Raw genomic sequence first — 115343 nt, forward strand, 5'->3', positions numbered from 1 at the left:
AGGCAGCACCGCCCGCGTCCTCACCCGCCGCACCCCGGGCCTCCTCACGCGCCACACCGGCTGCTTGCCCGCGCGCTGTTCCGCTCGCTTCCCCGCGCACCGCGCGACCCGCATGGTCGTGCGGCGGGCAGCCGTCGTCTGTGCCGCCCATCGACATCCGCGGCGTTTGATCGACCAACGCCGCCGCCTCGTGGACGCGGCCGGTCGGAGTCGGAGTGCAAACGACCAGATCGAGCGACAGCTTCAGCCCGCCACCCAGAGCGGCCCACACATCGGCGTACGAGCGGTCCTCTGGCGCCGGCAGAGTGATCGAGACCGGCACGGACAGATCCAGCTCAGCTGGCATCGCCGCGTCGTCCGCACGGCGCTCGGCGACGAGCGCCCGGATCCGGGCCTCGCCCAGAACCAGTCGCGCTAGCAGATAGTCCAACCCGTGCCCTGTCACCCGGACCTCTTCCGCGGCCGCCGTGGATTGGCACGCGATGCGCCGCCGGCTTCCTCGGACGCCGTGCCGCTGTCGCCTTCACGCGCCGTACCGCCGGCATCCCCACTCGCCGCCCCATCCGCTCCCCCGCGCGACGTACCGCCACCATCCCCGCGTGATGTGCCGCCGGCTCCCCCGCGTGGTGTACCGCCTGCTTCCTCGCGAGGTGGCCAGCCGTCGGTGCCGCCCATCGATACCCGCGGCGGCTGATCGATCAGGGTCGCCGCCTCGTAGACGCGGCCCGTCGGGGTTGGTGCGCAGACCACCAGGTCGAGCGACGGCTTCAGCTCGCCGCCGAGGGCGGACCACACGTCGGCGAACGAGCGGTCTTCCGGCGGCGGCAGGGCGATCGAGACTGGCACCGACAGGCCCAGTTCGGCGAGCGGGCCGGTGACGAGGTCGGTGGGTAGCGCGTCGTGGCGCAGGAAGCAGGAGAGCAGGCCGGACAGCAGGCGGTGCTCGTCTTCGGGCCGTTGGGTCCAGGCTGTGACCAGGTACGACAGCTTGAAGTAGCGGGGTGGCAGGTGCCGGGCGGTAATCCGCCGGTCGTCGTCGTACTCGTTCAGCAGGCCGCGCTCGCGCCGGCGCAGGTCCTCGCGGATGTCGTACAGGTAGACGTCGATCGTGGGCGCGTTGCGGCGGCTCGACCACTCCTTGGTCGGGGCGTCGAACACGACTTCGACGTCCCGCGCGCCGATCGCTTCGCGCTGGATCAGGGCCTGCAGCGCCGAGTCCACCTCTTGGATCACGTCATCGAGTGTTCGGCTGGTACGCCGTCCGTAGGCAGCAGCCCGGGGTCGAGCCCGGGGCACCGTCGACTGCCCGACCGTGGCACTGCCCGCTGCCCGATCGGGCACCGCGCCATGCACCGGCAGTCAGGCGACGCCGTGGGGCTGCCGGGCTTAGCCTGAAGCCGACGATCACGCCGCCTGCCGCCCGCCTGCCCTTTCCTAGTTGAGGGTACAAGCGGAGGGCCGGATGGCGGCTGAGTTATCCACAGGGCCGGCGTTGGTCCGCTCAAAGCGGCGGAGGGGGAGGTTGCGTGACGGACCCAGTGCTGCGGCTGGAGACTGCGCAGTTGACTGCCGAGCCTGGCGGGCAGGCTCGCGCGGAGTTCACCGTGCTCAATCCTGGGACGATCGTCGAGAGTTACAGCTTGGATGTTGTCGGTGAGCAGCCGATGCCGTGGGCTGAGATCACGCCCGCGGTGTTGTCGGTCTATCCGCAGCAGCAGGAGACCGCGACGGTTGTGTTCAATCCGCCGACGGGTCCGACCGGGCCGGGCGGCACGGTGGCGTTCGGGATCCGGGCCAAGTCGCAGGTCGATCCGTCGAACAGCGCGGTGGTCGAGGGGCAGCTCGAGATCGGGCGGGTGTTCGGGTTGCAGGCCAAGCTGACGCCGGTCACGTCGTCCGGGCGTTGGCGCGGGCTGCACACCGTCCAGATCAGCAACTGGGGGAACTCCCCCGCCAGGCTGCGGATCGTCGCGTCCGATCCGGATCAGGCGCTCGGGTTCCTCGTACGGCCCGACGTCGTCGACGTGCCGCTGGGTGCGACGGTGACCGCGCGGATCAAGGCCCGGACTCGCAAGCCGGTACTCCGAGGATCGCCGACACGCCTGCCGTTCAAGGTCGTCGGCGAACCCGATCCCCCTCCACCACCCGGTACGCCGGTGCCCGCCGGCGCCGATCCGTCGCGGCCCGTGGTCGACGGCGCGTTCAACCAGAAGCCGATCCTCACCCGCGGCGTGATCACGGCCGCGACGCTGGTCGGCGCGGCGCTGATCGGCGTACTGGTCTTCGCCCTGACACGCGGCGGCCCAGCGCCCACGCCGACAGGTGACGGCACCACCGTCCCCGCGACGCCTGTGCTGACCGCGAAGGCCGGCGGCCCGGGCACCATCGCTCTCGTGTGGGCGACCGTGCCCAACATCGACTCGTACGCGCTGCACTTCGTCGACGCGGGCGGGAACGTCAACAAGTCCGAGCGCAACGTCGACGTCAAGCAGACCGCGAAGAACGTCGAAGGGCTGCAGGGCAGCACCAAGTACTGCTTCATGCTGAGCGCGGTCAACGGTGAGCTGGAGGGTCCGCCGTCGGCCGTGGCCTGTGCGACCACGGTCGCGGCGCCGGTGACACCGACATCTGGTGCGGTCTCGAGCGCACCGCCGACCACCGGCGCACCGACAGGCGGTCCCACTGAAGGCCCCACCAGCGGGCCGCCGCCGACCTCGGGCACAACGCCGGGCGGTACGCCGTCAGGTCCGGCGACCGTCGGGCCGGACAGTCCCCCGTTCACCCCGGGTCAGTGGATCGCCGCGGTCAACTTCCAGCCCGGCGCGACCGGGATCGCCGAGCAGACCGCCAAGGATCTGGCCGCCCGCTTGAAGAACGCCGGCGTCGACGCGAAGGTTTTGCATGCCACCGGCAACTATCCCGGGCTGGTCAAGGCCGACCGGAAGACACCGCTGGCCGACGACTGGGTCGTCTACATCGGACCGTCGGCCACGCCCGATCAGGCCGTCACCGTCTGCAAGTCCGAAGCCGTGCAGAAGGTGCACAGGGGCGAATGTCTGCCCTACCAACCGGGCCAGGCCCCGAGCTAACGGGGGCGACTCTGCACCGCGAGGCTAGTGATCGCCGCGACCGGCTGAGCGGCTCCCGCCCGGCCGGGGTACGTCGCGCCGATCGCGATCGTCAGGTCCTTGACCGGTACGCCGGTGTCGAGCTCGAGCTTCTGAACGTCCGCGCTGTCCTTGAGCGCCACCTCCTGGCAACGACCCTCGGACAGCACCAGCAGCACACTCGGACGGAACTGCAACGGCCGCCGGGCATCCGTCGCAGGCAGCCCGGCCAGTACGTCGAGCCGACGGACTCGGACCGCTTCCGGGAAGGAAAGGCGGATCGTCCCCTGGGCCGCGGCCTTCCCGCTGCAGCCCTCCAGCGGCACGACGACGTTGGTCGCCCACGGAGTCGCCCAGGCGTCGTCGAGTGGAGCCGAGGTGAGCGCCTCGATGCTGTAGCCACCCGCGGCGATGGACTCGGGTGGAGCAGCTGCGACGGCGGCCAGCTCGACCGGGACCAAGGTGCCGCGGACGTCGTTCACGCGGTCCTTCGCCCAGGTCACCGGGTTGGTGCCGACGACCGACAGCAGCACCCATGCGACCGCGATCGCGCCGACGGCGACGATCACGCGGCGCCAGCGGTAGAGCGGCGGCAGGCTGCGGCGGTAGTCGCGGCGCGCGCGGCGATCCTTCGGGTCCCAGAAGCGTTGCCACCAGCCGTGTTTCGCCACGGCTTGCGGCGCTTGGCCGCTGGACGCCGATGGGTGCAGCGCCCTGCCGCACTTGCGGCAGAAGCGGAGGGTTTGCGCGTTGGGGATCCCGCATTGCGGGCAGGCCATTTCGCCTGGCTTCGGGCGACCGGAGTCGTCCTCGTACGGCGGGCGCGGGGCCTGCGCGTGGGTCTCCGGGAGGATCGCGGTCTGCCCGGTCGCAGCCTGGCCCGACGCGGACATGCTGGACTGGCTGGCCGTCGACTGCCCAGGCCCCGAGTGGCCGGCTGCGGACTGCTCGATCGCAGGCTGGCGGACGGTGGGCTGCTCGTCGGGAGCAGCCTGGTCCCAACCCAGGTACACGCCGCAGTACAGACAGAAGGCCGAGCCGGCCGGATTGCGTTCCCCACAGGCGGTGCAGACGTCCTCGTTCATCGCGACCTCCCCCTTGCAGCCGAGTATGGCACTAGCCTTTGCTGCACGGTGAGATCGAAGGGGGGCTTCGTGATCCGATGATCAACTGCGAGAACTGCGGTCGCGCGAACGACGACGACGCTATTTTCTGTACGTCGTGCAATCAGTACCTGGCCTGGTCCAGTACCAAGCCGGAGCAACCAGCCGCGCCTGAGCCGGTCGCATCGCCGACACCGGACCTTGTCACACCTGAGCCTGTCGCATCCGAGCCCGTGCCGCCGCCACCACTTGTTGAGCCCCCACGACCTGTGGCCCCTCCGCCTGTCCCAGCACCTGTGGAACCTCGCCAGGTCCCGCCAACTGCCGAACCACCGCCCCGCCCCGCAACCAACGTCGGTCTGCTGATCGCGGCGATCGACGAAGGCAAAACCCTGACCCAGGACCGAAAGCGCCCCGACCTCGCCGCCCGCCTGGACACCGCCAAGGCCAAGCTCGACTCCCGGACCCTGACCGCGGTCGTCGTCGGCGAGTTCAAGCGTGGCAAGAGCACCCTCGTCAACGCCCTCCTGCAAACCGCCGTCTGCCCGGTCGACGCCGACATCGTCACCGCCGTACCCACCCTCGTCCGGTACGGCGAACAACCGGGCCTCACGGCGTACCGCCAGATCGACACCGGCCAAGCCCCCGTCGGTTACCCCGCACCCCTCAACCAGATCGCGCAGCTCGTCTCCGAATCGACCAACACCCACGAGCAAGGCCGCCTTCAGTCGGTCACGGTCGAAGTCCCCCACCGCATGCTCCGCTCCGGCCTGAGCCTGCTCGACACCCCCGGCGTCGGCGGCCTCGACTCCGTGCACGGCCAACTCACCCTCGCCGCGCTCGCCTCGGCCGACGCGATCCTGTTCGTCACCGACGCCGCGCAGGAACTCACCGCTCCCGAACTCGAGTTCCTCAAGACAGCCCTCTCCCGCTGCCCGGCTGCGGCGCTGGTCATCACCAAGACCGACCTGTACGGCCACTGGCGACGCATCGTCGAACTCAACACCGCCCACCTGGCCGCCGCCGGCATCGACCTGCCGATCCTGCCCGTCTCGTCCTTCCTCCGGCTCCGCGCCGCGCAACGCCCAGAACTCAACCAGGAATCAGGATTCGCCCCACTCGTCGAGTTCCTCGCCACGGCGGTCGTCGTGCCCGGTACGACGCGCGCAGCCGCCGCCGTCGCGCAGGAGGTCGACTTCGTCGCGACTCAGCTCGCGCAGGAATCGGACGCCGAGCGCGTCGTACTGACCAAGCCCGAGAGCCGGCCTGAGGTCTTCGCCAAGCTGACCCGCGCTCGCGACCGCGCCGCGAACCTCACCGAGGTCAGCGCGACCTGGCAGCTGACGCTGTCCGACGGGATCGCCGACCTAGTCGCCGATGTCGAGCACGACCTGCAGAGCCGCCTGCGCACGGTGATGCGGGACGCCGAGACCATCATCGACCAGGGCGACCCGAACGAGACCTGGGCCGACACCGAGGTCTGGCTGCGCCGCCAGGTCGCCGTCGTCGGCGTCGCGAACCGCGACCTGCTGATCGAGCGCGCCCGCGACCTCGGCGACCGCGTCGCCGAGGCGTTCGACCTGGAGGCCGGCACCGAGATCGAGGTCGACCTGTCGGACTCCATCACCGATCTGGACCAGTTCGAGCTCGCCTCGGTCGCCACCTTGTCGATGCCGGGCGGACGTCTCGCCGCGCTGCTGATGACCGGCCGGGCCGGGATCATCGTCCCGATGGTCGTCGTCACGCTCGGCGGACTGATCCTCCCGCCGCTGGCCGTCGCCGGAGTCGCGACCGCACTCGGTGCCGGCATCGGCGGCAAGCTGCTCAGGGACGAGCGCAAACGTCAGCGCACCTACCGCCAGCAACAGGCCAAGGCCGCCGTACGCCGGTACGTCGACGAGGTGGCGTTCGTGATGAACAAGGACACCCGGGACGGCCTGCGCCGGACCCAGCGCCGACTGCGCGACGACTTCCAGGAACGCGCAGGCCTGATCCACCGCTCGGCCGGTGCCGCGCTCACCGCCGCGGACCGCACTGCGAAGCTCGCTCCGGCCGAGCAGTCGGCGCGCGCCGCTCAACTGTCGGTCGAAGGAGACCGGTTGCGGTCGATGCGATCCGGACTCCGCGAGGTCGCGATGGCCGGCGTACGCCCAGCAGTCGGAGCGGCCGTCGGACTCGGCGTCGGTGCGACAGTCCACGCGATCGTCAGCGACGACGACCAGGCAGACGACGATGACTGACGGACGGACCCGGACGACAGGTGGACGACGATGACTGACGACCTGTCCGCGGCCATCTTGGCGGTCCTCGACGAGGCTCAACTCGAGGCCCGCACCGACGACGACCGGCAGCAGCTCGACGAGATCCGCACCCGGCTCACCGGCCCACTCCGGCTGGCCATCGCGGGCAAGGTGAAGGCCGGCAAGTCGACGCTGCTGAACGCCCTGCTGGGCGAGGAACTGGCGCCGACCGACGCGGGCGAGTGCACCCGGATCGTCACCTGGTACGCCCTCGACGACCGGCCGCACGCGACGCTGTTCCCGATCGACGGCGTACCGCACGAGCGCCCGTACGACCGCGACGGTGGTGCCCTCGAAGTCGATCTCGGCGGACTGGACGCGGCCGAGGTCGACCACCTCGAGATCGGCTGGCCGACCAGCCGCCTGCGCGACATGACCATTCTCGACACCCCGGGCATCGCGTCGATCTCCGCCGATGTGTCCGCCCGGACCCAACGGGTGCTCGCCGCCGACGACGGCCGGGTCCCGATCGCGGACGCGATCCTCTACCTGCTGCGGCACACGCACTCCAGCGACATCCGGTTCCTGGAGTCGTTCCACGACGACGAGCTGGCGCACGGTACGCCGATGAACGCGATCGGCGTGCTGTCCCGCGCGGACGAGATCGGGTCCTGCCGGCTCGACTCGATGGACGTCGCCGAGCGGGTCGCCCGCCGGTACGAGGCCGAGCCGCGGCTGCACCGGCTGTGCCCGGTGATCGTCCCGGTCAACGGGCTGCTCGGGCACACGGCGACGACCTTGCGCGAGGCCGAGTACGCGTTGCTGGCGACGATCGCGCAGGCCCCGATCGACGAGGTCTCCGAACTGCTGCTGACCGCCGACCGCTTCGCCTCGACGCCGAGCCGACTGACGGTCACCGAGCTCGAACGCGAGCACCTGCTCGGACGGCTCGGCCTGTACGGCGTACGGCTGAGTGTCGAGCTGATCCGCAGCGGCGTGGCCACCAACTCGTCCGAGCTGAGCACCGAGCTGACCGAGCGCAGTGGGCTCAACCGGCTCCGGGCAATCCTCGTCCGCCAGTTCGAGACCCGCAGCCGGGTACTCAAGGCGTACTCCGCGGTCGCGGCGCTCACCGATCTCCTGCGGTCCGGCAACTTCGAGCCCGGGCTGCAGGCGCGGGTCGAGGAGATCAGCGCGGGCGCGCACGAGTTCCAGGAGATCCGGCTGCTGTCCGACCTGCGGTCGGGCGGGATCACCCTGAAACCCGAGCGGACCGAGCAGCTGGACCGGCTGCTCGGTGGATCCGGGCACGACCCGGCGGCTCGGCTCGGGCTGCCGGAGGACGCCGCCGCGGACGACGTACGGAAGGCAGCCCTCGCCGCGTTGTCGTCCTGGCAGTCGTACGCCACCCACCCGCTGACCAGCCGCCCCGCCCAGCTGGCCGCCCGCGTCGCAACGCGAACCCTGGAAGGCCTACTCGCCGGCTAACGCCGCTAGATCAGCCCTTCGCGTACGGCGTACGCGACGGCATGCGACCTGTTGCGAAGCTGCAGCCGCGTGGTCACCTCGTGCAGAACGTTCTTCACCGTTCGTTCGCTGTAGCTCAGCGCCTGCGCGATCTCGCCCGTGTCGAGCCCGTCCGCGACCAGCCGCAGCACGTCGACCTCCCGCGGACTCAACCCCGTGAACGTCAGCCCGCGCGGAGCGAGCACCTGCCGCTGCAACCGCCCGAGCTGCTCCATCAACCGGCCCAGCAGGTCGGACGGGATCTCGCCGTCGCCGTTCGCCACCCGCGAGATCGTCCGTACGAGCGCATCCGGCGTGGCGTCGATCCGCCGCAGCAACCCACCGACCCCGATCTCCGCGGCCACCACCAGCGCCGCCTCGTCGAGTACGGTCGCCACCAGCAACAGCCGAGGCATGTCACCGCGACGCAGCGCCCGCATCGTCCGCGCGGTGTCGTCGTCGAGGTAGTCGGTGACGACGACCGCGACCGCGGCCTCGTCCACCTCCATCTCGTTGACCAGCCGCACCTCGGGCCGGGCCCGCAGCTGACTGATCACCCCCGCCCGCGAGATCGGGTCACTCCCGTGGACGTAGGTCAAGATCGGCACACTCATCGAAGCCCCTCCCCAAGATCAAGGCCTCCACCGTCCCGCACCACCCTCCACAGCGGTTCTACGCCCGCTCCACAAACGCTCCCCCAGCGATCCCGCCGGCCGCCCACGACTGCTGGTCCTCGACACACCGCAGTACGGCGAGCTGCGACTGCGGAGCGATTCCCAGTCCGTCCATCGTCGACGGCAGCTCCTTCGCGGCGGTCAGGTACTGATCGACCCGGACGGCGATCCGCGTGGTCACGGCATCGACCGCTTCCTGGACGCCGAGCCCCTCGTGGTGCTGCAGGACGTTCACGAAATTGATCGGGTCGCCCTGTTCCCTGTGCGGCGAGTGGATGTCGTTGATCCAGCACATGAGGTCCGCGGTACCGAGCACGAGCGTCTGGTACTCCGGCGTCCGGTAGAGCGCTTCCGGAATCGTGGCGACCTCGACCAACTCGACCAGGTCGAGCGTGGGCAGCACGGTCGAGGCGTCCCGCCGGACCGCCATGTAGTCGTCCACAGTCGGCACGATTCCGGACACCCGGTAGGCGTCCGCGACCAAGTGGCCGGTCAGCCACCGGTCCAGATTCCGGCGCAGTCTGGTCACCCAGTACGTCGGACGGCCGGGGATCGTGCGGTGCAGGAGATCGCGCAACGCCACGACGAGCGCGTGGTCGTCGTACGCGGTCAGAACGGTGTCGTCGGCGATCACCCGGCGCATGGACGCGACGAGCTCCTCGTACCGGCCGCTCGTGATCGCGATGTTCTGCTGGTCGGCGGTGATGAAGAAGAAGGCGTTCCAGTCGGTGACCAGGCTCAGACCGTGCAGCGGCACGGACGGGCAGAGCGTGGCCATGATCCGGCCGTGGCCCAGCGCGCGGAACTTGGCCACGACCTCCGGCGAACGCAGCAGGCCGAACCGGCGGCACCATTCCTCGGTCAGTTGCTGTACGACGTGCGCCTGCGGATGCGAAGCCGTGGCGAACGGCAACCGCAGCTCCGGCATCAGGTAGCTGACATTGGACATGGGACTCCTGGGACTCGGCGTGCGTGAGGGCACATCCCATCCGCGCGGGACTTTCGGCAGCAGGTGGGGCCACTTCAGTATCTGCACGGGACGACGGGAAACGCGCTGGCGGAATCCGGCATGGCAGGAACTCGACGTTCTCGCCCGGCCGCGGGTCGCGCGGCTATGTTGCTGCAGGCAACTTAGTGGGCAGCCCGGCGCGGAGAGACCTGCTGACCAGCAGGGCACCTACCAGTGAGACGGCGAAGACGACGCTGAACGCGATCGCGCCGGTGAGCAGACCGGTCATCAGGCCGTTGGCCGTGACGATCGCGCCGAGCGCCGGGGCACCGATGCCCTGCGAGATGTAGCCGACCAGGTACCCGCCGGAGACCATGCTCGCCCGGCGGTGCGAAGAGGCGTACCGGTTGAGGATCGTCAGCCCGCCGGCGAAGTCGAACGCGTAGCCGATCCCGGCGCAGGCCGACGCGAGGAAGAACACGACGACCGAGTGCGTGACACCAGTGACGACGAACAACCAGACCGCGCCGGCCGAGAAGACGGCGCCGAGGATCACAGTGGTCCAGATGTCCAGCCGCTTGGCCAGCAGCGCGGTGATCGCGATCGAGATGGCGAACACCGACAGCAGCGCACCGGTCACCAAGGCGTTGTCGGAGCCCGCGAGCTGGTGCGCGATCTTGGCGCCGAGCGGGAGGACGAGCGAGCCGAGCACGAACGACGAGGCGAACGCGATCGAGCCGGCCGCGAAGATGCCGCGATTGCCGCGCGGGATGACGATCGCGCGCACCCGCCAGCGCGAGTTGTCCTCGTTCGGCGTGTGCCGCGGCAGCCCGAGCGCGAAGAAGGCGACGACCAGGATCACCACCGCCAGGACGACGAAGGTCAGGCGCAGCGGGTACGGCGCGTACTCGGACAGTCCGCCGCCGACCAGCATCGCGAGCGCGATCCCGAACGCGGACACCGCCGTACCGACCGCCCCGGCGCGCTTCTCGGCACCGGCGGCCGAGAACTCGACCATCGCGACACTCGCCGGGCTGAGCGACAGACCGACTCCGAGGCCCATGAAGGCCCGGCCGATCAGCAGCCAGGTGACGTCCCGGGCCAGGATGAACAGCAGTACGCCGACCAGTTCGGCGGCGAGGCCCAGCAGCATCGCCGCGCGGCGGCCGATGTGGTCGGAGAGGTCACCGAAGACGATCAGCACCGGGATCAGCGCGATCGGGTAGGCGGCGAAGATCCAGGCGACGGTCGTCGAGGTGACACCCCAGTCGGCCTGGTAGAGCGGGTAGATCATCGTCGGGCAGGCACTGGTCCACAGCGCCAGCGCGACCACGGCGCCGGCGGTCCAGAAACTGGCGCGCTCACTGAGCGATCGCAAGGGGGTCCTCCAGGAAAATGCGGCCGGTGGCCGCGGATGAGCTGAGTTGAGTTTTTAAAGCTAGCAGCACCTGGCTATAGTTTCATAACTCAGCTCGGAGGATGGACAGATGCCCAAATCGCTCGGCAAGGACTCGACCTGCTCGATCGCGCGCAGCCTGGAGGTGCTCGGCGACCGCTGGACGCTGCTGATCCTGCGCGAGGCGCTGATCGAGGGATCGACCAAGTTCCAGGAGTTCCGCGAGGCGCTGGGCGTCGCGCCGAACCTGCTGACCCAGCGCCTCGCGTTCCTGATCGACGAGGGCCTGCTGACCCGGCGTACGTACCAGGAGGCGGGCACCCGCTCGCGGGACGAGTACGTGCTGACCGAGGCCGGCCGCAGCCTCAACCTCGTCATCGCCGCGCTCAGCGACTGGGGTCGGACGCGCCGCCCCCGCCCGGACGGCACCTCACCGCGGTACGCCGACGAAGAGTCCGGTACGCCGGTACGCCTCGCGTTCGTCACCGACGACGGCGACCAGGTGGAGGCCGAGCACCTGGTCGCCCGCCGTACGCCGGACGGTCAGTTCACCGACCGCTGACCCGCTCGTCCCCAGTCCAGTTGGTGTTGAATCCGCCCAGATGTGGGTGGTACATCTCGTCGCCGTCGTGCTGGGTGAACTCGACCTTCAGCCACACCGCGTCGAGGTCGAACGCCTCCACGCAGGCGTCGATCAACGACTGGGCCAGCAGAGCCCGCGTCTCGGCCGGCCGGCCTTTCCGGATGTCGCACATGATCAGACCCGACGGCGTCGGCGGACCGGACTCGTGGCAGCGCCACACTCCCCCGACGCCGACGTCGTGGATGGAGACAGTGAGCAGATCCATGCCGACCTGCATGATCTCCCCGTAGAGCTGTCCGATGCGCTGGGCGAGCGCTCGTTTGGTGGCTTCGTCCGCGGTCAGTGGCAGGTCGACCTGGATCGAGGGCATGGCGTTCCTTTCTCGAGGGCCTGGGCAGCGGCGAAAAGAAGCGCTTCGTTGCCCGGCGCGGTGACAAGTTGGACGGCGACCGGCAGTCCGTCGAGCTGGCCGGCCGGGACGCTGATCGCTGGTGAGCCGGTCAGGTTCCAGGGGCTGGTCAGGGAGAGCAGGGCCGCTCGTACCTCGAGCTCGGCGCCGGCGACCGAGACCCTGCGTTCGCCCAGCGGAGGCGCGACGACCGGCACGGTCGGCAGCGCCAGTACGTCGTACGCCGACAGCAGGCCGTCGACCAGGACGCTCAACTCGTGGCGCGCCTCGTCGGCCTCGGCGTACTGCTGCTCGGTGATCCCGCGACCCTTGTCGAGGCGGGCGAAGACCTCGGGATCGATGAGCCCTGCGTCGGCGTCGAGGTGGTGGCTGTGCACCAGGAACGCTTCTCTGCCTTGCAGCGTCGAGAAGACCTCGAACAGGTCCCGCCGCGCTGTCCACTCGACGACCTCGACCGCAGAGCCGACGAGCTGCCGCGTCAGCTCTTCGACGCGGGGATCCGTCACGGCGATGGCATCCGGTGGGATCCAACCGATCGAGAGGTCCGCGGCCCGCTGCTCCACCGGTCGATCGCTGATCGCCTGGTAGCCGAGGAGCGCGTCCTCGGTGGTCGCCGCGAAGAGACCGACGTGGTCCAGGGTGGGCGCCAACGGATAGACACCCTTGCTCGACACCGCATCGAACGCCGGCTTGAAGCCCACGACCCCGCACAGCGCAGCAGGCACCCGGACCGAGCCGGCCGTATCGGTGCCCAAGGCAAGCGACACCATCCCGGCGGCGACCGCGACGGCGCTGCCACCGCTGCTGCCGCCGGACATCCGGCGGGGATCGACCGGGTTGCGCGAGGCGCCGTGGACCGATCGATCGCCGGTCGCGCCGTACGCGAACTCGTGCAAGGTGGTCTTGCCGATGATCACGGCACCCGCATCGCGTAACCGGCGGACGACCTCGGCGTCGTCGGTCGCTGTCGCGCCGAAGGACGTCGCCGATCCGCACGTGGTGGGCAGACCGGCCAGGTCGATCAGATCCTTCACTGCCACGGGGATGCCGTGCAGCGATCCGAGATCGATGCCTGCGGCAAGTTGTTCGTCGGCCTCCCGGGCTGCTGCCAGGGCTCCTTCGTCGTCGATCAGGGTGAAGGCGTTGAGGGTGGGGTTCAGTGCGTGGCTACGCCGCAGTGCTGCTTCGGTCAGCTCGCTCGCCGAGGTCTCGCCGCGGCGCAGCGCCCGCGCTTGGTCGGCGGCCGTCATGAGGTGAATCCCGGGAGCAGGCCGAGCGGCGGCACGATGAGCGCCGCACAGAGGCTCATCGAGGCGACGTTGCCGATGAAGGGATGGAACGTCTTCGGCAGCCTTGCCGAGATCGCCGCCGCGACCGGTGGAGCGATCAGCGCACCGGCCAGCGCGCCGATCACGACGGACTGGAAGGTGCCGCCGTACGCCAGCACGGTGGCCGGCGCGACCGAGACGACCGGCACGAAGGTCGGGTAGAAGCCGTGCTGCTGCCACTTCCTCCGCCAGATGATCACGCCGGTGAACGCGGTGAGGACCTGACTCGCGAGCACCGCGATGAAGAGTCCTGAGCCGTACGCCGTACTGGTGGGACTGACCAGGTTGGCCACGACCGCGCCGAGGATCAGCGCCGCGCTAGCCCACTCGTTGCCGAAGAACTGCGCCTCGGAGAAGTCGCCCAACGCGCGGCGTGGCACCCACAGCGCTGAACTCGTGCGATCCGGCGCGTCCTGTTGTTGCCCACGCCAACCACCCGCTGCGGGCATCCAGGTGAGACGGCTGCAGAGCCAGAACGCCACGAGCGCGCCGAGCCACATGCCGGTCGTCGCACCGACCACCGGTGGCAGGTCCAGGGGCGCGCAGACGTACGTGACGGCAAGGATCGAGGCCGGCGGCGTCAGCAGCGCACCCAGGACAGCGGCCGTCAGCGCGATCCTCCAGCCGGGTCCGTAGAGGACGACGATCGCCGGCGCCACCGAGACCAGCGGGACGAACAACGGCTGCCAGTCTCCGGCCGCCGCCGTCCATCCCCACGCGAGGTTGCCGAGCAGCAGGCTGATCAGCGCGCTCCCGGCGGCCCACGGCCACAGCCCGGTGCCACACGCTTGGACGAATCCCCGGAAACGCCACGACCGCTGGTGGGCGACGTGACCCACCAGGCCGCCGACGAGCAGGAGGGCGCCGGCCGGAGCGACTGCGTAGAACTGTGGTTCGCTGATCGAGCCGGCCAGCCAGGACAGGAGTCGGCCGGGATCGGTGTAGTCGCCGTCCCACGGCTGCCAGGTCGTGAGCCGGGAGAAGCTCCAGCCGACGAGCGCGAGGAGAGCGACTCCGACCAGCCCCACGCAGGTGGCGGCCCGGGGCGCCAGGCCCCGCACGCTGCCGCGTTCGGTGGTGCGGGGGTCGCGCCCGAGCATGCCCCGGACGTACCGTCGCGAGCCGGCGACGCGCGCCGTACTGCGGGGTGTCGTCATCGCGGGAGCGGGGCGCGGTCGGTGTAGCCGAGCATCTGGTCGTACAGGTCGGTCCGGCGATCGCGGTGCAGGTCGTTGAGCTGGTTCCAGATCGGCGCGGTACGGGCGGCGGTCAGGTCGATGTCGGCGTACACGATCGTGTCCTCGTCCGGGCCGGCGATCCGGTCGATCGGCCAGCCGTTCGTGCCAGCGATCAACGAGTTACCCATGAACCCGGCGCCGCGCTCCTGACCGGTCCGGTCCGCGGTGGCGATGAAGACGTTGTTCGCGTGCGCCGCCGTCATCGTCAGGTACGCCGCCATGCAGACGCCGCTCGCGTCGTACAAGGGCGGCGGAGTCCAGACCCAACCGGTGGGGATGCAGATGATGTCGGCCCCCATCTGCGCGACGATCCGCGCGGTCTCGGGGAACCAGATGTCCCAGCAGACCAGCAGACCGATCCGGCCGATCTTGGTGTCGAACACCTGGAACCCCTCGTTGCCGGGGGTGAACCACAGCTTCTCGGTGTTCCACAGGTGCGTCTTGCGGTAGCGACCGATGTAGCCCTCCGGGCCGACCAGTACAGCGGTGTCGTACAGGGTCACGCCGTCGAGCTCGGGTACGCAGCCGACGATGTACACGTTCCGGGCCGCGGCGATCCGCGCGAACGACTCGACCGTCGGCCCGTCCGGCACCGACTCGGCGTGGGCGTAGGCCTCCTCGCGAGTCTCGAACACGTAGCCGGTGGTCGCCAGCTCCGGCAGCACGATCAGGCCCGCTCCCGCATCGGCAGCCGCTGTCAGTCGCTGCTCGACCGCCAGCGCGTTGGCCTTGAGGTTCTCCACCCCGACACGGGGCTCGAACTGCACGACCGCGACCCGGACCGGGCTCACCCTCTGCTCCACCTGTGACGTCATGAGGCTTCTCCTTCGCTGGAACTGGTTTCAACTTGAAACCGGTTGAGCGAGAGCGTAAGGCAGGTGGTTTATACTTGCAACCACTTAGCCGCAGTCCGTCGCGGCCGTCAGTCGAAGGGACCGCGGATGCCGCAGCGTGTGACGCACGAGGACGCGGAGTGCCCGGTCGCGCGGGCGGTCGACGTGATCGGCGACCGCTGGTCGCTGCTGATCGTCCGCGACGCCTTCGACGGCATCCGGCGGTTCAGCGAGTTCCAGCGCAACCTCGGCCTGGCGAAGAACATCCTGTCCTCACGGCTGCGCGAGCTCGTCGCGCACGGCATCCTCGAGATCCAGCCGGGCGCCGACGGCAGCGCCTACCACGAGTACGCACTGACCCCGAAGGGGCGCGACCTCTTCGTCATCCTGGTCAGCCTGCGGCAGTGGGGCGAGGACCACCTGTTCGACGAGGCCGAACCGCACTCGGTCCTGCTCGACACGAAGGCCGGCAAGCCGCTCCGCAAACTCCAGGTCACCGACCACGCGGGCCGGGTGCTCGACTCCGCCGGGGCCGTAGTCCACAAGGTCGGCGAGTAGTCAGACCAGATTCAGGCAGACCTGCCGGGTCGGGGTCGAGCGGTTGAGGGTGATGGGCACGGTCAGGCAGAGTCGGCGGGCAGCGCCAAGTCGGCGGCGTAGGCGGCCGCTAGATCTTCGTCCCAGGGATCGGTCTCCGCGGCGAGCGAGTCAAGGACAGTTGCGGGTCTGGTGGCGCCCGAGACGACGGACAGGATCGGGGACGACTGCAGGAGGGCTTTCAGTTGCAGGCGTTGGAGGGAGATGCCGCGTTCGGTGGCCTGGGCTGTGAGGTGTGGGGCGGAGGCTGCGCTGCGGAGGGGTGAGTAGGCGAAGAACGGGATGTAGTTGGCTTCGCACCAGGTGAGGACGTCGGCGGACTCGCGGCCCATCGCCGTGTGGCGGTTCTGGACCGCGTCGACCTGCGTGACCGTTGCCGCGCGTTCGAGGTCGGTGACGGTGACGTTGGAGAGGCCGATGCGAGCGACCTTGCCTTCGTCGCGGAGGGAGGCGAGGGCTGAGATGCCTTCTTCTACGGGCTGTTCGGCCAGGTCGACTCTGTGGAGGTAGTAGAGGTCGAGGGTGCCGAAGATGCGCAGGCTGGTCTCGACGTCGGCGCGGATCCGGGGTGCACTGATGTCGGCGTCCCAGATGGTCGGGCCTGTGCGCGAGTGGCCGCCTTTGGTGCCGACGATCGCTCCGGTGCCGCGGGCGGCGTCCGCGGCCAGTTGCTCGCCGTAGAACGGATCGTCGACGTGGGCGTACGCGCGTGCGGTGTCGAGGATCGCGGTGCCTGCGTCGAGGCCGGCCCTGATCGTCGCGAGATCGGCGGCACGGTCGCGCGGGTCGAACGAGAAGCTCGCGACGCCGAGGGCGACTCGGCCGACGAGCAACTGACCGTCCTGCTTCATCTTCCCGCTCATCGCGAGGCCGCGCGGACTAGAGCGGCAGTGGCGGTCGAGCGGGAGTGTTGGGGCCAGGCGATCGACAGCTTGGCCGGCGGCGAGTCCTGGACCAGGCGATAGGCGATGCCGGCGCGCGGGTACCGGCTGACCACCGACTCCGGTAGAAGCGTGACGAGGTCGCCCAGTTCGACGAGCTTCAGCAACTGCGGGAGATCGCGTACGCCGTACTGGCCCACCAAACCGTCGAGCTGACGCTGCAGTTCCAACGGCTCCGCCGACAAGCCGAGATCCGCCAGCTCGACCTCGGGACGGGCCGCGAGTGGATGACCGGCGGCGAGCGCGACGACGCGGCGTTCGGTGGCGATGGTCTCGGCGTCCAGCCCGGTCCGGTCGAACGGCTCGGGGATCAGCGCCGCATCGGCGTACCCATCCCTCAAGAGCTGCGCCTGCTCACCCCACCCGCAGAACTGCACGGCCACCGGCGTAGCAGCGGGATCGTCCGCATAGTTGGCCAGAAGCACCTCCAGCATCCCCGCATCACTGTCGGCCTTCACCGCAAGAACCAGCTTCGCCTCTGCCGCCCGCTGTGCCCGACGACCAGCCGCATCCAACGCCGACAAGGCAGCCCGCGCTTCGTCGAGCAGCACCGCTCCGGCATCAGTCAGTACGACGGCGCGCGTCGTACGCTCGAACAGCCTGACCGCGAGCTCGTCCTCCAGCTTGCGGATCGCGCGCGACAGCGGCGGCGGTGAGATGCCCAGCCGCTCGGCGGCGCGGGCGAAGTTCAGTTCCTCGCCGACGGCAACGAAGTAGCGCAGTGCCCGGGACTCCACGACGGCCTCCTCGCAGTATTGCCCTGAGGGTAACAACCGGGTCCGCGACGGACCTTCAGCTCGGCCGCTCCCCCGCGCAGGATCGTTCCCATGATCACCGTCACCACACCCACCGGCCAGATCGGCCGCGCCGTTCTCGACCACCTGCTGAACAGCCCGCTGCGCGACCGGCTCCGGGTCATCGTCCGTGATCCGGCTCGGCTTCCCGAGAGCGTGCGCGGGCAAGTCGACGTCGTCCTGGGCTCGCACGACGATCCCGAGGTGCTGGCGAAGGCGTTCGCCGGGGCGACCACCGTCTTCTGGGTCGTGCCGCCGCACCCTCAGGTGACCGACGTCGACGAGTACTACCTGAACTTCGCCCGCGCGGCGTCCACGGCGATCCAGAGTCAGGGCGTACGGCGGGTGGTCGGCATCTCCACTCTCGGGCGCGGCATCGCCGAGAACGCCGGTCTGCTGTCGGCCGCGTTGGCCGCGGACGAGTTGATCGGCTCGACCGGCGTTGCCCAGCGCACGGTTTGTGCGCCGTACTTCCTGGAGAACTTCCTCAACCAGGCCGACTCGATCAGGAACGGCGCGCTCTCCCTCCCGATCGCCGGCGACCGCCGACTGCGAACCTGCGCGACAGCCGACCTCGCCGCCGTCGCGGCCGAGCTGCTGCTCGATGAGTCATGGACCGGTCAAAGCGACGTACCGGTGGCTGGGCCTGACGACCTGACGCCGGACGGGATGGCGCAAGTTTTGTCGGACGTGCTGGGCCGGACGGTTCGGTTCCAGTCGACCGGCTATGCGGAGTACGAGGCCGCGCTCGCGGGCTACGGCATCAGTGCGGCGTGGGCCGAGGGGCTGACCTTGATGGCGAAGGCGCAGAACGAGCAGGCGATTTACGAGAGCGCGGAGTTGAGGTTGACGCCGACGAGCTTCCGCCGGTGGTGCAGCGAGGTGTTCACACCGGAACCGTGAGCGGGACCCGGATGTCGGGGCCGTCGTCGGAGATCAGGACGGACGCTTCGAGGACGCGGGCCCGGTAGAGCCGAAGGGGCTCGGGCGCTTGCAGCCGTACGGCGTCGAAGGACACCAGGTCCGGGAAGCGGCTGCTGTAGATCTCGGCGCAGCGGGCGAGTTCGGCGTCGGCGACCTGTTCGGCGTACGCCGTCAGGTAGACGGCTTCGGCCTCGAAGAGCGGTACCTGGGAGTCGAAGATGACGATGCCGACGTCGGGCCGCTCGGCGAGGTTGCGCGAGTGGCGGCTGTCCGGGCGGGACGCCCAGTAGAAGTCGAGGCCGCCGTCCGCGGTGAAGCAGACCGGCGAGGCCCACGGGCGTCCGTCGCGGTCGGCGGTGGCCAGGGTCAGGTAGTTGTTGGTGTCGATGATCCGGCGCGCGATGTCTTGTGGGGTCATGCGATCAGCGTCGTACGGCGGGCGCGCGGGCGCATCCGTGGCCACCACGGACATTAGAGTGCCGGGATGGACTGGCGGGAGTCGATCTCAGCGCGCGAGGCCGAGGTGCTGGCCGCGATCCGCGGTCACCAGTCGAACGCGCAGATCGCGGCGCAGCTGCACCTGTCCGTGAGGACCGTGGAGAGCCATGTCGCTTCGCTGCTGCGGAAGGCGGGTGTGCCTGATCGCCGGTCGCTGGCGGCTCTTGCTGAGGAGTCGGGCGGTGGCTCGGGGCTGCCGGTGTTTCCGACGTCGTTCGTGGGGCGGGAGTCCGAGCGGGCGATGGTGGCCGAGGCTCTGGAGCAGTCTCGGTTGGTGAATCTGGTCGGGGTCGGCGGGATGGGCAAGACGCGGCTGGCCGTCGAGGTGGCCGCGGGGCTTGATCGGGATGCCGTGTTCGTTGACCTCGTGCCGGTGCGGGCGGGTGGGGTCGGTCAGGCCGTCGCGCAGGCGCTGGGGGTTGTCGAACGGCCGCCTGGTACGCCGGCTGATGCGGTGGTCGACCACCTGCGAGCGCCGGGCGCTCTGCTCGTGCTGGACAACTGCGAGCACGTGATCGCCGAGGTCGGTGAGCTGGTCGCGCGGATTCTCAGGGCGTGTCCGCGGGTGACGATCCTGGCGACCAGCCGGGAGCGGCTTGCTGTTCCGGGCGAGCGGTTGGTGCAGGTGCCGCCGCTGGGCGAGGAGGCTGGGCGGCTCTTCCTCGACCGGGCCCGCGCGACTGATCCCGAGCTTGTCGCCGAACCGGCGGCGGTCGAGCGGTTGTGCGCCGGGCTCGACGGGATGCCTTTGGCGATCGAGTTGGTGGCTGCGCGGGCGGCCTTCCTGGGGGTGGATGGGGCTCGGGCAGCTTTGGATGATCTGCTGCGGTTGATCTCGGGCGGGCGGGGGCCGGATCAGCGGCATCACTCGCTGCAGGAGGTGATCGGCTGGAGCCTCGAGCTGCTGGACGACGAGGAGCGGGTGCTGTTCCGGCGGTTGGGGGTGTTCGTCGGTGGGTTCGACCTCGACGCGGCGGCTGCTGTCAGTCCGGAGCTGAGCGTCGGCGCGGTCGCCGATCTCGTCGGCCGACTGGCCGACCGGAGCCTGGTCGTGCACCGCAGAGTCGGTACGACGACGCGGTGGTCGCTGTTGGAGACAGTCCGCGCGGTGGCGCTCCACGAGCTGAACGCGACCGGCGAGGACCTCGGTCCGCGGTACGTGCGGTGGGCCGCGGACACCGCTGCCCGGCTGGAGCATCGGGTCCGCTCGACCGAGGCTCAGCAGCCGCTCCCCTCGACGGGCGGATCCGCGGCGGGCGATTTCGACGCCGTCGCCGACGACCTACGCAACGCGCTCACACAGGCAACGCTGCACGACGCGACCCGACGACACTCGACGGGCGGACCTGCGGCGAGCGAATTCGACGCTGCCGACGACCTGCGGAACGCGCTCACGCAAGCGGCGCCGGACGTTGCGACGCGACGACCGTCGACGGGCGGTGAGAGGTTGGACGACCGCACGCCAGGCGGGCCGACGGATCCGGCGGTTTACCAACTGGCCAAGTCGCTCGCCTGGCTCAGCTTCTGGCGTGGGCTTGTGGTGGCCGCTCGGGATCTCTATCGCACCGCTGCGGAGTTGGATCCGGCGAACGCGGCCGACGATCTCACCACGGCGGCGGCTGTCGCGCTCGCGACCGCCGACGGGGAGACCGGCTTCCGGTTGCTGATGGAGGCGGCTGCTCGGGCCGAGGCCGTCGGCGACAAGTCCGTGGAGGCCACGAGCGTTGCAGCGGCGGTGGTTGCGGCGACGCGGTTCTCGATGTCGTTCACCGAACCGATTCCGCACGAGCGCCTGGTCGGGTTGCTGGCGGAGGCGTCCGCTCTGGCCCAACCGACCGATCCGCGCTCGGCCGCCGTACTGGCGACAGCCCGCGCGTGGACCGCAGGCGGGACACGACTCGACCCCGATCTCGACCTGTCACGCGCCGCGGTCGCGGCTGCTCGCCGGGCGGGCGACGACGCGCTCGTACTGGGTGCGCTGGACGCACTCGGCACCGCCCTGGCCAACGCCGGTCGGCTGCGGCAGGCGCATAGGTTGTCCGACGAGCGCCTCCGGCTGGCCGCTATTGCATCGCGATTCGAGCCGGCGGTCGTGGCCGAGTTGGTCGACCTCTTCCACGTGGCATCGACATCCGCCCTGGCCGCCGGCGACCTGCCGGCGGCTGCCGCGATCGCCGAACAGGCCTCACGCCACGACGCGGCAGGCACGCGCTCCGCCGTCAGCGAGCCGGCCACCCGGCGCGAGTCGGTCGGCACACACCCCGCCCAGGTCTCGGAGCGCGACTCAGTCGGCACGCAGGCCACGCGGCCCGACTCGGTCGGCACAGACCTCGCGCAGGCCGCGCGGCGCGAGTCGGTTAGTTCGCATCCCGCGCAGGCGTCGCGGCGCTGGTCGGTGGGCGCGCATCCTGCGATCATCGCGCCCAGGATGATTCGGCTGCACGGTTTGACTGGGGACTTCGACGGGGCGCTGGCGCAGGCGGACGTGTTGTGGGACGGCTGGTTGTCGTCCGGGGTGGTTTCGGAGTTGTCCTCGCTCCGTGGCGACTGGCCGTCGTCGGCGGTTGCGATCGTGGCGCTCGTGCACGGCGTACGCGGGGACGGGCCACGGTTCGAGGAGTGGCGGTCGCGGGCCTTGCGCGTGGCGCATGTGGATGACGCGGCTGACTCGCTCGCGCTGGCGGCGCCTGCGGCGTTCGTTGACGCTCGAGTTGCCGTGCACACAGGCCGGTACGACGACGCGCCGCGTCTGGTCGCGGCCGCGCTGGCGGGGTTCCTGGAGAAGTGGTGGATGCCTTACGCCCACGCGGCGGGCGCCGAGCTGGCGGTGGTCGCCGGGTTGCCCGATGCCGACGAGCGGCTCGCGCAGGCCGGACCGGCGGCGAAGGAGAACGACTGGGCTGCGGCGTGCCTGGCGCGCGCGACTGCCCGTCGTACTGGCGACTTGGAGTTGATGGGCGAGTCGGTCGCGCAGTGGGAGCGGATCGCGGCCCGGTTCGAACGCGCGGTGACGCTGCTGCTGATCCCCGAGCGTGCGGACGAGGGTGCTGCGGAGCTCGCAGCTCTGAGAGTGCCGCGGGTTCAGTAGTCACCACGGATTCCATCCGAGGCGCCGGGCGACAGGCTTGGGGACAACAACAACCCCACCTGGAGGAATCATGGGAAACGTCGCCTCGGCCATGTCGATGTCGCTCGACGGGTACGTCACCGGGCCGCACGACAGCCGCAAGAGCCCGTTCGGCGAGGGCGGTGAGGTCCTGCACCACTGGCTCGGACCGACCTCCACGCCCGCCGACCAGGCCGTACTCCAGGAGATGGTGGACGGCTGCGGCGCGATCATCATGGGCCGCCGGTCGTACGACTTCTGCGTCGGCGAGGCCGCCTGGGGCGACGGCGGCCCGGCCGGCGACGTCCCGTGCCTCGTGCTCACCCACAACCCGCCCGAACAAGCGCCGGCCGTCTTCACCTTCGTCACCGACGGCATCGAGAGCGCCATCACCCAGGCCAAGGCTGTCGCAGGCGACCGCACCGTAGGCCTGCACGGCGCCACCGCTCCCCAGCAGGCGCTCGCCGCCGGCCTCCTCGACGAGCTGCAGGTCCACCTGGTCCCCGTCCTCCTCGGCGCCGGAGTCCGCCTCTTCGACCTCCTCGGCGCCGACCCCGTCATGCTCACCCGCAACCGCGTCGTCGAGGCAGGCAGCGGCGTCACCCACCTCCGCTTCCAGGTCAACCGGTAGCAGGTTCGCGGCGTTCTCTCGTGTGGAGTCGGCCCCCGACTTTCGGTGCGCAGGCGGAGGACGCCGTCGCGGTTGGTGACACCACGTCACTGGTTCGGCCGGTGTGACGCCGACATACTGGACCGGACCGACAGAACGTGGAGAGTGCGGGGACGTGACGTCTGAGCAGGCTGCGAACGGATCCAAGGCGACCCTGCGGCGGCTGAATCTGTACAAGTTGCTGCCGTTCGTCGCCGCTGGCGGCGTGCTCCACGTCGCGATGGAAGCGCAGAACTGGTGGCACGCGGTGATCCTGGGTGCCGGCGTGGTCGCGGGCGTGGTGGCCTTCGTTCGGTGGGCCGGGGGCCGGCTGATGACGGTCGCGGTGCCGTGCCTGGTCGTCGCGAGCGCTGTCTGGCTGTTCGGCGCGACCGTGGGCGAGAGTGGCGGGTCGTTCATCGGGCTGCTGATCGTGGGGCCGCTCGTCGTACCGGAGTTGACGCGGCATCGCCTCGCCGCGGCCGGCGGGCTGGTCCTCTTCGTCGCTGCCGTGGGCTCGACCAAGTTCTGGTTCGCCCCGGAGGAGTTTCGCAGCGACCTGATCGGGTTCGTGCTCGTCCCGGCGGCGGTCACCGCCGTCGTGGTCGGGCTGAGGTTTCCCAACCGCAGCTTCTACGACGTCGTACGGGACCTGGAGGAGACGCGCGAGCGGGAGGCCGAGCTGGCGGTGATGCGCGAGCGGGTCCGGTTCGCGGGCGATCTGCACGACATCCAGGGTCACACCCTGCACGTGGTGAAGCTGAAGGTGGCGCTCGCCCAGAAGATCCTCCGGTCCGACGCGACGCAGGCCGAGCAGGAACTGCGGGAGATCCACGCGCTGGTCGTCGACACGATCAACCAGACCAAGGCCTTGGCGTACGGTCAGCGCCGGCTGAACCTCCAGGCCGAGCTGGAGAACGCGAAGAACCTGCTCGAAGCGGCCGGAGCCGCGGTCACGATCGAGCGCGACGGCGAACCCGACCCGGGATGGAGCGACCCCTTGAGCCAGGTCCTGCGCGAGACGACCACCAACATCCTGCGCCACGCGCAGGCCCGGCAGGTGCGGATCGAGCTGGGCACGACCGGCCTGGTGATCACCAACGACGGCGCCGACGGCGACCGCGTCCCCGAACTGCGCGGCCTGGCCGGCTTGCGGGAACGCGTCGTGGACGGCGGAGGCACGTTGGTGGCCGAGCAGCACGGGGAAACTTTCCGTACGGCGGTGGCCTTCGGCAACGGGTCGTCGCGATGATCACGATCGTGCTGGCGGACGACGAAGCACTGCTGCGCAAGGCGCTGGCGATGCTGCTGCCGATGGAAGGCGAGATCGAGGTGCTCGCCGAAGCCACCGACGGCGCGGAGGCCGCCGCGGCGACCTTGCGCGAGCGTCCCGACGTACTCGTCATCGATCTCGAGATGCCGGGCACGGACGGCCTGGCCGCCGTCGCCACGATCCGGCAGACCCTGCCCGACCAGGCCGTGCTGATGCTCACCCGGCACGCGAAACCAGGCGTGCTGCGGCGCGCGTTGAAGCTCGGCGTACATGGCTTCGTCAGCAAGTCGGCGGAGCCGGCCCACATCGCCTCCGTGATCGGCCTCCTGCACGAAGGCAAACGGTGGATCGACCCGGAGGTCTCGGCGCGGGCCGTCATCGACGACAACCCGCTGACCGACCGGGAGCTCGACGCGCTGCGCCTGACCAGCGAGGGGTACGCCGTCGCCGACATCGCGACCCGGCTGTTCCTTGCCGAAGGCACCGTTCGCAACTACCTGTCCAACGCGATGCGCAAGACCCAGGCCAAGAGCCGGCACGAGGCGGCCCGCTACGCCCGTGAGCACGACTGGCTCTAGTGACGTGGTGTCACACGGAACCCCTGACACACCTCACACCAGGCTGTGACGCGGCGACACTGTGGCCGCGGGCCCCTTTCGACTGAGATAGAGGCATGGCCTCCACCGCAGTGATCGAAGTCGAAGGACTCAACCTCGCGTACGGCGACTTCCACGCCGTACGGGATCTCTCGTTCCACGTGAACCAGGGCGAGCTGTACGCCCTGCTCGGGACCAACGGAGCGGGCAAAACCTCCACGCTGGAAGTGATCGAGGGCCATCGCGCCGCGACCTCCGGCGACGTCAGCGTCTTCGGCAGCAGCCCGCGGAACCGGCAGCAGACGCGGCCCCGGATGGGCATCATGCTGCAGGAGAGCGGCTTCTCCCCCGACCTCACCGTCCGCGAGACCGTGCACCTGATCGGCCGGCTGTCCCGGCGTACCGACAACGTCGAGCGGGTGCTGACGGTCGTCGATCTGATGCACAAGGCAACGACCCGGGTCTCGCAGCTGTCGGGCGGTGAGAAGCGGCGACTCGACTTCGCCACCGCCGTGTACGGCGCTCCCGAGCTGGTCTTTCTCGACGAGCCGACCACTGGGCTGGACATCCAGTCCCGTGACGCGTTGTGGGACGCCGTCGACCGGCTGCGCGAGGACGGGTCGACCGTCGTACTGACCACGCACTACCTCGAAGAGGCGCAGCAGCGGGCGGACCGGATCGGGCTGATGCACAAGGGCACGTTCTACCGCGAGGGCACCGTGCTGGAACTCACCAGCACCCTGCCGGCGGTCATCTCCTTCCGACTGCCCGACCAGGCGCCACCACCGCCGTTCAGCACAACCCTCGACGACCACGGGCACCACCGGATCGAGACCTTCGGCCTCGAGCAGGATCTCCGGACGTTGCTCAACTGGGCGCACGACGCCTCCGTACCCCTGGCCGAGCTCGAGGCCGGCCCGACCCGGCTCGACGACATCTTCCGGTCGATCGAACGCGGCTGACCAGCACTCGCAGACAAGGACGGACCATGCTCGACATCGCCCGGAGCGAACTCGCTCAGATCTTCCGCAACCGCTCGATCCTCATCACCAGCTTCTTCATGCCCGTGGCGGCCAGTGTGTTCTTCATCTGGCGCCGCGAGATCTTCGCCTCCGTCGGTCAGGGGTTCATCGCCGCCCTGGTCGTCTTCACCATCTCGGCCTTCGGGCTCTACGGCAGCGCGGTGACCTCGCTGGCCGGACGGCGGCAGAACCTATTCCTCAAGCGCCTGCGGTCCACGTCGGCGAGCGACGCCGGGATCCTGGCCGGGATGGTCCTGCCGGCGACCGTCCTGGCCGCGATCCAGACGATCCTCGTTCTCATCGTCCTCGGCGTCGTGACCGGCCGGCCCAGCGACGTCGTACTGATCGTGATCGGCACACTGCTCGTGATCGCCATGATGATCGGCCTCGGACTCGCGACCGCCGGCGTGACCCGCTCGCCCGAGCACGCGCAGGTGACGACGCTCCCGATCAGCCTGGGCGTGATCGCGATCGTGAACTGGGTCGCGATCTCGGGCAGCGAAGAACTCACCGTGCTCAAACGCGCGCTCCCCGGTGGTGCGGCCACCGAGCTGCTCACCCGTGCGTGGGACGGCGGCCTACCGGGAGCCGATGTCCTGGTGCTCATCGCGCCGACGCTGGCCTGGGTGATCGTCTCGGCCGCCCTCGCCCTCAAGTACTTCCAGTGGGAACCCCGTCGCTGAGTCCTGAAAGGACACTTCATGCCGTACGACGAAGAACCGACCCTGGCCGAAGACCTGCTGCTCCTGCTCTTCCAGCCGAACTCCGGCACCATCGCCGGCGAGGGCACCCTGTACTACGCACTGGGCGGAGCTGTGCTCGCCGACCTCGCGTTGCACGAGCACGTGACGCTCGCCGAGTCGTCCGGGAGCAAGCTGGAGACCACCAGCGACCGCTTCCCTGCGGATCCCAGCCTGCGATCGGCCTGGGACTACATCGACGAGAAGCCGCGCCGGGTCCAGACCGTGCTCGCGTCCATCGGGCCGGCCCTCCGCGGACCGCTCCTCGAGCGCCTGGTCGAGCGCGGCGACCTCGAACGGTTCGAGCGCAAGACGCTCGGCCTGTTCACCACGAAGGCCCTGAGGGAGGGCCCCAACGGGCGGCGAGCCGAGCTGCTCGCCGCGGTCCGGGAAGCGCTCGTGGACGGCGTCGAACCGACAGCTCGCGTGGCCGCGCTGGCGGCGCTGATCTCGGGCAGCGGGACGCTCCCCCAGTTTCACCGCGACATCCCGTGGAACTCCGCGGTCATCGCGCGCGCCAAGGAGTTCGAGCAGGGCAACTGGGGCGCCGGCGCAGCCGCCGAAGCGGTCACCCGCACCGTGACGGCCACCGTCGTCAGCAACGCCATCGTCGCCGTGACCGTCCTCCCGCAGCAGTAACGAATGAACAGCAGCCGGTACCCGTTCCGGCAGTGCTCCGGGTGGGTGCGCCGGCCAGCTTTCTGGCGGCGCGCCCACCCGGTGGCTCAGCGCTTGTTGCGGGCCGCGAGGCCTTCCGCCGTACCGACCAGCATCACCGAGGCGATGACCGCCACGACGAAGCCGAGCACGTTCAGCTCGAAGATGCCGCCGGTGCCGAGGATGTTCGCGATGACGCCTCCGATGACGGAGCCGGCGAGGCCGAGCAGCAGCGTCCAGAGCAGGCCGAGCTTCTGCTTGCCGGGGGTGAACAGGCGAGCCAGCGCGCCGATGATGAGGCCGGCGACGATGAATCCGATCATGCTGCGATCCTCCACAGGTCCGGGCCGCTCCAGGTGCGGCCCCACGACACCAACTCAACCAGCTCAGAGGCGCACAGCCATCGAGGCACGGCCCGATCGGCCCCCGGAGGATCCCCTGATTCGCCCCTGACTACTTTCGTGTACGCCGGTGCAAGAGCTGTGCCCCCGCCCAGATACCGACGCCGATGAGAGCCAGTACGACGCCGAGGATCGCGACGCCGGTCCAGCCGGCGCGGTCGTACAGGACTCCGGAGAGCGCCGAACCGATCGCGCCGCCGAAGAACACGCTGCCGATGAAGACCGTGTTGAGCCGCGAGCGCGCGTCCGGCCGGAGCGCGTAAATCTCCTGCTGGCTGAGCACCAGGTTGCCCTGGACCGCGAGGTCGAGCAGCACTCCGGCAAGCGCGAGTACGACGAGGTTGTGGACGCCGAAACCGGCGACGGCCATCGCGACGGCAGCCAGCGCGAAGACGATCCCGGTCGCGGGCCGACCGTGGCCGCGGTCTCCGATCCGCCCGGCGATCGGAGCGGCGAGGGCTCCGGCCGCGCCGACCAGCGCGAAGATCGCGATCTGGGTCTGCGAGAGGTGGTGCTGCTTGATCAGTTCGTACGTCACCGAGGTCCAGAACCCGGAGAACGTCCCGAACATCAGCGCCTGCATCGCCGCGCGGCGCCGGAGCGCCGGCTCCTCCCGGATGAGGTGCCAGATGGACACCATCAGGCTGCCGTAGCTGCCGGTGTGGTCGGGCTTGCGCTTCGGCAGGGTCAGCGCCAGTACGACGGACATGATCACCATCAGCACCGCCGACACGACGTACACCGAACGCCAGCCCCACAGATCGGCGAGGAAGCTCGAGACGCTCCGGGCGAGCATGATGCCGAGCAGGAGCCCGCTCATCACCTGCCCGACGTACCGGCCGCCTTGCCCTTCCGGTGCCAGGTGGGCGGCGACCGGTACGACGATCTGCGCGACCACGGAGGTGAAGCCGAGGATCGCGGAGAACGCGAGGAAGAGCGGCAGGTTGGTGGCGAAGGCGACGACGGCTGACGCTGCCGCGGTCACGATCAATACGCGCGATGCCAGGGCGCGGTTCTCGATCAAGTCGCCGAGTGGCATCAGGACGATGATCCCGGCGGCGTAGCCGAGCTGGGTGACGGTCACCACGATCGACGCGGTGCTGTCCGGTACGGCGAAGGTCCGGGCGATCAGGTCGAGCAGGGGCTGGGAGTAGAAGATGTTCGCGATCGAGACGCCGGAGGCGGCGGCGAGCACGAACGTGAGGGTACGGAGCTTCCGGGTGGTGATCACCGGGAGCTCCGCAGTGGGTTGACTCAAAGCATTGTCCTTATCTTGAAGGCGAGCTGGGCGGCGGTCAGGCCCAGGTCAGTCAGCAGGTCCTCGCGCGAGCCGTGGGCGAGGAAGTCGTCGGGGAGGCCGAAGGTGGTGACCGGGGTGGTGACGCCTTCGTCTTGCAGGGTTCGGTGGAGGCGGGCGCCGAAGCCGATGCTTCTGATGCCGTCCTCCAGCGTGATGACCCGGGAGAATTGGGCGGCCAGGTCTACGAGACTGTGTGGGATGGGGAGGATCCAGCGGGGGTCGACCACGGTGCCTGCGCCTAGCAGGTCTGCGATTTCGAGGGCGGTGGTGACGAAGGGGCCGACGGCAACTATCAGCAGGTCGGGGCCTTCGCGGAGGAGGTCGACGCCGTCATCCAGGCGTCGGATCGCGTTGAGGTCTTCGGCAACCCTGCCCTTGGGGAGACGAAGCACCGTCGGTGCGTCGTCGATCTGGACGGCCTCCGCCAGTTCCTCGCGAAGGGTCGACGCATCTCGCGGCGCGGCGAGCCGCAACCCCGGAACCACTTGCAGGAGGGCAATGTCCCAGATGCCGTGATGGGTGGGGCCGTCGGGGCCGGTGACGCCTGCGCGGTCGAGGACCAGCGTCACGCCGGCGCGGTGCAGGGCGACGTCCATCAGCAGTTGGTCGAAGGCTCGGTTGAGGAAGGTGGCGTAGATCGCGACCACAGGGTGCAGCCCGCCGAAGGCGAGCCCGGCCGCGCTGGTGACGGCGTGCTGCTCGGCGATCCCGACATCGATGACGCGTTCGGGGAAGCGATCGGCGAAGGGCTGGAGCCCGGTGGCTCCGAGCATGGCCGCGGTGACGGCGACGATCCGGGGGTTGCTGGAGGCGAGGTCGACGACGGCCTCACCGAACACCGAGGTCCAGGTCTTCCCCGAACCTCGGAGAGAGTGGCCTGTGCGTACGTCGATCGGTCCGATTGCATGGAACTGGTCAACTGAGTCGCGCCTTGCGAGGTCGTAGCCTCGGCCTTTTTCTGTGACCACGTGGACTATCACCGGGCAGTTGCGGCGCTTTGCCTGGTGCAGGGCGGCTTCCAGTGCGGGGAGGTCGTGGCCGTCGATCGGGCCGACGTACTCGAGGTCCAGGTTCGCCAGTGGTGTGGGCTTGTCGGCTCGAAGAGTTGCGAGGATGCGGGTCACCGCGCCGATGGTCGGTGCGTACGATCGACCGTTGTCGTTGACAACGATCACGAGCTTGCGGTCGCCCGCCGTAGCGAGGTTGTTCAAGGCCTCCCAGCTGGGTCCACCGGTCAGCGCGCCGTCGCCGATCACCGCCACCACATGGCGGTCGCCGGCGCCCGTGAGTGCGTGGGCGCGCGAGATGCCGTCTGCCCAGGACAACGAACTGGAGGCGTGGGAGCTCTCGACGACGTCGTGCTCGGACTCCGAGCGCTGGGGATATCCAGCGAGCCCACCTCGTCGGCGGAGAGCGGTGAAGTCGTGGCGACCGGTGAGCAGCTTGTGCACGTAGGTCTGGTGGCCGACGTCGAACACGATCGAGTCGCGGGGCGACTCGAAGACGCGGTGGAGGGCGAGGGTCAGTTCGACGACGCCGAGGTTCGGGCCGAGATGGCCGCCGGTGCGCGTCACGTTCGCGACGAGGAACTCACGGATCTCCGTCGCCAGCTCGTCGAGTTCCTGGAAGGTGAGGCCATCGAGGTCGCGAGGTCCGGCGATGGCCTTCAGCTTGCGGGTCATGCGGTCGCGCTCTGGACGTCGTACGAGGTCCGGATCGCCTTGAGCAGTGCGACATCCCGCGCGTGCGTAGGCGTCTCGACGAGCAAGGGAACGCCACGCAAGCTCGGGATCGACAGCAGCGCCTCGAAGCCGGCCGGACCGATCGCGCCCAGGCCGACCGACTCGTGCCGATCCCGGTGCGAGCCCCGCGGGTCCCGGCTGTCGTTGACGTGGACCAGCCCGATCCGGTCCGGGCCGAGCGCGGCCACGATCGTGTCGACCATTCCCCGCGGATCGGTCAGATCCTCACCGGCGGCATGCAGGTGACAGGTGTCCAGACAGAGCCCGACCCGATCGTTGTCCAGGGCAAGCATGTACTGGATCGTGCTGTCGACGGTGGAAGCGATCGCCTCGCCCGCGCCGGCGGTCGGCTCGATCAGCAGCCGTACGCCGGGCGCCGCGCGGTCGACGACAGGCGTGAGCAGATCGTGCAGCCCCGCGAGCACCGCCGTACGGCGTCCTTTCGCGACCAGCGACCCGGCATGCACCACGGCCGCGTGCGCGCCGATCGCCGCCGCTCGGTCCATCGTGGCCTCGAGAGCCGCCACCGACTGCGCCAGTACGACGTCCGAAGGCGACCCGAGATTGATCAGGTGCGCCGCGTGCACCACCACCGGCAACCGCAGTTCCGCACACGCCGCGCGAAAGGCTTCGTCACCGGCCGGATCAGGAGCCCGCTGCACCCAGCTGCGCGGATTGCCCGCGAACAACTGGATGATCTCGGCCCCGACCTCGACCGCCTCCCCCAGTCCGCTCTTCACCAGACCACCAGCGACCGCCACGTGCGACCCGATCAACGACACCGCGTATCCCTTCCAGCCGACTTCTTGACTTGAGAGTACACAAATCCGCTCGACTTGTTGAACTGGAGGTCCAGAAGTGTCTAGGATGAGTGCCATGGCAATCGGAAGGCCGATGAAGTTCGAGGCCGAGCAGGTCGTCGACAAGGCGGTCGAGGTGTTCTGGCGGCAGGGTTTCGCCGCGACCACGCCGCAGAACCTGGTCGACGAGCTCGGGATCGGCAAGGGCAGTCTCTACAACACGTTCAAGAGCAAGCACCACCTCTTCGAGCTGTCCCTGCGGCGCTACAGCGCCACCCGGGTCGCCGCACTGGCCGAAGGCCTGGAAGGCCCGGGGCCGGTCCTGCCCAGGCTGCGCGAGGCGATGCGGACGCTGGCGGGGATCGGCGATCACCGGTTCGGCTGCCTGATCGTCAACGCCGTCGCCGAGCTCGGCAGTGCCGACGAGAGCGTCGCCGCGGTCGCCAAGGAACTGTTCGGCCAGATCGAGGACGCCTTCCGTTCCGCGATCGAGCGCGGGCAGGCCAGCGGCGAGATCACCTTCCGCCGGCGTCCCCCTGCCGATTCGGCCGGCGCGCTGCTGGCCGCGGTGATCGGGACGAGCGTGCTCGCCAAGAGCGGCAGCGACCCGGCCGATCTCTACCGGACGCTCGACGCCGCCCTTCAGGACACCTGAGCAACCCACACCTTCAACGAAAGCAGGAGATCGACAGTGTCGGTCAGCGTCACGGGGCCAGTCATCGAAGGCCCCGACCAACCACGCTCGCAGCCCGTGGCCCGCACGACGTCGGTCCCGCCGAAGCCCGCGCCCGTCCCCGCCGACACTCCGCCCGGTCCGCCGCCCACAGCGACCGACGACGCGCAGGCGGTCGTCGTACCGCTGCGTGGCGTCGCGAAGTCACTGGCCGCGCACATGAGCACCAGCCTCGGCGTACCGACCGCGACCAGTGTGCGGACAGTCGCGGCGAAGCTGATGATCGACAACCGCATCGTCATCAACAACCACCTGCGCAAGGCCCGCGGCGGCAAGGTCAGCTACACCCACCTGATCGGCTGGGCGCTCGTCCAGGCCGTCAAGGAGCAGCCGGGCCTCAACACGTACTACGACGAGCTCGACGGCCGCCCGGTCGCCGTGACACCAGCATCGGTGAACCTCGGCATCGCCGTCGACGTCGTCAAGCCCGACGGGAGCCGCACCCTTGTCGTACCGAACCTCAAGCGCGCGGACACCCTCGGCTTCTGGGAGTACCTGCAGGCGTACGAGGAGCTCGTCACGCGCGCCCGCACCAACAGGCTGACCGTCGACGACTTCGCCGGTACGACGATCTCGCTCACCAACCCCGGCGCGATCGGCACGGTGCACTCGATGCCGCGGCTGATGACCCACCAGGGCTGCGTCGTCGGCGCGGGCGCGCTGGAGGTCCCCGCCGAGTACCGGGGCATGAGCGACGCCGCGCGCGCCGAGCTGGCGATCGGCGCGACGGTCACGCTGACCAGCACCTACGACCACCGCGTCATCCAGGGCGCGGCGTCCGGTGAGTTCCTGCGCCGGATCGACGAACTGCTCACCGGTGGCGGCGGCTTCTACGAGGAGATTTTCGCCGCGCTGCGGATCCCGTACGCGCCGATCCGGTGGGCCCGCGACATCCACGTCGACGCGGCCAGCGCGGTGGACAAGACCGCGAGGGTCCAGGCGCTGATCAATGCGTTCCGCGTTCGCGGTCATCTGATGGCCGACACCGATCCGCTGGAGTACGTGCAGCGGTCGCACCCCGATCTCGACCTGGCCAGCCACGGGCTGACGTTCTGGGATCTCGACCGCGAGTTCGTCACCGGCGACTTCGGTGGGTCGGAACGCACGATGCTGCTGCGCGACATTCTCGGCGTACTGCGGGACGCCTACTGCCGCACGATCGGCGTCGAGTACATGCACATCCAGGACCCCGAGCAGCGGTTGTGGTTCCAGGAACGGCTCGAACGCCCGTACGCGAAACCGAGCCACGACGAGCAGCTGCGCATCCTCGGGAAGCTCAACGAGGCCGAGGCGTTCGAGACGTTCCTGCAGACCAAGTACATCGGCCAGACCCGGTTCAGCCTCGAAGGCGGTGAGTCGGCGATCGCGCTGCTCGACGCGCTGCTGGCCGGTGCGGCCGAGGCGGGGCTCGACGGCGCGGCTATCGCGATGGCGCACCGCGGCCGGCTGAACGTGCTGACGAACATTGCAGGCAAGACCTACGCGCAGATCTTCCGGGAGTTCCAGGGCACCGACGACAGCGACGGCTCGGGTGACGTGAAGTACCACCTCGGCACCGAGGGGATCTATCGCGGAGCTCGTGGCGAGGAGCTCCCGGTCTACCTCGCGGCGAACCCCTCACACCTCGACGCGGTCGACGGCGTACTGCTGGGCATCGTCCGCGGCAAGCAGGACCGGCGTGGACCCGGCACCTTCGCGACCCTGCCGATCACCGTGCACGGCGACGCGGCGATGGCCGGCCAGGGAGTCGTCGCCGAGACCGTGCAGATGTCGCGGCTGCGCGGCTACTCCACCGGCGGCACGGTCCGGATCAACCTGAACAACCAGGTCGGGTTCACGACACTGCCGACCGAGGGTCGCAGCTCGGTCTACTCGACCGACGTCACGAAGTCGGTCCAGGCGCCCGTGTTCCACGTCAACGGCGACGACCCCGAAGCAGTCGTGCGCGTTGCCTCGCTGGCGTTCGCCTACCGGCAGCGGTTCGGGCGGGATGTCGTGATCGACCTGGTCTGCTACCGGCGTCGCGGGCACAACGAGGCCGACGACCCGTCGATGACGCAGCCGCGGATGTACAGCCTGATCGAGGCGAAGCGGAGCGTTCGGACGCTGTACCTGGAAGCGCTCGTCGGGCGTGGGGACATCACCCGCGCGGAGTACGAGCAGGCCGACCGCGACTTCCACGAGCGGCTCGAACGGGCCTTCGTCGAGACGCGCGAAGCGATCTCCGCCGCGGCCGAGGAGCCGGCGGCTGTCGTACCGGCTGTGATACCTGCTGTGTCGACCGAGGCGATCCACGCCATCGGCGACGCGTTCGTCAACCCGCCCGCAGGCTTCGCCGTGCACCCCAAGCTCGCGCAGTTGCTCGGCAAGCGGCACGAGATGAGTCGCTCCGGCGGCATCGACTGGGCCTTCGGCGAACTGCTGGCCTTCGGCTCACTCCTGCTCGACGGTACGCCGGTCCGGATGGCCGGGCAGGACTCGCGTCGCGGCACGTTCGTGCAGCGTCACGCCGTACTGCATGACGGCGCCAACGGCCAGGAATGGCTGCCGCTCACCAACCTGGCCGACGACCAGGCGAGGTTCTCGATCTACGACTCGCTGCTCAGCGAGTACGCCGCGATGGGCTTCGAGTACGGCTACTCGGTCGAACGCCCGGACGCGCTGGTGCTCTGGGAAGCGCAGTTCGGCGACTTCGTGAACGGCGCCCAGATCGTCGTCGACGAGTTCCTCTCCTCGGCCGAGCAGAAGTGGAACCAGCGGTCCTCGCTCGTGCTGCTGCTCCCCCACGGCTACGAAGGGCGCGGCCCCGACCACTCGTCGGGCCGGATCGAACGCTTCCTGCAACTGTGCGCCGAGAACAACCTGACCGTCGCGCAGCCGTCCACGCCGGCGTCGTACTTCCATCTCCTCCGCCGCCAGGCACACGCGGGCTCCACCCCGCTGATCGTGTTCACCCCGAAGTCGATGCTGCGCACCCGCGGCGCGACCAGCCCGGTCACCGACCTGACCGGCGGCGGCTTCGAGCCGGTCATCGACGACCCACGCATCACCGACAAGTCCGCCGTACAACGCACCCTGGTCGTCTCCGGCAAGCTGTACTACGAACTCCTGGCCGAGCTCACCAAGACCAACGACCACGCCGTAGCGCTCGTGCGATTGGAGCAGTACTACCCGCTCCCGGCCGAGGAACTGCGCGCCGTGCTCGACTCCTACCCCAACGCCGAAACCTTCTGGGTCCAGGACGAACCGCGCAACCAAGGCGCCTGGACCTTCCTGCTCGCCGAGCTCAACCCGCAACTCACCAACCCGCTGCAGGTCATCTCCCGCCCCCGCTCGGCCGCCCCGGCCACGGGCTCCGGCAAACGTCACGCCCAGGAGCAGGCCACGCTGATCGACCAAGCACTGCACTAGTCCAGCTCCGGTGATGCTCGGGGGACGGTGCAGGAACGCGGTGGTGACGTTGGCGGAACGTCGAGGTGATGGCCCTAGGTCATCGTGAGGGCATGCAGCTCGCGTCGGCCGTTCTGGTGCACGACGCCGTCGAGTGCCGGTTACCCGGTACTCCGTCCGGCGAAACCGTGGTGCCACGGCTCCGGTTGCTGCACAGCTTCGACCTCGTGCTGCCCGGCGGCAGCACCGCGTTGTCCAGCGGTGCTCGCCGCCTGCTCGCGTTCCTTGCGCTGGCGGGTGCGGCGACGAGCCGCGGGCACGTGGCCTACAGCCTCTGGCCGGACGTCGAGGAGGGCCGCGCCCAGGGCAATCTTCGCTCGGCGATGTGGCACGTACGACGGGCAGGTGCCGACCTCGTCGGCTGCCCAGGTGGTCGGCTGCAGCTCGGTCCGCACGTGGTGGTCGACGCGCGCCTCGCGGAACAGGCGGCCCAGGACATCCTGGCCGACCGCGACATCCGGCCGGCCGAGTCCGCGACCCAACTGCTGACCGCCGGCGATCTCCTGACGGACTGGTACGAGCCCTGGGTCACCGAGCATCGCGAGCGCCTCAGGCAGTTGCGCCTGCACGCGCTCGAAGCACTCAGCACGCGGCTGCTCGCTTCGGGGCGAGTCGCCGCGGCGATCGAGACCGGGCTGGCAGCCGTCGCCGCCGAGCCGCTGCGCGAGAGCGCCCACCGGGTGCTGGTCCGGGCTCATCTCGCGGAGGCCAACGACGCCGAGGCGTTGCGTCAGTACGAACGCTTTCGGGCGTTGCTGTTCACCGAGCTGGGGATCCTTCCGTCGGTTCACCTGGAGGCCCTGATCGCGCCGATCCGGGCCGGCGGTCCGCACCAGGTCGCCACCGGCCATCGATGATCTGGAGGCAGCCATGACATTTGGGACCGGAACGCTGAAGGTCGGGTCCACCGGCGACGGCGTCACCGAGCTGCAGCAGTGGCTGATCGACAAGGGGTTCCTGATCGCGCTCACCAGTCCGACCGGCACGTTCGACGCCGCGACGGACCAGGCGGTCAAGGCGTTCCAGCTGTCGGCGGGCATCGGCTGCGACGGCGAGGTCGGCGGCGGAACCCGTACGGCGGCCGACGCCTACACCGGCGACGCGCGCTCCGGCGGGTGGCACCCGACCGCGGTCCGGAACGTGCAGCAGACCGCGATCGGTGGCAGCTACACGACCACGACGCGTCGCGGCGTGCTGCACACGACGGAGGGCAACAACCTCCCGGCGTACCCGGATCCTCCGCACTTCACGGTCGGCCGCAACGGCGGCACGGTCCAGCTGTGGCAGCACTACCCGACCACCGTCGCCGCGCGCGCCCTGGCGAATCCGGCCGGTGACCCGGAGACCAACCGGTTCGGTGCGATCCAGATCGAGATCATCGGCTTCGCGAAGGACAGCGCGACGATGGCGACGGCGGACGCGGACAAGTTCCGCGTGCTCGGCGAGTGGATGCGCTGGACCGAGGCGAACGCGGGCGTCGCGAACGTCGCCAACCACGTCTTCGACGGCGACGCGTCGTACGGCGTGAACGGTACGACGCGGCTGTCGCTCGAGCAGTGGGCCGCCTCGACCGGCTGGGTCGGTCACCAGCACGTCCCGCAGAACACGCACTGGGACCCGGGCAAGATCGACATCGCCGCGCTGCTCGTCGTACCGGCGCCGGTCGCACCGGCTCAGGGCTTTTCCATGGGTGTCACCGCGCCAACAGTGCGCGCGACCACGCGCGCCCTCAGCAACGCGTTCCCGAGTCTCACGCTGGCCGTGGATCCGGCCGGCTCGCCGTTCTTCGAGGTGCTGCTGACCACGTCCGCGGCACTCTTCCTTCCCCAGAACGCCCCGCTGCGCACGACGGGCAACTTCTACGCCTCGCGGCAGGACGGCCTGACCAGTTCCGCCGACGCGTACGGGCGGTACATCGCGCCGGTCAGCACGATCAGCGCGTTCGCCCAGGCGAACCCGGCCGGTGCCCAGGTCTTCTACACGGTCGTCGGGTACGCCGATCTCAACGGAAGCAATCCGGTCCCTGCCGCGCCGCCCGAGGTGCTCGCGGCGGCCGCCGCCGGGGTCCCGATGATGCCGGGCTTCCGCGGCCACACCGCGACCGACAGCCTCGGCGTACCGCTGAGCATGCTGAAGCCGTCGGTCCGCACGGCGTCGCTGGCGCTCGGCCGGACGAGGGTTCGTTCGTACGACGTACCGGCTGTGTCGACCCCGGATCTCCGCGCGGCCGACCGCGTCGAGGGCGAGGACGGTTACGACCTGCGCAACCGGCACGTCTCCTCGGCACCGACTCCCCCGCCACCGCCTCCGGCCCCGACGCCAGCACCACTGAGCAGCAACTACGACGACGGCTGGGGCCGCTGGAGCCCGAGCGGTCAGCAGCAACCGCGCAACCTGTCCGGCGAGGACTCGGCCGTTCCGGTCGCCGACGAGTACGACGACCTCGGCTGGCCCGGTTCTCCGTACGCCGAGGAGCCCGTGCCGGTCGGCACCGTGACCCGGGCCGCGGCCCCGACCCTCCTACCGGAGCACAAGCGGGCCGTGATCGAGTTCTACGTCGGCCCGGACACCGACCTCTACACGGCGACCACCGCCGACGCCGAGTACGCGGGCGGCGCCGGAACCGACCACCCGGCGTACCAGCGCTTCCACACCGGCTTGGGCTTCGGGATCGTCGCGTTCTCGCAGGACACCGGTGATCTCGGTCAGCTGCTGACGCTGATGAACGACCGGGACGCGGCCACGTTCGGCCTGACCTTCGGCCCGGACCAGGCCGAGTTGCTCGCCATCACGAACCGGCCGGGCCCGCTCGGCAAGGACCTTCCGGAGACCCCGGGCGGAAGCCGCTCGGTGCGGGTCCAGCCCGTCGCCGGCGCCGACCTCTGGATGGAGCCGTGGCTCAGCCGATTCCTCGCCGCGGGCGTGCACGTCCCGTTCCGGGGAGCGCAGATCGAGCTGGCCTCGGGGCTGTTCCTGGATCCGTTGCTGCGCTTCGCCGGCGACCTCGGGCTGGCCACCCCGCGCGGGCTCGCGATCCTCTTCGACCGGGCGGCTCACCGCGGGGTCGTCAACGCGATGACCTGGGTGGTCGAGTCGATCGGTGCGCTGCAGTCGCCGCAACTGCTGCAGGAGGCGCTGCGCGCGATCGGCGCGGCCAGCGTCGAAGCGTTCCAGCGATCGCAGCCAGATCTGCTGGTCGACGACCAGTTCGGCCCGCTCACGCACGCCGCGCTCACCGGCATGCTGCAGGCACTCGTGGCCGCCGGCGGCGTTTCGCCGGTACCGCTGCTCGACTACCAACGGTCGATCGCCGGACTCGGCACCCGGGCGACCGGGCAGCCCTGGGGTGACCGCATCGTCCGTCTGGTCGGCGACGCCGCCGTACCGGACACCTTCCAGAGCGCGGTGCTGGTGCCGTGAGCCAACCGGTCCCCTCCGAGAGCGACCCGCGCGCGGTGGTCGGCGCGGTGGTGGACGCGCTGCACGCGGCGCCGGCCTTCCACCGGTTGCCGGACCGGACGCGCACCGACGTCCTGCGGTCGCTCGGGCACATCGGCGCGTACGTCGGTACGCCGGCCCGAGGGCTCGCCGGCGCGCCGGTACCCCGCCAGGGAAGCGGTGCGACGCCGGCGCCGGCCGGTTCGCCCGCACCTGGCGGCGGTGGAACGGTCGGCCGGGTCGGTGAGGTCGCCCGCGCCACCTTGAACGCGATCGACTTCCCGTCCTTCGTGGCCGCGCTGATCAAAGGCACCTTCCAGGCGATCGTCGACGCGACCATCCAGCAGATGGAGGCCTACGCCACGCTGCTGCAGGAGGTCGCCAAGACCGTCGACGACTACATGCGCGACAACGTCACCGAGGACTCCGCCCGCGACTACCTGGCCGACCGCTACCCCGACGTGCTCTACAAGGACGTCAGCGGGACCACACCCAGTCTGGAGGTCGACCTCAGCGACCCGACCGCGACCCTGCCGACGTTCTTCACCGAGCTCGGGTTCGACAACCCGGCCCAGATCGACCCGGTGTCGATCGACGAGGTGCTCGTCCCGGCGGCCCGCAAGACCATCGCGGAGCAGCGGCACCAGACGCTGGCCACGATGGTGCTGCTCGGCCTGAACCGGATCGTCGTCGACACCGGCGAGATCAACGCCAAGCTCCAGTTCCACATCGACGCCGCCGAGACGACCGCGCTGAAGTTCGACTCCACCCAGACCAGCATGGGCACGATGGCCGGGACGTCGGGCCGCTCGACGTTCTCCGGCAACGGCATCATGGTCAACACCGCGAACATCAACGCGCAGAGCGACATCACCGTGCGCACCGACCTCACCGGCGAGGTGAAGGTCGTGTTCAGCAGCGACTTCCTGCCGCTCGAACGGTTCGCGGACTCCAACGCGATCCAGCTGATCAACCAGCACGCGACCGTCCCGGCGATTCCACCGCCTCCGGCCCAACCACCCGCCGACGGCACCGCACCCGCGGCTCCCGCGCCGCAGGCGATCGCCGTACCGACTCCGCAGTCGGTGACCGCGCGTCCGGCGGTCGCAGCCGAGCCCTTCGATCCCTGGGCTCCGCGGTCATGAGCGCGCCCGAGCTGCACCGGACCCTGACGGCACTGGTCGAGGCGATCAGTCCCGCACCGGGTGGTGGTCTGCGCATCGACCGCGCCGACCTGCTGGTGCCGCTCGAGGTGACGATGCTGTCCGGTCCGGACGGCCCACGCCTGCACGCCCGGGTGCCGCACTCGCGCTGGATCTCGGGGTTCCAGCCGCCGGTGGCGATGTCCCGGTTGACCGTCGAGGCGGTGCGCGATGGCGGGTGACAGCAGTTACGCCGTACAGGACTTCCTGGAGGCACTGACCGCGCAGCTCGACCGCACGCAGGACGCGCTGGCGCTCAAGGCCGTGAACCGCCCACTGACGTACGCGATCCGGGACTTCTCCCTCAGCCTGCAGGTCTTCGTCGAGCTGAGCGACGACGGGCAGGTCAAGTTCCGCAGCTCGGGTCCGAGCGAGACCGGCGCGAGCACGGTCTCGATCGGATTCACCACGATCACCCGCCCGATGATCGAGGAGAACACGGTCGACCTCAGCGACGCCAAGAGCCCGTCGCTGGACGAGCTCGGCCTGGCCCCGCAGGAGCAGCGCCAGCTCGAACGCCTCGGCGTCCGCAACGCCGACCAGCTGCGCAAGCTCAACTCGAGCTCGGGGGAAGGCGCTCTGGCCCGCTTCGCCGACGTACCGGTCAACCGGCTGCGTGCCGCTCTGCAAGCGGGCAGCCCGAGCGTGCGGCAGGTCGCGCCGGAGCGCCCGCCCGCGGAGTCGGCCCAGCCGAACACCGAGCAGGAGGTCCGCGTCCCGGCCGGCACCAAGCGGTTGCGGCTCGACGGACGCAACCTCGGCGCGCTGACCAACGGCGGCTCGGCCCGGCTCGACGGCATCGGCGTACCGATCGTTGCCGCGACCGACGATCACGCGGTGATCGACCTCGGCCATCTCGAAGCCTCGGGCCGGCTCGAGCTGGAGCTCGGCGACGGCGTCGCACTCGCGTTCCAACTCCGGCCGGAGGCCGCACAGGTCAACGGGCTGCAGGCCGATCGGGGGCCGTCGTGATCGACCACCGCCGGACCGGATTCCTCCTGCTGACCCTCGCGGCCGGCGAAGGGCGCGAGTACGTGCCCGCGCAGCTCGACGTCCTCGTCGGTGCCGCCCGTCCGTCGGCCAGGCTCACCGGTGGCCGGCTCGACCGGCTGCTTTCGTCGTACGGCGGAGCGTTCCGGGCGACGGCGGTCTACCACTCCCGGCGCAATCTCGGCCGCGTAGGCACCAGATCCACCGGGTACGACGACCTCGAGGAGACGCTCGGCCTGTCCCGCACGTACCGGCTGGAACTCGCCGACCCGTCGCAGGCGAGCCGCGTCGTCGACACCGCCCGCGACCTCGGCATCGTCGAGAACGTCTGCGCGGACCGTCTCGCGCTCACCAGCACGGTCGCGGTCGAGAGTCCGCTGACACGCGAAGAAGTCCTTGCCCCGTTCGTCATGGTGCGCAGCGAGGAAGCACACACCGTCGAGCCCGGTGACGAGCGCGTCGTCGTCGCGGTCGTCGACTCCGGCGTGTCGCTCGGCCATTCGGAGCTGCAGCGCAAACTGCTCAGCGGGTACGACGTCGTCGACCTCGGCACCCGCCCGGTCAGCAACGAGGCCACGCTGCTCGGCGACAGCACCGGGCTCGACTTCGCGCCGATGGACGACCTCGGCCACGGCAGCCACGTCGCCGGCGTGATCGGCGCGCAGGGCTGGCAGCTCCCCCGCGGCGTCGGCGGCCGGTCGATGCTGCTGCCGGTGCGCGTCCTGGCCGCGGCCACCGTCGACGGCGAGCCCGCGGTCACCGGGATCGGCGCGATCTCCGACATCGACGTCGGCCTCAAGGTCGCGGTCGATCTCGGCGCCGACGTCCTCAACATGAGCTTCGGTACGCCGGCCACCGGTCTCGAGCCCGGTGACGCGATCCCGCACCGCGCCGTACTGGCCTACGCCCGCAGCAACGGCTGCGTCCTGGTCGCCGCCGCCGGGAACTCCGGCCTGGAGGAGAACTACTACCCGGCCGCCGATCCGGACGTGATCAGCGTCGGCTCGGTCCGCCCGGACGGCACCCGCTCCACCTTCAGCACGTACGGCGGCCACCTGGCCCTGTCTGCTCCGGGCGAACGAATTGTCGGTGTCGGCCGTCGCGGCTACCGGCGCGCCTCCGGTACCTCGCACGCGGCCCCGTTCGTCGCCGGTGCCGCCGCTCTCCTCATCGCCCACGCGCGCCGCCAGGGCAGAACGCTCGGCGCGGACGAGGTGAAGTCCCTGCTCACCGGGTCCGCGCGGCGCAGCCACTCGCCACCGGGCGAGGTCGGCGCCGGCGTCCTCGACGTCGCCGCCGCACTCGCACTGTTGGACCAGCAGCTGAGCCATCCGCAAGGAGACCGACCATGACCGACCTGACCCCCGAGGAACGCCTGGCCCACCTCGCGTTCCAGACGCTGTTCCCGGACAGCTACCCGTCGGACCAGGCCGAGCTGGGCCTGGAGAAGGACACGACGTACGACGACCTGCGCCAGTGGATCGCCGGTCTGTGGCCGACGCTGTCCAGCGCCGAGCGCCAGCAGTTCGGCCGGGTCCGTAAGGACGTGACGGATCCGGTCGGCACGAACCCCCGCTCCTTGCGCGACCGGCTGATGACCGTGCTCGGTCACGACGCCGTCGCCCGGGCGACGGGTGAGGGCGGCGCACCGGCCGCGCTCAGGACCGACGAGCTCACCGACGACCAGCTGCTGTCCGCCGTACGGGTGCAGCTCGGCCGGGCAGACGACCCAGGGAAGGACAGCACGAGCATGGCCGACGACAACAACCCCGCTGACGACTTCACGATCGACGAGCGAGGGCTTCCCGACACCTTCGACGCCGAGAAGTACACCAAGGCGGTCAAGCGCCTGTTCCGGGACCGCGACGTCGATCTGTCGACGCCGACGGCCAAGGCGCACCGCGCCTACGTGACCGGCGCGCTGATCCGCGACAGCTACTTCGACCCGGGCAGCCCCGGCTTCGACGACGCGTTCGTCGACCAGTTCGACGAGGGCTACACGCTCGCCGAGACAATGGCCACCTTCCGGCTGGCCGCGCAGAACGGCCGCCGGATCCGCTACATCGACGTGTACGTGGAGATCGCCGAGGAGATCTCCGCGATCAAGGGCGACGAGGGCGCGACCGTCCAGGAGCTGGCCGGCGTCTCGGACGCGGTGCTCGAGCGCGGGCCGGTCGACGACAACCTGGCGGCCAAGGTGCGGTCGGCCTTCGACGACTTCGTCGGTCAGACCCCGTCGTACGACTCGCTCGAACTGCCCGACATCGTCACCGAGGACAGCTCGCAGGGCGTCTACGAGCCGACCAACATCAGGTCCTGCTCGATGATCGGCGCCGCGATGCACCTCGACCGGGCCGGTCTGATGTCCGCGGTCGACCAGAGCGCGCAGGACTGGCGGGAGGGTGTGCTCGCGATCAACGGTGCGGCCGGACGCCTGTACGACCCGTACGTCTGGGAGGCCCGGGACCGGCTGGACCCGGCCGCGCGGCAGATCCAGTACGACCGGATCAAGGACCTCGACGACTACCTGCTGCGGTTCTGCTCGGCCGTGTCCGAGCGCGAACGCGCCACCTTCCTGAGCGAGTACCTGATCGGCGCCGAACGCGACCGGCGCAAGCCGCAGCCGCAGGACGCGGGCGTCCGCAAGACCGCCCGGGACCTGCTCGGGTACGCGTCGCTGCACGGCTGGGCGTACGCGCAGTTCGCGGCCCAGCGGATCGGCAACCACATCCGGCAGTGCGTCGAGATCATCGAGCACCCGGAGGTGCAGAAGGCCTACGCCGTCATCGGCCCGTGGCAGGTCGTCGAGCGGGTGAACACGATGAGCACCGGCCGCGCGCCGAACATCAGCAAGGAGCTGACGCTGGCCAGCACGGGCAAGGAGATCATCGACCTGCTGGCGTCGAAGTCGCTGGACATCGCGGCGAACCGGATCAGCATGCCGCTGTTCCCGACCGCCGAGCAGAACGGCGGGCGCGCGGTCTTCTCGCGGGCCGAGTACCAGCGGCTGCTGGGCCACGTCGAGAACTGGCTGGCCGCGAGCGCGGTCACCGACTCGCAACGGTTCGACGCGGCGCAGCCGCGCGAGGTGCAGTCGAGCAACTCGTTGCCCGCCATGGGCGGCTACGGGGGCAGCGACTCCACCGTGGTCCGGGACCAGCTGATGCAGATGGTCGGCTCCGGGCAGATGCCGACCGCCGACCAGTTGAACCAGCTCTTCGGCGCGAACTGACGACGGGGTGACGACCAGATGGTGACCAGCGAGCCCGCCTCCCGCGGCGCGCGGAGGCTGTTGACGTCGGCGGCCCGGTCGTTGCGGACCGCCGACCCGGTAGATGTCCTCGGCAACTACCTGGACGAGTCGCTGTCGCTGCCCAGGGGCGCGGCCGCCTACCGTCGCCCGCACGTGTTCGAGACCCGGTTCGCCGAACGCAGTCCCCGCTCGCTGTCGCTCGACCTCAGCCCGAGCGACCCGTACGCCGATCAGGCGGCCCGGGTCAGCGGGACGACCCAGGCGATGCGCCAGGTGGTCGGCGGCAGCTTCGGGTCGCAGGCGCTGTCGTGGCTCGACGGCCGCAGCGAACCGTTGCGGTACGGCAGCGACGACGCGTGGTTCACGTCGTCCTTCGACGAGAGTGGTGTCCGCGAGAGCCAGGTGACCTATGCGTGGGGGCCGCAGACTACCGACTCGCTGGCCGGCCCGATTCACGAGACGGTCAGCGCTGCCTTGGACGCGATGCCCGCACTGCGCCCCGCGTTCACGACTGTGCGGTGCGGGCGCAGCTACGGCAGCCAGGAACTCGTCTTCGCGGTCGACGGTGCGTTGCGGCTGGCGGACCTGCGGCCGCTGATGGACCGCTTCGGACTCGGCAAGCAGCACGCCCGGCTGGTGAACGCGCTGGCCTTCGTGCTCGGAGCGCGCTTCGTCCTGCCGCCGTCGACGACGCTGTTGTGTCTGCGGCCGGCGCCGGCCGGGATGGAGCTACGGCTCGACGTCGACCTCGAAGCGATTCCCGACATCCCACCGAACGTGGCGTCGCTGCTGCAGCTGCAACTCGTCGAACGGCCGCAGGGGTTGGCGGCGCTGGAGAACTGGGTCACGGCGATGACGCCGTCGGGCTGTGTGTCCCCCGGGGAGTTGTCGGTGCTGTCGGTCGTCGTACGGCCTGATCTCGGGCCGCGGCTGGCGATCCAAATGCGGCCGAGTGTGCTGGTCGAGGCTGAGCCGATTGACGTTGTACCGGTGGAAGCTGTGCCGGTTGCGGCCGGTGTCCGGCGGACCTCGTCGCCCTGGGACCCACGGCCATGACCGCCGTGCTCCAGGGCGCTGCGCGACCGACGATCCCGCTCGTACGGCAAGAGGTCCGGGAGGTCCTCGAACAGAGCCCGACGTTCAAGGCGCTGCCGGAGCAGAAGCGGCGCGACCTGGCCCACGACATGGTCAACATCGGCCAGTACCTCGCCGACGCGGGCGGTGAGACGTACGGCGTACCGCTGGCTGCCGCTGTCGCGCAGGACGCGCCGCGAGCACTCGCGGACACGCCGCCCGTCGACACGGCCGGTCAGAAGTTCGCCGACCAGGGCGGTGGCGTCGCGGCGCAGGCCGGCGCCGACGTACTGGCCGGACTGGTCGCGTCGGTGGACTTCCCGGGCTTCGTGTCCGGGCTGATCCAAGGCGTGTTCCAGGCCATCGTGGACGCGACGATCCAGCAGATGGAGGCCTTCGCGGAGCTGGTCAAGAACGTGTCGAAGAGCGTCGACGAGTACATGAAGGACAACGTCACGCCGAACCAGGCGCGCGATTACCTGGCCGACCGGTACCCCGAGCACCTCCAGGTCGACATCGCCGGCGACCAGCCGAAGGTAGTGCCGCGCGAGGACGCCGACGAGAGCGAGATGCCGGACTTCTTCAAGGACCTCGGGCTCGATTTCCCGGTCGACTCGCTCGACGAGGACGTCACCGAGGAAGTCCTGGTGCCCGCCGCCCGCCAGCAGATGGCGATCGACCGGCAGCGGATGCTGCTGATGATGGTCATGATGGGCATCAACCGGCTGGTCGTCACCGACGGGACGATCAAGGCGGCGGTGATCTTCCAGCTCGACACCACCGACCGGGTCACCCAGACCGCCACCCAGGCGACCGAGTACGACTACCGGCACAAGTCCAACTCGCGCAGCGGCATGTTCTCCGGGTGGTTCTCGCCGTCGTGGACCAGCGAGTCCAAGACCCGCGTCAACGTGACCACGTCCCGCACCGACGAGTCCGAGGCCGCGATCGAGCTGAAGGCGAAGCTGACCGGCGACGTGAGCGTGCGGTTCAAGACCGAGACCTACCCGCTCGACAGCATGACGACGCTGCTCGGCCTGCAGGAGCCGAGTCTGCCGACGACGCAGCCGAGAGAACCGGCCACGCCCTGATGACGCTGGACCTCGCCGTCTCCGTGCTCACCGCCGATCGCGCGGTGCGGCTGGCCGCGCCCGCGGTGGTCGCCGGCGACGATCCGTTCCGGCTCGACGTACCGCCGTTGGTCGATCCGGGGACGGCAGACATCGACGCGGCCGCGCTCGATGCGCTGGCCGGTCTCTACCTGACCGCCGAGCTGGAGCAAACAGGACTGCTCGTCGCCGTGGAGCTGCTGGTCGCGAACCGGGCCTCGCTCGACCTCACGTCCGTGGAGGCCGCCGAGTTGCTGGAGGACGTCGCGTCGGCTGCTCGGGAGTGGCTGCCTGTAGCGGCACGGCAGCAGCTGTTCGCGCGCGTCTTCGGTACGGCGTCTGCTGCGTCTTTCGAGCTGATCAACCGGGACTTCCCGCAGCTCCTCAGCGACCTGTGCTCGGCGATCACGGCGTACGACGAAGCCGAGAGCTGGAACCGGCCGCCGCCGAGTCATCTCCGCAGTCAGATCAGCCGGGCCGTCGGGCGGATGCGCGAGAACCTGGCCCTTCGCCAGTACGGCGCGACGCTCGTCGTCGGCCGCCGGATCACCGAGCAGGTCCGGCGATCGGTCGAGGTGATCAGCCATCCGGGCATCGTCGCGCTGGTCCGCGGGCGGTCGCCGTGGGACGTCGTCCGCGCGACCTGGGAGCCGAACGAGCAACCGGACATCGAAGGGCTGGTCGGGCAGGGGCAGAGCGGTCAGGTCGTGATCGCGTGGACCGGCACGCCGGCCGACGTACCGCCGCAGCAGGTGCGCGACGCGGCCGCGACCTGGTTGCTGCACGCGGGCCTCGAACAGACCTGGGCTGCGTGAGATGGCTGAGCGGACCGTGCCACTTCCGGCGCCGTACGACGCGGCGCCGGGTGTCGACGGGCTGCATCCGCTGGGCGTCACGCGGGATCTGGTGCGGCGGGAGGTCCGGGCGCTGCTCGACGGGTCGGCTGCCTTTCGGAACTTGCCCGATCCGGACCGGATCTCGCTGGAGCACAACCTGAGCAAGATCGCCGGGTACGCCGCCGAGTGCGTCCGCGACGACTGGGCCACGAGCCGGCAGCTCGGCCAGACGCCTGTGCTGGTGGAACGTCCTGCTCGGGACGGCGTACAAGCATTAGCTGCTTCTGAGGATTTTGCCCCGGCAGCCGCGGATCAGATTGCGCGCGTGACCGCGGCGACGTTGCGGGCGATCTCGTTCCCGGACTTCGTGGCGGACCTGATCCGCGGGACCTTCACCGCGATCGTGGACAGCTCGATCCAGCAGATGGAGGCCTACACGCGGCTGCTGGAGAACGTGAGCAAGACCGTCGACCAGTTCATGGTCGACAACATCACCGACAACCAGGCGCGCGACTGGCTGGTCGCGACCTATCCAGCGCAGATCCGGCTGTCCGACGACAAGCCTCCAGTACTCGTTGCCCAGGAGGGCGCTGACGACGCACCGGCTCCGTCGTGGCGCGAGTCCTTGCTGCTGACCGACGACGTCTCCCCCGGCGACGAGGACGCGTACGAGTCGGTCCTGCTCCCCGCCGCTCGCCGCAAGCTCGCCCAGAACCGGCTGCAGACCTTGTCGACGCTCGTCCTGATGGGGATGAACAGGATCCTCGTCACCGCCGGGAAGATCCGTGCGTCGATGGACTTCCACATCGACACGACCGACCGGGCCGCGCAACAGCACGCCTCCGACTTCGACTTCCACACCGGAGCGTCCGGCTCGGTCGGCTTCGGCCCGTGGTCGGTCGCCGCGACGATGTCCGTCGGGTACGTGACGTCGAGCCGATCGCAGTCCCTCAGCGAGCTCAACGTCGCCGCGGACCTGACCGGCGAGGTCGAGATCCACTTCCGCGCCGACGCCATCCCGCTCGAACGCTTCGCCCCCGGCGCCCAGGTCGACACCATCCGCTCGAACACCGCGGTCCCCACCGCCAACGAACCCTCCTGGGGCTCGGACATCGCACCCCGTACGCCGATCACCCACACCGAAGCCCCCGCCATCGCGCCCCTCCGCCCAGCCCCCACCGCCCCACCAACGCCCACACCACCCCCCACGCCGCAAGCAGGTTCGACTCCTGTCGCCGAAGGGGCGGAGGTTGCCGCATGACTACCGCCGCCCTTCCGGGCCCCTTCGCGACCGCACCCGATCCCGATGGGGTGCACGTCTCGCACGCTGTCGAGAACCTCGTTGTCCCGCAGGTGCAAGCCCTGCTGCGCAGCAGTCCGGCGTACTACCAAATCTCCCCCGAGCTCCGGCAGAACCTCGAGCACGACCTCGGCAAGGTCGCGTCGTACAGCGCTGCCCTCCTCGACGACGGTTTCGGTCAGGCGCGACGCCTCGGCCAGACCCCCGTCCTCCGTCGCCAGACCCGCCGCGCCACCACTCCTTGGGCCCGCGCCGCAGCGAACGAGAACACCGCGTTCGCACCCCGCGCCGTCGACCAGGTCGCGCGGATCACCGAGGAGACGCTCGGCGCGATCGACTTCCCGCGCTTCGTCTCCGACCTCATCCGCGGCACCTTCAACGCGATCGTGAACGCCTCGATCCAGCAGATGGAGGCGTACGGCGAACTGCTGGCCAACGTCGCGAAGACCGTCGACCAGTTCATGTCCGACAACATCACCGACAACCAGGCCCGCGACTACCTCGCCTCGAAGTACCCCGGCCACATCGCCGTCGACACCACCGGCCAGAGCCCGCAGGCGAAGATCCGCGAAGGAGCTGACGACCTGCCCGCCCCGGACCTCCAGACCGACCTCGGCGTACCGCCCGACACCCGGATCGACGAGGACACCGTCGAGCAGGTCCTGGTGCCCGCCGCCCGCCGGCAGCTCGCGCAGAACCGCCACCAGGTGCTGTCGACGATGGTGCTGATGGGGATCAACCGGATCGTCGTCACCAGCGGCCGGGTGCGCGCCAAGCTCGACTTCCACATCGACGCCCACGACACCGGGCAGGCCGAGAACGCCACCCAGTTCGACTTCAAGCACGAGAACCAGGCGGCGGCCGGCTGGTTCGGTTTCGGCAACGCCTCCCAGCGCACCAGCGTCGCGTACGTCCAGACCGCCAAGCAGGTGGCCAGCGACGACATCAACGTCGCCGTCGACCTGTCCGGCGAGCTCGACCTGAAGTTCGAGAGCGACGTATTCCCGCTGGAGCGGTTCGCCGACTCCGGCGTCATCGGCCAGATCCAGGCCGCCACCCCGAACCCGGCCGCGAACCCGGCATCGACCCCGGCTCCCCCACGCACCTGAGCCGACCGAGAAGGAGACACCATGCCCACCCTGACCCACCCCATCGTCGTCATCGACCCCGGGCACGGGGGAAGTCAGGACGTGGCCGGTTCCACCGCGGACCACCTGTTCGGCGCGGGGGTCTCCGAGAAGACCGCGACGCTCGACCTGGCCCGGCGCGTCCGCGACCGGTTGGGCGGGTCGGCGACCGTGCTGCTCACCCGCGACAGCGACACGAACCTGTCGCTGGGCAGCCGGGCCGGGTTCGCCCGCATGGTTGAGGCGGACTACTTCGTCTCCCTGCACTTCAACGGTCACCCCGATCCGTCGTACGACTCGACCGAGGTGTTCGTCAGCCGGCAGTCGACCGACGGCGATCGCCTGCTGGCCCAGGAGCTGCACCGGTCGATCACCGCGGCCATCGGTACGACGGCCGGCGGCGTGCTCGCGGCCGACCTCGGCGTCGTCGTCCGGGACCGGCACGCGTCGGCGACGAACGTCGCGCTGCTGGAGATCTGCGACCTCACCAACAGCACCCGCGCGGGGTCGGCGACGAACCCGGCCTTCCTGGACACACTGGCCGCGGCCGTCTGCGCCGCGATCCAGGCCCGGCTCGCCGTCGCGGGCAACGGCGTCGCCCCACTGGGACTCGTGCGGGCGCAGGACCTCGACACCGACGTACGCGGCGTACTGGAACTGATCCGGGTGCGCGCCCAGGTCAAAGCCACAGCGGGCAGGCACTTCGCCGACACCGACCGCTTCGTTCAGGTTCTCCGCTCGCGCTACCTGGACCGCTATCTCGCATCGCCCTCGCCGATCACCGGCCTCGAGGCGATCGCCAGGATCGGCGCGCAGAACACCTCAGGCGTCGTGACGACGATCTGCGGTACGCCGGACCGCTGGGAGCAGATGACGCCGGCCCTCAACAGCATCCGCGTGCCCGGTCTGTCCGACGTACCGGGACTGGCCGGTCTGCTCGACGACGTCGGCGCCGCGACCGCCGTACTGACCGTCGCGAACCGGCGCGAGCTCGACCACATCGACGGCCCGTTCCTGCTCGGCCGCCACGACGTCGACGGTCTCGACTGCGCCGCTCGCTCCAACGCCGCGCTCGACCCGGACCTTGCTGGAGGCAACGACATCAACGAGAGCCAGCTGATGCACTGGGCGACCGGCGTGAAGTACCACGACTGGTCCGACGAACGCATCCGCGACCTGTTCGTCGCCTACGAGCTGTGGCACCTGGAGCTGTGGGACGTCTTCGGCCGCGACCCGATCAACGACCTGATCGCCGAGGACGCCGGGTGGCACCTGGCCCGGTCGCTGCGCAACGGAACGGTCGGCCCGCAGAACCTGCTCGACGAGCTCGACCGGTGCTTCCGGGACGCGCGGGCGTGGGTCGGCGGGCTGCTCACCCTGCGCCGCGATCAGCTCGACGCGCAGATCCTCGCCGAGACTCCACCGACCGCGCACATCCACTGGACCGGCGACGCGATCGACGCGTCGCAGTTCAACCATCCGTACCGCGCGCCGAGCGTCCGCCAGCTGCTGCGCGACGGCCGACCGGTCGACGAGGTCCTGCAGTCGCGGCTGGTCGACAACTACGCCGCCGTGTACGCGCTGATCTTCGAGGCCGAGACCAACCCGCAGCACGTGTCCGGCCTGCAGCGGCTGATGGCTTCCGGCGATCTCGACTGGGCCTTCCGCCGGTTCGGTGAGCCGGGCGGAACGACCACCTCAGGCCTGGGCGTTGCCCGGGTCAGGTCGCTCGACGAATCCGGTCCGCTCAGCGACGAGGAGTGGACCTGGGTCGAGTCCTGGCAGGCCCGCGGGGTGGTCGGCATCGACCGGCTCATCGCCGACCCGGCCGCGAACGCACGCCTGGTCGCCGGAGCGATCTTCTGCGGCCGCCACATCGTCTCGCCGTCGGAGAACGCCGACCCGCTGCTCTGCGTCGATCCCGCCGTCACCGCCGCGGACCCGCGCGCGCAGGCACTGATCCCGCACGTCACCGCGCGCGGCCCGATCATCGACTGGCCGAGCGTCCCCTCGACCGAACGACTCCGGTACGTCGTCGCCCGGTTGGTCGACGGCTACGGATACCCCGTCAACGGCGCGGCCGGCATCGTCGGCAACCTCACCGCGGAGTCGGAGGTCGTTCCGAGCCGGCTCGAGGGCAGCGCGCTGCTGACCCCGATGCGATCCCTGGACTTCGCCAACAAGTCGCAGGACTGGGAGCCGGCCCAGGTGATGAACCGCGACGAAGCCGCCAAGCAAGGACCACTGAAGCCGGGAGTCGGTCTGGCGCAGTGGACCTGGGCACCTCGACGCCGTGGGCTGTTCGCGCACCGGTACGGCAACCGGCCGGCCGGCACTGGCATCCTGTTCGACCTGGACGCCCAGATCGACTACCTGGTGACCGAACTGCGGACCAGCTACGCCGCTGTCGAGGCCGTCGTGATGAACCCGGCCGTGACGGTCGACGCCGCGAGCGACGAGGTCGTCTACAGCTTCGAGACGCCGGGATCGGTGCTCGACGCGCACCGCGACCCGCTGCCGCGCGCCGATCCCGCCGTACAGGCTGTGTTCGCGGAGCGCAGGGCGATGTCGCAACGCGCCAAGACGGCGTACGAGGGCTGACGACCGGCCATTGCGACCGGCGGGACCCGGCGCGATACTGACCAGGTCAGTAATTCCCTGCGGGGGTACCTCGGACAGCTGCCCGAGGTGTGGCAGGGGGGAGCCACCGTGCTAGGTACCGCTACGTCCCACGGGGCACATCCAGTGACGGTGTGCCTGTTCGACGGGCCCGTCGTCACGTACGGCGGGGAGACGTGGGACGCGCCCGAAGTCTCCCAACGTCTGCTCGCACTCGTCTGCCTGCACCGGCGGCGGATGGACCGGCGCACCATCGCGCGCACCCTGTGGCCGGACCTGTCGGACCGCCTAGCCTCGTCCAGACTCCGCACCGCCCTGTGGCGCCTGCGATCCAGCGGACTGGGCCTGCTGACCGCCAATCGCAGCGCGGTCGTCCTCGACCCGTCGATCCGCGTCGACGTCCAGGTCGCCTGCGCCTGGGCCGGCCGACTCATCGACGGCTCCGCCACCACCGAGGACCTCCGCTGGTGGCACGCCGACCGCGAGGTCTTCGAGCTCCTCCCCGGCTGGCAGGACGAATGGGTCGTCTTCGACCGCGAACGCGTCCGCCAACGCATGCTCCACGGCCTGGAAGCCCTCTCCACCCGCCTGATCGAAGAAGACCGGGCCCCCGAAGCCGTCGAACCGGCCCTCGCCGCCGTCCGCGTCGAACCCTTACGCGAAAGCGCCCAGCGCACCCTCGCCCAGGTCCACCTCCACGAAGGCAACATCGTCGAGGCCCGCCGCGCCTACGACCGCTACCGCCGCCTCCTCCACCACGAAATAGGCCTGGAGCCCCGCTTCAGCCTCACCCAGCTGGAGCCCACTCCTTCACGCCTCCGAGGACGCCTCCGCTAGCTGCCCCGCGTCCTCGTCACCTTCGTCAGGTGAGCTGAGTTCTTCGGGCTGCCAGGCTTCGGCTTCGGTGGCGGTGGCGGGTTTCGGTTTGTAGACCCAGTGCCAGGCCTCGGTTGCGTAGGGACCGAAGTCGAAACGGTGGGCGTTGGCCACCAGCCACTTGTGGAACCAGGAGTTGGGGCCGATCTTGCCGAGTGGATGGCCTGTTTCGGCGGTGCCGAAGTCGACGGCGAGCCCGTCCTGGTGGTTGCTGTAGCCCGGTGCGGCGATGCACTTCTTCATCAGCCTCGCCAGCAAGTCCACTGCCGCGGGACCATGAGGGTCCTGGTCCCCACGCTGCTTCTTGGTCGCAGCGTAGTAGTGCGGAAAGCCCTTCGCCCCTCCGTGGCCCTTGCCCTGCCAGATGGCCCACTGCTCGTCGGCTGATCGATAGGCGCTCGTGATGCCGATTGCCACGCGCGGCGGGCCCTCGGCCGCGAGTGCCGCTTCGGCCGCATCCAGCAGCGCCTTCACTTGCTCCGCGGCAGGTTTCAGAGCCCGGTGCCTGCCCACGATCTTTCCCAGGGCGGAATCGGGCAGTGTGTCGACGAAGCCGCCGTCCGACTGTTTAACCTGGCGGTCGTACACCGCTCGCATGAAGACCATCAGCTCGTCGGTCGCCTCGCCGCGCCCGTACCAGCGCAGGCCGGCCGACGAGATTCCGGTCCGTCCGGTGGTTGCGGGGGCGCTAGCCGGGGCCGTCGCGAGTCGTTGCAGGATCGGTCGCACGATCGTGTTCCTGACGGTGATCCAGTCCTGCTGCAGGTCCCGCTCGTGCGGGAGGATCTTGCGGCCCAGCACCTCTGGATGCCGGAAGTAGAAGATGACGTTGGTCAGATCGTTCTCGCTCCGGTGACCGGCCGGGCCCAGCAGCGCGACCGCGGCGGCGTACGAGCCCTTGCCCAGCGCCTCGATCGCCGCGACCGGGACGCGGAAGAACGCGGAGATCGGGTGCTCCGCCTCGCCTTCGACCACCGAGGCTTCCGGTGAATCGTCCTGAAGCTGCTCCGCCTCGTCCAGCTCCTCGGCCTCGTCTCCGTAGCCAGTCTCGTCCTCGTACCCGGCTGGCTCTCGTCCACCGTTCCCCGGCTCGAGCTGGGCGTGCAGCAGCTCGAAGACCTCCAGCTCCCGGTCCGGCACCTCGCGCTCGCCGAGACCACCGTCCTCACCGACGTACTCGGACGCGAGCACCCCTGGCCGGAACAGCGAGTCGGCCGCCGCCGTCGGCCCTTCCAGCGAGAATGTCTGGCTCATCTCATCGCCCCAACCAGCTCCGGACCAGCGCCATCAGGTCCTTGTCGAGAAAGACACCACGGTTGGCCGTGATGGTGACCTGACCGGTGTCGGCGTTCACGACCCGGTTGGCGTTGACGTGGACGCCGACGAGTGCGCGACGGCCGCTGGTGAAGCGGATCCAGACCGGCGACCCGCTCTGCCCCGGCGAGGTGTCGGCCGTGTACAGGATGGTCCCGGGCAGCCCGGCGCTGAAGCTCGCACTGCCGAAGTGCGACCACATCGTGTTGGCCTGCTGCTCGCGGCTCCAGCCCTTCGCGGGATCGCACTGCTCGCCGTCGCACTTGTCGCCGGGGAACCCGCACACCGTCACCGGCCGCCCACCGAGGAATCCACTGTCCAGCGGCGAGAAGTCGGTCAGAGCTCCATCGGTGGTACTCCCCCAATGCCCGACCCGTACGCCGGCGAGTGCGCGCGGCCGGAGCGTGGACACGTCGGACTCCAAGGTGACGAGGGCTACGTCGAACCTGCTACCCGGGCGGGGCTGCTGGAGGTAGCGGCTGCTGACCGTGAAAGCCGTCGCCTTGAACCGCCCGAACGGCAGGACTGATCCATTGCGGGCCGGCGCGACGTACACCGTGTCAGGCCGCTCGCCGCGGGCGTCGTAGATGTTGTGAGCGGCGGTCAGCACCTGGCGGGGTCCGACCAGCAGACCCGACCCACGCGACAACGTGCTGCCGCGGGTGACATCGAGCGAGCAGACCCAGCGGAACGGGACCTGCAGAGTGTCCCGGATCCGGACCCGCTCGTCCGGCGGGATCACCTCGTGGTCCGGCTGCCCGGCCGCCGGACTGAACCACTCGGTGACGAACGGCGAGCGCATGACGCCGCTACCCCCGGCCGTTCTGCGCGGCCAGGATCGGAGTCGCGGAGGCCGTGCCGGTCAGTGACGAGGACGGCAGCAGGAGGCTGGGCGCAGCTGGATCGGGCAGCCGCAACGGCTGCGCTTGGGTGCCTGGCGGCCGGTCCTTCACGCGTTCGCCGGTGGCCGACTGCCAGAGGTCGATGATGCGGTTCATGTCCTGCAGCAAGGTCTGGTTGGTCCCGAGGTTCAGGTACAGCAGCTCGGCCTGGGCGCCGGTGGAGAACACGTTGAGCTCGATCGCGCGCAACAGCCCGGACATCAGGTCGGCAAGCTCGAAGAGCTCACGGGACCTGGCCGCCGGCGTCATGCCGACCTTGGCCGCGATCTTCTCCAGCCGCTCGGCCGGTCCCGGCCCACGGGCGTCGAGGTCGACGACGATCGGGGAGTCGGTGTCCAGCGTCGCGTGGAAGTAGCTGAGGTACGACACATAGGCGAACTCCTCGCGGGCCAGCATCCCGCCGCGTCGCCGCATCGCCATCATGTCCCGCAACGTCGTGCACAGGAACGCGACGTACTCGCGGTCGGTGGCCTTGGGTCCGATGCCGTTGCTGGCGTTCTCGAAGCCGAGCCAGACCTGGCGGAGCAGCTCGCTCCACTTCTCGCGGAACCCGCTGTTGACCCCTCCTCCGGTGTCCTGCTTCCACGCCTCGGCCGGCGTACCGGGGCGGGCCCAGCGGGACGGGATCGGATGCGGCGGCTCGAGCCCGAACATCCGCCAGTACGCGTTGCGCCGGTTGATTCGCTGGTCCGGACGCATCTCGCTGACGACGCCCTGGATCGAGTACAGCGGAGGGTCGCGGAAGAAGAGCTCCTCGGTCGTCCGCAGCCAGCGGGTCGAGGCGAGCGAGACCGGATTGAGCGTCTCGCCGACGGCGAAGCGGCGAACGATCTCCGCCATCACCTCGACGATCCCCGTGCACTCCAGCAGGTAGGCGTAGATCAGGTGGTCGGCGATCAACCCGGGAGCGGCGGTGAACTCGAACGGCTTGCCGGAGAAGGTCTCGACCGTTCCGGCCTCGATCCCCGACGGCAGTGGGACTGACGCACCCGCGGCCGGCAGTGGCAGGTCGATGGCGGTGCCGATGTTCAGGTCGCCGAGCGCCGGTGTCGAGGGTGACGGCGGATCGATGCCGATGACCGGCACGGTCGCGCCGGCCGCCCAGGCCTCGTCGAGCCATCGGCTCAGCTGGAGGGGATGGATGTCGAACAACAGCTCGGGCGTGGGCAGGAAACGGGCCAGGTTGCGGAACATGATGTCCTCTCAGACCGCAGCCAGGCGCGGGCCCAGCCGGACGGGGTAGTCGTCGTCGCGCCGCAGCTCCAGGCGGACGATGGGTTTGTCGTTGGTCACCGTCGTCAGCACGAAATCCACGTCGCCGGAACGGCTCCGGTCGACACCGCCGGGAAGGTCGACAACCTCCGCCGGCGGCCCGGCGGAGGTGAAGACCGCCAGCTTGGCCGCGACCTCCGGCACGGCGAAGACCGTGATGGTGGAGTGCGGATCGTTCTTCGGCAGCGCAGCACGCTTGGCCCGGAACACGAAGGTCGAAGCCGGATCGGGTGGACGGCGGTCCCGTCCCATGAGTTCCCGAACAGCGAGGTAGTCGAGGCGGCTGGACGCGACCTCGATCGGCACCTCGGTGGCCAGGGATCGCGACGCCGGATCCTTGAGGGCCTTCTCGATCGCCCGCAGCGCGTCCAGCAGCTCGTCGAACGGGACAGGTGGGGTGCTGCCGTCAGTGGCCACGATGGGTTCCTCTCAGGCGTAACGATCAGATGGGTTTCGGCGAAGGCAGGGGCGCGAGGCGGGCCAGCCAGTCGTGCAGGCGCGCCGTGCGTTCCGTTGCCGCGGACGGGTCGAGCGGTTGGTCGGACGTGAGCAGGGCGAGGATCCGCAGCGACTCGTTCCGGGCCAGGAACGTCGACGTGAGCAGCGAGTCGGCCGACGTACGGCGGAGTTCCTGCAACGCCGACGGCGACACGCGGCCCGGATCCGCGACGGAGCTGAGCGGGCGCCCACCGAAGGACCGGTAGCTGCGATCCGTGCACGCCTCGGCGATCGCCGCGAGCATCGGAAGACTCGCACTCGCGATCTGGGCGTCCGGGTCGTCCGAAGCACGTGGGTCGTGCCGGGCCTGCCAGGTGTCGGCCAGGTCGCTCCAGGGCCCTGCCGTACCGAACCAGTTCCGGCAGAGCTGCACGTTGAACATCACTCGGATCCAGGACGGCGGGTGCGGGTCGCCGGGCCTCACCCTGTGCACCGTCGAGGTCGGTCCGTCCACCACGTTGGCCAGGGCCGGTATCGGCGACCATCCCGCCAGCGCGAACGCGCCGACGTCGGCGGCGAGCTCAGTGGCCCACGAGCTCCACAGGCTCGCCAGGACCACGGATCGCGGTGCGACGATCGACCGCAGTACGTCGCGCAGCTCAACGTTCCAGCCGCACAAGTGCGCGACCTGGTGGGTGGTCTCGTGCACCAGGGCGGTCGGGTGGGCCAGGTTGTGCCGGGTGATCTTGATCGCCGCCACCGGCGACAGCCCGCCCCGGTCCCACAGCTGGATCCCGGCTCGCAGGACGGCTGCGCCGAGTCCCTTGTCCGGATAGGTCAGCGCCGGCGGCGTCTCGATGCCCAGTGGTCGGAGCAGCGCGTCCATCGCGTCGACGGCGATCGTGTCCAGCCCACGCAGGACCGCCCCCAGTCGTGGAGTGGTCCGCTGCTGGACGGCGTCGCCGTACCACTCGACGGTGGCTTCGACTTCCAGGTAGCGCTGCCGCAGACGCAGGAGCGAAGACCGCGACTGTCCCAGCGGTGCGCCGCCGTCGATCCGGGCAGCGAGGACCTCGCCTTCTGCCGCGAGCGCGCGGATGGACGAGACCAGTCGCTCGCGCAGGCGGAACCGCAGGTAGTCCTCGAGCTGGGCCCACGCCTCCGGCGCGGCGACCGCATCGAGATCGGCGAGGCCGGCGATCGCCCCGCGCCAGTGGGCGACCTCCGACTGCACCTGCCGGCGTTGGGCTCCTTCAGTCGTCATGAGCCCCTGGCCTGATGGTCAAGGTGGGCGTTTCGGGCATCCCGGACGCCAGTGCCGCGGCGTCGGCGAAGGGGAACGCGAAGGTCAGCGTCAGGCCCGGCTTGGGATCCTTCGCGGCCGCGCTCAGCGCCTCCTGAGATGTCGGCAGCTCCTTGGCCAGTTGCGTCTTGACCTGCTCCAGCACCTGTACGGCGAGCTGCCGGCCACGGGCGGCGGCTGTCGGCGTACCGCGCCCCAGCAACGTCGCCAGCCGGTGTGCGACGTGATCGAGCACGCGTGGTCCGAGCAACCGCGCGGTGAGGGCCACGACGTCGGCTTGGTTGCCGCGAGCAAGCATCGTGGCGACCTGGGCAGCCAGCCGTTCACCGAGCCGCAGGTGAACACGTAGCTCGGGCTGGGCTTGCTGCGCCCGAAGCCGCACGTGCACTCGTGGCCTGCGGCGGACGATCTGCCGGCCCGGCACGACCAGCCGGGCGTAGCGCCTGGTGATCGGTCCACCGGGGACGATCCGGGTGCCCAGAGCAGAGCGCCCGAGGAGCAGTGCGGCGTTGCGCGGGCTCAGCTCCTCGAACTCGGCGGTGCTGGTGTCGGCGCCCTCGCCGGCTGCCAGATGGCCGAGCCGGGTTCCGACCATGGACTCGAAGAGCTCGACCTCGGCCGACACCGGCCAGCTGGAGACGCCCGCGTCGAGCAGCCGTTCCTCCAGCGTCTCCGGACCGGGCAGTTCGATGCTGCTCGCCTGCGGCCTGGTGATCTGTACGTCGTACCGGCGGGCGGACCTGCGATAGCGGCGGTGCTTGGTACGACGGGGCATGGCGATCCACGGCCCGGTGCCGCCGTCGGTCTCGTAGCCGGTCAGGTCGTCGCGGAGCAACTCCTGCGGCAGATGGTGAACGGCGGCCGCGGCGAGCGCCTCCTGCAACTCCGCCTCGAACCTGAGCGGCTCCTCCAGCGCTTCCGGAGGCAGGCTGACGACGCGCGTGATGGTCTCCTCGAGCGTGCTCACCAGGGCTTCGGTGCCAAGCAGTTCGGGCGCCTCGGCCTCCAAGGACAGCAGCCGCAGACCCGTGTCGGCGATGCGTGGAGCCAGCGCCTTCGCTGCCTCCGGGCCGATGTAGCCCTGGATCAAACCGGCCAGCTGGCGGGCGAGGAAGTTCTTGATCCGCTCCCGGCCGACGATCCGAACGCCGGTCCTGATCAGCGGCATCGCGGCCATCACCACGGGAATGAACTGCTCCAGCTGCGCGGTCGGCGGCTGCCCGGGCTCGGCCTGGGCGAGTTGGTGAGCGAGGGTCTCGCGCGCCTCGTCGAGTGCCGCGATCGCGCTCTGCGCCGAAACCGGCGTCTCCTGGTCGAACTCGTGCAGCAGCTCGGTCTGATCCGATTCCGAGGGGGCGAACAGCAGTTCGGCGTACTGGCGGTCGAAGTCCTCGCTCAGGTTCGGGTCGGCTTCGAATTCGGATTCGGCTTCGGACAGGCCGAGTTTGCTCGCGAGTTGCGTGGCCGGGGCGCGAAGAGGGACCGGTAAGCGGTTGATCGCTTTGCCGAGCACCCGCTGGAGCAGCGGCCGGACCAGCTTGCGCAGTACGGCGAACACCGGACCCATCGGGATGAGTTTGGTCAATCCGGCGACCGCACCCTTGGCCACCGATTTCGCGACGCTGAACGCCTTCTTGACCAAGCCGCCGAACAACTGCTCACTGAGCGACTCCGGGTCACCGGAGTACTCGGCCAGGAGGGCCTGTGCCTCGTCGTCCGTGACGGAGTCGACGCGACGGTTCCGGTAGCGGGTCTCGAGCTCACCCAGAGCACGATCGACGCTCTCGGCGAGCGTCTGCACGAACCCGTCGACCTCCGCGACCGCAACCGCCTCGCTCTGCTGGTCGTCCGGCCAGCGGGCGGCCGCCATCAGATGACGGCCGGCGACCTCGTCGACGAGTGACTCGATCGTCTCCCGGAACGCTTCGTCGTCGAGCTCGGCCACCAGCGTCTCGAGGTCGCGTGAACCACCGTCCTCGTACTCCGTCGCGGACGACAGTCCACCGGCGAACGGCGACCGCAAGGCGATCCCCGGGGCCGCCGGATACTCCGGTGCGGCCGGGTCCTGCCAGCTCAGACCACCGCCGGCGAAAGGACCGGTCTCGGTCTCGATCGTGGACATGGGCACTCCGATCAGTCATCTTGTCGCGGAGCCTAGGAAGCGGTTGTCTGTCCGTCCGCCTCTCGATCGTCATCGCACCGTGTGCGCGGCCGTCGTACCGGATCCGGCGGTACGACGGGTGCGGCCTGGTCGACGGTTCGCAGCCAGCTCTCGAAGTGCCGGCACGCCGCCTCGACCGTCGCCTCCACCGGACCCGGACGACGGTCGTCGGTGGTGAAACGGATCTTGAGCCCGTCGCGGTCACGCCAGACGCGGACGATCATCGTGTGCCACAGCTGCTCGGTCATCGCGGGCCAACAGTGCGCCGCCACCGTCCACCGGACTGTCGTCGTGGCGTCTGCGCAGGAGTCGCCGGACTGTCAATCGCACCGAACGACGGCACGTTGACGGTGCGGAGACGGCCGGCTGATAGGCACAGGGAGTCGGCAAATCCCGGGGGGCAACCATGACGACGACGACTGTGCGCGCGCCGGCCGGCGCAGCGCACCCCAGCATCAGATTGCTGGGCGCTTTCGCTGTCAGGGTGGACGATCGGTGGGTCGCCCTGCCCAGCAACGGCCAGCGGGTCCTGGGGTTCCTGGCGGTCAGAGGCTTCGAGCAGCGGCGGGACACGGTCGCGACGCATCTGTGGCCGGCCGCGGCGCCGGAGCGGGCGATGTCCAACCTGCGCACCGCGTTGTGGCGGGTGCGCCAGGCCCACCCCGCGATCCTACGCACGTGCCGGGACTCGGTTCGTCTCGACGACGACGTCGATGTCGACTACGACCGGCTGACGACGCAGGCGCGTGAACTCATCGCCGAGGACGGACCAGGCGACGACATCGTCGGTGCGCTCCAACCCGATCGGCTCGAGGCCGATCTGCTGCCGGGGTGGGACGAGGAGTGGCTCCTGATCGAGCGCGAACGGTACCGCCAGCTGCGGATCCATGCCCTGGAGACGTTGAGCGGTCTGCTCACGACCCGCGGCCTGTTCGCCCGGGCGATCGACGCGGCCTGTGCGGCGATCCGGGTCGAACCGCTGCACGAGACCGCCCACGCCGCTCTGATCACGGCGCACCTTGCCGAAGGCAACCGTACTGAGGCGATCAGGCACTTCCGCACCTACGCGCGTCAACTCGTCGACGAGACCGGTCTGACTCCCTCCACCCGCCTCACCACGCTGATCTCGTCAGAGCTGAGCCAGTAGGACCTTCCTGGTCGGCAGAACTCAGGGGCGCGGCGGCCAGTCGTTGATGTCGGGGGGTGAGAATCCGACCCGGCGGACGAACCAGTACCAGGAGAAGGCGTCGGTGACGGCGTTCGGCGGGTTGCGGTGGACGGCGCGTTCCAGGTGCATCCAGGACTCTGGGAAGCTGGTGTCCGGGGCGTTCTTGAGCGCGGGGAACAGTGCCTTGATGCTGCGGTGGGCGCTGTTGCGGTGGGCTCCCCAGACTCCGCTCATCGCGCGGTGCACCCCGGCGTACTGGATCGCCTTATAGCTAAGGCAAAGCTGGCCAAGGCTGTTGCGCGGCCGGGTGTCACCGGGGACCACGCGCGCGGCCAGGCTGTGCAGGTGCTGGTACAGGTCCCAGGTCATGTTGTAGTGGCCGCCGGGTCCGTCGTCCTTGCCGTTGCCGCGCAGGCCGTTGCGCGCCTTCAGGTACGACGCGATCTGCGCGCGGGCCTCGGGCGAGGTGTCCCGGTCCCCCTTCGCCACGGCGTGGATGTGGTACGGCCAGTTGCCCTGGTCCGGCGTCCGCAGCCAGGCGGCGAACCCCACCATCCGCAGGGCGACGACCGCTCGTCCCCGGCGGGCCGCGGTGAGGTCCCTGGCGCGGAGATCCACCACGCCTCCGCCGTCGTGGGTGCCGGCCGACTTGGCCTCGCCGCCCTTGTTGTACGAGCCCTGGGTGACGACGAACGAGAAGTCGGCGATCTGCTCGGCCGCCTCGATCATCGCCCAGGTCCGCCGGCTGACGTTCGTCCGTCCGCGATGCGCGAACGGGAAGTCCTCCTGCCAGGCCATCAGCTCTCGACCTCCTTCGGGTAGTCGACGCCGTCCCCGGTGTCCGGTCCGGGCGGCGCCTCGACCTGGTCGTCCTCGACGTACTCGGTCTCTTCGAGCACCGGCAGCAGGTCGTCGTCGTCCGGCTGGTCCGGCGGAGGTTGCAGTGGTTCGTTGATCTCGACCACCTCGACGTCCTCGACCGGTACGGCGCTCCCGTCGCTCCCGGGTCCGGACGGTGGCGCCGGCGGGACCGCCGGTGGCGGACTGCTCTGCGGCGTGGGCGTGGTCACCTCGCCGCCGGGCAGCCCTTCGAGCAGGTCCTGCGCCTTGCGGTCGATCAGCCGGGTGAACGCCTGCTGGGCGAACCCGAACACCAGCGCGTACGCCAGGATCTGCCCCTGCGAGTCGAGCACCGACAGCCCGGGGACGAACTTTCCCTGGATCGCCACCAGCGCGAGGATCGCGGTGAACGCACCGAGCGGGATCTTCAGGAACGCCAGCGCGACCGGTACGTCGTACGGCGTGGACGTCCCCTTCAGGTGCCGGACCGACAGCGCCGCCGACATCGCGCCACCGAGCGATCCCAGCATCGCCACCACCACGACGTCGGCACCGACCGGTACGACGCCCGCGCCGGCCCGGGTCGGGCAGTTCAGGCCCACCACCCGTGACACGCCCTCGGCCGTGGTCTCCTCGTTGGGGAAGCACAGCGGGATCCAGTCGGGCCGGCGCGAGACGACGACCACGGCGATCACGACCAGGACGAAAACGCACATCGCCGAGATCAGCGCGACGTTGCGGAAGTTCCGCAGCCGGGCGTGCTCGAGGTCCAGCTGCTCGTAGCTGTTGTCGATCAGGCGCCGCAGGCCCGGCCGGATCCACTCGACCGGTCCGGGGCCGCTCAGCTTGGCCGGCCACTGCTCGGCCGCCACCAGCTGCGCGTCGTCGCGACGCAGTGCGCGACGACCTCTCGCCAGGGCGACCGGCACCTCGGCCCGAAGCTCGGCCTCGTCCATCAGGTCGACCATCTGCGCGCGGGCCGAGTGCAGGTTGTGGAACGCGATGTCGACCAGCGTGCCGCGCCACCAGTTCCCCCAGCGGCGCGGCATCGGGTCGTAGCGGAACGCCGCGGCGCGCGCGTTCTCCGCGAGCTCGGCGACTCCCGCCGCGGCCGCGGTCTGCGCCGGACTCAGGTCACCGGCCCGCGCGACGTTCAGCCGGATCAGCAGGTTGTCGGCCTCGACCGCCACCCGCTGCACCCAGATCCGCCGCCGCGGCCGTACTTCTCTCAATTCCTGCATCACGAAACATCCCCCACCCCGGGCCCCGTGTACTCACCCCGATTCCGAAGCTACCGGGCTCGCGGCAACAAATCATCACCTCGGAGCGAACGACCGCAATTTCTGTTCGGCGCCGTCAAACAAACACCTGTTGAATGCATCGCCGATGCAGCCTCCGGCGCATCGGGTCGTCGATTCCGGAATGCCGTCGAAAGCCGCAACAAAGCACCCCCACAACGGCTCCCGGCAGGTCTTGCCGGTACGGCGGGACCGGCCTACGTTGCCCAGGAGGGCCTGTTCAGAACGACATCTGGCCCGGGGACGCTTTCTCTGCCTCAGCCGGGTCTTGTCGCCCGGCCCTCGGCGCTCCCGCGAGAGCAGCTCGCGGAGCTGCCGCGACGCGCAGGGGGAATTCAGATGGCTGACAGCACGCAGAAACCGCCGCGCCCACTCGACCTCACGAAGTTGACCGAGGCCTTGGCGCACGCAGGCGATCCGTGGGAGATGGCCTACACCTCGATCACCGCGCTGACGGAGGAGGAACGGCTGATCCGTCTCGGCGTACCGCCGCGTCCCGAGCTGGAGGTGACCGCTGAGGCCGACGCTGCGGCGGCGAACGCCGCGAAGGCCGAGAGCATCGGCGCGCCCACCGCGTTCGACGTCCGGGCCGTGGCCGGGGTCGACTACGACACTCCCGTCAAGGATCAGGGCGGATGCGGTTCGTGCGTGGCCTTCGGCTCTGCCGCCGCGACCGAGGTTGTGCTGCGGTACACGCACCGTACGACGATGCCGGTGGATCTGTCCGAGGCGCAGTTGTTCTACATCTACGCCCGGTCCGAAGGACGCAACTGCGGCAACGGCTGGTGGCCCGATCGCGCGCTCACCCACGCGAAGGCGACCGGCGTGACGTTCGAGGACTACTACCCGTACACCGCGGGCGACCAGGACGGCGCCGGCCAGATCAACGCGGACTGGCCCAACCGGGTGGCCAAGGTCGTCGACTGGGCCAACATCTCGGGCAACGCCCTGCAGATGAAGCAGGACATCTCGCAGTACGGCGCCGTGACCGCCTGCTTCAACGTCTACCGCGACTTCTTCAGCTACCGGACCGGCGTCTACCGCCACGTCACCGGCGATCTCGCCGGCGGCCACTGCGTCGTGCTGATCGGGTACGACGACGCGCAGTCGTGCTGGATCGCCAGGAACAGCTGGGGCCTCGGCTGGGGCGACTCGGGCTACTTCCGGATCGCGTACGGCGAGTGCGGCATCGAGTCGTACCAGACCTGCGCCGTCCGCGGCGTGAACCTGTCGGCCTGGTTGCCGAACCAGCAGATCACCGGCCTGTGGTCCAACGAGCTCGACGCGAACATCTGGGCGTACGGCGCGCAGCGCGGGTGGCTGAAGCTCGACAGCACCTCGCCCGTCACGTCGCACGCGATGATGTCCGAGCTCGCCGCCGCCAAGGCCCTCGGCCGGCCCGTCGGGTTGTTCGAGGAATCCGGCACCGTCAAGCAGATCTACGCATGGTGAGGAGCCGACCATGACCACCACGAACCACAAGGAAGGACCGGCCGGACCGGTCTTCGCACCACCGGCGAGCGTCGCCTCCGACACCGCGGGCATCACCGGGCCCGCGGTCACCGAGGAGCAACTCGCCTCCCTGGTGCAGTCGATGGAGACTGCCGCCGTACCGACCCTGATGCCTCCGACGGCCGGCCAGCTGGCGACCGCCGAAGGCGCCGAAGCCGCCTGGCACACGAACAAGCGGATCGACGCCCTGTGGTCCATCGACCAGGCCCGCAACGCCTGGATCCACATCGTGGATCTCGGCTGGCGACGGCTCTACAACGGCCGTGACGGCGCGTTCCAGGCCCTCACCTCGCTGGCCGGCCAGGCCCGGCAGACCAACAGCATCGTCCACCTGCGCGAAGAACCCGACGGCATGATCTACGAGATCTATCTCTGGTAGACCCCCGAAGACGACGGCCCGGCGAACTCGCCGGGCCGTTCTCGGTTCAGCCGACCTGAACCGTCAGGCGCCGCTCGTCTACCGACCGCGTCTCCCACTCCCGCGCCAGCCGCAGGCCGACTGCCCACTCGCCCGCCTGCTCGGCCCGCAGCACGAAGACATGGTCCGTGCTGTGCCCAGGCTCTTCCCGGCCGCGATCCTCGTACCGGTCCCCCACCCGCACCAGGCCACTGCCCAGGTCGACCAACGACCAGACGTGACCTGTGGTCGCCTCGGGCAACCGGATCACGACGGTGTCCCCGACGGCCGCGGTCACCACGTCGCCAGAACCGGCATCGATCTCAGCCATCGTCGCCTCAGCTCCTCACCACAGACACTCTAGGCCCGTGCCGACGGCGCTCTGGGAAAAACATCTGCCGATCGGCGTATCAGATGCGGCCTCAGCGTCTCCGAGTCTGCGAGGGACCCATTCGGGGGGAGGGTCCGGGGCGCTGACGTGGCACGAAGTCCGTGGGAGGGAGGGACTTCGCGCCACGTCGGCGATAGTGTCCGTGCACGACGACAAGGAGGGCCGCGAATGCGCGACGATCCGGCCGTCATCCGTCTGGTCACCGGCGCCCGCGACGGCGACCGTGGGGCCTGGGACGACCTGGTGGAGCGGTACGCACCGCTGGTCTGGACGATCTGCCGGCGCTTCGGGCTGACGCCCGCGGACATCGACGACGTCGGCCAGAGTGTGTGGCTGCTGCTGGTCGAGCACCTGCCCGGCCTGCGCGAACCGGCTGCCCTGCCGGGATGGATCGCGACCACGACCCGCCACGAGTGTCTCCGGGTGGTGCGCGTCGGTCAGCGGACCGAGCCGGCCGACCCCGTCGAGCTGCTCTCGGCCACGCCGTACGACGCCGCGCCGTACAAGCAAGCCCCGCTCGACGAGGAGATCCTGCTGCACGAGCGCCGCACGACGGTCCGGGCTGCCTTCGGGCAGCTGTCACCGCGGTGCCGGCTGCTGCTCTCGATGCTCGTGCAGGACCCGCCGGCGGTCTACCGCGAGATCAGCGACAAGTTGCACATGCCCGTCGGCAGCATCGGCCCCAACCGGGCCCGCTGCCTGGATCGGTTGCGCCAGACCCCTGCACTGGCCGCACTGATCGGATTTCCCAACGAGCGCCCCATCGAGGACGGAGGTGAGCAGCATGACTAGCCAGTGGTGGACCGACGACGACCAGCTGCTCGAGGTTCTGCAGGATGCCTTGGCGAGCGCGAACGACGTGCCGCCCAGTCTCGTCGCGGCCGGCAAAGCGGTGTACGCCTGGCGCACGATCGACGCCGAGCTCGCAGCACTCACCTACGACTCCGCGTGGGAGAGCGGCGCCATGGATGTGACCCGAGCAGCGGAGAGCGCGGCCCTTCGGCGACTGACGTTCGCCTCGGACCTGGTGAGCATCGAGCTCGAACTGACCCCGGACGAGCTGCTGGGTCAGCTCAGTCCTCCGCAAGGCGGCACGGTGACTCTGGTCGCCGGCTCCGACGACCTCGGGACGACCTCCGTCGACGAGTTCGGGTTCTTCGTGATCCGGCCGGTGCCGAGCCGTCCGTTCCGCATCACCTGCCGTACCGACTCCGGTACGACGGTGACGACAGGGCTGGTGTCCCCCTGACAGTGGCTCAGGCTCCGAGGGTGATGAACGACTGCGCGGCCGTCCGCGCGAAACGGCTGCCGCCTGCCGAAGCCCGGCTCGCGGCGAGCGCTTCGGCGAGTTCGTCGCCGGCCCGCAGCCGGGCGTGCAGCTCGAGCATCAACGGCACGGTCCCCGGATCGTTCACCGGTACGACGCTCGCAACGACTCCGGCCGACCCGAGCGCGGCCAGGGCACTGACCAGGCCGAGCAACTCGTCCGCACCACTTGGGCTGCCGACCGCCGAGCTGCAACTCGACAGCACCACGCGATGCGGAGCCCGGCGCAATCGTTCCAGGTCGTACACCGTGAGCGGTCCGTCATCCAGCTGGAGCGCCGAGAACAAGGGGCTGTCGGCACGGAACGTCCCGTGCGCCGCCACATGGACGAGGGCCGCGCCGTCGATCGCCTCCAGCACGGCCTCGGCCGTCGCAGCGCCGTCGCTCAGCACCACCGCATCCGGGTACAGGTCCGCGAGCCGTCGTACCTCCTCATGTCCCGTCGACAACTTCGGACCGCCGATCAGTACGACGCGATCGGTCGCCGGCGGTACGGCCTTGCGGGCGCGCAACCATGCGGCCGCGGAAGGAGCGACCGACGTCGGCCGATCCCGCAAGGACGGCAGCAGACTCCACGGAACCGCGTGCAGCCGACCAGTCGGTACGACGACCACCGGGCCGTCCTGCAGATGCCTGACCGCCGATCCGAGCAGCAGCGTCTCCAGCCGAGCCCCGATGGCGTCCATGTCGAGCTGGTCCGTGCCGCGCCCGGACGCCTCGCGGCGCAGGGCGAACAACGCGTGGGACAAGCGATGAGTCGCCAGCGCGGTCGGGCCGACCAGGTCGAGGTGCACGCGTCCGCGCGCGACGACGATCGCGTACAACTGGTCGTCGACCTCGGCGAGCTCGATCAAGCTGCGCGCGCCGAGGTGATCGAGCAGGTCGGCGCTGCGGAACTGGTCGGGCCGGTTGCCGACGGTCCCAGGAGCGAGCAGCGCGCGACGGCGTACGGACGATTCGAGCCGACGGCGTTCGCGCTGCAAGGGCCCGGCTCCAGGCCCGTGGTCATGGCTGGCCTCCAGCCTCTGGGTCAGACCGCGCAGCGTGGCGAGGTCGGCGACGAGACCGTCGTCCTCCTGCGGCCGGACCGGTGGGATCGCGAGCACGGTGGCGCGCCAGCGTTCGCTCCACTCGAGGACCTGGCGAGCGTTGTGGCGTCGTACGGCGTACCGCAGGGCGATCGCGGCGAGCTCGGAACCCTGCGCGGTGGCCAGCACTCGCAGCTCGGTCGCACCGAGGGTGCGCAGGTAGACCTCGATCAGGCTGAGTCCCTGGCGGCAGGCGGCCAGCATCGCGCGCGACCGGCCTTCACCTTGGCGGAGCGTGGCCTGGGCGAGCCAGCCGGCGCCGCGGGCCCGGAGTCCGCGGTTCCGGGCGGCGGCCGCGATCGTGAGGTGTTGCCCGGCCGTGACCGGATCCGTTCGTGCGAAGGCGAGTCGGCCCGTCAGCAGGTGCGCTTCGGTGGCGAGGTCCGGGTCGAGCTGGTCCAGCTCGGCGCTGACTCGTTGCCCGGTACGCAGCAGCTTGATGGTCCGGTCGCCACCGGCGTACCGCGACTGCAGCAGGGCAAGCTCTGCGCGGGCCGCCCACCAGGGACGCTGCTGGCGGCGGAACAACTTCAAGGCGGCGCGGCCGCGACTCTCGGCCACGTCCATCGCGCCGGTCGCGTTGGCCGCCAGAGCCGCGCAGTACAAGAGTTCCGCGCGACGTGCGTCCGAGCCGCGCTGCTGCTCGATCCGGTCGAGCGCGCTGTCGATCTCGGTGAGCGCGTCGCGCGTCAGACCGGCCGCGAGCAGCACGAAGCACTTGTTGGCGTACAGGTCCGGCTCCAGGATGCCGAGCTCTTCTTCGACCACCCGCTGCGCGTCGCCGAGGTACCGCAGGGCCGTCGGCAGGTCGCCGCGAGCGAAGGCCGCGGCACCACGGGCCTGCCGGGTGTCGGCGTACTCGGCGATCTGGCCGCGGCTCGAGAACAGCTCCTCGCTGCGGGCGTAGTCCTGGTCAGCGCGCTCGATCGCGCCCATCGCGAGCAGCACCATCGCTCGGTGGGTCAGCGCGCGGGCCTCCCACACCAGGTCGCCGGCATCGCTCAGCAGCGCGACCGCTTGCTCGGCGTCGGCGAGCGCTTCGTCGTACCGGCCGAGCACAGCGCCGCGCACCCAGGCACGGCGGATCAAGATCCGGCCGGCGTGCACCCCGGTGCGGCCCGGCACGATCGCGTCGAGCATCGCTACCCCGCGATCGGTCTGGCCGGCCATCACCAGCGCGACGCCGAGACTCGCCTGGATGTCCGCCTCGCGATCGGGATCGGCCGCGCGGCGGGCATAGCGGTACGCCGACTTGAGCTCGACCACCGCCTCCTGGATGTCACCGAAGTCTCGGGCCACCACGCCCACCGCCTGATGGGCCGCCGCGGCCTCGGCGTCGGACGGCGAACTGGCCAGTACCTCACGCGCGATCCGCAGCGCATCAGTGGGTCGCGACAGCGCGAGTGCCTGCAAGTCGTCGATGTCCACGGCCACAGGCCGCCCTCCCCTCACCGGACGTCCTCAGATCGTAGTACGCCCGGCCCCGGAATTTTCACCGTCGAGAGGAACCTCCATGTCGGCTGACCAACGTCTCAAGGACGCCCTGCGCCTCATCATCGAAGACCGGGACGGCAAGGATCCCGGTCCGGGCAACGAGCGGTGGTTCGGCACCACGGCCGTGCACCCGTACAACTGGGAGACCCTCGGGTACGCCGAGTACTTCTACCGCCGCGACACCCTCCTGGTCCGGACCGAGGACGTGGAACTGGTCCTCGGCGCGCTGCGCGAGGAGCCTGTCGACCGCCAGAAGGAGGACCCGGAGGGACCGATCATCCCCGAGACCGTGGCGATCGACCGGCTGCCGGTCATCGACGGTGTCACCGGTCTGGTCTGGCGCTACGGCCGGAGCAGCCGCTCGGTCCAGGCGGGCAAGGCCGGCGTGTACGGCGGCCGCGAGTTCCCCGGCGAACCGAACGGCCGGTACGACGACGACGATTCCCTGTCGACGCCGAACGTCCTGGCGAGACTCGACCGCTCGATCGGTGAGGGCGTGGCCCGGCCGTGCGCCGCACTCCCCCTGAACGGCAACGGCCATCCCTGCCCGGCGTCGGAACCGGCCGAGGTGCCGTCGAGCTCGGCGGCGACGGTGCCGTCGATCAACAGCGGGATCTGTTGCGGCAAGCACGGATGGGACGGTCGCGGCGTACTGGTCGGAGTCGTCGACGGCGGACTCGTCGAGGCGACGACGCACCAGTGGCCGTGGATGGAAGGCGTGTACGGCGACCCGGACCCGGCCGCGCTGCCCGGCAACCCGATCGGCGCCTACTCCTGCCACGGAACCTTCGTCGCCGGGTGTGTGCGCACCACCGCACCGAAGGCGGAGGTCTGCGTCAAGCGGGCGAAGGAGATCGACTGGCGCCTGTACGGCGGGATGGCGTACGAGTACGAGATCATCCAGCGGATGAGCGACCTGCTCGACCTCGGCGCGGACATCATCGTCTGCGAGTTCGACGGCGCCACCCGGCACCACCTCCCGCTGCACACCTTCGACGCCTTCTACAGAACGCGTTTGCGCCACCTGAACGTCACCGTCCTGGCCCCCGCCGGCAACGACGAGACCCACCTCCCGACGTTCCCCGCGGCGTACACCTGGACGATCGGCGTCGGCGCCCTCTCCGCGGACGGCAACACCCGCGCCCACTTCTCCAACTACGGCCACTGGGTCGACGTCTACGCCCCCGGCGAAGAACTGGTCAACGCGTTCGGCACCGGCAAGTACAAGTGCGAGGAAGAGCCGTACGAGGAGCGCAACTTCGCCGGCCTGGCCAACTGGAGCGGCACGTCCTTCTCCACTCCCCTGGTCGCCGGCATGATCGCCGCCCGCATGTCCGGCACCGGCGAAAACGCCCCCACCGCCGCCGCAGCAGTCCTCGCCTTCGCCGGCACCCAAGCAGCCCCCGGCATCGGCCCGGTCCTCCACCCCCACCAGATCTGCGGGCCGTCCCACAACCCCTGCCAACCAGAACGCAGCTGCTCCTGCGGCTCGTGCTGACCGGTCCGACAGGCCGCGGCGTACACAGCAGTCGGCGAACCCACGACAGGAGCACGCAGCAGGAGTAGGTTACGGACTCGCACGGTCCCCAGGGGGATGAACTGACCGTGGTGTGGGGGGAGAACTGTGAAAGGTCGGCGACGGGAGAATCGGTCGGGGGGCGCGGCGTTCGCGACCGTCGTTGGCATCGGGGTGACCGTTGTCAGCGGGTACCTGATCAACAACCTGGATGAGCTGCCTGGCCGGGAGAACGCACAACTGCTGATCCTGGCCGGGCTGGTCGTCCTGGGAGTGCTGGCGTACGTCAGTCAGCGGGCCTCGGCGAGATCGTCGCCGCAGAACGAGACTGCCGTGGTCGTCGACGATCGGGCCCACCGCGAACGTGTCCTGAAGCGAACGGCCCGGCTGCTGAAGGAGCGGCAGGAGAGCTCGATCGCGCAGCAGGCCGATCTTCGTCTGCGCGGCAACAGCATGATCCCGGTGACCTTCGACGCCGAGCTGGGGCCGGGCGAGAAGGTGCCGATCCTGGACGAACGCCGACTTGGCCGGCTCCTGCTCAACGAGATGGGCGGCCGCAAGGTCCTCGTGCTCGGGGAACCGGGCGCGGGCAAGACCACCCTTATGATGCGCGTGGTGAGCGAGTTGGCCGCCACGATGCTGGACCGGCTGCTGGACAGGAACGCCCAGCACCTGGGGGTCATGATCCCGGTCTGGGTCGACCTGGGGCGCTGGCACCCTGACGCGTCGCTCGAGGAGTTCGTCCAGGACGTGATGGCGGAGGACTTCGGGACGCCCGAGATCGTCTTCAGGCAGTGGTTCGCGAACCGCCAGCTGCTGCTGGTCTTCGACAACCTGGGCTGGCTTCCCAGCCTCGACCGCGCCGCCTCGATCAAGAGCATGAACGCCTTCCTCGAAGCGCACCGGGACCTGGACATCATCGTCTTGGCGCACGAGGAGACAGTGCGTACGGCGAACCAGGACACCGACCTGAAGATCGACGAGGTGCTGCGGATCCGGCCGTTGTCGGACGCGGAGATCGTCGCCTTCCTCGATCAGCTCGGGCCCTCGTTCGTCCAGCTGCGGAAGCTGATCAAGACCAGCCCCGAGCTGCGCGAAGCCATGCGCAGCCGGATGTTCGCCTCGGTGGCTGCTCTGGTCTTCTCCCAACCGGACCAGGCCGGGCTCACCGCCGAACGGTTCGCGCACGAGAACGCTCGTGACGTGCTCATCGACGGCTACCTGGAACTGATGCTCCACCGGCAGGACGTGGACGCGGCCGAGGCGAACGCGTTCGACCTGCGTGAGGAGCCGTCGCGGAAGCTCTTCCTGAAGCACCTGGGGTGGATCGCCTCCAGCCTCGACAAGTGGCAGAAGTACTACTTCTACGACTGGGTCGACGGTTTCTGGTTGCCGGACCGCAGCCCGGCCAAGGTCCGGATCGCGATCGGCCTCGGGGTGGCGGTCGGAGCTGTGACCGGACTGATCCTGGGCTCGGCCGCCGGCATCGCCTACGGCGCCGCCGCCGCGTACATCGTCGGCGCGTTGTCGGCGGTGTTGCTCGCGTCCGCCTACATCTTCGGGTTGCTGGCAGGCGGCGCGGGGATGGACACGCCGGTGCTGAAACCTCGCCTCGTTCGTGGGCGTTTCTCCTTGACGACGTTGAAGGCCGAGATCACGCCGCTGGCCGGCCTCGTCCTCGTGGCCGAGATCGGCTTCCTGAGCTATGTCGCGTACAACTTCGTCCAGCCTGCCTTCGCCGCCTGGAGCATTCTGAGCACTCGGCAGCACACCACGGTCTTTGCCCTCCTGGCATCGTTTCCGCTGCTGATTGCCGTTCAGCTGTGGGTGTTCGGCCACGACACGGCGGTGGTGGAGACCGATCGCTCCTGGGAAGCCCACTCCCCGTCCACGGCAAAGCGCCGGCTGCTCGCGCGTCAACTGCGCCTGTCATTCCTCGTCGTCCTGGCCGCCATCACTCCGGTGCTCATGATCGAAGTGGTCCGCTTCTGGGTCAACTGGTTGCCGACCGGCCAAGCTGGTACGGGCAACCTGCTCGCCGATGCCTTGCAGAACCTAGTGGTGCTGGCGGCCGGCGTTTGGCTGGCCTGGATGCTCGGAACGTTCGGCTACCTGCTGCAGGTACGACTGGCTGTCGCAGCCCTGCGCCGCGGCGGCTACATCCCCGAGAACTTCCCGGGCTTCGTCCATCAAGCGGCTCGCCTGTCTCTGCTGCAGCCGTACGGCGGCAACGAGTTCGCCTTCGCCCACTCGATCGTCCGAGAACGCCTCGCCTCGCTGGCATCCACGCAGCCGCAACCGGTGGAAGCGCCGCCGACGCGGCACCGCAGGGCGACCGTTACTGCACTGCTGACAGTGTTCGCCTTGGCCACAGTGGGCGGTGTGTACGCGTCCGGCGGCGTGCCGTACGGCCTGATGCCGGACGGCCTACGCAACGGCGCGTGGATCGCGAAGAACTGTGACGGTCCGGCGCTGGGCCTGCCCGCGAAATGCCCGGACCCCAGCCGTGGCGTGGTCGAGCCGCAACCGGTCGGCAACGAAGGCACCCTCATCAGCTTCGGGGATTCGTTCTCGGCCGGCGAGGGAGCTCCTCGAACGGGCCAGTACCAGAAGGTGCCGCTCAGCACCTTCGAGCAGCGACTGTCGGACTGTCAGGCGTTCGAACTCTCCTGCGACCGGAGGGACTCGAAGCCCAGAGACCTCGTCTGGGACGGCGACTCGGGCTACTACGCGGGAACCGACGAACCAGAGGGAAATGCTTGCCACCGGTCGCCCGAGTCGTACCCACCCGCGCTGGCCCGGGAGCTGCAGCTGACGTTGGACTTCCGTGCCTGCAGCGGCGCGATGACCGGCGACTACTTGAGCGCTCAAGACGAGTTTCCCTCGGACACCAAGTTGGTCACGGTCGGATTCGGCGGCAGCGACGTTCATCTCGCGCAGGTCGTGAAGCTCTGCGCCGCGACCGGCGGATCGACGCAGCAGCGGCTCCGAGACCTCGAGGCCGACGGCGAGCTGCGGGCCGATCTTCTGGAGCTGAAGGAACTGACCGGCAGCGACTGGGACAGTTGCGCGCCGTACACCCGAAAGCTGATCAAGCTGGCGGCCGGTCAGCTGGGCACTGCACGGGACCGCGGTGGCAAGGCGCGACCCGGAGTCCTCGACGTCCTCCGTGATCTGCGCAGGCGGACTCCGGCGGGTGGGCGCGTGATCCTGACGTCGTATCCGCATCTGTTCCCGGACAACAACGCGCAGGCGTGCGGCGTCGGGTCCGGCGGGGCAAGCCTCGGCCCGACCGAGCAGGCAGCGCTCAACGACCTGGTTGACACGATCAACGAGGTGCTGAGAGTCACGGCCGTGAACGCGGCGGTCGACTTCGTGGACATGACTTACGCGTTCGTCGGCCAGGGTGTGAAGGCGGGCAGCGCGGCGGACCACGGTCTATGCCAGGACCAGGGCCCCGACGACCAGGCCGGCAACGCCGAACGGTGGGTCAACCGGTTTCGGCTCAGGCACGACTGGACCGACGTACAGGCGGCCGAAGGGAGCATGCACCCGAACGTTCCCGGCCAAGCGGCGTACGCCGGAGAGGTCCTGGCTTGCTACCGCGACCGGGCTGCCTGCGACGGACCTCTCGACGCGGGTCGATGGCGTGACCCGGCACTGCTTGCGATCGGCTGCACCCTGCCGCCCGACGAGCCGGACTTCAAGACGAATGTCTGGGACAAGGCGCCGGTGAAACCACGCCGACTCGATGTGACCGGCGATCGTCAGCCCGAGATGGTGGTCGAGGCGCAGTGCCCGTCGACGACCTCGTCCCTGCCGACGCAGTACGCCGTCTTCGACACCTCCGGTACGGCGCCGCGCGTGCTGGGTGTTCTCGGGGAGGCGCACTACTACCGGGAGGCGAAACTGACCGCGACGGGAAAGACTGTCGTGGTCTCGGGAACCAGCGTTGGAGGCAAGGACCCGTCGTGCTGTGCGAACCATGTCGCGCGTGACGTCTACCAATGGGACGGCAGCACGTTCCGCACTCTGACCAGCACTGAAATCGACCCCAGAGAGACACGGGAGAAGGCGCCACCCGGCCCGGTGGTCGACGCAGTGATCACTGCGGTCGACCTGGACCGCCAGTTGGTGACCTACGACGTCGTCCAATGGTTCACCGGCAAGGACGCCGAGAAGGCGTGCGCCGACGACACCGTCTCCAGCGAGACCGAGTGGTGCCACGACTACTACTGGCGCAACGCGAACGGCCTGCTGCGCACCAACTCCCTGCTTCCCACCGCCAAACTGGAGCTGGTCGACGAGACAGGCGCATCAACCTGGCGCACCACAACCGTCCAGGAACTCGCTACCGTCGCACCGGCATCCAAGGCCGTATACACCCTGCGCATCACCAACAACCAGATCACCGCCATCAAACAGCGCTTCACCCCCTGAGCCGTTGTCTCAGTGGTCCGGTCAGCTGCTGGTTTGGGGTTGGGCTGCGGGGAGGTCGACCGTCACGGACGGGCCGCCTTCGGGGCGGGGGGCAGGGTGAGTTTGCCTGTGTGGGCGTGGGTGGTTCACCTGCTGGAGGCGCTCGACGAGGGCCCTCGGTGGGGTCCTAGATCCGGGGCTCCGCGGGCCTGGTGCCGTTGAGGATGGCGAGGAGGCGGACGATCGAGGCGAGTTTGACGGCGGTGATCGAGAGGGCGACCAGGTACGGGAGCCACATGAGGTTCCAGTTGTGGCCGATCACCAGGGAGATCACGACGGCGCCGGTGTTGAGGCCCTTGGCAACTGTCGACCAGTTCCAGCGGTAGATGGGCTGGTCGATGCGGTAGAAGTAGTTGGGGCTGATGCAGTTCGGCCAGAGCAGGAAGGCCAGGGTCAGCATCGTGTCCAGGACGCCGAACTGGAACAGGAAGATCGCGAGCGGCCCGAGGACACCGGGGTACGAGGCCAGGAACGCGCCGGCGAGGAAGAACGCGCAGGCGCGGTCGCAGACGACGTCGAAGACCGCGCCGGTCACCGTCTCCTGGCCGAGATGCCGGGCGACGCCGCCGTCGAGCGAATCGCCCAACCAGTACGTCGCGTAGCCGATCACCAGCCAGATCGGCGTCCCGTAGTGGTATCCCGCCACGGCGACCGCCATCGCGATCGCGGTCCGGACCAGCGTGATCTGGTTGGGCAGGTTGAGCAGTTCGCGGCGGACGCGCACCAACCCGTCATGAGACTCCGTGCTGCTCATCAAGCCCCTTCTCAACCGGTCCGATCCGTTGCGGACCATACCGCAGCCGTCGCGCGGTTCGGTGCAGGCGGCAACAAGATGCCGATCAGCGCAGGTCGAGGCGCATCAAGACCCGGGGGTGGCGGGCCAGGACCGAGTCCGTGTCGGCGGCCTTGGTGAAGCCGGCGCGTTCGAAGTTCTTGCGGAGGCCGGCGTAGGCCATGGTCAGGTCGACCTTCGCGTCGCCGCTGTCGAGCGGGTAGGCCTCGACCATCGGAGCGCCCTGCTCCCGGGCGAAGTCAACGGCGCCGGTGATCAGGCTGTGGGAGATGCCCTGCTTGCGGTGGCCGGGCCTGACGCGGACGCACCACAACGACCAGACCGGCAGGTCGTCGACGTGCGGGATCTTCCGGTTGCGGGCGAACGACGTCTCCGACCGCGGCGCGATCGCCGCCCATCCCACCGGCGTCTCCCCGTCGTACGCCAGTACGCCGGGCGCCAACTCGGCCTTGCACAGCTCGGCGACGTACTCGCCCCGGGCCGTGCCGTGCAGCTCGTTGTTGAGCTTCGACGGGATCCGGTAGCTCAGGCACCAGCACACGTTCGACGTCGGCGACTTCGGCCCGAGCACCGCCCGCACGTCCTCGAACTCCACCGCGGGCCGGATCTCGATCACCATCGGCCCACGATGTCACGAGGGACCGGTCAGCGGCGGGCAGGCTCCTGCCGCAGGTCGCCGATCGCCGTCCCGAGATCGCGTTCGACCCCGTCGGGCTGTTGCAGGCCGCGCCGGAAGAGCTCCTGCGCGAACGGCACGTGTTCCGGCCGCCCCGCCGTGGCGAAGAAGGACGACAGGCCGGGTCCGAACTCCGCGTCGTCCGGCAGCGAGGCGACGTCGACCAGGCGCTTGATCCCACTGACCGCCACCTTGTCGAACGCCGCGATCCGGCGCGCGAGCCGATCGACGAAGCCGTCGAGCTCCGCGTCGGGCAGCACCCTGTTCACGTACCCGTACGCCGCCGCCAGCTCCGCCGGTACGTCGTCCCCGCCGAGCAGGATCTCCAGCGCCCGGCCGCGGCCCACCAGTCGTGTCAGCCGAGCCATCGGTCCGCCGCCGGGAACCGCGCCGAGCCCGACCTCGAACTGCCCGAGCACCGCCCGGTCGGAGGCGAACCGTAGGTCCGTGGCCAGCACGAACTCGCTCCCGGCCCCTCGGGCCCGGCCGCGGATCGCGGGGATGGTCGCAGCCGGCACCTTGCTGAGCCGGATCAGGTTGTCGACGTACGGGTGCAGCCCGGTCGGGCCGGGCTTCATCGCCGCGACCCTGGCCTTGTCGGCCAGCAGGTCCCAGTGCGCCATGAAGTAGTCGGGGTTGTCGCTGCCGAAGACGACCACCGTCAGCGCGGGGTCCGCCTCGATCCGGTCGACCAGCGCGGCCAGCTGGTCGACGGTGTCCGGGTCGATCAGGTTGACCGGCCCGTTGGCGAAGACCACCCGCCAGTACGACGGTGAGATCTCGTCCACCTGGAACTGCTCTGTCATCACGGCTCCTCCGGGGTCCACGTTGCGGCCTTCTCACCATCACGCGGGCCGCTGGGGCCTCGCGCCAGGGAAACTCCCTGGTGCTCCGGCCAGGGAGCGAGTTCTAGCGTTAAAAGTCTCCGTCGTCGACCTGTCAGGCTCTTGACGGCGTACGGCGGGCTCAGTAGCGTGCGCTGGACTTTAACGTTAATACCAATCGTCGGAGGTGCCGATGGAGTCCCAGCACGCCAGCCGGGGGCCCGTGCCGCACGGGCACGTGACGCTCAGCCAGGTCGCGCAGGCGGCCGGCGTCTCGGCGCAGTCGGTGTCCAACGCGCTCAACAACCCCGACCGCCTGGCGCCGGCGACCCTGGAGCGGATCCTCGCGACCGTTGCCGAACTGGGGTACGAGCCGAACCTCTCGGCGCGGGCGCTGCGCAACCGCAGCTCGCACTTGATCGCGTTCAAGGTCCGCCCGTCGCGCCCAGACAAGGCCTCGCTGCTGATGGACGAGTTCCTGTACGCGCTCAACCGCTCGGCGGTCGAGGCCGGCTACCACCTGATCCTGTGCCACGCGGAGGGCGAGGGCTCGACCGAGGAGATCAAGGCGTACCGGGATCTGCTGAAGAAGACTCCCGTCGACGCGTTCGTGCTGGCCGAGACCCATCGCAACGACGACCGGGTCGCCGCGCTGCGGTCGTGGGGCGTGCCCTTCGCGACGTTCGGCCGGTCCTGGGACGGTGACGATTCGCTGGCCTGGGTGGACGTCGACGGCCGCGCGGGCACCCGTGCCGCGACTGAGCACGTCGCGGCGCAGGGCCACCGCCGGATCGGTCACATCGGCTGGCTCGCCGAGTCGGAGATCGGGCAGGAACGGCGTGAGGGCTGGCTCGAGGCGTGCGGTGAGCGCGGACTGGAGACCGATCTGCAGGTGGCGGTCGCCGACACGCTCGAGGACGGCCGCCAGGCCGCGCACCGGATGCTCGACGCACCACAGCCGGCGACCGCGCTGGTCTGCGCCTCCGACACCCTCGCACTCGGTGTACTGCGGGCCTTGCACGAGCGAGGTCTGCGCCCAGGCGTCGAGGTCGCCGTCACCGGCTTCGACGACTCCCCCACCGCCGCCCTGGTCAGCCCCGGGCTGACCACCTTGCGCCAGCCGATCGATGCGGTCGGCCGGCAGTTGATCCAGGCCGTCGAGAACCTGATCGCGGGTGACCCCCGCGAACCGCAGCACGTCCTCCTGCAGCCGGACCTGATCGTCCGGGGTTCCAGCCTGCCCGGTCCCCGAACGCCCGGCGCTTAACACCCCGTACGACGCCCGTCCGTGCCCGGCGCCAGCACCACGCCCCGCCCGTAGTACCCCGGCCGAGCCCGGCCGGTCGACCCGCCTGTCCACCCTGAAGGGACACAAGATGAGGCCCCGACCCAGGCTGTTCGCAGCCGTCGTCGCGGGAGCGCTGTTGCTGCCCGCAATCACTTCTGTGCCGGCGGCACCGGCCGCTCCCCCGCCCGCCGACCCGTTCGTCGTCACCACCGAGAACCTCTCCAGCGGTACGGCGTCCGCCGGCGTGATGGACCTGACCGCGTACGGCGTGCAGGACTGGGTCCACGTGACCGGCGACGGCATCGAGCGCAAAGCCGCCGTCACGCCCGCGATCACCGTGGACGATCTCAACCCCGCTGCCGGCAGGACCACGCTCGGCGACAGCCCGCTGTCGTTCCGCTGGTCCGACGGGACCACCACCGCCTCGACCTCCGGCGTCACCACCGGCGGCGTCTTCCACTACGACGAGACGACCACCGGCCCGACGACCGGGCACGACGCCGGGTACCGGATCACCGTCCCGGCCGCGGACTCGGCCCGCCGGCTCGTGGTCGTCGGCGGCATCTGGCAAGCCCGCGGCACGGTCACCGTCGCCGCGGCCGACGGAGACGGTACGCCGTACACGACCTCGATCGGCGCGAGCGACAACGCCGCCGCCAAGCGCTACACGGTGACGATCCGCCCTGGTGAAGGCGTCGTCATCACCACGAAGTTCACCGAGAAGCTCACGGCGAACGGGAACCTCTCGCTGTCCGCCGCTGCGCTCTCATCCGACCAGGCCTTCACGTCGACCGCGGCTCCGGCCGCCCTCGACCTGACCGCCGACGGGCCCGACGACTGGGCGCATCTGAGCGGGTCGACGATCAACCGCAAGGCCGACGGACCAGCGAGCCTGACGATTGCGAACCGCCAGCAGGGCGCCGAGATCGGGACGCAGACCGACAACCCGGTCAGCTACTCGTGGACCAACGGGACGCCGACCACGACCCAGCCGGCCACCCGCAACGGCGGCATCTTCTTTGCCAACGGCACCGATCCGAACCAGGACCTCACCGACCCCTACGGCTACGACCTCACCGTTCCGTCGGCCGCGAACCCGCGAACGATCCGGTTCGTCTCGGGCACCTGGCGGGCGTCGGCGACGGTCTCGGTATCGATCAACGGCTCTCCGGCGTACCTCAGCTCGGACCTGGTCAGCAACGGCCCGTCAGTGACCCGCCTGTTCGAGCTCAGCCTCGGCGCCGGTGAATCGGCCAAGATCAGCGCGCAGCTGAACCGGAAGACCGATGCCTCCGGCAACGTGACGCTGGCGGGCGTGACGCTCGCCGACGCCTCCGCCGCCGGGTTCCGCAAACTGACGACGTCCCTGCTCGACCGCATCGCGGCCGCTGACCTCTACAACGCGAGCGATTCCGCGCAGCAGCAGCTCACCGACGAGGTCGCCGCCGCGAAGGCGACACTGGCCGACAGCGCAGCTCAGCAGGACCAACTCCGCCTGGCCTACCGCCTCCTCCGCGCCGCGTACGACGACGCCGTCGCCTCCGCGGCCGGCGCCGAGTACACCAGCGTGACGAACCCCGGCCTCACCTCGTCGTTCGGCTGGGAGGGCGACCTCAACGCGCCGATCGCGTTCATCGACGGCAGCTACCGGCTGCGCAGCCGCGGCGACGCGATGATCACCTTCGGCGTCGCGAACGTCCCGGGCAAGATCAAGTGGACCAACGCCGAGGGCTACCTGCCGGCGTTCGTCAGCGAGTACGCCAAGGACGGCCTGAAGGTGAAGGTGGAGAACTTCGCCGACCTGGTCGTTGTCGGCGGCAACCGATTCGAGGTCGCCTACTCGCGGATGACCGTCACCAACACGACCGCGACGACGACCCGCCTTCCTCGGGTGTCCAGCCTGCTGACGCCTCTGAACGCCGCGGCCGAGCCGGCCGTGACGACCATCGGTGCGCGCAAGACCGTCGTACGGGACTATGCCGTCGCCGCTGACCGGTTCGGTGCGACGTACGAGTGGCCGACCGCACCGCAGCTGCGCAAGCTCGGTGGGTTCAACCAGCACTACGCCCACATGCGCGGCTACTGGAACTCGCGGCTGTCGGCGATCGCGAACATCACCGACCTGCCGGACCAGCGGCTGATCAACGCGTACAAGGCCGGGTACATCTACACGCTGATCATCCGTGACGACATCGCCGGGAAGAAGGAGCTGCACGTCGGCGAGAACGGCTACGACGAGATGTTCGACCACGACACGATCGGCATCGTCGCCACGTTGCTGACGATCGGCGACTTCACCTACGCGCGGGACTATCTCGCGACACTGCCGGCGCAACTCCAGTACGACGACGCCAAGTGGAAGTACAGCTGGCCGTACGCGCTCTACCTGCAGCGCACCGGCGACAAGAGCTTCGTCCGTCAGCAGTTCGAGACGATCAAGAAGAACACCCACACGGTCGAGACCGACCGGATCGACGGCGGCACCGGGATCATCAAGCAGACCGTCGCGATCGACTCGCTCGGCTACTGGACGATCGACAACTGGTCCGCGCTGGCCGGCCTCACGACGTACCGGTATCTCGCGAACGCACTCGGCGAGACGCAGGAGGCGGCGTGGGCGAAGGCCGAGTACGACGACCTGCTGAAGGTCGCGACGGCGCGGATCGAGCAGACGATGCAGCAGTTCGACCTCGACTACCTGCCGATCTCGATGGTGGAACCCAACGAGACCGGGCCGCGCAAGGATCCCCGGGACGCGAACTGGGCCTCGATGTTCCTGTTCGGCCGGTGGGCGTGGGACGGGTACCTGTTCGGCGCGCAGCAGACCGGGACGATGTTCGACAAGATCGACGACACGTACACGCACGGTTTCGAGCGGCGCCAGGACGTCTCGGAGTCGATCTACAACTTCGGCGGGTACCCGCACGGGTACTACTCCAGCGCCTACAACGCCGGGTACGGGAGCGCGGCTCTGCGGGGTGAGCAGTACCGGGATCTCGGCATCAAGGCGTACCAGTACATGATCGACAAGACGATGAGTGGGCCGTTCGGCTGGTGGGAAGGCGTCGACTATCCGAGCGCGACCTCGCCGTGGGACATCGACCACGCGCGCGGCGGTGGTGGCTCGAACCAGCACATGTGGGGGCAGTCGACCGCGACGAAGGTGCTGTTCGACTCGCTGATCGCGGAGAAGGCCGACGGGACCGTGATCCTCGGGCGTGGGGTGCCGAACGAGTGGATCCGGAGCGGGCAGAAGATCGGGTTGGATCGGTATCCGGTCGCCGACGGCGGCCGGGTCGGGTATCGGTTGACGACGTCCGGGACTCGCGTGACGATCCAGCTGAGTGGGGATGTTCGCGATGTTTCGGCGTACAGCGTTGAGCTGCCGGCGTTGAAGAACAACGTCGCGCAGGTGTCGGTCAAGGGCGCGAGCGTTGACCAGGCGACTGGCAAGGTGCGGCTGCCGTCGGGCACCCGGCACGTGACGATCACCTTGCGGCACACGCTGTAGGAGGCGGCGGGGCGCTCGGACTCCGGGCGCCCCGCTTCAGTTCAACGCTCGGGCGCCCCCGCTTCAGCTCGGTGGGGTAAATGCCGCGAGCACAGTCGCCGTGATGTGACCGGCGGCCTCGTCGGAGGTCAGGCGGCCGGCGTTGATCTCGTCGGCCGCGCCGTGCATGACGCTGTGCAGGACCGCGATCAGCCAAGCGGTGGACAGGTCGGTGCGGAACACACCTTCGTCCCGACCGCGCTCGACCAGGCGCTCCATCCGCTCGGCCGGACCCGCGTGCAGCTCGCGAATCTTCCGCGGCGGCAGGACCTCCTGCGCAGCGATCAGCAGCGACCGGGACTGGTTCACCAGCTGCCAGCTGGAGTCGATCAGCCGGGCGAGCGCGTCGCGCGGATCGCCGGACAGGTCCACCGCCTCCAGACCGGCGTGGCCGTCCGCGATGGCCCGCACCATCGCCGCCTCGATCAGGTCGGCGCGGTTCGGGAAATGCCCGTAGACGGTGACCCTCCCGACCCCGGCAGCCTTGGCGATCTCACTGACGCTGGCCTCCGGGTTGCGGCTCAGCGAACGGATCGCGGCCTCGAGGATCGCCTCGATGCTGCGCTGCGCGTCGGCGCGTTTCGTCGGAGTCGCGGTCACACCATCTCCTCTTGTCGAACACCGGTGTACGAGTTACTGTAGCGCAAATAACTCGTACACCCCTGTTCGAATTGGAGAATCCCGTGTCGGAGCAGACCGCTGATCCCCGCCGCTGGCGCCTGCTGGCCTTGCTGGGCGTCGCCCAGTTCATGCTGATCCTGGACGTGACCGTGGTCGCGATCGCGCTGCCGCACATCGGCACCGATCTCGGGCTGGCGCGCGACACGCTGACCTGGGTCGTCAGCGCGTACACGTTGATGTTCGGCGGGCTGATGCTGCTCGGCGGCCGGGCCGCGGACCTGTTCGGCGCTCGCCGGGTCGTGCTGACCGGGCTGCTTGTCTTCACCGCGGCCTCGCTGGTCACGGGCCTGGCCGAGAACGCCACGACGGTGATCGCCGGCCGTGTTGCCCAAGGCATCGGTGCGGCGATGTTGTCGCCGGCCGCGCTGTCGGTGGTGACCAAGACGTTCCAGGGCGAGGAACGCAACAAGGCGCTCGGGATCTGGTCCGCTCTGGGTGGCGGCGGTTCGGCGATCGGCGTACTGCTTGGTGGGCTGCTGACCGCCGGGCCGGGCTGGCAGTGGGTGTTCTACATCAACGTGCCGATCGGCATCGCGGTGTTCGTCGTACTGGGCCGGACGCTGCCCAGCGACCTGCCGACCGGGCCGCGCGCTCGGCTCGACGTACCGGGCGCGCTTCTGGTGACCGCAGGGACCGGTACGGCGATCTACGCGCTGATCAACGCGGGCGACCGCGGCTGGCTCAGCGGTCGGACGCTCGGGACGCTCGCCGGAGCAGTCGTTCTGTACGCCGTGTTCGCGCTCGTGCAGCGGGCCACGAAGTCGCCGCTCATGGATCTCCGGATCCTGACCCGCCGCCCGGTGGCGACCGGAACGCTCCTGATCCTGGTCGCGACCGCGTTGATGATCGCGGTCTTCTTCCTCGGCTCGTTCTACCTCCAGCACCACCAGGGCTACGGCGCACTGCGGACCGGCCTGCTGTTCCTCCCGGTGGCCGTGGCAACGATCCTCGGCGCCCAACTGGCCGGCCGCGCCATCGGTGGCGCGGGCGTCCGCAAGGTCGCGGTCACGAGCCTGCTGATCGCCGCCGCCGGTACGGCGATCGCCGCGATCTGGGACAGCCCGGTCGCCGTCGTCGCCGGCATCAGCATCGGCGCCGCCGGCATCGGAGCCGCCTTCGTCGCCTCATCGGTGACCACCCTCTCCCAGGTAGGCCACCACGAAGCCGGCACCGCCTCCGGCCTCCTCAGCACCTTCCACGAGTTCGGCGCCGCCCTCGGCGTAGCCATCGTCTCCAGCCTCGCCGCCGCCAGCCTCGCGGGAACCACCACCACAGGCTTCACCCACGCCTTCACCTTCGCCGCCACCACCGCCGCGGCCGCCGCCGTACTCGCGCTGCTGCTGGTCCCCTCACCCAAGCCGACCGCCGACACCACCCCGCACGCCCACTGAACACCTGCAAGGATTCCGTCCATGAGCAGCGTCGAAGGACCGGAGTGTCTGCTGGTGACCGGCATGCCTGGCGCCGGCAAGTCGACCGTCACCAAGCTGGTCGCCCAGCGGCTGGAGCGGTCGGCCCGGCTCGACGGCGACGACCTGAACGCGATGATCGTCAACGGTTTCGTGTGGGCACTTGGCGAGCCCGCCGACGAGGCCGCGCGCCAGGTGCAACTCCTGCACCGCAACCTGTGCGCGCTGGCGAACAACTTCGCCGACGCCGGGTTCACTCCCCTGATCGACGCGATGATCCCATCCCGCGCGACCCTGGACTTCTTCGTCGAACGCCTCACACCCCGGGTGCGGTTGGTGATCCTTGCCCCCGGCATCGACGTCTGCCGGCACCGCAACACGATCAGGGACCCCGCGGACCGGTTCGACTTCGACGGCTACGAAGCCCTCGAGGCCACCATGCAACGCGAGCTGGGCGACGCCGGCTGGTGGCTGGACACCGCACCCCTCACCCCCGACCAAACCGCCGACCTGATCGTCCACGAAGCAAACCGCGGTTCCGTCAGCTAGCCCTGGTCGCCGCGCTGTCCTCGGCCGGCGGTGTTCGCGACGGGTGCGCGGCCGCGGGACGAGCTGGCTCGGGCTGGGTCCGTCAAGTAGTCCGCTCGTCGCGCTGGCCCGGGCCGGCAGGTCCGTCCGGGACGAGGGAAAGCGCCCGGGACCCCGGGCGCCTCCCCTGCCGTTTACGGAATCGCGGTCGCGGCGTCGAACCAGGTACCGGGATCGTTCGCGTCGGGTGCCCGGTCGAGGTTTGCGGCGATCTTGTCGAGTTCGGCGCGGGCGTTGGCCAGGGTGGGCGGGACGCTGATGACGAGTTCGAAGCCGTTGCCGGTGATGGTCAGTTGGGGGCGGGTGGCGATCAGGTGGAAGATCGTCTGCGACCGCGTGGGGACCGAGGTCACGCTGTACTCGATCCGGATGTTCGGGTCCTTGTCGGCGGTGGTGATCCCGCCAGCGGACGGCGCGCCCTTCGACGAGTAGACACCAAAGCGCTTCGGTACGGCGTCCAGGTGCTGATCCTGGCGGATCGTTGACACGTCGGTCGGCCGGAAGCCGGCGGGGAGGTACTTGACCCGCAGCGGCGAGCGCAGCTCGGACCGGCCGAGCGTGGACCGTTGGGCGATCTCGAGCGACTGGGCCGCGTCGAACTCGAAGGTGGTGGGCTTGGTGCACTCGCTGCGGGCCCAGGCGTTCTCGGCGTACGGCCAGACGATCGCGCCCTGCCGGAGCGTGCCGTCGGGGTTCCTGGTCGATCCGTACTGGAAGCCGTGGCTCGTCCCGACGGCGATCGGAGTCGCTCCGGCCGGGATCTGCTGCACGTCGAAACCGCCGGGGCGGTACCGCGTGACGACGCAGCGCGGCTCCGGTCGGCCGGTGTCGAGCAGGACGGAGTGATTCCCGTCGCTGGTGATGCCTTGCGAGCTGTACCGCATGCCCGGCAGCAGGTCCACGGTGATCCCTGTGAACCAGGGGCTCGACGGCGGAGTCGCAACCGGCGGCTCGGACGTCCGGGCCGCCAGTGGGATGGCAACGGCGGCCGCGGCGGTCGCGAGGACAACCCCGACCACCATCGGCGTCCGCCCGCGTCGTACCGGGCGACTGACGCCGGCCAGTACGTCGTCGGGATGCGGTGCGGAGCTCGCGAGGTGGTCGAAGGCTTCGCGCAGATCGTGTTCAGTTCGCATGCTGGGCTCCGGTCAGAGTGGGAGTGAGTTCGACGCGCAGGGTGGCCAGAGCGCGTGACGCGTAGCCACGCACGGTGCCCGCGGAGCAGCCGAGGGTCTCGGCGATCTCGTGGTCGGACAGGCCGCCGTAGTACCGCAGGACCAGGACCGCCCGCTGCCGAGCCGGCAGCTTGGCCAGTTGCGCGATCAGTTCGTCCCGATCGGCGTGCTGGTGCGCGTGATCGGGCGCTGTCTCGTCGACCCGGACTTCCGGCCGCGGGATGATCCGCGACCACTTCCGGCGCCAGGACAGGAACTCGTTCACCACCATTCGCCGGACGTACGCGTCGATGCTGTCCGCCTGGCCGACCCGCTCCCACTTCCGATGGGCCTTGAGGAGTGCGTCCTGCACGACGTCCTCCGCGAGGTGCCTGCTCCCGCAGAGCACGGTCGCGAAGCGCAGCAACGCCGGCAGGCCCCGATCGGTCCATTCGTCGAAGGTCAAGGAACACTCCCAGGTCCGAGGCCGGCGGAACGCGGCCTGTCTCCCTACAGACGACACGTTCCGCCGATCTGTTGTGCGATCGGCGGAACGGAGCGATCAGGCGGACTTTACTTCGCGGCGGAGCAGCCGGAGGAGACCGAAGGCCAACGGCAGCAGGACCCAGATCGTCCCGGAGACCGCGATGTGCGCCCAATCCGCGGGCTGGAAGGTCTGCTGCTCGAACGCCGGGGCCATCGCGGTGTTGAGATCGAGCCAGGGGGCGACGTTCTCGAGGGCGCCGACCATCGAGAACAGCACGTTCCAGGCGATCGGGAGTACGTAGTACAGGACGATCGCGGCCGCGGTGTTCATCAGCAGCATGCCGAAGGCGAAGCCCTGGACGATCCCGATCAGCTGGAGGGCGAAGAAGTCGCGGACGTTGGCCGCGCCGACGTTCCAGGTGCCGGCGCCGTCGAAGAAGGCGGCTCCGGCGACGTTGCTGAGCGCCGCGACGCCGAGGGCGACGATGACCGCGACCAGGCCGACCAGCGTGACCGCGACCAGCTTGGCGACGGCGACGCGGATCCGGCTCGGTTCGAGGGTGAAGGTGACCAGGCCGGTGCGCTGGCTCCACTCGGCGGTGACCGCGAGGATGCCGAGCACCGGAAGCAGGATGCTCTGCGGCGTCGCGGTCGCGCCGATGAAGTTGAGGTACGTCAGCTGGTCGGGATCGGCGACGAACAGGAAGACCGCGATGACGGCGATCGTGATGGCGCCGATGGCAACGAGCAGCCAGAAGCCCGCGCGGGTGTTGACGAGCTTGCGCAGTTCGACGCGCAGCAGCCGGCTGAACGGAACGGCCGTCACCCTCGGATCGGGCGCAGTGATGGTGCTCATGCGGAGACCTTCTCTCGTGCGTCGTCGGCGGTGAGCTGGAGGAACATCTCTTCGAGTCCGGCGCCGTCGGCGCCGCGCAACTCGGTGATCACGACGCCGTACGTCGTACCGGCCGTCGCGACCTGCTCGCGGGTCGCCTCGACGACATACGCGCCATCCTTGGCAGTGGTGTAGGAGTAGCCGGCGAGATCGAGGCACCGCGCCAAGGCCGCCGGGTCAACGCCGCGAACCAGGGTGCCCGCCGCGTTCAGCAGGTCAGACTTGCTGCCGTCGGCAACGATCACGCCGCGCCCGATCACGACCAGGTGGTCGGCGACGACCTCGATCTCGTGCAGGAGGTGCGACGACAGCAGCACGGTCCCACCGCGGTCGGCGAAGGCCTTGAGCAGCCCGCGCATCCAGTGGATGCCGGCCGGGTCGAGTCCGTTGGCGGGCTCGTCCAGGATCAGCACCTGCGGATCGCCGAGCAGCGCGTGCGCGATGCCGAGCCGTTGCCGCATGCCGAGCGAGTAGTTGCCGACCCGCCGGTCGCCCTCGTCCGCGGCCAGGCCGACGACCTCGAGCATCTCGTCCACCCTCCGGCGGTCCAGGCCCATCACGGTGGCGCCGAGGCGGAGGATCTCGCGGCCGGTCCGGCCGGTGTGCTGCGCGGAGGCGTCCAGCAGGACGCCCACGTGCCGGCCCGGGTTCGGCAGTTCGGCGTACGGGACGCCGAGGATCGTGCTGCGGCCGGCGGACGGCGGTGTCAGGCCGGTCATCATGCGCATCGTGGTCGACTTCCCGGCGCCGTTGGGCCCGAGGAAGCCGGTGACCGAGCCGGGCAGCGCCCGGAAGGACACGCGGTCGACGGATTGGTGAGCGCCGTAGCGCTTGCTGAGTTCTTCGACGATGATCATGGGCCGAGCCTGCGCCCGAGACCTGGGTCGACACATCGGGCGCAGGGCCATCACCGCCGAACCGCGGTAGGGGCCGGACCCCTTCCACGGTCTCTGCCCCTCGCCGGACAACTCCCGTACGGTGAGTGAGGTGGACGCCATCCAAGCCGCGCCACCACCTCCGCTGAGCCGCTGGCAGTCGACGTGGCGCTACGGCTTCGCCATCGTCGTCGGCGCCGGCTTCTGGATCGCGAGCTACTTCAACCTGTACGACGGCCGCCTGAACGCGCTCTGGATCGTCGATCTGTTGCTCGGAGCCCTCGGAGTGTTCCTGCTGCGGCTGCGCCGGCGGTATCCGTTGGCGATCGCGCTGATCATCAACGTCTTCGGCACCTTCTCCACGTCCGCGTCCGGCGCGGTGGTCGTCACCACGATGTCCCTGGCCACGCGCCGGAAGTGGCGCGAGATCGCGCCGGTCGCGGTGGTGGGCTTCGTGGCGTCCGTCGTCTTCTTCGAGACCCATCCGGGCTCCGACGACTCGGTGTTCTCCTCGTTCCTGTTCACGCTCGTCTTCGTGAGCGGCGTGGTCGCTCCTGGCATGTACGTCGGGGCGCGCCGCGATCTGCTGGCCGGCCTGCGGGAACGGGCCGATCGGGTCGAACGCGAGCAGGGTTTCCGGATCGCGCAGGCGCAGCTCACCGAACGCGCCCGGATCGCTCGCGAGATGCACGACGTACTGGCTCATCGGTTGTCGCTGGTCGCGCTGCACGCGGGTGCGCTGGAGTACTGCCGGAGCCTCAGCGACGACGAGGTCGCCGAGGCGGCGGCTGTCACCAGGCAGAGCGCGCATCTGGCGTTGGAGGAGTTGCACGACATCCTCGGCGTACTGCGGGAGCTTCAGCCCACGGCGTCGCCGGAGCGTCCGCAACCGACGCTCGTCGACCTCCCGGCGCTGGTCCAGGAGGCTTCGCACTCAGGGGCGAAGATCCGGTTGCACAACCGGATCGAGAGCCTCGCGTCGGCGCCGGACGCGCTGGGACGGAGTGCGTACCGGATGATCCAGGAGAGCCTCACCAACGCCCGCAAGCACGCGCCGGACACCGCGGTCGACATCACGCTCGACGGCGGGCCGGGTGAGTTGCTGATGCTCGAGGTCCGCAATCCGCTGCGACTCGGCTCGGCTGTACCGACTGGCGCTGGTGTCGGGCAACCGCCGCTCGGCCCCGAGCAGACCCCGCCCGGAGCCGGCCTGGGGTTGCTCGGGCTAGCAGAGCGGGCCGAACTCATCGGCGGCCGCTTCGAGCACGGGACCACCGACGGGCAGTTCGTCGTCCGGGCCTGGCTGCCGTGGCCGGCATGACCGCGGTCCGGGTGGTGATCGTCGACGACGACGCGCTGGTCCGTACGGCGCTCGCGATGATCCTCCGCGACGACGCATCGATCGAACTGGTCGGCGAGGCCGACGACGGTCAGACCGGGCTCGACTTGATCACCCGCGTCGCGCCTGACGTCGTACTGCTCGACATCCGGATGCCACGGCTCGACGGCCTCGACGCGCTGGCCCAGCTGATGAAGCAGGAGAGCCCGCCCAAGGTGATCGTGCTGACAACGTTCGACGCCGATGACCACGTACTGCGGGCGCTCCGCGGCGGCGCCAGCGGCTTCCTGCTGAAGCACACACCACCAGCGCAGATCATCGATGCCGTGCACCGCGTCGCCGACGGCGACCACATGCTCTCGCCCAGCGTCACCGCCCGCCTGATCGCCCGCCTGAACGACTACGAACCGGAACCGCAGCGAGCCAGCCAGGCCCAGACACTGACTGACACCCTGACCGCTCGCGAACGCGAGGTGGCCGTCGCGGTCGGCGCCGGCAAGGTCAACGCCCAGATCGCCGAGGAGCTCTACCTGAGCATGGCCACGGTCAAGGCCCACGTCTCCCGGATCATGGTGAAGCTCGACGCCACCAACCGCGTCCAGATCGCCAACCGCGTCCACGACGCGGGCCTGCTCTGACACCTCGACAACAGTCCTGGGCCGTTGTGTACTCGGCTGAGGGGATCACGTCGGCGGAAGACATCCGCCGGTGAGCTGGTCGGCCGGACGCCCCCGGCCGGGAGGTTCTGATGGCTACTGGTCACGGAGAAGTCGCCCTGGTGCCGATCCTGTCGCGCGGGCGGCACAGCAATCCACGGCGAGGCGCGTGCTTCATGGAGTACGCGTCGCTGCTGGCCGGCGTCAGCTGGTCGGACCATCCGGACTGCACCCATCCACTGCTCGCGCTGGTCGCGCGGGAGGTGAACGACGAGATCTCCGACGTGGCGCGGGTCGAACTCGTGCCGATGATCCCGTCCGTCATCGGCCTGTACCCGACCGACCCGGGCTTCACCTCGGACCTGGTCACTCATTGCATCCAACTGGTCCTGCCCGTGGTGTCGCCGCAGTTCCAGCAGACCCTCAACGATGCGCTGCACAGGGCGCGTCCGGCGGAAGCGCCGCTCGTCGTCGCGGGCACGATCCGCGCGGTCACCGACTTTCGAGCGCCGTACGGCGACCAACTGCTGCTGCGGCTGCTGACGGGCGCCATCGAGATCGCCCGGTCGCACAGCCCAGTCCTCACGACCGCAGGGAGGCGGTGACCGATGGTCGACATCGTCGAGCGCCGGCAAAGCGCGACCACGAGTGCGAGGATCGCGCGCCGTAGCCCGGGACAGGTCGTGGTCCGCCTGCTCACGACGACCGACCACAAGGTGATCGGCCACCTCTACCTGATCACGTCATTCGCGTTCTTCCTGCTCGGCGGCCTGATGGCGCTGCTGATCCGCGCCGAGCTGTTCTCCCCCGGCCTGCAGATCGTGAACGAGGAGGTCTACAACCAGCTGTTCACGATGCACGGCACGATCATGCTGCTGCTGTTCGCGACGCCGCTGTTCGTCGGCTTCGCGAACGTGATCATGCCGGTCCAGATCGGTGCGCCCGACGTCGCGTTCCCGCGCTTGAACATGTTCAGCTACTGGTTGTTCCTGTTCGGCGGCCTGATCGCGTCGGCGGGATTCCTCACGCCGCAGGGTGCCGCGGACTTCGGTTGGACGGCGTACGCGCCCCTGTCGGACGTGACCCGCTCCCCCGGCATCGGCGGCGACCTGTGGATCATGGGCCTGTGGATGGCCGGTCTCGGCACGATCCTCGGCGCGGTCAACTTCGTCACCACGGTCATCACGATGCGCGCGCCCGGGATGACGATGTTCCGGATGCCGATCTTCACCTGGAACATCCTGGTGACCTCGATCCTGGTGCTGATCGCGTTCCCGATCCTGGCCGGCGCGCTGCTGATGCTGGAGGCCGATCGACGACTGGGAGCGCAGGTCTTCCACGCCGGCAACGGCGGAGCCCTGCTCTGGCAGCACCTGTTCTGGTTCTTCGGGCATCCCGAGGTCTACATCATCGCGCTGCCGTTCTTCGGCATCATCACCGAGATCCTGCCGGTCTTCAGCCGCAAACCGGTCTTCGGGTACGTCGGGCTGGTGGCGGCGACACTGTCCATCGCGCTTCTGTCCACCGCGGTCTGGGCACACCACATGTTCGTCACCGGCGCGGTGAACCTCCCGTTCTTCTCGTTCATGACCTTCATCATCGCGGTGCCGACGGGGGTGAAGTTCTTCAACTGGATCGGCACGATGTGGGGCGGATCTCTGTCCTTCGACACCCCGATGCTGTGGGCCGTCGGGTTCCTGACGACGTTCCTGTTCGGCGGTCTCACCGGCGTGATCCTCGCGTCGCCCGCGCTCGACTACCAGGTGTCCGACACGTACTTCGTGGTCGCGCACTTCCACTACGTCGTCTTCGGCACGGTCGTGTTCGCGATGTTCGCAGGCTTCTACTTCTGGTGGCCCAAGATGACGGGCCGGATGCTCGACGAGAAGCTGGGCAAGCTGCACTTCTGGCTGCTGTTCGTCGGCTTCCACACGACGTTCCTGGTGCAGCACTGGCTCGGGGTCGAGGGCATGCCCCGCCGCTATGCGACGTACGGCGCGAACGAGGGTTTCACCACCCTGCACCAGGTCTCGTCCGTCGGCGCGATGATCCTGGGCGCCTCGACGCTGCCGTTCTTCTACAACGTCTACAAGTCCCGAAAGGCGCCGCTGGTCGGCGTGGACGACCCCTGGGGCTGGGGACGCTCGCTGGAATGGGCGACCAGCTCACCACCGCCGCGGCACAACTTCGTCACCCTCCCCCGCATCCGCTCCGAGTCCCCCGCCTTCGACCTCCATCACCCCGACATCGCGCTGATGGAGTACCCCGATAGCGGCGCTCCACGGGACAACCTGCTGGATGCCGGCGAGGACCAAGGCAGAGTCGAGACCCTCGAGGAGAACGACGGCCGTTAGTACCCCGAGGTGATGCCATCCTGTGCTGGTGAGCGCTGCCGAGTGGGCTGACCAGCAGGTTGCCGCCGTACGGGACGATCCGCTGGGGCGATTGGCGCTCATGCAGCGTTGTTACTACGGCCCGTACGGCAGCGCGCCGCGGCATCTGCCGTTTCGCCGGGCTGCGACGTCCGCCATGCGGTGGGAACTGGCGCGCGGCGTACTGCGACCGCCCACCGGCGAACGGCCCGGCAGTCCGTGGTGGCGGGCGGTCAACGAGCAGATCCTCCGCGACGGCTGCGAGGCCGTAGCGCTCACCGGCGACCTGCCCGGCACTCCGTCGTCACGAGCAGTCGGCTTCTGGCAGTCCTTCGCGCAGTACCCGACCTCGCACGCCTGGTGGCGGGCCCACAACGCCAGCGTCGTCACGGCGTACGCCGAGCATCTGAAGCTGGCGACCGAGGAGACCCTGGCCGAGCGGTTCTTCATGAACGTCGTGCTGTGCCGAGTCCTCTACACCCACGCCCTCGTCGCCGCGCCGCGCATGGCGTTCAGCTGGCTCAGCCCGATCGCACCCCTGCTCGGCGACCCGCGGCTCGGGATGGCCGGCATCTTCGTCCAGCTGTCCCGCGTCCTGCCGGACCTGTACCCGCTCGACGAGGACGTGCGCTTCTACATCCGGGCCGAACTGGGCTTCGGGCGGCTGCTCGACTACGGCATGATCGTGCCGCGGCTGCGGCAGGTCTACGAATGGTCCGCTGCCGAGCTCGGGATCCCCGAGCTCGTGGACTGGGTCGACGAAGGCGCCCTGGCGTACGCGATGACCAGCGCCGAATGGCGGATGTGGGATCCGGCGCCGCGCGCACTCGTCCGCCTGATCCGTCGGGTGCTCCCCGCGACCTAGCGCCAGCGTGAGGTGCGCCACGGGACGTCACAGTCGGGACGGCTGCGGGGTCATACGGGTAAGAGCGTCGTGCCCGATGACAGGGAGGGGCGAGTCATGCACCGTCCGTGGAACAAGCTCCGCACCAGGATCTTCCCCGATCACTGGTCGTTGCTGTTCGGTCAGATCGCCTTCTACAGCTTCGTGGTGATCGTGCTCAGCGGCATCGTGCTGATGGTGTACTACGACCCGTCCGTCGAGCACGTCGTGTACGACGGCCCGTACGCACCGCTGCGGGGCGTCCACATGTCACGGGCCCTCGACTCCACGCTGGGGCTCAGCTTCGAGGTACGCGGCGGGTTGCTGGCGCGGCAGGTTCACCACTGGGCCACGCTGCTGATGGTTGCCTCGATCATGCTGCACCTGCTGCGGTTGTTCTTCACCGGCGCGTTCCGCCGGCCGCGGCGGCTGGCCTGGCTCGTCGCCTTCGGCCTGCTCGTGACCATGCTGGGCGCGGCGATGACCGGCACCTCGCTCCCGGACGACATGGCGTCCGGGATGAGCCTCGCGGTACTCGACGGTGTGTTGAAGGCGACTCCGTTCGTCGGCACGTGGCTCTCGGAGCTGCTGTTCGGCGGGCAGTTCCCGGGCAATGTGATCGCCTGGTTCTACCCGTTGCACGTCTACGTCCTGCCCGCCGTACTGGTCCTGCTCTTCATCGCCGCCGGGGTCCTCGCCCTCAAGCACCGGCCCGCGCAGTACGCCGGTCCTGGGCGCACCGAGGACAACGTGGTCGGCCATCGAGGAACCGTTGCCGCGGTCAAGAGCGCCGGCCTGTTCTGCTTCGTCGCGGCGATCGCGCTCTTCATGGCCGCGACGGCGACCATCAACCCGATCTGGCTGTACGGCCCCGCCGACCCGGCGAACGCCTCCGCCGGTGTCGGTCCGGCCTGGTACCTCGCCTTCCTCGACGGCTCGCTGCGGATCGCGCCTGGCTGGGAGTTCGTCCTGTGGGGCAGGACCTTCACCGTCGCGATCCTGCTGCCGGTCGCGATCTGCACGCTGTTCCTCGCACTCGTTGCCGTCTACCCCTTCATCGAGGAGCGCCTCACCGGCGACCGCCGAAACCACCACCTGCTCGAACGGCCGCGCACCAACCCCACCCGCACCGGCATCGGAGTCGCCGGCATGACCTTCTACGGCGTCCTCTGGGCCGCCGCCAGCGCCGACACCATCGCGATCCTCTTCCACCTCTCCGTCAACGCCCTCCTGCACGCCTTCCAGATCCTCCTGATCCTCGGCCCACCGGTCGCCTTCGCGTTCACGCGCCACATCTGCCTAGGCCTGCAGGACCGCGACCTGGAGATCGCCACCGTCGGCCTGGAAACCGGCCAGCTCCTCCGCATGCCCAACGGCGAGTACGTCGAGAAGCACCGCCCCCTAGACCCCTACCGCCGCTGGCAACTCGCCGGAAACCGTCCCTCCACGGCCCCGCCGCTCCCCGCCCCCAAACCAAAGGAACCCGAACACCAGACCTGAGCGGGGGTCGTGAGGGGGAGGGAGCCTGTCGCCCCGCCTGCGCTTCGCTCGGCGACGATCCGCCCCCGGCGCGCACGCCCTCGCCCCGCGCACGCCCACCCCACGCTCCCGACCACGCGTGCGCGAGGATACGGGCATGCGCTTCTCGATCAATGTTCCGAACTTTGGTGACTTTGCTGATCCTCGCGTGGTGGCGCGGGTGGCAGCCGCGGCTGAGGAGGCCGGTTGGGACGGGCTGTTCGTCTGGGATCACGTCGTCCACAACAAGGCGAAGCGGCAGGGCCAGCCGTTCGGGGATCCGTGGATGCTGCTGACCGCGGCTGCGCTCGCGACGTCGCGGATCAGTCTCGGCCCACTGGTTACGCCGGTCGCGCGGCGGCGGCCTGAGCAGCTCGCTCGGCAGGTTGCGACGCTGGACGGGCTCAGCGGCGGGCGGGTGATCTTCGGGGCCGGTCTCGGTGGGCCGATCGACGACGAGTTCGGCAGCTTCGGCGACGTGACCGATCCCAAGGTGCTCGCGGGCCGCCTGGACGAAGGCCTCGACCTGCTCGCCCGGTACTGGTCCGGCGAGACGGTGAACCACCACGGCGAGCACTACCAGGTCGACGACGTGACGTTGCTTCCGGCAACCACTCGGGAGCCGCGGCCGCCGGTCTGGATCGCCGGCTACTGGCCGCGCAAGGCACCGATGCGGCGCGCCGCCCGCTGGGACGGCGCCGTACCGCTGTTCCAGAGCGCCAACCACGGCGAGGCTCCGCCGGTCGACGAGGTCCGCGAGCTCGTTGCCTACCTCAACGAGCACCGCACCGATCCGACCACGCCGTACGACGTTGTCGTGGGCGGTATCAGCCCGGCGGATCCGGCCCGCTCTCGCGCGCTCGTCGAGCCGCTCGCCGACGCCGGCGCGACCTGGTGGGACGAACGCCAACTCATCACCGGCACCGACTTCTACCGCCTGGAGCCGATCCTCCGGCGCATCGAGCAGGGCCCGCCGAACCTAGGCTGACTGGCTCGTTGCCGAGGGCCGAGACGGAGCGTTAACCTTCTGGTGGACAAGGGCTGATGACATGAACACTTCCGAGCTCCGGCAGCGCTGCGACCTCCTTCGGTCGCTGCATCGTCCCGGTACGCCGCTGCTGCTTCCGAACGCGTGGGACGTCGCCACGGCCAGAGCCACCGTCGCCGCCGGATTCCCCGTCGTCGCGACCACGAGCGGTGGAGTCGCGGCCACTCTCGGATACGACGACCAGCAAGCCGCACCGACCGACGAGATGTTCGCCGCGGCCGCGCGGATCACCCGCGGCGTCGACGTACCGGTGACCGTGGACGCCGAGGCCGGCTACGGCCTGGAACCGGCCGAACTGGTCGCCGCGCTCCAGGCGGCCGGCGCCGCAGGCTGCAATCTCGAGGACACCGACTACAGCGACGGCGGCGTGCGCCACCTGCGCAAGCACGCGGACTGGCTGGCTGCCGTTCGACAGGCCGCGTCGGACGCCGACTACCCGCTCGTCATCAACGCGCGCATCGACGTGTTCGTGCAGCCGTTCTTCACCGGCGCCGGTCCCGAGGCGGCGGCCGCGCTTCTTCCCGATGCGATCGAGCGTGCCGAGGCGTACGTCGAGGCGGGTGCCGACTGCGTGTACCCGATCCTGTTGTGGGAGGGCGAGGCGTTGCGGCAGTTCGTCGTACAGGTTCCTGGTCCGGTGAACGTCCTCCGGCTCCCCCAGACGCTGTCCGTGGCCGAGCTGGCTGCGATCGGTGTCGCGCGGGTCAGCTGGGGCACCCTGCTGCACACCAACGCGATGGCTCGCTTCAGCGAGGAGCTCACCGCGATCAGCGGCGACTAGACCGAGTCGAGGCGACTCACCGGCAGGCCTCCGAGCTGGTTGCGCGAGCTGATCCCGAGCTTCGCGAAGACCTTCCGCATGTGCCACTCGACGGTGTGGCGGCTCAGGTAGAGCTCGGCGCCGATCGCCGGGTTGGACAGGCCGTCCCGCGCGAGCTTGGCGATCTGGGACTCCTGCTGGGTGAGCACGCCGCGGCTCTCGTCACCGCGTCGACGGGCCGTGTCGCCGGTGGCAACGAGCTCCCGGCGGGAGCGTTCGGCGTAGGCCTGGGCGCCGATCCTGTTGAACAGGTCGTACGCCGTACGCAGCTGCGCCCGCGCATCGACGCGCCGCGCCGACCGTCGCAGCCACTCGCCGTACACGAGATGTGCGCGAGCCAGCTGAACGGTGACGCGCGTCTGCCCGAGTCGCTCCAACGCCTCGCGGTACAAGGCCTCGGCAGCCTCGCCTTCGCTGAGCAACGCCTGCGAACGAGCCTGTACCCCGAGCGCCCAGTTCGTCCCGGCCACGCTCGTGCGTTCCTCCAGGCGTCGTAGCGCGTCCTCGGCCTCCTCACGGGCGCCGCTGCGGACGGCTGCCTCGATCAGTTCGATCAGGGAGAAGCCGTAGACGCCGAGGTCGTCGTACTCGCAGGCTGTCCGGGCGGCCTCCAGCGCGGCCTCGTACCGGCCGAGACCGTTGTACGCCACCGCGTTCGCGTAGCCCACGCCCCCGAACAACCCCCGGCCCTCACCGCGAGCGACCAGCCCTTCGAAGTCGAGCTCGAACGATTCGCGAAGGACCTCCGGCGCGGTGCCCCGCCACGCGGTGAGCAGGTACAGCGGATACCGCACCGCCGGGCTGCCGGTCGCCCTCACGATCGCGTCGCTCTCCTCGAGCAGCGCCGCCGCCGACGCGAACTCGCCGGCGTGCACGTGAGCCACAGCTCGGTACCCCAGAGCCAGCGGCAGCACCGAGAGCGCGCCGGAGTGACGGCACAGGCCGACCGCCCGCTCGACCAGCTCCTCACACTGCACGTCGTCCCACAGGTCGGCCGCGGCGATCCACGGCAGGTAGAACCACCGCAACATGTCGCTGTCCTCGACGCCGGACTCGAAGGCCTCCAGCGCACGGCGCAGCGGAGCCATCCCCGCCGTGTAGCCGTCGGTGATCCGGATCGCCAGACCTTCGAGCAGGAGGTCAGCCGGCTTGGGCGGAGCGACGCCAGGAGGGGCCTTCCGGGCAGCGGCCGCGACCTCCAGCGAGCCGACCTCGCGCTGCAGGCGTCCCGCGTAGATCGTCGCGCCGATCGCCTCCAGGTAGCTTTCGCGCGCTGTCGTGATGTCGTGCGGCGCGAGCTTCTCGGCGGCGTCGAGCAGCAAAGGCGGCGCGTCCATGCCGCGGTTGCGCGCGAATGCCAACTGGGCGCGGAGACGAGCCAGCTGCGCGCGCCCGAGATCGTCCAGCGGGCCCGCGTCCGCCGCGGCCAGCAATCCGTGGGCGGCCTCCAACGCCCCCGACTCGATCCTCGCCCGGGCGGCGGCCAGGGCGCGGCGGCCGCGCAGTACCGGATCAGGCGTCAGCTCGGCGGCTCGCTCGAGCAGCGCGGCGGCAGCGGCGATGCCACCACGAGCCTGCGCTCGTCCGGCGGAGCGCTCCAACTCGTCTGCCACGGACGCGTCCAGGCCGAACGTCGCGTGCCCACGATGCCAGGCGCGCCGATCGGGGTGCTTCTGTGAGTCGGTCACTTCGGCCAGTACGCCGTGCACCCGCATCCGGTCGGAGACCCTCGAGGCCCGGTACACGCCCGAGCGCACCAGCGGATGCCGGAACTGCACGTGCCCGCCGAGTTCGACGAGCCCGGTCGCCTGGGCCGCGGCCGCTGCGTCGGGGCTCAGGCCGAGCTGGCTTGACGCGCGCAGCAGCAACGCCACGTCGCCCATCGGCTCGGCGGCCGCCGTCAGCAGGAGCAACCGGGCGTCGTCGGGGAGCGCCTCGAACTGCCGTACGAAGCTTTGCTCGATCTGGGTCGTCAGCGGCGCGGCGTCCGGAACCTCGAACCCACCGGCCAGCTCAGCCAGGCTCAGGCCCCGCGGCAGCTCCAGGAGCGCGAGCGGAACGCCCCGGCACTCCGCGATGAGCCGATCGCGGACGTGCTCGTCCAGGCGTCCCGGCCAGGCCGCATCGATCAGCGCACGCGCATCACCGGCCTTCAGGCCGGCGAGCACGAGGTCCGGGAGCCCGCTCAGCTCTTGCAGCTGACCGGACTGACGCGCCCCAATCACCAGGCCGACCGACTCGGCCAGCAGCCGCCGGGCAACGAACGCGAGCGTCTGCACCGACTCCCGATCCAGCCACTGGGCGTCGTCGATCACGCAGAGCAGTGGTTGCTCCTCCGCGGCTTCGGAGAGCAGGCTCAGTACGGCGAGCCCGACGAGGAACCGGTCGGTCGGAGCTTTCGGGCCGACCCCGAAGGCCGTCTCCAGCGCGTCACGCTGCGGCCCGGGCAGCCGCTCCCGCAGCGGGAGCAGCGGCGCGCACAGCTGGTGCAACCCGCCGTACGCGAGCTCGATCTCGAACTCGACACCCGTTGCCCGCAGCACCCTGTAGTCACGCGCACCCCGCCGGGCGTACCCCAGCAACGCCGACTTCCCGACTCCCGGCTCCCCACGCACGATCAGCGCCTGACTCCGGCCCGCCCGCACACTCTCCAGCAGCCGGTCCACGACCTGGCACTCCCTGTGCCGACCACGCAAGCCGTACGCCGGATCCTCGGTCGACATACCAGGACGCTACAACGCGGACCCGACAGTGCCAATCAACATCCGAGGACAGCTGACCAGGGGGTGACACGGGCGCGAAGGCCTCGGCTCGTGCGGCACGGTGTCAGGACCGGACTCGAGGGGTGGACATGAGCACTGAACTGATCGACGCGACGAGGAAGGCCGCGGTCGAGGAACACTGGCGCGCGTCCGAACGTGGGGACAGCGAGGCCGAGCACGCCATCTACGCGGTGGACGCCGAGCTGTTGTACCCGCAGTCCGGCGAGCGCTTCCGCGGTCGGGCGACCATCGCGGCGCAACGCGGGGGCCATCCCGCCGAGCGCCACTTCAGCGTGCGGCGCGTCGTCGGCCGGGGCGACCTCTGGCTCAGCGAGTGCACGATCTCGTACGACGGCGTCCCGACGTACACGGTGTCGATCATGGAGTTCCTTTGCGACGAGGTCGTGCGCGAGACCCAGTACTTCGCTGATCCGTTCCCCGCCCCAGCGTCCCGAGCGGCGCTGGCCGAGCCGGCCTCGTGACGGCTTCGGGCCACGCGCGGGGCCCGTGGCAGACCAGGGTGTCTCAGGGGCGCGAGTGACGGCGCGCGGGGAGCACGCTTTCTGGTGAGGGGCTTTTCTGTGCGAGGAGGAGACTGGCATGCGAGACCTCAGCGGTCTGATCAAGGCGTATGACATTCGGGGCACGGTGCCGGATCAGCTTGACGCCGGGCTGGCGTTCCAGGTCGGCGCCGCCTGGGCGGACGTGAGCGGGGCCGAGGTGATTGCGGTCGGGCACGACATGCGGGTGTCCTCCCCCGCGCTCGCCGCCGCCGTTGCCGACGGCATCGCGAGCCGGGGCGTCGACGTGCTCGCGATCGGCCTGGTCTCGACCGACCTGCTGTACTACGCGTCCGGCGTACGGGATGTGGCGGGCGTGATGATCACCGCCAGCCACAACCCGCCGGCGTACAACGGCATCAAGTTCTGCCGCGCGGGCGCGGCGCCGGTCGGACAGGACACCGGGCTGGGCCAGATCCGGACGCTGCTGGAGAACGGGCTGCCCGCGTACGACGGCCCGGCCGGGACCGTGCGCTCCGAGGATCTGCTGACCGGGTACGCCGACTATCTCCGCAGCCTCGTCGATCTCGGCGGCAGCCGCCGGCTGAAGGTCGTGGTGGACGCCGGCAACGGGATGGCCGGGCGCACGGCTCCCGTCGTACTGGATGATCCCGCGATCGAGCTCGTCCCGCTGTACTTCGAGCTCGACGGCACCTTCCCCAACCACCCGGCCAACCCGCTGGACCCGGCGAACCTGGTCGACCTGCGCGCCGCCGTCCGCGAGCACCACGCCGACGCCGGCCTCGCCTTCGACGGCGACGCGGACCGCTGCTTCTTCGTCGACGAGAACGGCGACGCGGTGTCGCCCAACAACGTGATCGGCCTGATCGCCAGCCGCGAACTCGCCCAGCACCCCGGCGCGGCGATCGTCTACAACGTCATCACCAGCAAGGCCGTCCCCGAACTCGTCACCGAGCTCGGCGGCAAGCCCGTTCGCAGCCGCGTCGGGCACTCGTTCATCAAGCAGGCGATGGCCGACCACGACGCGGTCTTCGGCGGCGAGCACTCGGGCCACTACTACTTCCGCCGCTTCTGGCGAGCCGACACCGGCATGCTCACCGCACTCCACATCCTGGCAGCACTCGGCGAGACCGACCAGCCGCTGTCAGCCCTCACCGCCCAGTTCAACCGGTACGCCGACAGCCGCGAGATCAACAGCACGGTCGCCGACGTCCCCGCCATCCTCGACCGCGTCGAGGCCCACTACACCGCTGAGGGCGCGACCGCCGACCACCTCGACGGCCTCACGATCACCCAACCTGACGGCACGTGGTTCAACCTCCGCCCGTCCAACACCGAGCCCCTCCTCCGCCTCAACGTCGAGGCCGCCGACGAAGGTCGCATGACTCACCTCAGCCAGGAGGTCCTCACCTTCCTCACCCCATGACCACCTGGGACGACCTCGTCCACGCCTGTCGCCTCAGACCCTCAGGTCCGGACCCGCCACGCGACCGCGTCGGCCGCGACCCGGTACCCGTGGTGCAGCCCGGCCACCTGAAGGACCGCGCGAGCCGGCCGGTGTTCACCGAACACCTCGGCGTACACGACGTTGACCGCCTCCCAGTCGCCGACGTCGGTCAGGAACAAGGTCACCTTGGCCACCGAGTCGACCGCTCCACCGGCCGCCTCGACGACAGCGACGATCTGCGCCAGCACCCTGTGCGCCTGCTCGGCGACGGTCGAGTCCGCCGCTGCTCCCTGCGGCAACTGCGCCGAGACCCAGATCGTGCCGTCGGGCGTGACCGTGGCCGGCGAGTAGTGCCCGAGCGGCACCGCCACACCAGGAACGGCGACGAACTCGAGCGGCCCGCTCATCGCTCCCCCGCCCTGGCATCCGGGCGTACGGACCAGGTGATCGGGCTGTGCTCGTGCGGACTGCCGTTACCGGCCTCCGCCGGCAGCAGTCGTTGGGCAAGCAGGTCCATGCGATCCAGTGACATGCGTCAACTCTCTTCCTGGCGAACGGTTCTCAGCTGCGTCCCGGCGAAGATGTTCGCGCGACCTCCCGACCGTAGCCGCCGTGGGTGTCCCTTCGAATCAGCGGGCGGCGCCGCAGGTCTGTTCAACTCGGCGGTAGTAGGAGCGCGCGGCGACGGACAAGGACATTCCGAGTCCGGCGAAGGCGAACCCGCCGAACAGGACCATCCAAGCCAGTCCACTCGCGGTGAACGGCGCCGGATCGCCCTTCCCAGGGACCACCTGAGTCAACGTCAGCGAGCCCAAGACAGTCAACGGCACGCCGTACAGGGTGAGACTGGCGGCACCCACGGCGGCCGGAAGGAGGAGCACGCGAACGACCCTGCGGGTGTGCAGCAGCGCGGCGACCAGGGCGGCACCGACGAGCGCGGCCAGGACGGTGATGTCGATCCCGGCCCGCTCGAGGAGCCTGCTCACCAGCGACAGGTCGGTCGAGGCCATCGTGGCCTGCCACTCGTCGCCCGTCACCCCCAGCACCGATCCGCCCAGCACCCAGACCGACTTCATGGTTGCCCAAGGCAACAGCCCGACCAGCAGCCCGTACGCCGACCACCGGCTGCGTGCCGACGAAGGACCCGAAACGCGCCGAACCGTGCGCCCGCCGACCTCCCCCGGATGACTCCCGCCGCACCGCGGACACCGCGACCGCCGGCGCCGCGACTGAACTTGAACCGTCGCGAACAGCACCACCGCACCGACCAGCGCCGCAAGCTGCGTCACCAGCGCGAGCGGACGCTCGACCGTCCCGGACGCGACGATCCCAACGGCGCTCAACGCCAGCCCGAAAGTGCCGACCCCTGCCGCAACAGTCGCGAACACCAACCCCGCCACTGCAGCCTTCGACGTCGCGCGCGCCCACACGAGCGCGGCAACACACCCAGCCAGCAGCAGGACCGCGATCGCAGTGCCGACGGCCCAGCCACCGGGTGGATCACCGTCGACGTTCGCCACCGGAAACCCGGCCCGTCCACCAGCGATCCAGAACACCGCCAGAGCGCCGTACAGCACAGCCCAGCCTCGTGCCGCCGGCCCGACCCACTCCGGCCACTGCCGCATGATCCTTTGCATACTTGAAGAATCGCCCGCCAGCCATCCCGCCAGAACCCTCTGCGGAGGGATCTCTCTCCCCCGCCAGAGGGATCCACGAGCGCCGCCGCGCCGGCGCTGGTCGGATCAGGCGAGGGACTCCACCGCGGAGTGGATCAGGTCCGCCACCGCCTGCGGCTGGGAGACGTAGACCGAGTGGCTGCCGGGGATCTCGCGGGTGGTGGCGCCGGCGCGTTCGGCCATCTGACGCTGGGCCGGGGGCGGGATCATCCGGTCGTCGGCGGCGACCAGGTACCAGCTCGGCTTGCTGCGCCAGGCCGGTTCGGTGACGATTCCGCCGAGCGCGTCGAGACCCCACGGGACCTGGGAGTCGGCCATGAACGCGGCCTCGTCGGACGGTAGGTCGCCGGCGAACGAGTCGTGGAACTTGTCCCGGTCGAGGAACAGGTACCCGTCGCGCGGCGGCAGGATCGGCGGCACCGGCGCACCAGGCGGCGGGTCGGCGATCAGCGTGTTCACCGACTCGCCCTTGTCGGGCGCGAAGGCCGCGATGTAGACGACCCCTGCGACCCGCGGGTCGCTGCCGGTCTCGGTGACCACCACCCCGCCGTACGAGTGACCGACGAGCACCACCGGGCCGTCGAGCTCGTCGAGCACCTGCTTGGTCGCGGCGACATCGCCTTCGAGGGACACCGTCGGGTTCTGTACGACGGCCACGCGGTGGCCTTGGGCGCGGAGCCGGTCGTAGACGCCCCGCCAGCCGGAGCCGTCGACGAACCCGCCGTGGATCAGTACGACGGCCGGCCGGGTGCTTGCGTTCATTGCTGCCTCCTGAGGTCGGTGAAGATGACCACGACGCTAAGGAGGGAGCCGCCCTGCGCGCAGGCGGGAAAACCCTCGACGGGGTTCGCCGCGACCCTCGATCCGGCGCGCGCCGTGCCGCAGAATGACCGGATGGACCAGGCATCGGCGGCCGCCTACGGACTGTTCGGCCGCGATGACGCGGTGCGAGTGGTCGGCGACCTGCTCGACCACGGCGGCAGCGTCGTCGCGGTCGGCGAACCCGGGGTCGGCAAGAGCAGCCTGCTGAAGGTCGCCGATCAGCTCGCGCAGCGGCGCGGGCGCAGGGTGCTGTCCGTCGCTCCCACCCAGTTCGACCGTGGCCTGCCGTTCGCGGGCTTGGCCGAGCTGGTCAACCAGTGCCCGGACGGAGTGGTCGACCACCTGCCGGGACCGCAGCGACGTGCGCTGGCCGTCGCGTTGCAGCGAGCCGAACCGGACGGCCACGCGATCGATCCTCTCGCCGTACCGTTAGCCGTTCGGACCGTGCTGACTCACCTGTACGACGCCGAGCCCGTCCTGCTGATTGTCGACGATCTGCAGTGGCTTGACCCGGCCAGCGTTGGCAGCCTCGGCTTCGCCGTACGCACCGCAGACCCGGGTCGGCTCGGAGTCCTGATCGCATCGCGCCCGGACCCAGACGCCGGCGCCGACCTGCTCCGGTCCGTGCCCGAACCGCGGCACGAGCTCGCACTCGGACCGTTGTCCGAGGCATCGATCGGCCAGCTCCTGCGCAAGCGGCTGGGCCCGCGCTGGATCCCGCCGTTGGCCGCGGGCGTCGCTCGGGCCAGTGGCGGCAACCCGTTCCTGGCCTTGATGATCGCGCTGGCGATGCAGTCCGACGTGTCGAAGTGGCGCTGGAGCGCCCAGCAGGGCCACGACCCGATCTTCCCCGTTCCGCCGAGCCTGGTCGGGCTGCTCCACGAGAAGGTCGGGTTGCTTCCCCAGGAAGCGCGCGACGTCCTGCTCCTGGTCTCCGCGGCGGGGCGGCTGACGGTGGCGCAGCTGCAGCGGATGGTCGAGGAGCTCCGGTTGCGCTCGGCGCTCGAGGCCGCCGGTGATCTCGACGTCGCCGGCGTTGTCGCCGGAGCGGTGGTCGCGTTCACGCACCCGCTCCTGGCTTCAGCCCTGTACGACGTCGCGAAGCCCGACGAGCGGCGGCGGACCCACCGGGTGCTCGCCGACAAGCTGGAGGACCCGGTCGAACGCGCTCGCCACCGAGCCAGATCGACCACCACACCTGACGAAGCGGTCGCGAGCGAGCTCGAACGGGCCGCCGACACCTCCCGCGGTCGCGGCGCCCAGCAGCTCGCCGGCGAACTGCTGGAAGGAGCGGCCCTGGCCACGCCCTCCGGCACCGGGGAGAGCTTCCGCCGTTGGCTCCGCGCCGTGGACACCTACGTCGCCGCGGGCGACCTCCTGTCGGCGGAGTCCGCACTGGAGCAAGGAGCACCGCTGGCCGTCGTACCGGTGGAGCACGCTCAGGTCCTGGCGCGCCGGGCGCGGCTGACCAACAGCTTGCAGGGATCTCGCTCGTTGGCCGAGCAGGCCTTCCGGATGGCACCGCCCGGTGAGATCCGGGCGGAGATCCTGCAGACGCTCAGCGAGCAGCACCGGATGGAAGGCAACGGCCGGCTCGCGCTGCGGCTGGCCCGGATGGCGATCGCCGAGGCCGGCACGGCTGGGCGACCGGACATCCAACTGGTCGCGTTGTACCAGCGGCAGTCAGTCGAGTGGATCTGGGCGCTGGACGATCCGGCGCAGACCCTGCGGGACATGGAGAAGCTGGTCGAGACGTCAGCGATCGAGCTCACCCCCGCCGAGTGGGCCGGTGCGCACGCCTTCTACGCCGCCTGGAACGACCCGCTCGCCGAGTCGGTCGTTCGCGAAGCCATTGCGCGAGCGCTCGAGGCCGGCCGGTACGGCGACCTGTCCAGCCTCTACATCTGGCTCGTCCTGGTTCTCATCCGCGCCTCGAAGGTCCACGACGCCGAGGCCGCGCTGAACGAGGCCGACCGTTCCGGCGCGTGGACGACGCTGGGCCTGCAGTCGAACATGGCCCGCGTCCTGATCAAGGAGTACGCCGGTGATCTCGACGCGGCCCGGGAAGTCGCCGAGGGCGCGGTCTCGCACGCCAGGTCCAGCGGGCTGCGGTACTGGCTGGGCGGCTTCCTCGCGCAGCTCGGCTTCATCGAGACGTCGGCCCGCAACTGGCACGCGGCGCTCGAACCGCTGCGTGAGCTGGCGGACATCTTCGCGAGCACCAGGATGGTCGACCTCGAACAGCTCCTCTGGCCTGTCGACCTGGCCGACGCCGCTCTCCAGGTCGGCGCTCTCGACGACGTCGAGACCGCGATCGCCCTGCTCCGCAGGCAAGGCGCGGCCGGACGCCCGGAAGCAACCATCGCCGCGGATCGTTGCCAAGCGCTACTAACCGCCGTACGAGGTGACGCGGCGGGCGCCGTGACCGAACTCCGGCGGCTCGTGGACCGCCCCGGATCGGAGTGCCCGTTCGAAGCGGCCCGGACCCTCCTCGCCCTCGGCCAGGTCTACCGCCGCGCAGGCTTCCGGTCCCTGGCCAACGAAACCCTCACAGAGGCCGCCGAAACCTTCGAAGCGCTGGGCATCCCCCGCTGGGCCGAGCGCGCCCGCGACGAAGCCGACCGGGTCGGCCTGCACCCCAGCCCACAGTTGCTCACGGCAACAGAGCGCCGGGTCGCCGACCTGGTCGCCGCCGGCCGCTCGAACCAGGAGGCCGCCGCCGAGCTGTTCCTGTCGGTCAAGACCGTCGAAGCCAACCTGACGAGGGTCTACCGCAAACTCTCCGTCCGCTCCCGCACCGAACTCGCCAACCACCTACTCACCCCAGGTGCCCAACCACCAGGCCCATGAGCTCGGTGCCCACACCAACAGTCACAGGTGCGACTCGGCGACGTTCCTCACCAACCAGTTGGCCAAGGGCCGGAGTTGGGTGAAGGCGGCGAGGACCTGGTCGGCGGCGTCGGGGGTGTGGAGCCAGTCGTCGCAGCCGAGGTGGCGGGTGGCGAGGAGGGATCTGTGCCGGAGCAGCTCTGCACGAGGGTGGTCGGGCGGATAGCCGCGGAGCGGGCGTTTCAGCTGGTCGCCGGAGAGCTCGAAGCCCTGCGCCTCGAGCTGGTTGAGGATGGTGACCAACCGTCGGCCGGACCCCTGGGAAGCGACCGCCAAGCGGTAACGCTCGATCTGGATCGGCGGCGCGTACCACCACGCCGCGCGGACCTCGAGGCCGTCGAGGTCGAAGCCGACGGCGAGCTCGACGTTGGGGGCCAGCCGGACGATCGAGCCCTGCCGCTGCCAGGCGCTCATGATCACTTCGCCGTACCTCCAGACCGCGAAGTCCTCGTACGCCGGATCGTGGTCGGCCACCGCGTTGAGCAGGTCGACCATCGGCTTGCGGACCAAGTTCTCCCGGTCGCGCCGCAGCGCTTCCCTGACGGAGACCGGCGGATCGCCCTCGAGCTGCAGCAACACGTCGAAGGCCGACCGCGGCCACCCCTCGAACACATCCGTCATGAGAGCCGAGCATAGTGAGCGGCTCCGACAACAACGTCACAAAAGCACCGTGCTGTCCGGTCTTACCAGCATGAGATGGCTACAGAGGGCAGCCTGCCGCACTGAGGATCCCGGCCTGTTCTTCCCGATCGGTACGACGGAACCTGCCCTGCGGCAGATCGAAGAAGCCAAGACTGTCTGCGCCCACTGCGAGGTCACCGACGCCTGCCTCGACTGGGCGCTGCGCACCGGCCAGGACGCCGGCGTCTGGGGCGGCCTGTCCGAGGACGAGCGCCGCACCCTCCGCAGACAACGGACACGGCCCCGAGCGGAAGCGCGAAATCTGGAACTGCCCGCCTAGTCCCACCGGCCGCGAACGGGTGGATGATCGCCCTATGGACAACCGCGAGCGGCTTCAGGCGATGGTGACGGGCTTCCGCGTGTCCGCGGCGCTCAGCGTTGCGGCCGAACTGGGCCTGTCGGACGAACTGACCGCCGGCCCCCGCACGCTCGCTGAACTCGCCGAGGCCGTCGGCGCGGACGAGGAGACCTTGGGCAGGCTGCTCCGCGCGCTGGTCGCGGCCGGCGTGTACGACGAAGGCGACGGCCGCTACCAGAACACGCCCCTGGGCGAAGGACTGCGATCGGACCTCACCGGCTCGCTGCGCCCGCTGGCGAGGACCCTGCAGGATCCCGCCCTGTGGGCCGCCTGGGGACACCTGGCCCACAGCGTCCGGACCGGCGAGACGGCCTTCCCGGCGTTGCACGGCGTCGACGTGTGGACGCACCGGCAACGCCTGCCGCAGCAGAACCAGATCTTCAACGAGACCATGGCCGCGCTGACCGTGGACATCGCGCGAGCAGTCGCGACAACCTTCGACTTCACCCAGCACAAAACAGTCGTCGACGTGGGCGGTGGCCGCGGCGTGCTGCTCGAAGCGGTCCTGACCGAGCACGAGCACCTCGAAGGCACCGTCTTCGACCTGGCCCAGGCAGTAGCGGAGGCACCGAAAGATCCGCAGTTGCGTGAGCGCTGGTCAGCCGTCGCCGGAAGCTTCTTCGACGACGTGCCCCCGGCCGACGCATACCTGCTGAAGTCGATCCTGCACGACTGGCACGACGACCGCTGCGTCGACATCCTGCGCACCTGCGCCGCCTCGCTCAACCCCGGCGGCGTCGTCCTGGTCGTCGAAACGGTCCTCGACCGCCCGGGCCACGAGCTCGGCGCGGCCTTCTCCGACCTCAACATGCTGGTGCTGCCCGGCGGCCGCGAACGCACCGAGCGGCAGTTCGCCGACCTCTTCACCGCCGCCGGACTGCACCTGAACCGGCTGATCGACACCCCGACCCGGATGTCGATCCTGGAGGCGAGCAAGCACTGAGAGGGATCCCGGCAGCCCGGGATCCCTTCAGCGAAGCGACTAGCCCTTGGGCTTGCTCAGCGCCCAAGCGGTGTTGTTGAGCGTGTCCTCGATCCCCGTGAAGCCTTCGTTGGGGTTGTAGACGTCCTCGCCGAAGTCGACGTCGACGTCATCGGCGGTGCCCCCGAGGCCGTCGGCGCCGACGCCGTACAGCAGCGGGAAGTTGCCGCCCTGGTCCATCAGGTTGTACGTCGCGTTGAACTGGTCGACGTGGTAGCTGCCGACGAAGTGGCCGGCCTCGTGGGAGGTCACGTTGCCGACGACCTGGGAGATGAACTTGATCTTCTGCGCCGCGGTCGCCCCGGCCGGCAGGTAGCTGTTGATCGACGGGTCACCGAACCCGTTGGCAGGGTTGGACAGTACGTCGAGCAGCACCAGTGCGGTCTCCTCGTGACCGAAGTTGCCCGGGTCGATGGTCTGGGCGATGCCGATCGTGTTGATGCCGGACTCGGCGATGGTGCCGCCGACGACGATCCGCGAGACGTTCTGCTGACCGAACTGGTCGGCCGACCCGCGGCTGTTCAGCACCTTGACCTGGACGTTCGGGTTGAGGCCCTGGGCGATCAGGTCCTGCTTGAGGTTCTCGGTCACCGTCGCGGTGATCTTGGTGATCAGCTCGGCCTCGGCCGACCGCGGCAGCCCCCAGCGGGCGATGAACGCGGAGAACGGCGACAGGTTCCGTACGCCGAGCGAGGTGTCGCCGAAGATCGACGTGTTCACCCGGGCACCGTCGAAGTCGAGGAAGATCGTCTGCTGCTTGGTGTCCACCTCGGTGCCGGGACGGTAGGCCTCGACGGTCGCGTCGTAGTTCCCGATCCCGTCCTCGACCGACACGGCGTACCAGCCGGCCTCCTCCGCGACGTACCCGAAGACGGCGTTGCCACCGCCGGGCAGCGGGGACGTGACCGGGTACAGGCTGGACGCGTCCTGCTGGGAGCCGATGCTCTGGCTGCCGTCGATCCGGTGGACGACGAGCCGCCCGGCCGAACCGGTCACGCTGCCGCCGAGGACGTCGCCCTTCTTCAGCTTGACGCCGTAGAAGTCCTTGTCGACGATCGCGGCGGAGATCGCCACCTGGTAGGCGCCTTCGTCGGCGCCGCCGAGCCCGGAGCCCGAGTCGTTCGGGTCGGTCGGGAACGGGCCGTCGAGGCTGAACCCGGAGACCAGCACGAAGTAGTCGCCGGCGGCCGGGAGGTCGAAGCTCAGCAGGCTGGTCAGTCCGTTGCCGCTGTCGTCGTCCACGGCCAGCTGCTCGCCGGCCGCGTTGTAGACGGCAACGACGGTGTCGGTCGGAGACCCCTCGGTGCTCACCTTCAGGGTCAGGCCCGTGCTCGTCGCGGTCAGCTTGTAGAAGTCGAAGTCGTTCGTGCCGTCACCCGCCGAGCCGTGCGGACCGTCGCCGAGCGTGGCGCTGGTGACCACGGCCCCTCGGCCCGCTCCGATCCCGGTCGAGGTCGCGATCGGGATCGCGCCGTTGTCCTCGGTTCCGGCCGGAATGCTGACCGCTGTCGGCGCCAGGTTCGGCATCGTGCCGAGGATGCGCAGCCGCGGGTTCTGCTTGGCGCCGGTCCCGAAACCGTTCACCGGTTCGGCGGCCAGGAACGAGTCGTTGGTGCCGCCGAGCGCGTCCGGCTCCAGTTCGTCGTACAGCAACGGCGACGGGAGCGCCTTGCCCGCCGCCTTGTTCTTGGCCGCGGCCAGTGCGGGCGACTTCGCCCGTTGCTTGCCCTGGGCGTCCATCAGGGAACGCCAGTACGACCAGTCGGTCGCCGTGGCGTCCGGGCTGTTGGCCAGGTACGGGTTCGGCATCCCGACTTCCTTGCCGTTGACCACGGCCCTGGGCGGCTTGCTGCTCTTCGGCGCCAGCTGCACGCCGGACTGCAGGACGGACTTCTGTTGCGGTGTGACCGGATCCCCAGAGTTCGACAACACCGCGGCACTGCCCTGGCCCGTGGCCGCGGCGACCAGCGCCACGGCCGAGATGCCCACCAGGGCACGCTTGAACTGCGGATTCATGCGACTCCTCCCGATTGCCCCACGCTCGCCGGCTGTCGCGCCGCGAGCCCACTCCCCCGAGCGTGGCTGCACCATAGGTCGAAAGTTGACCGCCTGTGAAGGACTCGGCACCGGGTGTGGATCAGACGAAGTGGTTCAGTACGCCGAGCAGCACCGCCAGGACGCCGACCACGAGGATGATCCGCACGACCGCCACCAGTTCGGGGTTGGCCGGTTCGGGCTGCGGCCTGGGGTGATGACGATCAACGGCCATGGGAGCCCACCAGTTCCGGAGCTGCCGCTCCGACGTCGGGTCCGACCAGTACGGCGTCGAACTGGATCACGTGGATACCGAGCTGCGCCAGCAGCCCGCGCAGTTCGGGCTCGCCGATCCGCAGCCAGTCCTGGCGCGGACCCGACGCCGCCCGCAACCGCGCGAGGCTGCTGAACGCGATGCCTACCCGAACGCCGTCGGGCCGCCGCCCGAGCTGGAGCGCGACCACGTCGGGTGCGCCGGCGGTCCGGGTAGGCACGAATAAGGGAACGTCCATCGATGTACTCACCCCTCCACGCTAGGCCTCGGACCCGGCGTACAGGCGCTTCCTCACAGGTCTCCCACAGCGACCCGGCGACCTCGTACAGGTCTCTCACACGAGCAGGCTCAGGGCTCGAACCGGTACCCCATGCCGGGCTCGTTCAGCAGGTACCGCGGCCGGGCCGGATCCGGTTCGAGCTTGCGGCGCAGCTGCGTCATGTAGAACCGCAGGTTGCCGCTGGCGGTCTCGTAGCCCGGCCCCCACACCTCGGTGAGCAACTGGCGCTGCGACAGCAGCTTGCCGGGATGACGAGCCAGTACCTCGAGCAGGTGCCACTCGGTCGGCGTCAGGTGGATCAACTCACCCGTTGCCTTACGCACCTTCTTGGTCGCGAGATCGACCTCCAGCGTCCCGATCGCGAACTGCGGCTCGTCCGGTGTCAGGCTGCTCCGCCGCAGTACGGCGCGCAAGCGCGCGAACAGCTCGTCGATCCCGAACGGCTTGGTCATGTAATCGTCGGCGCCCGCGTCGAGCGCCTCCACCTTGTCGCTGCTGTCGGTGCGTCCGGACAGCACCAGGATCGGTGCGGAGGTCCAGCCCCGCAGTCCGCGGATCACGTCGACGCCGTCGAAGTCCGGCAGGCCCAGATCCAGTACGACGACGTCCGGCGGGTGCTGCCCGGCCGTCGACAACGCCGTAGAACCCCGGTCGGCGGTGTACACCTCGTACCCGCGCGCTTTCAGGTTGATCCGCAGGGTCCTGATGATCTGCGGTTCATCGTCGACGACGAGAACTCTGGTCACTCCGACCGCTCTCTGCTACCCGGCACCGGAGGCTCCGACGCGCTCGAAGGGATCGACACGACCATCGTCAGTCCGCCGCCCGGCGTGTCCTCGGGCTGGACCGTGCCGTGCATCGTCTCGGTCAGCCCACGCGCCAGCGCGAGGCCGAGCCCGACGCCGGTCGAGTTGTCGGTGTCGCCGAGGCGCTGGAACGGCGCGAACACCCGGCCGCGATCGGCCGGCGGGATCCCGGGTCCTCGATCGACCACCCGGATCTCCACCACCTCTCCCAAAGCGCTTGCCGACAGCAACGGTGGCCGACCGGGCGGCGAGTACCGTACGGCGTTCGCGAGCAGGTTCACGATCACCCGCTCCAGCAGGGCCGGATCGACATCGATCAACGGCAGGCCGAGCGGGATGTCGACGCGGACCTGACCACCGTCACCGAGCTCAGCCAGTACGCCGGGCACGATCTCGTCAAGCGCCGTCGGCCGTTGGAAGACGGGCAGTACCCCGGCCTGCAGCCGACTCAGGTCGAGCAGGTTGTCGACCAACCGATTCAAACGATCGAGCGATTCGTCAGCGGTCTCCAGCAACTCGTCGCGCTCGGACGGGCTCCACTCGACATCGTTGCTGCGCAGACTCGTCACCGACGCCTTCGCCGACGCCAGCGGGGTGCGCAGATCGTGGCCGACAGCCCGCAACAACGCCGTACGGACCTTGTCGGCTTCAGCGAGCGGCTTCGCCTCGGCCGCGGCCTCGCTGAGCCGCGCCCGGTCGACCAACGCAGCAGCGTGGGCCGCGAACGCGCCGACCAGCCGGCGCTCGTCGGCGGCGAGCGACCGGCCCTGCAGCACCAGCACGAGATCCTCGCGTCCCGGGATCTCCGCGTCACCGTCCTCGGGGCGCCGGCAGGTCGGCGTACCGGCGGAGGCGATCGGTCGCCAGATCTCGGTCAGCTCATCGTCGTCCACCCGCTCCATCAGGCAGGCCGACGTCATCCCGAAGGCCTCGCGAACCCGCTCGAGCAACGCCGGAAGAGCGGTCTCGCCCCGCAGCACGGTCCCGGCCAGCGTCGCCAGTGTCTCGGACTCGGCCGTCGACCGCGCCGCCTGCCTGGTACGGCGGGCGGCGCGATCGACCACCGAGGAGACCATCGCCGCGACGAGGACGAAGATCGCCAGCGCGAGCACGTTGTTCGGCTCCGCCACGGTGAAAGTGCGCGTCGGGGGCGTGAAGTAGTAGTTCAGCACCAGCGATCCACCGACCGCCGTCAGCAACGCCGGCCACAGACCGCCGACCAGAGCGACGACGACCACCGCAAAGAGGAAGACGAGCACGTCACTGGTCAGGTTCAGAGTGTCCGCGCCGATGCCGAGCAGCACCGCCAGCAGCAGCGGCAACCCGCAGGCCAGGACGAACCCGTACACCTTGCGACGCCGCGACAGACTCCCCTGCCGCCGCGGCAACCTGCCACGACCGATCTCCGCATGGGTGACGATGTGGACGTCGATGTCCCCCGACTCCCGGATCGTGCTCGCACCGATCCCAGGCCCGGCCAGCGACGCGAACACCGAGCGCCGGCTGCCACCGAGCACCAGCTGCGTCGCGTTCTCCGCCCGGGCGAACGACAGCAACGCGTCGGGAATGTCGTCCCCGACCACCTGGTGGTAACTGCCACCGAGGCTCTCCACGAGATCGCGCTGCTGAGCCAGCCGCGCCGGG

At 69.8% G+C, this 115343-nt stretch carries 100 protein-coding genes (2 of these 100 only partly in view); 53 read left to right on the plus strand and 47 right to left on the minus strand.

Going from position 1 to position 115343, the window contains the following annotated elements:
* Together ACYVIO_RS34175 and ACYVIO_RS34180 are read right to left on the minus strand one after the other, a co-directional pair.
* Positions 1–445, minus strand: the 5' end (the start) of a protein-coding gene (locus tag ACYVIO_RS34175; RefSeq protein WP_460655085.1) for a Pvc16 family protein. 491 nt of this gene lie to the left of the window's left edge; the window shows 445 of its 936 coding nt (coding positions 1–445); it begins with the start codon at positions 443–445; its stop codon lies off the left edge, out of view.
* Positions 442–1233 carry a Pvc16 family protein gene (locus ACYVIO_RS34180; protein ID WP_460655086.1) on the minus strand — a complete coding sequence of 264 codons (792 nt, stop codon included), beginning with the start codon at positions 1231–1233 and terminating at the stop codon, positions 442–444. Before ACYVIO_RS34180 ends, ACYVIO_RS34175 begins: the two co-directional genes overlap by 4 nt.
* Positions 1234–1526: 293 nt before the next feature.
* Here ACYVIO_RS34180 and ACYVIO_RS34185 point away from each other — a divergent pair, with 293 nt between their 5' ends.
* Positions 1527–3089: a fibronectin type III domain-containing protein gene (locus ACYVIO_RS34185; protein ID WP_460655087.1), complete on the plus strand. Its 1563-nt coding sequence runs from the start codon at positions 1527–1529 to the stop codon at positions 3087–3089.
* Here the strand turns inward: ACYVIO_RS34185 and ACYVIO_RS34190 are convergent.
* A complete protein-coding gene (locus tag ACYVIO_RS34190; protein WP_460655088.1) occupies positions 3086–4192 on the minus strand; it encodes a zinc ribbon domain-containing protein in 1107 nt (368 codons plus the stop codon). The two genes, ACYVIO_RS34185 and ACYVIO_RS34190, sit on opposite strands and share 4 nt — an antisense overlap.
* A gap of 314 nt (positions 4193–4506) precedes the next feature.
* Between ACYVIO_RS34190 and ACYVIO_RS34195 the strand changes: the two genes are divergently transcribed.
* Together ACYVIO_RS34195 and ACYVIO_RS34200 are read left to right on the plus strand one after the other, a co-directional pair.
* Positions 4507–6450, plus strand: a complete 1944-nt coding sequence (locus tag ACYVIO_RS34195) for a dynamin family protein (RefSeq protein ID WP_460655089.1) — start codon at positions 4507–4509, stop codon at positions 6448–6450.
* 30 nt (positions 6451–6480) lie between these two features.
* Positions 6481–7938, plus strand: a complete 1458-nt coding sequence (locus tag ACYVIO_RS34200) for a dynamin family protein (protein WP_460655090.1) — start codon at positions 6481–6483, stop codon at positions 7936–7938.
* A 5-nt stretch (positions 7939–7943) separates the two neighbouring features.
* On the opposite strand, the gene ACYVIO_RS34205 is transcribed toward ACYVIO_RS34200, so the two are convergent.
* The 3 genes from ACYVIO_RS34205 to ACYVIO_RS34215 all read right to left on the minus strand — a co-directional run bounded on the left by ACYVIO_RS34205 (position 7944) and on the right by ACYVIO_RS34215 (position 10957).
* A complete protein-coding gene (locus tag ACYVIO_RS34205) occupies positions 7944–8570 on the minus strand; it encodes a helix-turn-helix transcriptional regulator (protein WP_460655091.1) in 627 nt (208 codons plus the stop codon).
* A 58-nt stretch (positions 8571–8628) separates the two neighbouring features.
* Complete coding sequence (locus ACYVIO_RS34210; protein ID WP_460655092.1) at positions 8629–9579, minus strand: terpene synthase family protein; 951 nt, start codon at positions 9577–9579, stop codon at positions 8629–8631.
* A 163-nt stretch (positions 9580–9742) separates the two neighbouring features.
* Positions 9743–10957 (minus strand): MFS transporter, encoded by a 1215-nt coding sequence (locus ACYVIO_RS34215; RefSeq protein ID WP_460655093.1) that lies wholly within the window; start codon positions 10955–10957, stop codon positions 9743–9745.
* Between the two features lie 109 nt (positions 10958–11066).
* Here ACYVIO_RS34215 and ACYVIO_RS34220 point away from each other — a divergent pair, with 109 nt between their 5' ends.
* Entirely contained in the window at positions 11067–11537 is a 471-nt protein-coding gene (locus ACYVIO_RS34220; RefSeq protein WP_460655094.1) for a winged helix-turn-helix transcriptional regulator, read from the plus strand.
* On the opposite strand, the gene ACYVIO_RS34225 is transcribed toward ACYVIO_RS34220, so the two are convergent.
* From ACYVIO_RS34225 to ACYVIO_RS34240, 4 genes are read right to left on the minus strand one after another with little or no spacing between them, the layout of a single operon-like run.
* Positions 11524–11928, minus strand: a complete 405-nt coding sequence (locus tag ACYVIO_RS34225; protein WP_460655095.1) for a tautomerase family protein — start codon at positions 11926–11928, stop codon at positions 11524–11526. The two genes, ACYVIO_RS34220 and ACYVIO_RS34225, sit on opposite strands and share 14 nt — an antisense overlap.
* Positions 11898–13217 (minus strand): amidase, encoded by a 1320-nt coding sequence (locus tag ACYVIO_RS34230; RefSeq protein ID WP_460655096.1) that lies wholly within the window; start codon positions 13215–13217, stop codon positions 11898–11900. Before ACYVIO_RS34230 ends, ACYVIO_RS34225 begins: the two co-directional genes overlap by 31 nt.
* The gene (locus ACYVIO_RS34235) at positions 13214–14452 is read right to left on the minus strand and encodes a hypothetical protein (protein WP_460655097.1); all 1239 of its coding nucleotides are present in this window, start codon (positions 14450–14452) and stop codon (positions 13214–13216) included. Before ACYVIO_RS34235 ends, ACYVIO_RS34230 begins: the two co-directional genes overlap by 4 nt.
* Entirely contained in the window at positions 14449–15348 is a 900-nt protein-coding gene (locus ACYVIO_RS34240; protein WP_460655098.1) for a nitrilase family protein, read from the minus strand. The genes ACYVIO_RS34235 and ACYVIO_RS34240 overlap by 4 nt, the downstream gene beginning before the upstream one ends.
* 126 nt (positions 15349–15474) lie before the next feature.
* On the opposite strand from ACYVIO_RS34240, the gene ACYVIO_RS34245 reads away from it, so the two are divergent.
* On the plus strand, positions 15475–15924 hold the full coding sequence (locus ACYVIO_RS34245) for a winged helix-turn-helix transcriptional regulator (RefSeq protein WP_460655099.1): 450 nt from the start codon (positions 15475–15477) through the stop codon (positions 15922–15924).
* 62 nt (positions 15925–15986) lie between these two features.
* Here ACYVIO_RS34245 and ACYVIO_RS34250 read toward each other — a convergent pair whose 3' ends face one another.
* On the minus strand, positions 15987–16814 hold the full coding sequence (locus ACYVIO_RS34250) for an aldo/keto reductase (RefSeq protein ID WP_460655100.1): 828 nt from the start codon (positions 16812–16814) through the stop codon (positions 15987–15989).
* A gap of 8 nt (positions 16815–16822) precedes the next feature.
* Positions 16823–17641, minus strand: coding sequence for a LysR family transcriptional regulator (locus ACYVIO_RS34255; protein ID WP_460655101.1), 819 nt, complete (start codon positions 17639–17641; stop codon positions 16823–16825).
* A gap of 90 nt (positions 17642–17731) precedes the next feature.
* Here ACYVIO_RS34255 and ACYVIO_RS34260 point away from each other — a divergent pair, with 90 nt between their 5' ends.
* Positions 17732–18601, plus strand: coding sequence for an NmrA family NAD(P)-binding protein (locus ACYVIO_RS34260; RefSeq protein WP_460655102.1), 870 nt, complete (start codon positions 17732–17734; stop codon positions 18599–18601).
* On the opposite strand, the gene ACYVIO_RS34265 is transcribed toward ACYVIO_RS34260, so the two are convergent.
* Positions 18585–19040 carry a pyridoxamine 5'-phosphate oxidase family protein gene (locus tag ACYVIO_RS34265; protein ID WP_460655103.1) on the minus strand — a complete coding sequence of 152 codons (456 nt, stop codon included), beginning with the start codon at positions 19038–19040 and terminating at the stop codon, positions 18585–18587. The genes ACYVIO_RS34260 and ACYVIO_RS34265 overlap by 17 nt on opposite strands.
* Positions 19041–19106: 66 nt before the next feature.
* Here ACYVIO_RS34265 and ACYVIO_RS34270 point away from each other — a divergent pair, with 66 nt between their 5' ends.
* The 7 genes from ACYVIO_RS34270 to ACYVIO_RS34300 all read left to right on the plus strand — a co-directional run bounded on the left by ACYVIO_RS34270 (position 19107) and on the right by ACYVIO_RS34300 (position 27145).
* Positions 19107–22208: an ATP-binding protein gene (locus tag ACYVIO_RS34270; RefSeq protein ID WP_460655104.1), complete on the plus strand. Its 3102-nt coding sequence runs from the start codon at positions 19107–19109 to the stop codon at positions 22206–22208.
* Between the two features lie 70 nt (positions 22209–22278).
* Positions 22279–22857, plus strand: coding sequence for a dihydrofolate reductase family protein (locus ACYVIO_RS34275; RefSeq protein ID WP_460655105.1), 579 nt, complete (start codon positions 22279–22281; stop codon positions 22855–22857).
* A gap of 154 nt (positions 22858–23011) precedes the next feature.
* Positions 23012–24127 carry a sensor histidine kinase gene (locus ACYVIO_RS34280; protein ID WP_460655106.1) on the plus strand — a complete coding sequence of 372 codons (1116 nt, stop codon included), beginning with the start codon at positions 23012–23014 and terminating at the stop codon, positions 24125–24127.
* Positions 24124–24726 (plus strand): response regulator transcription factor, encoded by a 603-nt coding sequence (locus tag ACYVIO_RS34285; RefSeq protein WP_460655107.1) that lies wholly within the window; start codon positions 24124–24126, stop codon positions 24724–24726. Before ACYVIO_RS34280 ends, ACYVIO_RS34285 begins: the two co-directional genes overlap by 4 nt.
* Positions 24727–24821: 95 nt before the next feature.
* Positions 24822–25706 (plus strand): ABC transporter ATP-binding protein, encoded by an 885-nt coding sequence (locus tag ACYVIO_RS34290; protein ID WP_460655108.1) that lies wholly within the window; start codon positions 24822–24824, stop codon positions 25704–25706.
* A gap of 26 nt (positions 25707–25732) precedes the next feature.
* On the plus strand, positions 25733–26449 hold the full coding sequence (locus ACYVIO_RS34295) for an ABC transporter permease (RefSeq protein ID WP_460655109.1): 717 nt from the start codon (positions 25733–25735) through the stop codon (positions 26447–26449).
* An 18-nt stretch (positions 26450–26467) separates the two neighbouring features.
* Positions 26468–27145 carry a GOLPH3/VPS74 family protein gene (locus ACYVIO_RS34300; RefSeq protein WP_460655110.1) on the plus strand — a complete coding sequence of 226 codons (678 nt, stop codon included), beginning with the start codon at positions 26468–26470 and terminating at the stop codon, positions 27143–27145.
* Positions 27146–27231: 86 nt separating this feature from the next.
* On the opposite strand, the gene ACYVIO_RS34305 is transcribed toward ACYVIO_RS34300, so the two are convergent.
* The 4 genes from ACYVIO_RS34305 to ACYVIO_RS34320 all read right to left on the minus strand — a co-directional run bounded on the left by ACYVIO_RS34305 (position 27232) and on the right by ACYVIO_RS34320 (position 31388).
* Positions 27232–27486, minus strand: coding sequence for a GlsB/YeaQ/YmgE family stress response membrane protein (locus ACYVIO_RS34305; protein WP_460655111.1), 255 nt, complete (start codon positions 27484–27486; stop codon positions 27232–27234).
* A gap of 130 nt (positions 27487–27616) precedes the next feature.
* Entirely contained in the window at positions 27617–28822 is a 1206-nt protein-coding gene (locus tag ACYVIO_RS34310; RefSeq protein ID WP_460655112.1) for an MFS transporter, read from the minus strand.
* On the minus strand, positions 28819–30546 hold the full coding sequence (locus tag ACYVIO_RS34315) for a 1-deoxy-D-xylulose-5-phosphate synthase (protein WP_460655113.1): 1728 nt from the start codon (positions 30544–30546) through the stop codon (positions 28819–28821). Before ACYVIO_RS34315 ends, ACYVIO_RS34310 begins: the two co-directional genes overlap by 4 nt.
* Complete coding sequence (locus tag ACYVIO_RS34320) at positions 30543–31388, minus strand: deoxyribonuclease IV (protein WP_460655114.1); 846 nt, start codon at positions 31386–31388, stop codon at positions 30543–30545. Before ACYVIO_RS34320 ends, ACYVIO_RS34315 begins: the two co-directional genes overlap by 4 nt.
* A 94-nt stretch (positions 31389–31482) precedes the next feature.
* On the opposite strand from ACYVIO_RS34320, the gene ACYVIO_RS34325 reads away from it, so the two are divergent.
* The 16 genes from ACYVIO_RS34325 (at position 31483) to ACYVIO_RS34400 (ending at position 53374) form a co-directional block, all read left to right on the plus strand.
* The gene (locus tag ACYVIO_RS34325; protein WP_460655115.1) at positions 31483–32061 is read left to right on the plus strand and encodes a TetR/AcrR family transcriptional regulator; all 579 of its coding nucleotides are present in this window, start codon (positions 31483–31485) and stop codon (positions 32059–32061) included.
* Positions 32062–32157: 96 nt separating this feature from the next.
* Positions 32158–35550 carry a multifunctional oxoglutarate decarboxylase/oxoglutarate dehydrogenase thiamine pyrophosphate-binding subunit/dihydrolipoyllysine-residue succinyltransferase subunit gene (locus ACYVIO_RS34330; protein WP_460655116.1) on the plus strand — a complete coding sequence of 1131 codons (3393 nt, stop codon included), beginning with the start codon at positions 32158–32160 and terminating at the stop codon, positions 35548–35550.
* Positions 35551–35642: 92 nt separating this feature from the next.
* On the plus strand, positions 35643–36446 hold the full coding sequence (locus ACYVIO_RS34335; RefSeq protein ID WP_460655117.1) for an AfsR/SARP family transcriptional regulator: 804 nt from the start codon (positions 35643–35645) through the stop codon (positions 36444–36446).
* Positions 36447–36459: 13 nt separating this feature from the next.
* Positions 36460–39009, plus strand: coding sequence for a peptidoglycan recognition protein family protein (locus ACYVIO_RS34340; protein WP_460655118.1), 2550 nt, complete (start codon positions 36460–36462; stop codon positions 39007–39009).
* Positions 39006–40172, plus strand: a complete 1167-nt coding sequence (locus tag ACYVIO_RS34345; RefSeq protein ID WP_460655119.1) for a hypothetical protein — start codon at positions 39006–39008, stop codon at positions 40170–40172. Before ACYVIO_RS34340 ends, ACYVIO_RS34345 begins: the two co-directional genes overlap by 4 nt.
* A complete protein-coding gene (locus ACYVIO_RS34350; RefSeq protein WP_460655120.1) occupies positions 40169–40411 on the plus strand; it encodes a hypothetical protein in 243 nt (80 codons plus the stop codon). Before ACYVIO_RS34345 ends, ACYVIO_RS34350 begins: the two co-directional genes overlap by 4 nt.
* Positions 40401–41201 (plus strand): hypothetical protein, encoded by an 801-nt coding sequence (locus ACYVIO_RS34355; protein WP_460655121.1) that lies wholly within the window; start codon positions 40401–40403, stop codon positions 41199–41201. The genes ACYVIO_RS34350 and ACYVIO_RS34355 overlap by 11 nt, the downstream gene beginning before the upstream one ends.
* Positions 41198–42571, plus strand: a complete 1374-nt coding sequence (locus tag ACYVIO_RS34360; RefSeq protein WP_460655122.1) for a S8 family peptidase — start codon at positions 41198–41200, stop codon at positions 42569–42571. The genes ACYVIO_RS34355 and ACYVIO_RS34360 overlap by 4 nt, the downstream gene beginning before the upstream one ends.
* Positions 42568–44451 (plus strand): hypothetical protein, encoded by a 1884-nt coding sequence (locus tag ACYVIO_RS34365; protein WP_460655123.1) that lies wholly within the window; start codon positions 42568–42570, stop codon positions 44449–44451. Before ACYVIO_RS34360 ends, ACYVIO_RS34365 begins: the two co-directional genes overlap by 4 nt.
* A gap of 18 nt (positions 44452–44469) precedes the next feature.
* The gene (locus tag ACYVIO_RS34370; RefSeq protein WP_460655124.1) at positions 44470–45528 is read left to right on the plus strand and encodes a hypothetical protein; all 1059 of its coding nucleotides are present in this window, start codon (positions 44470–44472) and stop codon (positions 45526–45528) included.
* Positions 45525–46637, plus strand: coding sequence for a hypothetical protein (locus tag ACYVIO_RS34375; protein ID WP_460655125.1), 1113 nt, complete (start codon positions 45525–45527; stop codon positions 46635–46637). The genes ACYVIO_RS34370 and ACYVIO_RS34375 overlap by 4 nt, the downstream gene beginning before the upstream one ends.
* A complete protein-coding gene (locus ACYVIO_RS34380; protein ID WP_460655126.1) occupies positions 46637–47470 on the plus strand; it encodes a hypothetical protein in 834 nt (277 codons plus the stop codon). Before ACYVIO_RS34375 ends, ACYVIO_RS34380 begins: the two co-directional genes overlap by 1 nt.
* Before the next feature lies 1 nt (position 47471).
* Positions 47472–48752, plus strand: a complete 1281-nt coding sequence (locus ACYVIO_RS34385; protein WP_460655127.1) for a hypothetical protein — start codon at positions 47472–47474, stop codon at positions 48750–48752.
* The gene (locus ACYVIO_RS34390) at positions 48749–49900 is read left to right on the plus strand and encodes a hypothetical protein (protein ID WP_460655128.1); all 1152 of its coding nucleotides are present in this window, start codon (positions 48749–48751) and stop codon (positions 49898–49900) included. The genes ACYVIO_RS34385 and ACYVIO_RS34390 overlap by 4 nt, the downstream gene beginning before the upstream one ends.
* A gap of 21 nt (positions 49901–49921) precedes the next feature.
* Positions 49922–52519, plus strand: a complete 2598-nt coding sequence (locus tag ACYVIO_RS34395; RefSeq protein ID WP_460655129.1) for a phage tail tip lysozyme — start codon at positions 49922–49924, stop codon at positions 52517–52519.
* A gap of 150 nt (positions 52520–52669) precedes the next feature.
* Positions 52670–53374: an AfsR/SARP family transcriptional regulator gene (locus ACYVIO_RS34400; RefSeq protein ID WP_460655130.1), complete on the plus strand. Its 705-nt coding sequence runs from the start codon at positions 52670–52672 to the stop codon at positions 53372–53374.
* Here the strand turns inward: ACYVIO_RS34400 and ACYVIO_RS34405 are convergent.
* From ACYVIO_RS34405 to ACYVIO_RS34435, 7 genes are read right to left on the minus strand one after another with little or no spacing between them, the layout of a single operon-like run.
* Positions 53348–54667 (minus strand): D-alanyl-D-alanine carboxypeptidase family protein, encoded by a 1320-nt coding sequence (locus tag ACYVIO_RS34405; protein WP_460655131.1) that lies wholly within the window; start codon positions 54665–54667, stop codon positions 53348–53350. The two genes, ACYVIO_RS34400 and ACYVIO_RS34405, sit on opposite strands and share 27 nt — an antisense overlap.
* A 1-nt stretch (position 54668) precedes the next feature.
* Positions 54669–55529 (minus strand): trypsin-like serine peptidase, encoded by an 861-nt coding sequence (locus ACYVIO_RS34410; protein WP_460655132.1) that lies wholly within the window; start codon positions 55527–55529, stop codon positions 54669–54671.
* A 7-nt stretch (positions 55530–55536) separates the two neighbouring features.
* Positions 55537–56823: a hypothetical protein gene (locus ACYVIO_RS34415; RefSeq protein WP_460655133.1), complete on the minus strand. Its 1287-nt coding sequence runs from the start codon at positions 56821–56823 to the stop codon at positions 55537–55539.
* 9 nt (positions 56824–56832) lie between these two features.
* A complete protein-coding gene (locus tag ACYVIO_RS34420) occupies positions 56833–57318 on the minus strand; it encodes a hypothetical protein (protein WP_460655134.1) in 486 nt (161 codons plus the stop codon).
* A gap of 25 nt (positions 57319–57343) precedes the next feature.
* The gene (locus ACYVIO_RS34425; RefSeq protein ID WP_460655135.1) at positions 57344–58603 is read right to left on the minus strand and encodes a hypothetical protein; all 1260 of its coding nucleotides are present in this window, start codon (positions 58601–58603) and stop codon (positions 57344–57346) included.
* Positions 58593–60764 (minus strand): hypothetical protein, encoded by a 2172-nt coding sequence (locus ACYVIO_RS34430; RefSeq protein ID WP_460655136.1) that lies wholly within the window; start codon positions 60762–60764, stop codon positions 58593–58595. The genes ACYVIO_RS34425 and ACYVIO_RS34430 overlap by 11 nt, the downstream gene beginning before the upstream one ends.
* A gap of 32 nt (positions 60765–60796) precedes the next feature.
* On the minus strand, positions 60797–61051 hold the full coding sequence (locus ACYVIO_RS34435; protein ID WP_460655137.1) for a hypothetical protein: 255 nt from the start codon (positions 61049–61051) through the stop codon (positions 60797–60799).
* A 236-nt stretch (positions 61052–61287) separates the two neighbouring features.
* Between ACYVIO_RS34435 and ACYVIO_RS34440 the strand changes: the two genes are divergently transcribed.
* Positions 61288–61950 (plus strand): AfsR/SARP family transcriptional regulator, encoded by a 663-nt coding sequence (locus tag ACYVIO_RS34440; RefSeq protein WP_460655138.1) that lies wholly within the window; start codon positions 61288–61290, stop codon positions 61948–61950.
* A 21-nt stretch (positions 61951–61971) separates the two neighbouring features.
* Here the strand turns inward: ACYVIO_RS34440 and ACYVIO_RS34445 are convergent, their stop codons facing one another.
* Positions 61972–62769 carry a hypothetical protein gene (locus ACYVIO_RS34445; RefSeq protein ID WP_460655139.1) on the minus strand — a complete coding sequence of 266 codons (798 nt, stop codon included), beginning with the start codon at positions 62767–62769 and terminating at the stop codon, positions 61972–61974.
* Positions 62769–64052 (minus strand): hypothetical protein, encoded by a 1284-nt coding sequence (locus ACYVIO_RS34450; protein ID WP_460655140.1) that lies wholly within the window; start codon positions 64050–64052, stop codon positions 62769–62771. The genes ACYVIO_RS34445 and ACYVIO_RS34450 overlap by 1 nt, the downstream gene beginning before the upstream one ends.
* Positions 64053–64448: 396 nt before the next feature.
* Here ACYVIO_RS34450 and ACYVIO_RS34455 point away from each other — a divergent pair, with 396 nt between their 5' ends.
* Positions 64449–65561, plus strand: a complete 1113-nt coding sequence (locus ACYVIO_RS34455; protein WP_460655141.1) for a C1 family peptidase — start codon at positions 64449–64451, stop codon at positions 65559–65561.
* A gap of 10 nt (positions 65562–65571) precedes the next feature.
* Positions 65572–66000, plus strand: a complete 429-nt coding sequence (locus ACYVIO_RS34460) for a hypothetical protein (RefSeq protein ID WP_460655142.1) — start codon at positions 65572–65574, stop codon at positions 65998–66000.
* 46 nt (positions 66001–66046) lie between these two features.
* Here ACYVIO_RS34460 and ACYVIO_RS34465 read toward each other — a convergent pair whose 3' ends face one another.
* On the minus strand, positions 66047–66349 hold the full coding sequence (locus tag ACYVIO_RS34465) for a protease inhibitor I42 family protein (protein ID WP_460655143.1): 303 nt from the start codon (positions 66347–66349) through the stop codon (positions 66047–66049).
* A 228-nt stretch (positions 66350–66577) separates the two neighbouring features.
* Here ACYVIO_RS34465 and ACYVIO_RS34470 point away from each other — a divergent pair, with 228 nt between their 5' ends.
* Together ACYVIO_RS34470 and ACYVIO_RS34475 are read left to right on the plus strand one after the other, a co-directional pair.
* Positions 66578–67201 carry an RNA polymerase sigma factor gene (locus tag ACYVIO_RS34470; protein ID WP_460655144.1) on the plus strand — a complete coding sequence of 208 codons (624 nt, stop codon included), beginning with the start codon at positions 66578–66580 and terminating at the stop codon, positions 67199–67201.
* Positions 67194–67658 (plus strand): hypothetical protein, encoded by a 465-nt coding sequence (locus ACYVIO_RS34475; protein WP_460655145.1) that lies wholly within the window; start codon positions 67194–67196, stop codon positions 67656–67658. Before ACYVIO_RS34470 ends, ACYVIO_RS34475 begins: the two co-directional genes overlap by 8 nt.
* 7 nt (positions 67659–67665) lie before the next feature.
* Here ACYVIO_RS34475 and ACYVIO_RS34480 read toward each other — a convergent pair whose 3' ends face one another.
* Complete coding sequence (locus ACYVIO_RS34480; protein ID WP_460655146.1) at positions 67666–70251, minus strand: CHAT domain-containing protein; 2586 nt, start codon at positions 70249–70251, stop codon at positions 67666–67668.
* Positions 70252–70336: 85 nt separating this feature from the next.
* On the opposite strand from ACYVIO_RS34480, the gene ACYVIO_RS34485 reads away from it, so the two are divergent.
* Both ACYVIO_RS34485 and ACYVIO_RS34490 read left to right on the plus strand, forming a co-directional pair.
* Positions 70337–71815, plus strand: coding sequence for a S8/S53 family peptidase (locus ACYVIO_RS34485; protein WP_460655147.1), 1479 nt, complete (start codon positions 70337–70339; stop codon positions 71813–71815).
* A gap of 192 nt (positions 71816–72007) precedes the next feature.
* Entirely contained in the window at positions 72008–76273 is a 4266-nt protein-coding gene (locus ACYVIO_RS34490) for a hypothetical protein (RefSeq protein ID WP_460655148.1), read from the plus strand.
* 166 nt (positions 76274–76439) lie between these two features.
* Here ACYVIO_RS34490 and ACYVIO_RS34495 read toward each other — a convergent pair whose 3' ends face one another.
* The 3 genes from ACYVIO_RS34495 to ACYVIO_RS34505 form a co-directional block, all read right to left on the minus strand.
* Complete coding sequence (locus ACYVIO_RS34495; protein WP_460655149.1) at positions 76440–77066, minus strand: CDP-alcohol phosphatidyltransferase family protein; 627 nt, start codon at positions 77064–77066, stop codon at positions 76440–76442.
* Positions 77067–77151: 85 nt separating this feature from the next.
* On the minus strand, positions 77152–77724 hold the full coding sequence (locus tag ACYVIO_RS34500; RefSeq protein WP_460655150.1) for a GNAT family N-acetyltransferase: 573 nt from the start codon (positions 77722–77724) through the stop codon (positions 77152–77154).
* A 26-nt stretch (positions 77725–77750) separates the two neighbouring features.
* On the minus strand, positions 77751–78587 hold the full coding sequence (locus ACYVIO_RS34505) for an enoyl-CoA hydratase/isomerase family protein (RefSeq protein WP_460655151.1): 837 nt from the start codon (positions 78585–78587) through the stop codon (positions 77751–77753).
* Positions 78588–78798: 211 nt separating this feature from the next.
* On the opposite strand from ACYVIO_RS34505, the gene ACYVIO_RS34510 reads away from it, so the two are divergent.
* Together ACYVIO_RS34510 and ACYVIO_RS34515 are read left to right on the plus strand one after the other, a co-directional pair.
* Positions 78799–79872, plus strand: coding sequence for a LacI family DNA-binding transcriptional regulator (locus tag ACYVIO_RS34510; RefSeq protein WP_460655152.1), 1074 nt, complete (start codon positions 78799–78801; stop codon positions 79870–79872).
* 109 nt (positions 79873–79981) lie between these two features.
* The gene (locus tag ACYVIO_RS34515; RefSeq protein ID WP_460655153.1) at positions 79982–83404 is read left to right on the plus strand and encodes a sugar-binding protein; all 3423 of its coding nucleotides are present in this window, start codon (positions 79982–79984) and stop codon (positions 83402–83404) included.
* Positions 83405–83467: 63 nt separating this feature from the next.
* Here the strand turns inward: ACYVIO_RS34515 and ACYVIO_RS34520 are convergent, their stop codons facing one another.
* Complete coding sequence (locus ACYVIO_RS34520; RefSeq protein ID WP_460655154.1) at positions 83468–84043, minus strand: TetR/AcrR family transcriptional regulator; 576 nt, start codon at positions 84041–84043, stop codon at positions 83468–83470.
* Between the two features lie 83 nt (positions 84044–84126).
* Between ACYVIO_RS34520 and ACYVIO_RS34525 the strand changes: the two genes are divergently transcribed.
* Positions 84127–85515, plus strand: a complete 1389-nt coding sequence (locus ACYVIO_RS34525) for an MFS transporter (RefSeq protein WP_460655155.1) — start codon at positions 84127–84129, stop codon at positions 85513–85515.
* Between the two features lie 21 nt (positions 85516–85536).
* Complete coding sequence (locus ACYVIO_RS34530; protein ID WP_460655156.1) at positions 85537–86082, plus strand: AAA family ATPase; 546 nt, start codon at positions 85537–85539, stop codon at positions 86080–86082.
* A 173-nt stretch (positions 86083–86255) separates the two neighbouring features.
* Here the strand turns inward: ACYVIO_RS34530 and ACYVIO_RS34535 are convergent, their stop codons facing one another.
* The 4 genes from ACYVIO_RS34535 to ACYVIO_RS34550 form a co-directional block, all read right to left on the minus strand.
* On the minus strand, positions 86256–87257 hold the full coding sequence (locus tag ACYVIO_RS34535) for a hypothetical protein (RefSeq protein ID WP_460655157.1): 1002 nt from the start codon (positions 87255–87257) through the stop codon (positions 86256–86258).
* Entirely contained in the window at positions 87247–87741 is a 495-nt protein-coding gene (locus ACYVIO_RS34540) for a SigE family RNA polymerase sigma factor (protein WP_460655158.1), read from the minus strand. The genes ACYVIO_RS34535 and ACYVIO_RS34540 overlap by 11 nt, the downstream gene beginning before the upstream one ends.
* A gap of 96 nt (positions 87742–87837) precedes the next feature.
* Entirely contained in the window at positions 87838–88617 is a 780-nt protein-coding gene (locus tag ACYVIO_RS34545; protein ID WP_460655159.1) for an ABC transporter permease, read from the minus strand.
* Positions 88614–89513 (minus strand): ATP-binding cassette domain-containing protein, encoded by a 900-nt coding sequence (locus ACYVIO_RS34550; RefSeq protein WP_460655160.1) that lies wholly within the window; start codon positions 89511–89513, stop codon positions 88614–88616. Before ACYVIO_RS34550 ends, ACYVIO_RS34545 begins: the two co-directional genes overlap by 4 nt.
* Before the next feature lie 130 nt (positions 89514–89643).
* Between ACYVIO_RS34550 and ACYVIO_RS34555 the strand changes: the two genes are divergently transcribed.
* From ACYVIO_RS34555 to ACYVIO_RS34590, 8 genes are all read left to right on the plus strand, one after another.
* On the plus strand, positions 89644–90852 hold the full coding sequence (locus ACYVIO_RS34555) for a sensor histidine kinase (protein ID WP_460655161.1): 1209 nt from the start codon (positions 89644–89646) through the stop codon (positions 90850–90852).
* Positions 90849–91508 (plus strand): response regulator transcription factor, encoded by a 660-nt coding sequence (locus tag ACYVIO_RS34560; RefSeq protein WP_460655162.1) that lies wholly within the window; start codon positions 90849–90851, stop codon positions 91506–91508. The genes ACYVIO_RS34555 and ACYVIO_RS34560 overlap by 4 nt, the downstream gene beginning before the upstream one ends.
* A gap of 110 nt (positions 91509–91618) precedes the next feature.
* A complete protein-coding gene (locus ACYVIO_RS34565) occupies positions 91619–92131 on the plus strand; it encodes a hypothetical protein (protein ID WP_460655163.1) in 513 nt (170 codons plus the stop codon).
* 3 nt (positions 92132–92134) lie between these two features.
* The gene (gene ctaD / locus ACYVIO_RS34570) at positions 92135–93880 is read left to right on the plus strand and encodes an aa3-type cytochrome oxidase subunit I (protein ID WP_460655164.1); all 1746 of its coding nucleotides are present in this window, start codon (positions 92135–92137) and stop codon (positions 93878–93880) included.
* Positions 93881–93908: 28 nt separating this feature from the next.
* Positions 93909–94763, plus strand: a complete 855-nt coding sequence (locus ACYVIO_RS34575) for a hypothetical protein (RefSeq protein ID WP_460655165.1) — start codon at positions 93909–93911, stop codon at positions 94761–94763.
* 96 nt (positions 94764–94859) lie between these two features.
* A complete protein-coding gene (gene qcrB, locus ACYVIO_RS34580) occupies positions 94860–96281 on the plus strand; it encodes a cytochrome bc1 complex cytochrome b subunit (RefSeq protein WP_460655166.1) in 1422 nt (473 codons plus the stop codon).
* A 136-nt stretch (positions 96282–96417) separates the two neighbouring features.
* A complete protein-coding gene (locus ACYVIO_RS34585) occupies positions 96418–97287 on the plus strand; it encodes an LLM class flavin-dependent oxidoreductase (protein WP_460655167.1) in 870 nt (289 codons plus the stop codon).
* A 61-nt stretch (positions 97288–97348) separates the two neighbouring features.
* A complete protein-coding gene (locus ACYVIO_RS34590) occupies positions 97349–98128 on the plus strand; it encodes an isocitrate lyase/PEP mutase family protein (RefSeq protein ID WP_460655168.1) in 780 nt (259 codons plus the stop codon).
* Here the strand turns inward: ACYVIO_RS34590 and ACYVIO_RS34595 are convergent.
* Positions 98125–100890 (minus strand): AAA family ATPase, encoded by a 2766-nt coding sequence (locus tag ACYVIO_RS34595; RefSeq protein ID WP_460655169.1) that lies wholly within the window; start codon positions 100888–100890, stop codon positions 98125–98127. The two genes, ACYVIO_RS34590 and ACYVIO_RS34595, sit on opposite strands and share 4 nt — an antisense overlap.
* Before the next feature lie 128 nt (positions 100891–101018).
* Here ACYVIO_RS34595 and ACYVIO_RS34600 point away from each other — a divergent pair, with 128 nt between their 5' ends.
* A complete protein-coding gene (locus ACYVIO_RS34600; protein WP_460655170.1) occupies positions 101019–101411 on the plus strand; it encodes a nuclear transport factor 2 family protein in 393 nt (130 codons plus the stop codon).
* 118 nt (positions 101412–101529) lie between these two features.
* The gene (locus tag ACYVIO_RS34605; RefSeq protein ID WP_460655171.1) at positions 101530–102876 is read left to right on the plus strand and encodes a phosphomannomutase/phosphoglucomutase; all 1347 of its coding nucleotides are present in this window, start codon (positions 101530–101532) and stop codon (positions 102874–102876) included.
* A gap of 41 nt (positions 102877–102917) precedes the next feature.
* Here the strand turns inward: ACYVIO_RS34605 and ACYVIO_RS34610 are convergent, their stop codons facing one another.
* From ACYVIO_RS34610 to ACYVIO_RS34625, 4 genes are all read right to left on the minus strand, one after another.
* Entirely contained in the window at positions 102918–103304 is a 387-nt protein-coding gene (locus ACYVIO_RS34610) for a RidA family protein (protein ID WP_460655172.1), read from the minus strand.
* The gene (locus tag ACYVIO_RS34615; protein ID WP_460655173.1) at positions 103301–103429 is read right to left on the minus strand and encodes a hypothetical protein; all 129 of its coding nucleotides are present in this window, start codon (positions 103427–103429) and stop codon (positions 103301–103303) included. Before ACYVIO_RS34615 ends, ACYVIO_RS34610 begins: the two co-directional genes overlap by 4 nt.
* A gap of 97 nt (positions 103430–103526) precedes the next feature.
* Positions 103527–104534 (minus strand): hypothetical protein, encoded by a 1008-nt coding sequence (locus ACYVIO_RS34620; RefSeq protein ID WP_460655174.1) that lies wholly within the window; start codon positions 104532–104534, stop codon positions 103527–103529.
* Positions 104535–104639: 105 nt separating this feature from the next.
* On the minus strand, positions 104640–105335 hold the full coding sequence (locus ACYVIO_RS34625; protein WP_460655175.1) for an alpha/beta fold hydrolase: 696 nt from the start codon (positions 105333–105335) through the stop codon (positions 104640–104642).
* Positions 105336–105467: 132 nt separating this feature from the next.
* On the opposite strand from ACYVIO_RS34625, the gene ACYVIO_RS34630 reads away from it, so the two are divergent.
* On the plus strand, positions 105468–108245 hold the full coding sequence (locus ACYVIO_RS34630) for an ATP-binding protein (protein ID WP_460655176.1): 2778 nt from the start codon (positions 105468–105470) through the stop codon (positions 108243–108245).
* 21 nt (positions 108246–108266) lie between these two features.
* Here ACYVIO_RS34630 and ACYVIO_RS34635 read toward each other — a convergent pair whose 3' ends face one another.
* The gene (locus ACYVIO_RS34635; protein WP_460655177.1) at positions 108267–108905 is read right to left on the minus strand and encodes a DUF2461 family protein; all 639 of its coding nucleotides are present in this window, start codon (positions 108903–108905) and stop codon (positions 108267–108269) included.
* A 70-nt stretch (positions 108906–108975) separates the two neighbouring features.
* Between ACYVIO_RS34635 and ACYVIO_RS34640 the strand changes: the two genes are divergently transcribed.
* Both ACYVIO_RS34640 and ACYVIO_RS34645 read left to right on the plus strand, forming a co-directional pair.
* Complete coding sequence (locus ACYVIO_RS34640) at positions 108976–109245, plus strand: WhiB family transcriptional regulator (RefSeq protein ID WP_460655178.1); 270 nt, start codon at positions 108976–108978, stop codon at positions 109243–109245.
* 34 nt (positions 109246–109279) lie between these two features.
* Entirely contained in the window at positions 109280–110266 is a 987-nt protein-coding gene (locus tag ACYVIO_RS34645) for a methyltransferase (protein ID WP_460655179.1), read from the plus strand.
* Positions 110267–110305: 39 nt separating this feature from the next.
* Here ACYVIO_RS34645 and ACYVIO_RS34650 read toward each other — a convergent pair whose 3' ends face one another.
* From ACYVIO_RS34650 to ACYVIO_RS34670, 5 genes are all read right to left on the minus strand, one after another.
* A complete protein-coding gene (locus ACYVIO_RS34650) occupies positions 110306–112321 on the minus strand; it encodes a PPC domain-containing protein (RefSeq protein WP_460655180.1) in 2016 nt (671 codons plus the stop codon).
* Between the two features lie 121 nt (positions 112322–112442).
* Entirely contained in the window at positions 112443–112574 is a 132-nt protein-coding gene (locus tag ACYVIO_RS34655; protein ID WP_460655181.1) for a hypothetical protein, read from the minus strand.
* Positions 112564–112863 (minus strand): SAV_915 family protein, encoded by a 300-nt coding sequence (locus ACYVIO_RS34660; RefSeq protein WP_460655182.1) that lies wholly within the window; start codon positions 112861–112863, stop codon positions 112564–112566. The genes ACYVIO_RS34655 and ACYVIO_RS34660 overlap by 11 nt, the downstream gene beginning before the upstream one ends.
* 98 nt (positions 112864–112961) lie before the next feature.
* A complete protein-coding gene (locus tag ACYVIO_RS34665; protein WP_460655183.1) occupies positions 112962–113639 on the minus strand; it encodes a response regulator in 678 nt (225 codons plus the stop codon).
* Positions 113636–115343: the 3' portion of a sensor histidine kinase gene (locus tag ACYVIO_RS34670; RefSeq protein WP_460655184.1), read on the minus strand. 842 nt of this gene lie beyond the right edge of the window; the window shows 1708 of its 2550 coding nt (coding positions 843–2550); the start codon falls outside the window, past its right edge — the gene reads right to left on this strand; it ends in the stop codon at positions 113636–113638. The genes ACYVIO_RS34665 and ACYVIO_RS34670 overlap by 4 nt, the downstream gene beginning before the upstream one ends.

This window comes from Kribbella endophytica (assembly GCF_054781295.1).

Excerpts from the sequence above, each read along its gene's own strand:
- ACYVIO_RS34190 (WP_460655088.1), bottom strand. The coding sequence starts at position 4,192 with ATGAACGAGGACGTCTGCACCGCCTGTGGGGAACGCAATCCGGCCGGC.
- ACYVIO_RS34200 (WP_460655090.1), top strand. The coding sequence starts at position 6,481 with ATGACTGACGACCTGTCCGCGGCCATCTTGGCGGTCCTCGACGAGGCT.
- ACYVIO_RS34205 (WP_460655091.1), bottom strand. The coding sequence starts at position 8,570 with ATGAGTGTGCCGATCTTGACCTACGTCCACGGGAGTGACCCGATCTCG.
- ACYVIO_RS34210 (WP_460655092.1), bottom strand. The coding sequence starts at position 9,579 with ATGTCCAATGTCAGCTACCTGATGCCGGAGCTGCGGTTGCCGTTCGCC.
- ACYVIO_RS34220 (WP_460655094.1), top strand. The coding sequence starts at position 11,067 with ATGCCCAAATCGCTCGGCAAGGACTCGACCTGCTCGATCGCGCGCAGC.
- ACYVIO_RS34225 (WP_460655095.1), bottom strand. The coding sequence starts at position 11,928 with ATGCCCTCGATCCAGGTCGACCTGCCACTGACCGCGGACGAAGCCACC.
- ACYVIO_RS34230 (WP_460655096.1), bottom strand. The coding sequence starts at position 13,217 with ATGACGGCCGCCGACCAAGCGCGGGCGCTGCGCCGCGGCGAGACCTCG.
- ACYVIO_RS34235 (WP_460655097.1), bottom strand. The coding sequence starts at position 14,452 with ATGACGACACCCCGCAGTACGGCGCGCGTCGCCGGCTCGCGACGGTAC.
- ACYVIO_RS34240 (WP_460655098.1), bottom strand. The coding sequence starts at position 15,348 with ATGACGTCACAGGTGGAGCAGAGGGTGAGCCCGGTCCGGGTCGCGGTC.
- ACYVIO_RS34245 (WP_460655099.1), top strand. The coding sequence starts at position 15,475 with ATGCCGCAGCGTGTGACGCACGAGGACGCGGAGTGCCCGGTCGCGCGG.
- ACYVIO_RS34250 (WP_460655100.1), bottom strand. The coding sequence starts at position 16,814 with ATGAAGCAGGACGGTCAGTTGCTCGTCGGCCGAGTCGCCCTCGGCGTC.
- ACYVIO_RS34260 (WP_460655102.1), top strand. The coding sequence starts at position 17,732 with ATGATCACCGTCACCACACCCACCGGCCAGATCGGCCGCGCCGTTCTC.
- ACYVIO_RS34265 (WP_460655103.1), bottom strand. The coding sequence starts at position 19,040 with ATGACCCCACAAGACATCGCGCGCCGGATCATCGACACCAACAACTAC.
- ACYVIO_RS34270 (WP_460655104.1), top strand. The coding sequence starts at position 19,107 with ATGGACTGGCGGGAGTCGATCTCAGCGCGCGAGGCCGAGGTGCTGGCC.
- ACYVIO_RS34275 (WP_460655105.1), top strand. The coding sequence starts at position 22,279 with ATGGGAAACGTCGCCTCGGCCATGTCGATGTCGCTCGACGGGTACGTC.
- ACYVIO_RS34285 (WP_460655107.1), top strand. The coding sequence starts at position 24,124 with ATGATCACGATCGTGCTGGCGGACGACGAAGCACTGCTGCGCAAGGCG.
- ACYVIO_RS34290 (WP_460655108.1), top strand. The coding sequence starts at position 24,822 with ATGGCCTCCACCGCAGTGATCGAAGTCGAAGGACTCAACCTCGCGTAC.
- ACYVIO_RS34295 (WP_460655109.1), top strand. The coding sequence starts at position 25,733 with ATGCTCGACATCGCCCGGAGCGAACTCGCTCAGATCTTCCGCAACCGC.
- ACYVIO_RS34300 (WP_460655110.1), top strand. The coding sequence starts at position 26,468 with ATGCCGTACGACGAAGAACCGACCCTGGCCGAAGACCTGCTGCTCCTG.
- ACYVIO_RS34305 (WP_460655111.1), bottom strand. The coding sequence starts at position 27,486 with ATGATCGGATTCATCGTCGCCGGCCTCATCATCGGCGCGCTGGCTCGC.
- ACYVIO_RS34315 (WP_460655113.1), bottom strand. The coding sequence starts at position 30,546 with ATGACCCGCAAGCTGAAGGCCATCGCCGGACCTCGCGACCTCGATGGC.
- ACYVIO_RS34325 (WP_460655115.1), top strand. The coding sequence starts at position 31,483 with ATGGCAATCGGAAGGCCGATGAAGTTCGAGGCCGAGCAGGTCGTCGAC.
- ACYVIO_RS34335 (WP_460655117.1), top strand. The coding sequence starts at position 35,643 with ATGCAGCTCGCGTCGGCCGTTCTGGTGCACGACGCCGTCGAGTGCCGG.
- ACYVIO_RS34340 (WP_460655118.1), top strand. The coding sequence starts at position 36,460 with ATGACATTTGGGACCGGAACGCTGAAGGTCGGGTCCACCGGCGACGGC.
- ACYVIO_RS34350 (WP_460655120.1), top strand. The coding sequence starts at position 40,169 with ATGAGCGCGCCCGAGCTGCACCGGACCCTGACGGCACTGGTCGAGGCG.
- ACYVIO_RS34355 (WP_460655121.1), top strand. The coding sequence starts at position 40,401 with ATGGCGGGTGACAGCAGTTACGCCGTACAGGACTTCCTGGAGGCACTG.
- ACYVIO_RS34365 (WP_460655123.1), top strand. The coding sequence starts at position 42,568 with ATGACCGACCTGACCCCCGAGGAACGCCTGGCCCACCTCGCGTTCCAG.
- ACYVIO_RS34370 (WP_460655124.1), top strand. The coding sequence starts at position 44,470 with ATGGTGACCAGCGAGCCCGCCTCCCGCGGCGCGCGGAGGCTGTTGACG.
- ACYVIO_RS34375 (WP_460655125.1), top strand. The coding sequence starts at position 45,525 with ATGACCGCCGTGCTCCAGGGCGCTGCGCGACCGACGATCCCGCTCGTA.
- ACYVIO_RS34380 (WP_460655126.1), top strand. The coding sequence starts at position 46,637 with ATGACGCTGGACCTCGCCGTCTCCGTGCTCACCGCCGATCGCGCGGTG.
- ACYVIO_RS34385 (WP_460655127.1), top strand. The coding sequence starts at position 47,472 with ATGGCTGAGCGGACCGTGCCACTTCCGGCGCCGTACGACGCGGCGCCG.
- ACYVIO_RS34390 (WP_460655128.1), top strand. The coding sequence starts at position 48,749 with ATGACTACCGCCGCCCTTCCGGGCCCCTTCGCGACCGCACCCGATCCC.
- ACYVIO_RS34395 (WP_460655129.1), top strand. The coding sequence starts at position 49,922 with ATGCCCACCCTGACCCACCCCATCGTCGTCATCGACCCCGGGCACGGG.
- ACYVIO_RS34405 (WP_460655131.1), bottom strand. The coding sequence starts at position 54,667 with ATGAGCCAGACATTCTCGCTGGAAGGGCCGACGGCGGCGGCCGACTCG.
- ACYVIO_RS34410 (WP_460655132.1), bottom strand. The coding sequence starts at position 55,529 with ATGCGCTCGCCGTTCGTCACCGAGTGGTTCAGTCCGGCGGCCGGGCAG.
- ACYVIO_RS34415 (WP_460655133.1), bottom strand. The coding sequence starts at position 56,823 with ATGTTCCGCAACCTGGCCCGTTTCCTGCCCACGCCCGAGCTGTTGTTC.
- ACYVIO_RS34425 (WP_460655135.1), bottom strand. The coding sequence starts at position 58,603 with ATGACGACTGAAGGAGCCCAACGCCGGCAGGTGCAGTCGGAGGTCGCC.
- ACYVIO_RS34430 (WP_460655136.1), bottom strand. The coding sequence starts at position 60,764 with ATGTCCACGATCGAGACCGAGACCGGTCCTTTCGCCGGCGGTGGTCTG.
- ACYVIO_RS34435 (WP_460655137.1), bottom strand. The coding sequence starts at position 61,051 with ATGACCGAGCAGCTGTGGCACACGATGATCGTCCGCGTCTGGCGTGAC.
- ACYVIO_RS34445 (WP_460655139.1), bottom strand. The coding sequence starts at position 62,769 with ATGGCCTGGCAGGAGGACTTCCCGTTCGCGCATCGCGGACGGACGAAC.
- ACYVIO_RS34450 (WP_460655140.1), bottom strand. The coding sequence starts at position 64,052 with ATGCAGGAATTGAGAGAAGTACGGCCGCGGCGGCGGATCTGGGTGCAG.
- ACYVIO_RS34455 (WP_460655141.1), top strand. The coding sequence starts at position 64,449 with ATGGCTGACAGCACGCAGAAACCGCCGCGCCCACTCGACCTCACGAAG.
- ACYVIO_RS34460 (WP_460655142.1), top strand. The coding sequence starts at position 65,572 with ATGACCACCACGAACCACAAGGAAGGACCGGCCGGACCGGTCTTCGCA.
- ACYVIO_RS34465 (WP_460655143.1), bottom strand. The coding sequence starts at position 66,349 with ATGGCTGAGATCGATGCCGGTTCTGGCGACGTGGTGACCGCGGCCGTC.
- ACYVIO_RS34470 (WP_460655144.1), top strand. The coding sequence starts at position 66,578 with ATGCGCGACGATCCGGCCGTCATCCGTCTGGTCACCGGCGCCCGCGAC.
- ACYVIO_RS34475 (WP_460655145.1), top strand. The coding sequence starts at position 67,194 with ATGACTAGCCAGTGGTGGACCGACGACGACCAGCTGCTCGAGGTTCTG.
- ACYVIO_RS34485 (WP_460655147.1), top strand. The coding sequence starts at position 70,337 with ATGTCGGCTGACCAACGTCTCAAGGACGCCCTGCGCCTCATCATCGAA.
- ACYVIO_RS34495 (WP_460655149.1), bottom strand. The coding sequence starts at position 77,066 with ATGAGCAGCACGGAGTCTCATGACGGGTTGGTGCGCGTCCGCCGCGAA.
- ACYVIO_RS34500 (WP_460655150.1), bottom strand. The coding sequence starts at position 77,724 with ATGGTGATCGAGATCCGGCCCGCGGTGGAGTTCGAGGACGTGCGGGCG.
- ACYVIO_RS34505 (WP_460655151.1), bottom strand. The coding sequence starts at position 78,587 with ATGACAGAGCAGTTCCAGGTGGACGAGATCTCACCGTCGTACTGGCGG.
- ACYVIO_RS34510 (WP_460655152.1), top strand. The coding sequence starts at position 78,799 with ATGGAGTCCCAGCACGCCAGCCGGGGGCCCGTGCCGCACGGGCACGTG.
- ACYVIO_RS34515 (WP_460655153.1), top strand. The coding sequence starts at position 79,982 with ATGAGGCCCCGACCCAGGCTGTTCGCAGCCGTCGTCGCGGGAGCGCTG.
- ACYVIO_RS34530 (WP_460655156.1), top strand. The coding sequence starts at position 85,537 with ATGAGCAGCGTCGAAGGACCGGAGTGTCTGCTGGTGACCGGCATGCCT.
- ACYVIO_RS34535 (WP_460655157.1), bottom strand. The coding sequence starts at position 87,257 with ATGCGAACTGAACACGATCTGCGCGAAGCCTTCGACCACCTCGCGAGC.
- ACYVIO_RS34545 (WP_460655159.1), bottom strand. The coding sequence starts at position 88,617 with ATGAGCACCATCACTGCGCCCGATCCGAGGGTGACGGCCGTTCCGTTC.
- ACYVIO_RS34550 (WP_460655160.1), bottom strand. The coding sequence starts at position 89,513 with ATGATCATCGTCGAAGAACTCAGCAAGCGCTACGGCGCTCACCAATCC.
- ACYVIO_RS34560 (WP_460655162.1), top strand. The coding sequence starts at position 90,849 with ATGACCGCGGTCCGGGTGGTGATCGTCGACGACGACGCGCTGGTCCGT.
- ACYVIO_RS34565 (WP_460655163.1), top strand. The coding sequence starts at position 91,619 with ATGGCTACTGGTCACGGAGAAGTCGCCCTGGTGCCGATCCTGTCGCGC.
- ctaD (WP_460655164.1), top strand. The coding sequence starts at position 92,135 with ATGGTCGACATCGTCGAGCGCCGGCAAAGCGCGACCACGAGTGCGAGG.
- qcrB (WP_460655166.1), top strand. The coding sequence starts at position 94,860 with ATGCACCGTCCGTGGAACAAGCTCCGCACCAGGATCTTCCCCGATCAC.
- ACYVIO_RS34585 (WP_460655167.1), top strand. The coding sequence starts at position 96,418 with ATGCGCTTCTCGATCAATGTTCCGAACTTTGGTGACTTTGCTGATCCT.
- ACYVIO_RS34590 (WP_460655168.1), top strand. The coding sequence starts at position 97,349 with ATGAACACTTCCGAGCTCCGGCAGCGCTGCGACCTCCTTCGGTCGCTG.
- ACYVIO_RS34595 (WP_460655169.1), bottom strand. The coding sequence starts at position 100,890 with ATGTCGACCGAGGATCCGGCGTACGGCTTGCGTGGTCGGCACAGGGAG.
- ACYVIO_RS34600 (WP_460655170.1), top strand. The coding sequence starts at position 101,019 with ATGAGCACTGAACTGATCGACGCGACGAGGAAGGCCGCGGTCGAGGAA.
- ACYVIO_RS34605 (WP_460655171.1), top strand. The coding sequence starts at position 101,530 with ATGCGAGACCTCAGCGGTCTGATCAAGGCGTATGACATTCGGGGCACG.
- ACYVIO_RS34610 (WP_460655172.1), bottom strand. The coding sequence starts at position 103,304 with ATGAGCGGGCCGCTCGAGTTCGTCGCCGTTCCTGGTGTGGCGGTGCCG.
- ACYVIO_RS34615 (WP_460655173.1), bottom strand. The coding sequence starts at position 103,429 with ATGTCACTGGATCGCATGGACCTGCTTGCCCAACGACTGCTGCCGGCG.
- ACYVIO_RS34620 (WP_460655174.1), bottom strand. The coding sequence starts at position 104,534 with ATGCAAAGGATCATGCGGCAGTGGCCGGAGTGGGTCGGGCCGGCGGCA.
- ACYVIO_RS34625 (WP_460655175.1), bottom strand. The coding sequence starts at position 105,335 with ATGAACGCAAGCACCCGGCCGGCCGTCGTACTGATCCACGGCGGGTTC.
- ACYVIO_RS34630 (WP_460655176.1), top strand. The coding sequence starts at position 105,468 with ATGGACCAGGCATCGGCGGCCGCCTACGGACTGTTCGGCCGCGATGAC.
- ACYVIO_RS34635 (WP_460655177.1), bottom strand. The coding sequence starts at position 108,905 with ATGACGGATGTGTTCGAGGGGTGGCCGCGGTCGGCCTTCGACGTGTTG.
- ACYVIO_RS34640 (WP_460655178.1), top strand. The coding sequence starts at position 108,976 with ATGAGATGGCTACAGAGGGCAGCCTGCCGCACTGAGGATCCCGGCCTG.
- ACYVIO_RS34645 (WP_460655179.1), top strand. The coding sequence starts at position 109,280 with ATGGACAACCGCGAGCGGCTTCAGGCGATGGTGACGGGCTTCCGCGTG.
- ACYVIO_RS34650 (WP_460655180.1), bottom strand. The coding sequence starts at position 112,321 with ATGAATCCGCAGTTCAAGCGTGCCCTGGTGGGCATCTCGGCCGTGGCG.
- ACYVIO_RS34655 (WP_460655181.1), bottom strand. The coding sequence starts at position 112,574 with ATGGCCGTTGATCGTCATCACCCCAGGCCGCAGCCCGAACCGGCCAAC.